Source organism: Staphylococcus hominis subsp. hominis (genome assembly GCF_002901845.1).
Classification (GTDB): domain Bacteria; phylum Bacillota; class Bacilli; order Staphylococcales; family Staphylococcaceae; genus Staphylococcus; species Staphylococcus hominis.
In genome coordinates this window covers 521,406-636,748 of sequence record NZ_PPQE01000025.1, presented here as the reverse complement: position 1 = coordinate 636,748, position 115,343 = coordinate 521,406, and the positions used below count along the sequence as shown (strand labels likewise).

Annotated in this window: 103 protein-coding genes and 1 pseudogene (1 of these 104 only partly in view); 10 read left to right on the top strand and 94 right to left on the bottom strand. The window is 31.5% G+C overall.

Annotated elements, in window-relative coordinates; all coding sequences use genetic code 11:
- Positions 1 to 288 carry the final stretch of an aspartate kinase gene (locus CD034_RS04695; protein ID WP_002455386.1) on the top strand. The gene continues 1,092 nt to the left of window position 1, outside the view, so only the last 288 of its 1,380 coding nucleotides appear in the window; its start codon lies beyond the left edge, outside the window; it ends in the stop codon at positions 286 to 288.
- Between the two features lie 49 nt (positions 289 to 337).
- On the opposite strand, the gene CD034_RS04690 is transcribed toward CD034_RS04695, so the two are convergent.
- Positions 338 to 919, bottom strand: a complete 582-nt coding sequence (locus CD034_RS04690) for a hypothetical protein (RefSeq protein WP_002448718.1) — start codon at positions 917 to 919, stop codon at positions 338 to 340.
- A gap of 317 nt (positions 920 to 1,236) precedes the next feature.
- On the opposite strand from CD034_RS04690, the gene CD034_RS04685 reads away from it, so the two are divergent.
- Complete coding sequence (locus CD034_RS04685) at positions 1,237 to 2,094, top strand: hypothetical protein (RefSeq protein WP_103288173.1); 858 nt, start codon at positions 1,237 to 1,239, stop codon at positions 2,092 to 2,094.
- Positions 2,095 to 2,145: 51 nt separating this feature from the next.
- On the opposite strand, the gene nucI is transcribed toward CD034_RS04685, so the two are convergent.
- The gene (gene nucI / locus CD034_RS04680) at positions 2,146 to 2,691 is read right to left on the bottom strand and encodes a thermonuclease NucI (RefSeq protein WP_002448734.1); all 546 of its coding nucleotides are present in this window, start codon (positions 2,689 to 2,691) and stop codon (positions 2,146 to 2,148) included.
- 168 nt (positions 2,692 to 2,859) lie between these two features.
- Here nucI and CD034_RS04675 point away from each other — a divergent pair, with 168 nt between their 5' ends.
- Positions 2,860 to 3,051, top strand: a complete 192-nt coding sequence (locus CD034_RS04675; RefSeq protein ID WP_002448766.1) for a hypothetical protein — start codon at positions 2,860 to 2,862, stop codon at positions 3,049 to 3,051.
- Positions 3,052 to 3,156: 105 nt separating this feature from the next.
- Here the strand turns inward: CD034_RS04675 and CD034_RS04670 are convergent, their stop codons facing one another.
- The 6 genes from CD034_RS04670 to CD034_RS04645 form a co-directional block, all read right to left on the bottom strand.
- A complete protein-coding gene (locus CD034_RS04670; RefSeq protein WP_002448863.1) occupies positions 3,157 to 3,759 on the bottom strand; it encodes a response regulator transcription factor in 603 nt (200 codons plus the stop codon).
- Positions 3,756 to 4,850, bottom strand: a complete 1,095-nt coding sequence (locus CD034_RS04665; RefSeq protein WP_002448850.1) for a sensor histidine kinase — start codon at positions 4,848 to 4,850, stop codon at positions 3,756 to 3,758. Before CD034_RS04665 ends, CD034_RS04670 begins: the two co-directional genes overlap by 4 nt.
- The gene (locus CD034_RS04660) at positions 4,851 to 5,585 is read right to left on the bottom strand and encodes an ABC transporter permease (RefSeq protein ID WP_002448795.1); all 735 of its coding nucleotides are present in this window, start codon (positions 5,583 to 5,585) and stop codon (positions 4,851 to 4,853) included.
- A complete protein-coding gene (locus CD034_RS04655) occupies positions 5,578 to 6,456 on the bottom strand; it encodes an ABC transporter ATP-binding protein (RefSeq protein WP_103288172.1) in 879 nt (292 codons plus the stop codon). Before CD034_RS04655 ends, CD034_RS04660 begins: the two co-directional genes overlap by 8 nt.
- A gap of 143 nt (positions 6,457 to 6,599) precedes the next feature.
- Positions 6,600 to 8,081 carry a cardiolipin synthase gene (cls, locus tag CD034_RS04650; protein ID WP_103288171.1) on the bottom strand — a complete coding sequence of 494 codons (1,482 nt, stop codon included), beginning with the start codon at positions 8,079 to 8,081 and terminating at the stop codon, positions 6,600 to 6,602.
- 32 nt (positions 8,082 to 8,113) lie between these two features.
- The gene (locus CD034_RS04645) at positions 8,114 to 8,308 is read right to left on the bottom strand and encodes a hypothetical protein (protein ID WP_002448761.1); all 195 of its coding nucleotides are present in this window, start codon (positions 8,306 to 8,308) and stop codon (positions 8,114 to 8,116) included.
- A 224-nt stretch (positions 8,309 to 8,532) separates the two neighbouring features.
- Here CD034_RS04645 and CD034_RS04640 point away from each other — a divergent pair, with 224 nt between their 5' ends.
- The gene (locus tag CD034_RS04640; RefSeq protein WP_049431905.1) at positions 8,533 to 9,558 is read left to right on the top strand and encodes a threonine aldolase family protein; all 1,026 of its coding nucleotides are present in this window, start codon (positions 8,533 to 8,535) and stop codon (positions 9,556 to 9,558) included.
- 949 nt (positions 9,559 to 10,507) lie between these two features.
- Here the strand turns inward: CD034_RS04640 and glnA are convergent.
- The 5 genes from glnA to hflX all read right to left on the bottom strand — a co-directional run bounded on the left by glnA (position 10,508) and on the right by hflX (position 16,077).
- Complete coding sequence (gene glnA / locus CD034_RS04635) at positions 10,508 to 11,848, bottom strand: type I glutamate--ammonia ligase (protein ID WP_002448751.1); 1,341 nt, start codon at positions 11,846 to 11,848, stop codon at positions 10,508 to 10,510.
- 20 nt (positions 11,849 to 11,868) lie between these two features.
- Positions 11,869 to 12,237, bottom strand: a complete 369-nt coding sequence (locus CD034_RS04630) for a MerR family transcriptional regulator (RefSeq protein ID WP_161800506.1) — start codon at positions 12,235 to 12,237, stop codon at positions 11,869 to 11,871.
- A 222-nt stretch (positions 12,238 to 12,459) separates the two neighbouring features.
- Positions 12,460 to 13,434: a tRNA dihydrouridine synthase gene (locus CD034_RS04625; protein WP_071859422.1), complete on the bottom strand. Its 975-nt coding sequence runs from the start codon at positions 13,432 to 13,434 to the stop codon at positions 12,460 to 12,462.
- Between the two features lie 140 nt (positions 13,435 to 13,574).
- Positions 13,575 to 14,813, bottom strand: coding sequence for a methionine gamma-lyase family protein (locus CD034_RS04620; RefSeq protein WP_103288170.1), 1,239 nt, complete (start codon positions 14,811 to 14,813; stop codon positions 13,575 to 13,577).
- A gap of 25 nt (positions 14,814 to 14,838) precedes the next feature.
- Positions 14,839 to 16,077 carry a GTPase HflX gene (hflX, locus tag CD034_RS04615; protein WP_103288169.1) on the bottom strand — a complete coding sequence of 413 codons (1,239 nt, stop codon included), beginning with the start codon at positions 16,075 to 16,077 and terminating at the stop codon, positions 14,839 to 14,841.
- 109 nt (positions 16,078 to 16,186) lie between these two features.
- Here hflX and CD034_RS04610 point away from each other — a divergent pair, with 109 nt between their 5' ends.
- On the top strand, positions 16,187 to 16,663 hold the full coding sequence (locus CD034_RS04610) for a glutathione peroxidase (RefSeq protein WP_002448833.1): 477 nt from the start codon (positions 16,187 to 16,189) through the stop codon (positions 16,661 to 16,663).
- A gap of 189 nt (positions 16,664 to 16,852) precedes the next feature.
- Here CD034_RS04610 and hfq read toward each other — a convergent pair whose 3' ends face one another.
- The 17 genes from hfq to CD034_RS04525 form a co-directional block, all read right to left on the bottom strand.
- Complete coding sequence (gene hfq / locus CD034_RS04605) at positions 16,853 to 17,095, bottom strand: RNA chaperone Hfq (RefSeq protein ID WP_002448741.1); 243 nt, start codon at positions 17,093 to 17,095, stop codon at positions 16,853 to 16,855.
- On the bottom strand, positions 17,049 to 18,047 hold the full coding sequence (gene miaA / locus CD034_RS04600; protein ID WP_103288168.1) for a tRNA (adenosine(37)-N6)-dimethylallyltransferase MiaA: 999 nt from the start codon (positions 18,045 to 18,047) through the stop codon (positions 17,049 to 17,051). Before miaA ends, hfq begins: the two co-directional genes overlap by 47 nt.
- Before the next feature lie 3 nt (positions 18,048 to 18,050).
- Positions 18,051 to 18,986 carry an alpha/beta hydrolase gene (locus CD034_RS04595; protein WP_002455392.1) on the bottom strand — a complete coding sequence of 312 codons (936 nt, stop codon included), beginning with the start codon at positions 18,984 to 18,986 and terminating at the stop codon, positions 18,051 to 18,053.
- Positions 18,987 to 19,194: 208 nt separating this feature from the next.
- Positions 19,195 to 20,865: a glycerol-3-phosphate dehydrogenase/oxidase gene (locus tag CD034_RS04590; RefSeq protein WP_002488651.1), complete on the bottom strand. Its 1,671-nt coding sequence runs from the start codon at positions 20,863 to 20,865 to the stop codon at positions 19,195 to 19,197.
- Positions 20,866 to 21,014: 149 nt separating this feature from the next.
- Complete coding sequence (gene glpK / locus CD034_RS04585; RefSeq protein ID WP_002448786.1) at positions 21,015 to 22,514, bottom strand: glycerol kinase GlpK; 1,500 nt, start codon at positions 22,512 to 22,514, stop codon at positions 21,015 to 21,017.
- A 95-nt stretch (positions 22,515 to 22,609) separates the two neighbouring features.
- Positions 22,610 to 23,428 carry an MIP/aquaporin family protein gene (locus tag CD034_RS04580; RefSeq protein WP_071859426.1) on the bottom strand — a complete coding sequence of 273 codons (819 nt, stop codon included), beginning with the start codon at positions 23,426 to 23,428 and terminating at the stop codon, positions 22,610 to 22,612.
- Between the two features lie 252 nt (positions 23,429 to 23,680).
- Positions 23,681 to 24,214 carry a glycerol-3-phosphate responsive antiterminator gene (locus CD034_RS04575; protein WP_103288167.1) on the bottom strand — a complete coding sequence of 178 codons (534 nt, stop codon included), beginning with the start codon at positions 24,212 to 24,214 and terminating at the stop codon, positions 23,681 to 23,683.
- A gap of 15 nt (positions 24,215 to 24,229) precedes the next feature.
- Positions 24,230 to 26,254, bottom strand: a complete 2,025-nt coding sequence (mutL, locus tag CD034_RS04570) for a DNA mismatch repair endonuclease MutL (RefSeq protein WP_103288166.1) — start codon at positions 26,252 to 26,254, stop codon at positions 24,230 to 24,232.
- Positions 26,255 to 26,266: 12 nt separating this feature from the next.
- Positions 26,267 to 28,888 (bottom strand): DNA mismatch repair protein MutS, encoded by a 2,622-nt coding sequence (gene mutS, locus CD034_RS04565; protein WP_103288165.1) that lies wholly within the window; start codon positions 28,886 to 28,888, stop codon positions 26,267 to 26,269.
- A 203-nt stretch (positions 28,889 to 29,091) separates the two neighbouring features.
- Positions 29,092 to 29,580 carry an energy coupling factor transporter S component ThiW gene (gene thiW / locus CD034_RS04560; RefSeq protein ID WP_002448801.1) on the bottom strand — a complete coding sequence of 163 codons (489 nt, stop codon included), beginning with the start codon at positions 29,578 to 29,580 and terminating at the stop codon, positions 29,092 to 29,094.
- Between the two features lie 20 nt (positions 29,581 to 29,600).
- Positions 29,601 to 29,969, bottom strand: coding sequence for a YlbF/YmcA family competence regulator (locus tag CD034_RS04555; RefSeq protein ID WP_002448720.1), 369 nt, complete (start codon positions 29,967 to 29,969; stop codon positions 29,601 to 29,603).
- Position 29,970: 1 nt separating this feature from the next.
- On the bottom strand, positions 29,971 to 31,515 hold the full coding sequence (gene miaB / locus CD034_RS04550) for a tRNA (N6-isopentenyl adenosine(37)-C2)-methylthiotransferase MiaB (RefSeq protein ID WP_002488684.1): 1,545 nt from the start codon (positions 31,513 to 31,515) through the stop codon (positions 29,971 to 29,973).
- A gap of 183 nt (positions 31,516 to 31,698) precedes the next feature.
- Positions 31,699 to 31,995 (bottom strand): thiamine-binding protein, encoded by a 297-nt coding sequence (locus CD034_RS04545; protein ID WP_002455399.1) that lies wholly within the window; start codon positions 31,993 to 31,995, stop codon positions 31,699 to 31,701.
- Between the two features lie 63 nt (positions 31,996 to 32,058).
- Positions 32,059 to 32,679, bottom strand: coding sequence for a poly-gamma-glutamate hydrolase family protein (locus CD034_RS04540; protein WP_002455400.1), 621 nt, complete (start codon positions 32,677 to 32,679; stop codon positions 32,059 to 32,061).
- Between the two features lie 146 nt (positions 32,680 to 32,825).
- Complete coding sequence (locus tag CD034_RS04535; RefSeq protein ID WP_002448821.1) at positions 32,826 to 33,692, bottom strand: 2-oxoacid:ferredoxin oxidoreductase subunit beta; 867 nt, start codon at positions 33,690 to 33,692, stop codon at positions 32,826 to 32,828.
- Entirely contained in the window at positions 33,693 to 35,453 is a 1,761-nt protein-coding gene (locus tag CD034_RS04530; protein WP_002455401.1) for a 2-oxoacid:acceptor oxidoreductase subunit alpha, read from the bottom strand.
- A 109-nt stretch (positions 35,454 to 35,562) separates the two neighbouring features.
- Positions 35,563 to 36,357 (bottom strand): TIGR00282 family metallophosphoesterase, encoded by a 795-nt coding sequence (locus tag CD034_RS04525; RefSeq protein ID WP_002448851.1) that lies wholly within the window; start codon positions 36,355 to 36,357, stop codon positions 35,563 to 35,565.
- 153 nt (positions 36,358 to 36,510) lie between these two features.
- On the opposite strand from CD034_RS04525, the gene CD034_RS04520 reads away from it, so the two are divergent.
- A complete protein-coding gene (locus tag CD034_RS04520) occupies positions 36,511 to 36,726 on the top strand; it encodes a hypothetical protein (RefSeq protein ID WP_002448781.1) in 216 nt (71 codons plus the stop codon).
- 74 nt (positions 36,727 to 36,800) lie between these two features.
- Here CD034_RS04520 and rny read toward each other — a convergent pair whose 3' ends face one another.
- The 42 genes from rny to ylqF form a co-directional block, all read right to left on the bottom strand.
- Positions 36,801 to 38,360, bottom strand: coding sequence for a ribonuclease Y (gene rny / locus CD034_RS04515; protein ID WP_002448856.1), 1,560 nt, complete (start codon positions 38,358 to 38,360; stop codon positions 36,801 to 36,803).
- 276 nt (positions 38,361 to 38,636) lie between these two features.
- Complete coding sequence (recA, locus tag CD034_RS04510) at positions 38,637 to 39,683, bottom strand: recombinase RecA (RefSeq protein ID WP_002448773.1); 1,047 nt, start codon at positions 39,681 to 39,683, stop codon at positions 38,637 to 38,639.
- A gap of 176 nt (positions 39,684 to 39,859) precedes the next feature.
- On the bottom strand, positions 39,860 to 40,999 hold the full coding sequence (locus CD034_RS04505) for a CinA family nicotinamide mononucleotide deamidase-related protein (protein ID WP_002455402.1): 1,140 nt from the start codon (positions 40,997 to 40,999) through the stop codon (positions 39,860 to 39,862).
- Between the two features lie 133 nt (positions 41,000 to 41,132).
- On the bottom strand, positions 41,133 to 41,708 hold the full coding sequence (pgsA, locus tag CD034_RS04500; protein ID WP_002448865.1) for a CDP-diacylglycerol--glycerol-3-phosphate 3-phosphatidyltransferase: 576 nt from the start codon (positions 41,706 to 41,708) through the stop codon (positions 41,133 to 41,135).
- Between the two features lie 32 nt (positions 41,709 to 41,740).
- Positions 41,741 to 42,133, bottom strand: coding sequence for a helix-turn-helix domain-containing protein (locus CD034_RS04495; protein ID WP_002448763.1), 393 nt, complete (start codon positions 42,131 to 42,133; stop codon positions 41,741 to 41,743).
- Positions 42,134 to 42,153: 20 nt separating this feature from the next.
- Positions 42,154 to 42,996 carry a DUF3388 domain-containing protein gene (locus CD034_RS04490; protein ID WP_002448864.1) on the bottom strand — a complete coding sequence of 281 codons (843 nt, stop codon included), beginning with the start codon at positions 42,994 to 42,996 and terminating at the stop codon, positions 42,154 to 42,156.
- A gap of 117 nt (positions 42,997 to 43,113) precedes the next feature.
- The gene (gene ymfI, locus CD034_RS04485; RefSeq protein ID WP_002488706.1) at positions 43,114 to 43,818 is read right to left on the bottom strand and encodes an elongation factor P 5-aminopentanone reductase; all 705 of its coding nucleotides are present in this window, start codon (positions 43,816 to 43,818) and stop codon (positions 43,114 to 43,116) included.
- Between the two features lie 2 nt (positions 43,819 to 43,820).
- Positions 43,821 to 45,107 (bottom strand): EF-P 5-aminopentanol modification-associated protein YfmH, encoded by a 1,287-nt coding sequence (gene yfmH, locus CD034_RS04480; protein WP_002448796.1) that lies wholly within the window; start codon positions 45,105 to 45,107, stop codon positions 43,821 to 43,823.
- Positions 45,107 to 46,306, bottom strand: coding sequence for an EF-P 5-aminopentanol modification-associated protein YfmF (yfmF, locus tag CD034_RS04475; protein WP_369962956.1), 1,200 nt, complete (start codon positions 46,304 to 46,306; stop codon positions 45,107 to 45,109). The genes yfmH and yfmF overlap by 1 nt, the downstream gene beginning before the upstream one ends.
- Before the next feature lie 93 nt (positions 46,307 to 46,399).
- Positions 46,400 to 47,116, bottom strand: a complete 717-nt coding sequence (locus CD034_RS04470; protein ID WP_002448813.1) for a GntR family transcriptional regulator — start codon at positions 47,114 to 47,116, stop codon at positions 46,400 to 46,402.
- A 2-nt stretch (positions 47,117 to 47,118) separates the two neighbouring features.
- Positions 47,119 to 49,437: a DNA translocase FtsK gene (locus CD034_RS04465; RefSeq protein ID WP_370444868.1), complete on the bottom strand. Its 2,319-nt coding sequence runs from the start codon at positions 49,435 to 49,437 to the stop codon at positions 47,119 to 47,121.
- Between the two features lie 441 nt (positions 49,438 to 49,878).
- Positions 49,879 to 51,552, bottom strand: a complete 1,674-nt coding sequence (rnjB, locus tag CD034_RS04460; RefSeq protein WP_002488688.1) for a ribonuclease J2 — start codon at positions 51,550 to 51,552, stop codon at positions 49,879 to 49,881.
- 204 nt (positions 51,553 to 51,756) lie between these two features.
- Positions 51,757 to 53,853, bottom strand: a complete 2,097-nt coding sequence (pnp, locus tag CD034_RS04455; RefSeq protein WP_002448862.1) for a polyribonucleotide nucleotidyltransferase — start codon at positions 53,851 to 53,853, stop codon at positions 51,757 to 51,759.
- A 135-nt stretch (positions 53,854 to 53,988) separates the two neighbouring features.
- Positions 53,989 to 54,258: a 30S ribosomal protein S15 gene (rpsO, locus tag CD034_RS04450; RefSeq protein ID WP_002448819.1), complete on the bottom strand. Its 270-nt coding sequence runs from the start codon at positions 54,256 to 54,258 to the stop codon at positions 53,989 to 53,991.
- A 109-nt stretch (positions 54,259 to 54,367) separates the two neighbouring features.
- Entirely contained in the window at positions 54,368 to 55,339 is a 972-nt protein-coding gene (gene ribF / locus CD034_RS04445) for a riboflavin biosynthesis protein RibF (RefSeq protein WP_002448787.1), read from the bottom strand.
- A gap of 17 nt (positions 55,340 to 55,356) precedes the next feature.
- Positions 55,357 to 56,274 carry a tRNA pseudouridine(55) synthase TruB gene (gene truB / locus CD034_RS04440; RefSeq protein ID WP_077700436.1) on the bottom strand — a complete coding sequence of 306 codons (918 nt, stop codon included), beginning with the start codon at positions 56,272 to 56,274 and terminating at the stop codon, positions 55,357 to 55,359.
- Positions 56,275 to 56,485: 211 nt separating this feature from the next.
- Positions 56,486 to 56,836: a 30S ribosome-binding factor RbfA gene (rbfA, locus tag CD034_RS04435; protein ID WP_002448740.1), complete on the bottom strand. Its 351-nt coding sequence runs from the start codon at positions 56,834 to 56,836 to the stop codon at positions 56,486 to 56,488.
- A gap of 94 nt (positions 56,837 to 56,930) precedes the next feature.
- A complete protein-coding gene (gene infB, locus CD034_RS04430; RefSeq protein WP_002488708.1) occupies positions 56,931 to 59,027 on the bottom strand; it encodes a translation initiation factor IF-2 in 2,097 nt (698 codons plus the stop codon).
- A gap of 4 nt (positions 59,028 to 59,031) precedes the next feature.
- Complete coding sequence (locus CD034_RS04425) at positions 59,032 to 59,349, bottom strand: YlxQ family RNA-binding protein (RefSeq protein WP_002448860.1); 318 nt, start codon at positions 59,347 to 59,349, stop codon at positions 59,032 to 59,034.
- Positions 59,346 to 59,630: an RNase P modulator RnpM gene (rnpM, locus tag CD034_RS04420; protein ID WP_002448835.1), complete on the bottom strand. Its 285-nt coding sequence runs from the start codon at positions 59,628 to 59,630 to the stop codon at positions 59,346 to 59,348. Before rnpM ends, CD034_RS04425 begins: the two co-directional genes overlap by 4 nt.
- 29 nt (positions 59,631 to 59,659) lie before the next feature.
- Complete coding sequence (gene nusA, locus CD034_RS04415) at positions 59,660 to 60,886, bottom strand: transcription termination factor NusA (RefSeq protein ID WP_103288163.1); 1,227 nt, start codon at positions 60,884 to 60,886, stop codon at positions 59,660 to 59,662.
- Between the two features lie 20 nt (positions 60,887 to 60,906).
- The gene (rimP, locus tag CD034_RS04410) at positions 60,907 to 61,374 is read right to left on the bottom strand and encodes a ribosome maturation factor RimP (protein ID WP_002448726.1); all 468 of its coding nucleotides are present in this window, start codon (positions 61,372 to 61,374) and stop codon (positions 60,907 to 60,909) included.
- Between the two features lie 145 nt (positions 61,375 to 61,519).
- Positions 61,520 to 65,830 (bottom strand): PolC-type DNA polymerase III, encoded by a 4,311-nt coding sequence (locus tag CD034_RS04405; protein WP_103288229.1) that lies wholly within the window; start codon positions 65,828 to 65,830, stop codon positions 61,520 to 61,522.
- A 168-nt stretch (positions 65,831 to 65,998) separates the two neighbouring features.
- Positions 65,999 to 67,699 carry a proline--tRNA ligase gene (locus CD034_RS04400; protein WP_002455414.1) on the bottom strand — a complete coding sequence of 567 codons (1,701 nt, stop codon included), beginning with the start codon at positions 67,697 to 67,699 and terminating at the stop codon, positions 65,999 to 66,001.
- A 16-nt stretch (positions 67,700 to 67,715) separates the two neighbouring features.
- Positions 67,716 to 69,002 (bottom strand): RIP metalloprotease RseP, encoded by a 1,287-nt coding sequence (rseP, locus tag CD034_RS04395; protein WP_002488698.1) that lies wholly within the window; start codon positions 69,000 to 69,002, stop codon positions 67,716 to 67,718.
- 205 nt (positions 69,003 to 69,207) lie between these two features.
- Positions 69,208 to 69,990, bottom strand: coding sequence for a phosphatidate cytidylyltransferase (locus tag CD034_RS04390; RefSeq protein WP_002448762.1), 783 nt, complete (start codon positions 69,988 to 69,990; stop codon positions 69,208 to 69,210).
- Positions 69,991 to 69,993: 3 nt separating this feature from the next.
- Positions 69,994 to 70,764, bottom strand: a complete 771-nt coding sequence (gene uppS / locus CD034_RS04385; RefSeq protein WP_002448749.1) for an undecaprenyl pyrophosphate synthase — start codon at positions 70,762 to 70,764, stop codon at positions 69,994 to 69,996.
- Between the two features lie 185 nt (positions 70,765 to 70,949).
- Positions 70,950 to 71,504, bottom strand: a complete 555-nt coding sequence (gene frr / locus CD034_RS04380) for a ribosome recycling factor (RefSeq protein WP_002448791.1) — start codon at positions 71,502 to 71,504, stop codon at positions 70,950 to 70,952.
- Positions 71,505 to 71,520: 16 nt separating this feature from the next.
- Positions 71,521 to 72,243, bottom strand: coding sequence for a UMP kinase (gene pyrH, locus CD034_RS04375; RefSeq protein WP_002448742.1), 723 nt, complete (start codon positions 72,241 to 72,243; stop codon positions 71,521 to 71,523).
- Between the two features lie 137 nt (positions 72,244 to 72,380).
- Positions 72,381 to 73,259, bottom strand: coding sequence for a translation elongation factor Ts (tsf, locus tag CD034_RS04370; RefSeq protein ID WP_002448836.1), 879 nt, complete (start codon positions 73,257 to 73,259; stop codon positions 72,381 to 72,383).
- A 260-nt stretch (positions 73,260 to 73,519) separates the two neighbouring features.
- A complete protein-coding gene (rpsB, locus tag CD034_RS04365; protein ID WP_002448842.1) occupies positions 73,520 to 74,308 on the bottom strand; it encodes a 30S ribosomal protein S2 in 789 nt (262 codons plus the stop codon).
- 217 nt (positions 74,309 to 74,525) lie between these two features.
- A complete protein-coding gene (gene codY / locus CD034_RS04360; RefSeq protein ID WP_002448767.1) occupies positions 74,526 to 75,302 on the bottom strand; it encodes a GTP-sensing pleiotropic transcriptional regulator CodY in 777 nt (258 codons plus the stop codon).
- A 21-nt stretch (positions 75,303 to 75,323) separates the two neighbouring features.
- Entirely contained in the window at positions 75,324 to 76,724 is a 1,401-nt protein-coding gene (hslU, locus tag CD034_RS04355) for an ATP-dependent protease ATPase subunit HslU (RefSeq protein ID WP_002455418.1), read from the bottom strand.
- Between the two features lie 66 nt (positions 76,725 to 76,790).
- Complete coding sequence (gene hslV, locus CD034_RS04350; protein WP_002448739.1) at positions 76,791 to 77,336, bottom strand: ATP-dependent protease subunit HslV; 546 nt, start codon at positions 77,334 to 77,336, stop codon at positions 76,791 to 76,793.
- On the bottom strand, positions 77,337 to 78,230 hold the full coding sequence (gene xerC, locus CD034_RS04345; RefSeq protein ID WP_002448815.1) for a tyrosine recombinase XerC: 894 nt from the start codon (positions 78,228 to 78,230) through the stop codon (positions 77,337 to 77,339).
- A gap of 105 nt (positions 78,231 to 78,335) precedes the next feature.
- Positions 78,336 to 79,643, bottom strand: coding sequence for an FADH(2)-oxidizing methylenetetrahydrofolate--tRNA-(uracil(54)-C(5))-methyltransferase TrmFO (gene trmFO / locus CD034_RS04340; protein ID WP_002448834.1), 1,308 nt, complete (start codon positions 79,641 to 79,643; stop codon positions 78,336 to 78,338).
- A 24-nt stretch (positions 79,644 to 79,667) separates the two neighbouring features.
- The gene (gene topA / locus CD034_RS04335; protein WP_049418187.1) at positions 79,668 to 81,737 is read right to left on the bottom strand and encodes a type I DNA topoisomerase; all 2,070 of its coding nucleotides are present in this window, start codon (positions 81,735 to 81,737) and stop codon (positions 79,668 to 79,670) included.
- 138 nt (positions 81,738 to 81,875) lie between these two features.
- Positions 81,876 to 82,748 carry a DNA-processing protein DprA gene (dprA, locus tag CD034_RS04330; RefSeq protein ID WP_002455422.1) on the bottom strand — a complete coding sequence of 291 codons (873 nt, stop codon included), beginning with the start codon at positions 82,746 to 82,748 and terminating at the stop codon, positions 81,876 to 81,878.
- Between the two features lie 257 nt (positions 82,749 to 83,005).
- Positions 83,006 to 83,911, bottom strand: a complete 906-nt coding sequence (sucD, locus tag CD034_RS04325) for a succinate--CoA ligase subunit alpha (RefSeq protein ID WP_002448725.1) — start codon at positions 83,909 to 83,911, stop codon at positions 83,006 to 83,008.
- A 21-nt stretch (positions 83,912 to 83,932) separates the two neighbouring features.
- Entirely contained in the window at positions 83,933 to 85,099 is a 1,167-nt protein-coding gene (gene sucC / locus CD034_RS04320) for an ADP-forming succinate--CoA ligase subunit beta (protein WP_002448800.1), read from the bottom strand.
- Positions 85,100 to 85,226: 127 nt separating this feature from the next.
- Positions 85,227 to 85,994 (bottom strand): ribonuclease HII, encoded by a 768-nt coding sequence (gene rnhB / locus CD034_RS04315; protein WP_002455424.1) that lies wholly within the window; start codon positions 85,992 to 85,994, stop codon positions 85,227 to 85,229.
- A complete protein-coding gene (gene ylqF / locus CD034_RS04310) occupies positions 85,978 to 86,862 on the bottom strand; it encodes a ribosome biogenesis GTPase YlqF (RefSeq protein WP_049336491.1) in 885 nt (294 codons plus the stop codon). The genes rnhB and ylqF overlap by 17 nt, the downstream gene beginning before the upstream one ends.
- Positions 86,863 to 87,117: 255 nt before the next feature.
- On the opposite strand from ylqF, the gene CD034_RS04305 reads away from it, so the two are divergent.
- From CD034_RS04305 to CD034_RS04295, 3 genes and pseudogenes are all read left to right on the top strand, one after another.
- Entirely contained in the window at positions 87,118 to 89,724 is a 2,607-nt protein-coding gene (locus CD034_RS04305) for a YfhO family protein (RefSeq protein ID WP_103288162.1), read from the top strand.
- A complete protein-coding gene (locus CD034_RS04300) occupies positions 89,714 to 92,338 on the top strand; it encodes a YfhO family protein (protein ID WP_103288161.1) in 2,625 nt (874 codons plus the stop codon). The genes CD034_RS04305 and CD034_RS04300 overlap by 11 nt, the downstream gene beginning before the upstream one ends.
- Positions 92,339 to 92,728: 390 nt before the next feature.
- Positions 92,729 to 93,233: pseudogene (locus CD034_RS04295) on the top strand (transposase); the annotation flags it as partial.
- A 47-nt stretch (positions 93,234 to 93,280) separates the two neighbouring features.
- Here CD034_RS04295 and rplS read toward each other — a convergent pair.
- The 18 genes from rplS to CD034_RS04210 all read right to left on the bottom strand — a co-directional run bounded on the left by rplS (position 93,281) and on the right by CD034_RS04210 (position 111,405).
- A complete protein-coding gene (rplS, locus tag CD034_RS04290; protein ID WP_002448843.1) occupies positions 93,281 to 93,631 on the bottom strand; it encodes a 50S ribosomal protein L19 in 351 nt (116 codons plus the stop codon).
- Between the two features lie 104 nt (positions 93,632 to 93,735).
- Positions 93,736 to 94,473 (bottom strand): tRNA (guanosine(37)-N1)-methyltransferase TrmD, encoded by a 738-nt coding sequence (gene trmD / locus CD034_RS04285; RefSeq protein ID WP_002455428.1) that lies wholly within the window; start codon positions 94,471 to 94,473, stop codon positions 93,736 to 93,738.
- Positions 94,473 to 94,973, bottom strand: coding sequence for a ribosome maturation factor RimM (rimM, locus tag CD034_RS04280; RefSeq protein WP_049431853.1), 501 nt, complete (start codon positions 94,971 to 94,973; stop codon positions 94,473 to 94,475). Before rimM ends, trmD begins: the two co-directional genes overlap by 1 nt.
- 131 nt (positions 94,974 to 95,104) lie before the next feature.
- On the bottom strand, positions 95,105 to 95,380 hold the full coding sequence (gene rpsP, locus CD034_RS04275) for a 30S ribosomal protein S16 (RefSeq protein WP_002448807.1): 276 nt from the start codon (positions 95,378 to 95,380) through the stop codon (positions 95,105 to 95,107).
- 261 nt (positions 95,381 to 95,641) lie between these two features.
- Positions 95,642 to 97,012 carry a signal recognition particle protein gene (gene ffh / locus CD034_RS04270; protein WP_002448737.1) on the bottom strand — a complete coding sequence of 457 codons (1,371 nt, stop codon included), beginning with the start codon at positions 97,010 to 97,012 and terminating at the stop codon, positions 95,642 to 95,644.
- Between the two features lie 20 nt (positions 97,013 to 97,032).
- Positions 97,033 to 97,365 carry a putative DNA-binding protein gene (locus tag CD034_RS04265; protein ID WP_049336506.1) on the bottom strand — a complete coding sequence of 111 codons (333 nt, stop codon included), beginning with the start codon at positions 97,363 to 97,365 and terminating at the stop codon, positions 97,033 to 97,035.
- A complete protein-coding gene (ftsY, locus tag CD034_RS04260) occupies positions 97,352 to 98,581 on the bottom strand; it encodes a signal recognition particle-docking protein FtsY (RefSeq protein WP_002455431.1) in 1,230 nt (409 codons plus the stop codon). The genes CD034_RS04265 and ftsY overlap by 14 nt, the downstream gene beginning before the upstream one ends.
- Entirely contained in the window at positions 98,578 to 102,153 is a 3,576-nt protein-coding gene (smc, locus tag CD034_RS04255; RefSeq protein WP_103288160.1) for a chromosome segregation protein SMC, read from the bottom strand. Before smc ends, ftsY begins: the two co-directional genes overlap by 4 nt.
- Before the next feature lie 69 nt (positions 102,154 to 102,222).
- Positions 102,223 to 102,954: a ribonuclease III gene (gene rnc, locus CD034_RS04250; protein WP_002448736.1), complete on the bottom strand. Its 732-nt coding sequence runs from the start codon at positions 102,952 to 102,954 to the stop codon at positions 102,223 to 102,225.
- An 81-nt stretch (positions 102,955 to 103,035) separates the two neighbouring features.
- Positions 103,036 to 103,269: an acyl carrier protein gene (locus CD034_RS04245; RefSeq protein WP_001830184.1), complete on the bottom strand. Its 234-nt coding sequence runs from the start codon at positions 103,267 to 103,269 to the stop codon at positions 103,036 to 103,038.
- Between the two features lie 128 nt (positions 103,270 to 103,397).
- The gene (gene fabG, locus CD034_RS04240) at positions 103,398 to 104,132 is read right to left on the bottom strand and encodes a 3-oxoacyl-[acyl-carrier-protein] reductase (protein ID WP_002448838.1); all 735 of its coding nucleotides are present in this window, start codon (positions 104,130 to 104,132) and stop codon (positions 103,398 to 103,400) included.
- Entirely contained in the window at positions 104,125 to 105,051 is a 927-nt protein-coding gene (gene fabD / locus CD034_RS04235) for an ACP S-malonyltransferase (RefSeq protein ID WP_002455435.1), read from the bottom strand. The genes fabG and fabD overlap by 8 nt, the downstream gene beginning before the upstream one ends.
- Positions 105,044 to 106,030 carry a phosphate acyltransferase PlsX gene (gene plsX, locus CD034_RS04230; RefSeq protein WP_002448776.1) on the bottom strand — a complete coding sequence of 329 codons (987 nt, stop codon included), beginning with the start codon at positions 106,028 to 106,030 and terminating at the stop codon, positions 105,044 to 105,046. Before plsX ends, fabD begins: the two co-directional genes overlap by 8 nt.
- Entirely contained in the window at positions 106,023 to 106,592 is a 570-nt protein-coding gene (gene fapR, locus CD034_RS04225; RefSeq protein WP_002455436.1) for a transcription factor FapR, read from the bottom strand. The genes plsX and fapR overlap by 8 nt, the downstream gene beginning before the upstream one ends.
- A gap of 138 nt (positions 106,593 to 106,730) precedes the next feature.
- The gene (gene recG / locus CD034_RS04220) at positions 106,731 to 108,782 is read right to left on the bottom strand and encodes an ATP-dependent DNA helicase RecG (protein WP_002455437.1); all 2,052 of its coding nucleotides are present in this window, start codon (positions 108,780 to 108,782) and stop codon (positions 106,731 to 106,733) included.
- Positions 108,783 to 109,173: 391 nt separating this feature from the next.
- Complete coding sequence (locus tag CD034_RS11295; protein ID WP_002455438.1) at positions 109,174 to 109,356, bottom strand: hypothetical protein; 183 nt, start codon at positions 109,354 to 109,356, stop codon at positions 109,174 to 109,176.
- A 1-nt stretch (position 109,357) separates the two neighbouring features.
- A complete protein-coding gene (gene fakA, locus CD034_RS04215) occupies positions 109,358 to 111,016 on the bottom strand; it encodes a fatty acid kinase catalytic subunit FakA (RefSeq protein WP_002448785.1) in 1,659 nt (552 codons plus the stop codon).
- Between the two features lie 14 nt (positions 111,017 to 111,030).
- The gene (locus CD034_RS04210) at positions 111,031 to 111,405 is read right to left on the bottom strand and encodes an Asp23/Gls24 family envelope stress response protein (RefSeq protein ID WP_002448841.1); all 375 of its coding nucleotides are present in this window, start codon (positions 111,403 to 111,405) and stop codon (positions 111,031 to 111,033) included.
- A 269-nt stretch (positions 111,406 to 111,674) separates the two neighbouring features.
- On the opposite strand from CD034_RS04210, the gene rpmB reads away from it, so the two are divergent.
- Positions 111,675 to 111,863, top strand: coding sequence for a 50S ribosomal protein L28 (rpmB, locus tag CD034_RS04205; protein ID WP_002448748.1), 189 nt, complete (start codon positions 111,675 to 111,677; stop codon positions 111,861 to 111,863).
- 51 nt (positions 111,864 to 111,914) lie between these two features.
- Here rpmB and CD034_RS04200 read toward each other — a convergent pair whose 3' ends face one another.
- From CD034_RS04200 to CD034_RS11380, 4 genes are all read right to left on the bottom strand, one after another.
- Complete coding sequence (locus CD034_RS04200; RefSeq protein WP_002455439.1) at positions 111,915 to 112,556, bottom strand: thiamine diphosphokinase; 642 nt, start codon at positions 112,554 to 112,556, stop codon at positions 111,915 to 111,917.
- A gap of 4 nt (positions 112,557 to 112,560) precedes the next feature.
- Positions 112,561 to 113,205, bottom strand: a complete 645-nt coding sequence (gene rpe / locus CD034_RS04195; protein WP_002455440.1) for a ribulose-phosphate 3-epimerase — start codon at positions 113,203 to 113,205, stop codon at positions 112,561 to 112,563.
- Positions 113,205 to 114,080 carry a ribosome small subunit-dependent GTPase A gene (rsgA, locus tag CD034_RS04190; RefSeq protein ID WP_002448849.1) on the bottom strand — a complete coding sequence of 292 codons (876 nt, stop codon included), beginning with the start codon at positions 114,078 to 114,080 and terminating at the stop codon, positions 113,205 to 113,207. The genes rpe and rsgA overlap by 1 nt, the downstream gene beginning before the upstream one ends.
- A gap of 297 nt (positions 114,081 to 114,377) precedes the next feature.
- A partial coding sequence (locus tag CD034_RS11380; RefSeq protein WP_258026815.1) for a PASTA domain-containing protein occupies positions 114,378 to 115,343 on the bottom strand: 966 nt, incomplete at its 5' end.

Here is a 115,343-nt window from a genome sequence, read left to right as displayed (position 1 = left end):
GTATTGAGTGCGATTAGAAAAAAATGTGATATTGATGAATTAAGCATTGATCATGACCTTGCCATCTTAATGATTGTCGGTGAAGGAATGACTCAATCTGTCGGGACTGCTAACACAATCACACATGCTCTAGCAGAATCCAATATCAACCTAAAAATGATTAATCAGGGTGCTTCTGAAATTTCTATGATGTTTGGTATTTCAAGAGAAAATGCAGATAAAGCTGTGTTATCAACTTATGAGTATTGCTATCATGGTGTATGCTTAAAAAATTTATGTCCTAAATAACAATTACATAAAAAAATCTGAGACATCTATTTGTCTCAGATTTTTTATATTAAACTTTTAGTGTAAGTGCTTTTTCAATTTTATGCTCTCCCACTACCATTTTTAAAATCACAAATTGATAATAGCTTAGAGCATCTAAAACTGACTTATAATTGGCTTCTAAATTATTTTGTTGATAATCTAATAAATCATACATTAATACGATTTCAGGTTTAATATAATCGACATCCCAAGTTAATGAATGAAAATAAATACTATTTTTAGGTAGTCGGATATTAGTGTTTAGTCTAAATATCCATTCCTCATTTATAACATCATAAATAAAAATACTTAAAATAACTTTATCATTATTAACAACGTTTATTTGAGAAATAGATGGAATATCTAAATTATTTTTATCCATGTTATGATTGGACATATCATAATATTTAAATGTATAACTTGAAGGAATAACTTTTAAAACCTCTACTATTCGTTTTCTTTCTACACAAATATCGACTTTCGAAGGTAATTCAAAAAGTTCATTTAAAAATAGTTGAATAGCAACTTCACCGTGAAATTTGAACGCTGTACGGCATTGATTTTTTAATATTCCAACTAGTTCTTCTACATGATTTTGGTGATGAGACATACAACTGTCCTCCTTAAAGGAAACGCTTTCATAAGTTAATTATACAGACACAATTTTATATTTTCAATTTTAATTTGTGAAAAATTTGTAATTCTTTTAACTCTTCTTTAGGTTATAAGATATAATTTTACACAATTTTATATTTATAATAATGAATAAATTATATCCTGCTATTATGTTCTTTTTCAACTTAAATTATCATTTTTTGTTTATTGAACATTAAATATATTTTGTTTATAATTAATTATTGATTTCTATAGAAAATTAATTTAATCATTAATCTTCTAATTTACAAATATTAAACAGGAGGTGAACATATGACACATACGATTATTCTGATTATTATTATTGTTATTCTTATACTTGCATTTATACTTAATCAAAGATACATGCAAGATAGAATAGATACTGAAGTTTACGCTAAAAATCAAATGGTCTCTAAAAATTCTTTACTCAGTAAAGAAAATTTAGAACTTAAAAATAAAATATTAAGTTCTAATAACGAGATTAGTCCTCATTCAAAACGTAATGCTAAACGTGAATTACAAGATATCTTAGACCGTTTTAAAGCTTCAAGAAAATTAAAATATTATAATATCATTACGACTAGTAATTTAGCTACTAAACATCCACTGTTTGAGTATGCAAGAACCTTTGACTATATAGTTGTATCTGACGTAGGTCTTATTAATATTGACGTTAAAAGTTGGAAACAAAAAACATTTTATCATTTTGATTTACCTACTTCTGATCACTTAGAGGGTAATGATCAAAGTGTAGAACAAATTGTAGGTCATTATATTAGTAAGCAATATCATAGTCAATTTGATTCAAATCGTAATGAAATATATACTTTTGTTGAAAAAATTCAAAACAATCGAGTCATCTATGAATTTTATCAACATGATCCTTATGAACAAGCTGCTATTAATGCAAAAATCTTAAAAGATGGCATTGAAAAATATTTTAATCATAAAGTTCAAAGTATTGGGGTCATTTATTTTAGTGATGGTAGTGTTAATATAATTGAAGGTGCTGACGAAAAAGAGAAATATATTGATACAGTATCCACGAAATCTTCTTTAGAATCTGTGATTAATAATGCTATTGAATTATCTAAACACCCTCTATCTGAAACTCAAGTTAATACTATTGTTGAAAACTTTCATAACTAAACAATGAGTATGGGAGAACATTCTTGACGAATGTTCTCCCATACTCATTTTTTAACTCCAAAGATTCACTTTATCTTTTTTAGCTTGCTGTTCATCTTTTTCAAATGTACTTCTATATTTACCGTTAGGTGAAAAGTATTTTTCACGAGCTAATCCTTTTTTAACTAATTCTTCGTTATACATTGTTTTTTCATCTAACCATACATAGGCTAATGTACGACCATAACGGTCTTCTTTTTCCTTATCATATTCTAAATACACATCTTTATTATTTAAATGTTGTTTGCTGTAATTAGAAGCTTCTTTTCCATAAGGTTGAACTGGTGTGTTAGGTTTAACCGTTTCTGGTGTATCAACACCAATTAAACGTACCTTAATTTGCTCACCATTTGATTTCTTAGCCACAAATGTATCTCCATCTACAACCCGATCAACGTGGACTTTTTCTTTTCCTTTAAATTCTGTCTGTGTTGAATTAGATGAAGAATGTTGACTATCGTCTTTAAATGGCCCTGTATGATTTAAAAATTGAAATGCTAATACGCCAATAACAATGACAGCAAAAACAATTATTGTTAAATTTTTCTTTGAATTCATAGGTGCCTCCTATATTATATTTTTAATACTCAAATATAATATATAATATGTATTTAATAATCAATCAATACTTTCGACCTAAAAAGTCTACCTATATTGAATTTATTTTCAAAAAATGATTAATTGATATTCAACATGATATAATTATACATGTTAGGAGTGAAATACATGAGCGAACGTAATGAAAATTTAGTCACGATGATTGCTGTCGTAATTGCTATTATCGTTGGCGTTATTTTACAAATCGTTTATAAACTGCCTATTATTGTTTCGGTTGTTATAGCAGTATTGTTAGGCATTTTAGTTGGATTTATTGTTTATATTATTCAAAGTATTATACGTAAACGAAAAGATAAATAAGGGAGTATCATACAACGTCACTCTCAATAAAAGACTGAATTGAAAACATTAAATATCATTCAATTCAGTCTTTTTTATATATTATTTAAAATTTTTTACTTACTTTTATATCCATCCTTTTTCTTTCGCCTGCTTCCAAGCATTAAACCGATTATCTGCATTTAATTTATCAATTATATTAGACGTATAATTTCTTACTGTTCCATCTGAGAGATAAAGTTTTTCTGCAATTTCTTTACTACTTAGATTATTTCCAATTTCACGTAATACAACTTGTTCTTTATGTGTTAAGGGATTAGATTCTTTAAATAAAGTAGTCATTAATGAAGTACTATACTCTTTTTCACCTTTCATGACGTTTTGGATAGTTTGTATTAAATCTTCTACTGAACGTTCCTTCAATACGTATGCATCTACATCATTAGCCACAGCTTTTTCAAAATAACCTGGTCTTTTAAATGTTGTTACAATAATGACTTTAGTATCTAATTTAAATTCTTTTATTTTAACTAATACTTCTAATCCTGTCAGTCCAGGCATTTCAATATCTAATATAGCAATATCTGGATGATACTTTTCAATAAAATCAAATGCGTCAACCCCATTACCACAGTCCTCAATCACGTTCATTTGGTCATTGAATTCAATCAGTTGAACCATCGCTTTTCGCAACATATATTGATCTTCTGCTATTATAATGCTAATCATTTAATATCCTCTCTTGGTATTATAATACGTATATGCATACCACTTTTATCTTTAATTTCTAGCTTTCCATTAAGAAATTGAACTCTATTTTCTATACTTTCTAACTTAATGTCTTCTGTATCGTTTAAACCTTTTCCATTATCTTGAATAATTAAGTAGAGTTCATTTTTTTCTTGTCTAACCTCACAACAGATTTTACTAGCATTTGCATGTTTAATGACATTATTGATTGCTTCTCTCAAAATCATTGATAGTATAGATTGCTTTGTTGGATTTAAAACATTTACCTTTCTTATATTTTTTAATTCAAATTGAATGTTTGCATCTTTTAAAACAGTTTTTATAGATTGAATTTCCTCTTCAAAACTTTGAGATTTTAAATTTTCAATAATATTTCTTACCTTAATTAAGGTAGCTTTAGATATCTGATTAATCGCTAATATTTCATTTTTAGCTTTTTCTTGATTTTTATCAATCAACTTATATGCCAATTCTGATTTTAAACTAAGGCTTACAAATACATGCCCTAGTGTATCATGTAAATCTTGCCCTATACGTTGACGTTCTTGTTCTGCAATTAATGTATTAATATACTTATTTTTCTCTTCTATTTCTTTTTTTAATGCTCTATCTTTTTTAGTTTTAAAATTTCCTAGTGTAATAATTAAAATAACTAAATAAAAGATAATTAATACAGAAACATATTCTATTTGATAAAAACTTGTAATTGTGAGACATAAAAGCATTGCAATTATAAATGTAATAAATTCTTTAGACTTAATTGTTACTTCAAACATGAAAGGTAATGCAAATGCGCTAAAGAAAAAGAATAAGCTATTCATTGGATTAATAGTATAAACAAAATATATAATTCCTACATAATGAACCACTAATAGGCTATATATTACGTTATTGTTAAATCGATAATAATATATTACTAACATAAGATAAGACACAATGAAAATAGCTAAAACAATTAAATATACAGTTTGAGAACCTCGTTTTTCATTAAAGATGCTTATAATTGGAAATAACAAATATAAAAGCGTAGAAAGTTCTCCTAATCTAATACTCCATTTTCTTTTTTCCATCTAGTTCACTTCTTTTCTTTGGTTAATCCACATTGCAATAATTAAAAACATTATACTATATACAATTAAAGTAAATAATGAAGTAATGTTTAATCCTTGATTTTTAACTAATTCCAGTGCCAAATTTTTCAAATGATATGTTGGAGTAATTTTCGAAATTTTTTGTAACCAAATTGGAAATGTTTGAACTGGAAACCACAATCCTCCTAATATCGCTAACAACATATTAATTATGTTTGCTATACTATTTGCCTTTTGTGTCTCATTAAATTGAGCGATTACTAGTCCTAATGTTAAAAATAAACTTGCACCTACCCATAATGAAACACCTGAAAGCAACCATTGTTGTATACTCATGTTTACGTGTTTATATAGATGAGCAACAGTAAAAATTAAAATAATAGCCAATAAAAATAGCATTATTGTTTTTATTATTTTAGTAGTAAAATAGGTTTTACTAGATAAAGGCGTTACCATTAATCGTTTAAACCAACCTGTGTTTCTTTCTTCAATAATCTCTATAGGAAATTGCATTAAACAAAAACTCATCAAGCTAAACACTGTCATACTATACATATATTCTTTATAGAACTGCTGTTTCTCCTCTTCAGGTAAGTCTAGTAAAGAAGTAAATAATAAATAAAAGCCTACCGGTAATATGATTGATAAGAATGTAGTTAGTTTCTTTCGAAAAATAATTTTAAATTCTGTTTTTAATAAAGCGATATTATTCATTTTTAGTCTCTCCCTCTTTTACATCAGCAAATAAAATTGTTTCTAACAATGTTTGCTTTTCAATAGTAATGTCATTTAAATTTAAATTTAATTTTTCCAAATAATATATTACTTTCTTAACATCAGATGTTTTAATTTTTAAAGTAGTATCTTCAATTTTTACATCAAAATAATTTGTTAAATTCTGTAAATTATTGTCTACTGTATTTGGCACTTTAATTATTGAATATTGTTGGTTGGTTAATATATTTCTAGGTGAATCATTTAACTTAATAATACCTTGATCAAGAAATATAACTTTATCTGCCGTTCGTTCTACTTCTTCAATATAATGAGAAGTATAAAAAATAGATACATTTTCTTTTTTTAATTTCCCTATCATTGTCCAGAAATGTTCTCGCATTTCAACATCCATAGCTGCAGTAGGTTCATCTAAAATGAGAAGCTTTGGTTTTCCTATTAAACACAATCCAAAATCTAATATACGTTGTTGTCCACCAGATAAGTGATTTGCATACAGATTCAACTGGCTATCATTCAATTTTGTAATTTTTTTAAATTCATCTATTGAAATTGCATCCTTGTACAGTTGACAAAATAATTTATATAATTCTTTTACTTTTATTAACCTAGGAAAAGATGTTTTTTGAAATAATACACCAATATGATTTAAATTTAATACATGATCTATATCTATAATTTCTCCCGTATCTGCTTTCAAATGATTAATTAAAATATTAATTAAAGTTGATTTTCCGGCTCCATTTTTTCCTATTAATGCAGTACTCATACCCTTTTCTATATTTAGTGATATGTTTTTCAATACTGTCTTTCCATTATATCTTTTAGATAAATGTCGAATTTGAATCATAACTCATCACTTCCTTTTGTTAATATCAATAATTTATCAACAAACAAGTTATAATTTCAGATAAAAATGTCATTATTTTTAAGTGACATTTGTCACATTAATAAAACCGACAAAGCACAATGCTTTGTCGGTTTTATTAATTCTTACAAGATTGGGGATAATAATTCGGCAATATCTTCTTTTAATTTAATTGATAATGGCCGTTTTTTATATTTCTCAAGTGTAAGTTGTTTAGACTTTTTAATATCTTCTTTATACGCCTCTTTTAACTTCTTAGCTAATTGTTCATCATATACGAATGCATTAACTTCAAAGTTCAATACAAAGCTTCTGTAGTCCATATTAGATGAACCTACACTACTGACTTCATCATCAATCATTAACATTTTAGAATGTATAAATCCATTTTGATACGTATACACTTTTACTCCATACTCAAGTAATTCAGCAACATTTGAAAATGTAGACCAGTAGACAAAGGGATGATCAGGTTTACATGGAATCATTATGTTAACATCAACGCCAGTATTGGCTGCCATTTTCAATGCATTAATGTAAGCTCGATCTGGTATAAAGTAAGGTGTTTGAATATAAATAGATTTTTTCGCACTCATAATCATTTTGGTATATCCAAACTCAATTTGATGTAATTCATATGCAGGTCCACTTGAACCAATTTGAATGGCTGAATGACCATTGTGTACTTTCTTTTTAGGAAAATACTTATTATCATATTCAAATTGTGGACGATGTGCTTGAGAGTTCCAATCAAGAATAAATCTAATTTGAAGTGCATTTACAACATCACCTTGTACTCTTAAATGCGTATCTCTCCAGTATCCTAGTTTACCTAAACCTAAATAATCGTCACCTACGTTAAATCCACCAATATACCCGATTTGACCATCAATAACAATAATCTTCCGATGGTTACGATTATTCATTCTAAAGTTAATAATTGGTAGTTTAGATGCAAAAAATGCTTCTACCTCTCCACCTAATGATTCAAAACGTTTAAATTTGTGACGTTTTAATTTTTTTGAACCCACATCATCGTAGAGTAATTTAACTTCTAAACCTTCTTTTAACTTTGTTTCTAGGGCATCGATAATTCGTTTGCCTAGACCATCGATTTCAAATCCAAAGTACTCTAAATGTATGTAACCTTTCGCATTATAAATATCTTCGATTACTTTGTCATATAATTCATGACCATCAATAAATAAATCAATTGTATTGTCTTCAGTAATAAAAGCATCTTGTTTCTTTAATAGCATTCTTGCCATATCTTGATGATTTTGTAGCTGCTTATTTTCTGTATGATAGTTGTGATGATCAATTTTATGAGCTTGTTCATCAATTAAATCTTTATAAACATCTATCTCTTTACCATTATTTTTCTCCATTTTTCTTTTTGAAACTGTTCTACCGAAAAATAGATAAAGAATAAATCCAAGCACTGGTAATACAAATAATACAAATATCCAAGCCCATGTCGAAGATGCACTACGTCTGTTACGCTCTAGAAAAATCAAAATAAAAGCCAACACTAAATTGACTAAAAATCCAAGCACTAAAATGATATTCAATATTGTACCAATTTTAGGGCCAAAAAGACTTATCATAATTCTAAACTCCTACTTCTCAAATTCAACTTTTATTTATCGGCTAATATTAAAAAGGCACTTAATATTTCTTCATTATTAGGAAATTGGCGTTCTTCAATTTTATCAATTGAAACATTTAATAATTCATAGCGACTACCTTCTTCACTTGCTAAATATTGATTAATTTCATTTTCCAATTCTTCAATTGTTTGTTCTTGAATTCTTTTAAATTTTACTTTGCTCATTTGTAACACTCCATTTCATATATTTGTTTAAATCATAGTCTTTTTACATATATTTATCAACTAAATTGTAAGGATAATAGGATATCTTTTAAAAACGCTTACATTTTTATTTTTATTCACTTAAATTCACATTTGTAAAAAGGTGGTGTATACTAAACACATTCTATTCGAATTTTCAGAATAATCAGTTTAGAATAAGCATAAGGAAGTTAGGGAGGAATTCGATGATATCTTTTGAAAATGATTACCTAGAAGGTGCACATCCAAAAATTTTACAACGTTTTATTGATACAAATTATATTCAAGCTTCGGGTTATGGGGATGATCAATTTTCAAAACAAGCCGCTGATCAAATTCGAAAAACGATTCAATGTCCTGAAGCCACTGTTCGCTTTTTAGTTGGTGGTACACAAACAAATCAAGTTGTTATTAATACTGTATTAAAGCCATATGAAGGAGTTATTTCAGCAGATACAGGTCATGTGGCAGTACATGAAGGGGGCGCTATAGAATTTAGTGGTCATAAAGTATTAGCAGTGCCATCTTATGAAGGTAAGATTTCACCTAAAGAAGTAAATACCTATCTTGAAACTTTTTATAGTGATTTCAAGCGTGAACATATGGTATTTCCTGGTATGGTATATATTTCTCATCCTACTGAATATGGAACGCTTTATAGTAAAGAAGAACTCAAGAATTTATCAGACGTCTGTAAAGAACATCATATTCCATTATTTATGGATGGTGCACGATTAGGTTATGGTTTAATGAGTAACGAAACAGATGTCACAATTGAAGATATTGCTAATTACTGTGACATTTTTTATATTGGTGGTACAAAGATTGGTGCACTATGTGGTGAAGCGATTGTATTCACAAATAATAATGAACCTACACATTTCACTACACGTATTAAACAGCATGGTGCCCTACTTGCTAAGGGACGTTTAGTTGGTATTCAATTTTTGGAATTATTTACTGATAACTTGTATTTTGAAATTAGTCGACATGCTATTAATATGGCGAATAAAATGAAACAAGGATTTATCGATAAAGGTTATAAAGTGTATTTTGATTCTCCTACTAATCAACAGTTTTTCGTATTAAGTGATGATAAGATTAAAGATCTTCAGAGTAAGGTGAAATTTGCAATTTGGGAAAAATACGATGATACACATCGTGTTGTTAGATTTGCAACAAGTTGGGCAACAACTGAGGAAAATATAGATAAACTTTTAGAATTAATTTAACTATTAATTGATTTAATATAGACCTTAAGATGACGTACTTTGGGTCTATATTTTTATGTTTACATAATATTTTTATAATTTATAAAGGTTTTACTGATATATTTAATAAATATTATCTAAAATAGGATTTACATATTATGAAAAAAATTAGTGGCAGGCGAACATGAAAAACAAAAAAAATATACTTCTTAAAATATCGATAAAAAAGATAAAAAAAGCAAGATAATAACAAAAATAAAAAACACATCATCTTATCATTTGATTACTTAAAACTCTCAATCAAACTGCAAATAAGAATCAAGCAGCAATACAATTCAATACTATTCAAAATAATAATAGTAAACAAAATCAATATTATAATGAATGGTATTAACTGGTGATACGATTGGATACATCACACCTGATGATACACAGTGTACTATATATCTCCGTCACAACAAAATAGTAACCAGAAAACTTATAATCATAACGAAATTTACAGAACGAAAGAAGAGCAAAAAGTCCGTAATCACTTGATTAATAGATACAATATCAAGTTGATTGGTCAAAGCAACATTAAAATTAATGTATATACTTTTATTTATTTTCGGAATATTTCTAATTAAAAGAAGTTTTTCTCATTTTCTATATTTGTGCGTCATTATTGTCTAAATTCTTATTGTTCTGTCTTTCTGTCATAATATTACTTTGAATGTTCTAAATAAAAATTAACATTTATAAACTAATATTGAAAATTAAATAAAAAGCTAAACGATCTATGATTAAACTAAAAAATTTTGAAAAGTATATAAAGAATGTTTTTTAATACTTACTTGACCAAAAATTGACCAATTCACTACTTTTTAAGAAAGTGATCAAGTAAAAATAGATTATTTTTAAATAAAAAAGAAGCTAAGGCATGTGCCTTAACTCCTTATATCCCTAAGTCTTTCCCCTTTTTGCTTAGCGATTAGTATTGTTTCATATATTGATCGCGTTCCCATTCAGACACTTGAGTTCTGTAATAGTCCCATTCGATAGATTTAGAATTAATAAATTGATTATAGATGTGATTGCCTAATGCTTTTTTAACTGTATCGTTTTCACGCATTGCTTTTAATGCAGTATAAAGTGTAGATGGTAAATCTTGAATACCTACTGCTTCACGTTCTTCACGATTCATTTCATAAATATTTTGGTTTACTGGTTCTGGTACTTTAGTTTTGTTTTTAATACCGTCTAAACCAGCTTGTAAGATCGCAGCTAAAGCCATATATGGGTTAGCTGCTGGGTCAACTGAACGTACTTCAATACGAGTTGATAAACCTCTTGAAGTAGGTACACGTACTAATGGAGAACGGTTTTTACCACTCCAAGCAATGTAACATGGCGCTTCGTAACCAGGTACTAAACGCTTATATGAATTGACTAATGGGTTACATACTGCTGTAAATCCACGTGCATTATTTAAGATACCTGCAGTAAAGTGATAAGCATCTTCAGTTAATTGGTCTTTGCCGTTTGGATCAAAGAATGCATTTTCTTTACCTTTGAATAAAGATACGTTGAAGTGCATACCACTTCCATTTACACCAAATAATGGTTTTGGCATAAATGTCGCATGTAAATTATGTTTACGTGCAATTGTTTTAACAACTAATTTAAATGTTTGAATGTTGTCACATGCTGAAATTGCATCTGCATATTTGAAGTCAATTTCGTGTTGACCTGGTGCTACTTCATGGTGACTTGCTTCGATATCAAAGCCCATATCTTCTAATTCAAGGACGATGTCACGACGACAATTTTCACCTAAGTCAGTTGGTGCTAAGTCAAAGTAACCACCATTATCATTTAATTCTAATGTTGGTTCACCTTTTTCATCCAATTTGAATAAGAAGAATTCCGGTTCAGGTCCTAAGTTGAAATCTGTATAACCTAAGTCTTCCATTTCTTTTAATATACGTTTTAAGTTCGTACGTGGATCCCCAGCAAATGGTTCTCCATCAGTTGTATAAACATCACAAATTAAACGTGCTACTTTGCCTTGACCTGCTGTCCAAGGGAAGATAACCCAAGTATCTAAATCTGGGTATAAATACATATCTGATTCTTCAATACGTACGAAACCTTCGATTGAAGATCCATCAAACATCATTTCATTATCTAACACTTTTTCTAATTGGCTTACTGGAACTTCCACATTTTTAATTGTGCCTAAGATATCAGTGAATTGTAATCTTAAATATCTTACGTTTTCCTCTTTTGCAAATTTGCGAATATCTTCTTTTGTAAAAGTACGTTTTGACATGGTAGACATCCTCCAAGTTATTAATTAATAAATCGTGATAAATCGCCACGGTTTATCGGTAAAGCTTCACTGCGCGGTTTCTGAGTTGCATCTACAATCATTCTTTTTCTCGTTTCTTGTTCATCAGTAGTTAAGTGCCCTTGATTATTTGTAATTATTTGTTTAATACCTTTTAAATTAAAACCTTTTTCAATTAACGCTTTAATTTCTAACAGTCTCTCTAAATCATTCATAGAGAATAACCTTTTATTTCCTTCGGTACGTTCGGGCTTAATGAGTTCATGTGTTTCATAATAACGTATTTGTCTTGCTGTGAGTTCTGTCAATTTACAAACAACACTCATAGAGAACACGGCCATATTACGTCTTATTGTATCGTTAGACACTATAACCTCACCTCTACTTTTGAACTTGTCTATAATTTAGCATAGATTAATACGAAATACAAAAATATGTCAGGTTTTCTTACATGAAAATAAATATTTCTTACATATAAACATAAAGCCCATAGATACAGTTATCTACAGGCTTTTTACTATTTAAAAATTATTTTTTACGACATCAATACGATAGCGTATTCTTATTGTTGAGTTTTGAAAACTTAAGCTTCATTAATGGTTATCTTCCATATTTGCTTCAAAATCATCAAGTAATGCTCGAGCTTCATCCACAGTTTCTGTACTCATTAATTGATGTCGTAATTCACTTACACCTCTAATACCTCGCACATAAATTTTAAAGAAACGTCGTAAACTTTTAAATTGTTGTGTTTCTTCATTTGAATACTTTTCAAATAACTCTAAATGTAATCTAAATAAATCCAAGAGTTCTTTACTTGTATGTTCGCGTGGGTCTTTTTCAAAAGCAAAAGGATTATGGAAAATACCTCTTCCAATCATCACTCCATCAATACCATATTTCGTCGCAAGTTCCATTCCTTTTTGTCTATCTGGAATATCACCATTAATAGTTAATAATGTTTGAGGCGCCACTTCATCACGCATTTCTTTAATGGCTTCAATTAATTCCCAATGTGCATCGACTTTGCTCATTTCTTTACGTGTACGAAGATGGATAGATAAGTTTGCAATGTCTTGCTTAAATACATGTCTTAACCATTCTTTCCATTCCTCTATATTATAATAACCTAGACGTGTTTTAACACTAACAGGTAGTCCACCTGCCTTGGCTGCTTGAATAATTTCAGCTGCTCTTTCTGGTCTTAAAATTAACCCAGACCCTTTACCCTTTTTGGCAACATTTGCGACAGGACAGCCCATATTTAAATCAATACCTTTAAAGCCCATATCTGCTAAACCAAAACTCATTTCTTTAAATTGTTCTGGCTTATCACCCCATATATGAGCAACCATAGGCTGTTCATCTTCACTGAATGTTAAACGCCCTCGTACACTATGTATCCCTTCTGGATGACAAAAACTCTCCGTATTTGTAAATTCAGTAAAAAATACATCCGGTCTCGCTGCTTCACTTACTACATGTCGAAAAACAATGTCTGTCACGTCTTCCATCGGCGCTAAAATGAAAAATGGACGTGGTAATTCATTCCAAAAATTTTCTTTCATAATTGATTTAAACCTTCTTATTCATTAGTATCTCGCATAATTAACCATGATATATTATCATAAAATAAATCCATATACAAAAAGAAATTCACTCTCATTATTTTTATTACTATTTATTTTTGAATATTTTGTTATACTACTTAAATTAAATTCTGTTCTTTTAAATTCATTACTGCACGTGTTACTGCAATTTTAACATGTTCATAAGTTAGACCACCTTGCACATATGCCTCATAAGGCGGACGAATCGGACCATCTGCTGATAATTCAATAGAGGAGCCTTGCACAAATGTTCCTGCTGCCATGATGACATCATCTTCATAACCAGGCATATAACTAGGTTCAGGACTAAAGTGTGCATTAATTGGTGAAGCATGTTGAATACTTTGACAAAATGCAATCATCTGTTCTTTTGTATCAAATTGAACGGTTTGAATTAAGTCTGTACGCTTAGCATCGTACTTGGGTACTGTGTTCATATTCATTTTTTCAAGAAGTAAACTTGTAAATAGTGCGCCTTTTAAGCTTTGACTCACTACATGCGGTGCTAAAAAGAATCCTTGATACATTTCTTGCAATGAAGATAATGAAGCACCCGCTTCTTTACCAATCCCAGGTGCAGTTAAACGATAACCACATCGTTCGATTAAATCTTTTCGTCCTGCAATGTAACCACCAATTTTGGCTAATCCACCACCAGGATTTTTTATTAATGACCCTGCAATTAAATCTGCGCCCACTTCTATTGGTTCTCGACGCTCTACAAACTCTCCGTAGCAATTATCTACAAAAACAATTACATTTGGATATCGTTGTTTAATTTGAGAAATAACATTTTCTATTTCATCTACTGTAATTGAAGGTCGTTGGCCATACCCTTTTGAACGTTGAATAGCAACAACTTTCGTTTGTTTCGAAATAGTATTTAAAACCATTTCAATATCAATCATTCCATCTTTTAATGCAACTTCTTTATATGTCACACCATGCTCTTTGAGACTTTCAATACCATTACCATTAACACCAATCACTTCAAGTAAGGTGTCATAAGGACTACCTGTAATGTACATCAATTCATCGCCATATTTGAGTGTACTTTGCAATGCTAATGTAATTGCATGAGTACCTGAAATAATTTGAGGTCTAACAATTGCATCTTCTGCTTTAAACGTATAAGCATATATCTCTTCTAAATGATCACGTCCAAAATCATCATAACCATATCCTGTAGAACCTACTAAATCATTCTCGCTCGCTTTAACATGATGAAAAGCATCAAGAACCTTTTCCTGGTTGATATAAGCAGTTTCTTCAATTTCTTTAAAAAAGGGTGTTAACGTTTCTTCTACTTCAGAAACGATGTGTTGAATATCTGACATGCAATTTATCTTCCTTTATATATAATTATTTTCTATATCCTTTAACGATATAACTTTCATTATTCTCATCAAATTTCATTTCTTCGATAAGTGTATGTTGTTTTAAAAAATATAATCTATCTGCATCTTCACTAGATACAGTTTCTACGTAATATGACAAAGTCGCTTTTATTTGATCAAACAGTAACTGCTTCACTTTTAATTTATCTTCACTATTGCGACTTGATACAAATACAGACGGATGGTCTGATACCAGTACATCAGTTTCTTCAGAACATTGATCTTTTTTATTAAAAATGATTGCTTGTGGAAGGTCATCCATATCTAAGTCTTTTACCAATTGATTAACCGTATCATATTGAGCTCGATATTCTGGATGACTTGCATCAACAACATGTAGAAGTAGATTTGCGCTTTTTGCTTCTTCTAATGTCGACTTAAATGCTGCTACTAATGTTGTAGGCAACTTTTGAATGAAGCCTACGGTATCAGAAATAATTAAATTAAACCCATTGTTAATTTGTATTTGTCGTGTTTTAGGGTCAAGTGTGGCAAATAGTAAATCTTTTTCAAAAGTCGTTTCGTTTGCTAAAACATTAAACCAAGAAGATTTTCCAGCATTGGTATAGCCAATAAGTGCAATTTGAAATACTTGATTTTGTTCGCGTTGATTACGATATCTTTCACGATGTTCGACCACTGTTTTAAGTTGATGTTTAATTTCATTCATACGTGTTCTAATATGACGTCTATCCATTTCTAATTTTGTTTCACCAGGACCACGCGTACCAATTCCCCCGCCTAAACGAGATAAACTTTTTCCATGTCCTTGTAATCTAGGGAGTAAGTAATCGAGTTGAGCTAATTCAACTTGTAATTTACCTTCTCTACTACGCGCTCTTAAAGCAAAAATTTCAAGAATGAGCTGTGTTCTATCGATAATTTTAATGCCCAAATTATCATTTAATGTTTTCGATTGTGCTGTTGTTAATTCATCATTTGTCACAACAACATCGATGTCATGAAATTCTATAAAAGCTTTAATTTCATCAATCTTACCTTTGCCAACATAATATTTATAATCAAATTGATCTTTATTTTGAGTGACTTGTCCTATAACATCTAATTGACAAGTCAATGCTAAAGCTTCTAATTCTTCCATTGTAGATTCAAAATTATATTGATGATCACTTTGAGCATGTACACCAACTAATACAGCAGTTTCTAGCTTTTTCTTAGTATCATAAGTGTGTTGCTGAGCCATGATATACATCTCCTTTTTTAACATGTCTTACATATTCTATCATAGAGCAAGTTTAAAGACTAACGACTAAAACTATGTTAAATTAAAGCTAAGTTGAAAGGGTGATAGTATGGAAAATATTTATGATTTTGAAGTTCAAAAATCTAATGGTGAAAATTATAAATTAGATGTATATAAAGGCGATGTTATGCTTATCGTTAATACAGCGAGTGAATGTGGATTTACACCACAATTTGAAGGATTACAAGAACTATATAATAAATATAAGGACCAAGGATTTATTGTTTTAGGTTTCCCATGCAATCAGTTTGGTGGTCAAGAACCTGGTTCTGGTGCTGAAGCAAATCAAAATTGTAAAATTAACTACGGTGTCACATTCCCTATTCACGAAAAAGTTGACGTTAAAGGCGATAACCAACATCCATTGTTTCGTTATTTAACAAGTCAAGCTAAAGGTATGTTAAGTGAAAAAATTAAATGGAATTTTACTAAGTTTTTAGTAGACCGTGAAGGTAATATTGTTCAACGCTTCTCACCTCAGAAAAAACCTGCTCAAATTGAAAAAGATATTGAAAAACTTCTATAAATAAATAAAAGCTTCAATATAGATGACTATGTCATAGACAATCGTTCTATATTGAAGCTTTGTTTTATTACAAACATTTCCTCTATTTGTTCAAAAGTGCAAAAATTGATGAGAATTTTGCAAGCTACGTATACATTTTGACCGTGGACTACGCTCTAAAAGTCAGTAACTTGGCACTTTAATTACAACTTATTCTTCACCTTCACCTGTAGCTTCTGAATCAGTAGATTCTGTATCCACAGTGAAAGTGCTGATCGCATGTTTGTAAATCAAATGTTGTTTGCCTTGAGAAACTAAGCTAATCATGTATTTATCAAAGTCTTCGATAACGCCTTTCATTTGAAAACCATTTAAGAAAAATACAGTAATTTCCGTTTGTTCTGCTTTAAAGTTCTCTAGTGCTTGATCTTGGATGTTTTGGTTTGCAATCATGTTTAGAACTCCTTTTATTTATTTGGGTTGTAATCTCATCTAACATCATTTGAAGTGACATTGTCTCTCTATCAAACCATTGAACATTCATTTTGTTTTTAAACCATGTGAGTTGCCTTTTCGCATATTGCCTTGAATGTTGTTTCAATAATTCTATAGCTGGTTCTAATTCCATTTCTCCTTTTATAACAGGGACAAGTTCTTTGTAACCAATTGCTTGCATACTCTGACTAGATTCAAAACCTTGTTCAACTAGTGCTTTCACTTCATTAAATAATCCGTGGCCCAACATAATATCAACACGTTTATTTATTCTTGTATATAATGTTTTGCGCGACATTTCAATCCCTACTAATAATGTATCATAATTTTCTGTAAATTGTTGAACTTTCTTTCGAGAACTTAAAAGTTTTTTTGTTTTTAAGTAATATTCAATCGCTCTAAGTACTCTTTTTCTATTATTTGGATGAATATCTTTAGCTGATGTTTCATCAAACGATGCTAAGTAGAGATGTAAGTCATCATTATTTAATTGATTTAATGCATCTATTTTTTCTTTTACTCTTAATTCTTTTTCTACTGATATATTTTCATCATCAAATGGATAATCGTAAATTAAAGATTGAATATATAAACCTGTACCTCCTACAATAATAGGTACTTTACCTCTTTTTGTAATATCTTCAATAAGCACTTCTGCTCTTTTTTTAAATTCGTATGCAGAAAATGATTCATCAGGATTTAAGATATCTATTAAATAATGGGGGATCCCTTCCATTTCTGTTTCTGTTACCTTTGCAGTACCTATATTCATTTGACGGTATACTTGCATCGAATCGCCACTAATGATTTCTCCATTCATTTTTTTAGCTAATTCGATACTCAATTCTGTTTTACCCGAAGCTGTCGGCCCTACAATGACTACTAGAAAAGGTTTTTTTGATGCTTGCAATGATTACGCCTCACTCTGATTATTTTTCAATACTTGTTTTTGAATCCAATCAAACATATGATTCCATATCATTTGTTGATCAACTTCAAATAATATTTCATGTCTTCTATTTGCATAAAGTTGTACCGTAATATGTTTAATACCAGCTTTTTTAAATTTTCTGGCCATGGATTTAATACCTCTGCCATACTCTCCAAAAGGATCATTTTTTCCAGAAATCATCAATATTGGTAACTGTTTATTTATTTTTTTTAATTGACTATAATTTGCAGTACGTGTCATATGTTTTACTGTTTCATAAATTAATTGGTTTGAAACTAAAAAGCCGGTATACTCATCGTTTACGAATTTATCAACTTCTGTAGACTGTGATGAAAGCCAGTCACTTTCAGTTCTTGGTTGATCAATCTTTTTGTTAAATGATTTGTAAACGAGTTGATTGACCCATTTTAAACGCTTGCGCTTCCCAGTAAAAATAGAAATTAATTTCAAACTGATCCCTGCAGGAATTCCTTTCCATTTAGGATATTGTCCTGTTCCAGTTAATATCAATCCATTAGCAAAATTTGGATAAGTTTCAACGAATAAACGTGCAATAATAGATCCCATTGAATGCCCTAATACAATATAGGGTAATCCTTTCTCACTATCATATAATGTTTGTGCAATTTCAAACGCATCTTGAACGACTTGATTCATGCTGTCGTAATGTCCACGTTCTTTCTCATCAATCTCTTTCCCATGTCCTCTATGATTATGTCTAATCACATCATAGCCTTGATGTGTTAAAGCTTTAACAAGTGTTTCGTATCGATCCATATGTTCAGCCATACCATGAAATATATGTACAATACCATAAGTCGCTATGTTTGCTTTATCTACTTTAACTTCTAAAGTTGTTCCATCTTCTACAGTTATTTTATAAGCACTTTGCCCCACGTATATGCCTCCAATCTCTTTCTATAATGGTATTGTTAACAACGTACTATTCCTACTAATATACCTATACTCTTTAATGTTATCAAATAGTTTGTCACTTTTTAATAGGTTATATATACTTTAAACTCAAAAATTTTATCAAAATATAAAAAAAACTGAGATTGAGTGTTTTTACCCAATCTCAGTTAATATACTATTTTAACTATATTTATTTTTCTGCAGGTTGATGATTACCATGTGTTGCTTCTTCAATAGCTTCATCAACTTCTTTAGAAAATTCATTTTTTTGTTCAGCAGTATAATTTAATAATTTATCTAATTCATCAATGATTGCTTGTTTATATTGTTTAACTGTATTGATGTCAAAATATAATTTACCAGTACGACGAATTAAGAAATCAGTTGGTTTATATACCATTTCGTTTTGTACACTATAAACTAATTGAACGTATAATTCTAATGGCATATTTAAATCTTTTTCATTCGTTAATTGTGCAATTGCGAATAATTTATCTACATTTGAACCGTATTTTGAAGCTAAATTATGTGCCACATCTGTGCTTAATCCAAGTGCTTTACCTTCTTGGACTTTACGATTTACGTAGTTTTCAAAGTTTTTACTACCGCCAACATCTCCACCAGAAATAGGTGTATTTTTAGTTTTGCTATCCGCAAATTTTAGACCATATTCTTGTTTTAAACGCTTAGCTAATAAATCAACAATTTCTAATGCCATGTGACGATATCCAGTTAATTTACCACCAGCAATGGTCAATAATCCTGATTTACCTTCCCAAATTTCATCTTTACGTGAAATTTCTGAAGGATCTTTTCCATCTTCTAAAATTAACGGACGCACGCCAGCCCAAGTTGATTCAATATCAGCATCCGTAACATGCACATCAGGGAACATATAATTGATTGCATCAATTAAATAGTCTCTATCTTCTTGGTTAGTTAAAGGTTTTGTTTTTTCATTATTATAGAATGTATCAGTAGTACCTACATATGCTTTACCTTCACGAGGAATAGCAAAAATCATACGACCATCTTTTTCAGTATCAAAGTAAACCGCTTGACGTAATGGGAATTTTGATTGATCGATAACTACGTGAACACCTTTTGTTAAACGTAATTGTTTATTATTACGTGTATAATCTTTCTTTCTCACTTCGTCTACCCATGGACCAGCAGCATTGATTACTTTTTTAGCGTTGATTTGATACTCTTCACCTGTAAGCATATCTTTTACTTTAATACCACTTACTTTATTTTTAGCATCGTATACGAAGTCAGTAGATTTAGTGTGATTAATGACTTCAGCGCCTTTTTCAGCAGCACGTTTCATCACTTCAATTGTTAAGCGAGCATCGTCAGTACGATATTCTACGTAGTAACCGCCACCTTTTAAACCATCTTTTTTCACAAGAGGTTCTTTATTTAAAGTCGCTTGTTTAGATAACATTTTTTTTCGTTCATAACGTTTAACGCCTGCTAAACGATCGTACATTGTTAACCCGATATTAGTTGTGAATTTACCAAATGTACCCCCTTTATGCATCGGTAATAACATCCATTCAGGAGTTGTTACGTGGGGACCATTTTCATAAACTATTGCACGTTCTTTACCTGTTTCAGCAACAACTTTGATTTGTGCTTGTTTCAAGTAACGTAAACCACCATGTACTAATTTAGTTGAGCGAGAACTTGTACCTTGCGCAAAGTCTTGCATTTCTACTAAAGCTACTTTCATACCACGTTGTGTAGCATCTAATGCAATACCTGCACCAGTAATTCCTCCACCAATAACTACAACGTCAAATTCTTTATTTCTTAAATTCTTTTTAATTAAGTTCCTATTAAAAGTAGATAATGCCATAATATACCCTCCAAAATTTATATTAAAAAAAGAGAGACCTATACACACACAGAAGCATACTGCATGATAACAGGTCTCTCAAATCTCGACTAATGTATTAACTTAACTACATCATAACATATCCTTTGTAACTAAGCCATAATTAAAAATTAATCTTCTAATTTAAAGACCTGAGTAGCCTCTACTGCTTTCTTCCAACCTTTATATAACTTAGTTCTTGTTTCTTCAGACATTTCTGGATTAAATTCTTTTTCTAATTTCCATCCATCAGCAATGTCTTTTTTATCTTCCCAAAAGTCTACAGCCAAACCTGCTAGATAAGCAGCTCCAAGTGCTGTTGTTTCTTGAACTTCCGGACGTTCAACTGATGTATCAACAATATCTGCTTGGAATTGCATTATAAAGTTATTTTTTACTGCGCCACCATCAACACGTAAATTATTTACTTCAATTCCTGAATCTTTAGACATTGCTTCCATAACATCACGTGTTTGATAACATAAAGATTCTAATGTTGCACGAATGAAATGTTCTTTTTCAGTACCACGAGTTAATCCGAAAATCGCGCCACGTGCTTCAGAATCCCAATATGGTGTACCAAGACCTACGAATGCAGGAACAAAGTATACATTATCAGTAGAATTAACACGTGTTGCATAGTTTTCAGTTTGCGGTGCAGAATTAATAATTCTTAAACCGTCACGTAACCATTGAATTGCTGATCCAGATACGAAAATTGATCCTTCAAGGGCATAATTTACTTTACCGTCAAGACCATAAGCAATTGTAGTTAACAATCCACTTTCAGACGTTACAGGTTCTTCACCAGTATTCATTAACATGAATCCGCCAGTACCATACGTATTTTTCACATCACCACGTTCGAAACAAGCTTGACCAAATAATGCTGCTTGTTGGTCACCAGCAATACCAGCAATTGGTACTTCTTGACCAAAGAAGTGATAATCTTTAGTATGTGCATAAACTTCACTAGATTCTTTAACTTCTGGAAGTATTGCTTTAGGAATGTCTAGTAATTCTAATAATTCATCATCCCATTTAAGTTCATGAATGTTATACATTAATGTACGACTGGCATTTGAATAGTCTGTAATATGTGCTTCTCCACCAGATAGTTTCCACACTAACCAAGTATCGATAGTTCCGAATAATAAATCCCCATTTTCGGCTTTCTCTCTTGCACCTTTAACATTATCTAATATCCATCTTACTTTTGTTCCAGAAAAGTAAGGGTCTAATAATAAACCTGTTTTATTACGAAATGTTTTTTCGTGTCCTTGTTCTTTTAATTCATTACAAATATGTTGTGTTTGACGAGATTGCCAAACAATTGCATGATAAATTGGGCGACCTGTTTTCTTATCCCAAATGACCGTAGTTTCACGTTGGTTAGTAATACCAATACCTTTAATTTGTTCAGGATCAATTTCATTTTCATTTATCACTTCAGCCATTACTGCTAATACTGATGTCCAAATTTCATTAGCGTCATGCTCTACCCAACCAGATTTAGGAAAATATTGTTTAAATTCTCTTTGCGCAACGCCTTGAATTTGTCCTTCTTTATCAAATAAAATTGCTCTAGAGCTAGTTGTACCCTGGTCTATTGACATGATGTATTGTTCCATAATTTTTCTCCTTCTTTCATTATGACTATATGTGTTAAATATACTTTGAGTCACATAGTTAATATATTATATGATTTAAAACTAAATTTTTACTTTTAATAAATTGATTCAATATCTTTATGTTTATTTGATTTATTAAGCGCTAAACCAATAAGTAATGTAACAATCACAACTACAATGCTAACACCACTCATAAAAGTAAATTCATTTTTATAAAAAACCTGATAAATCACAGCACCTAGCATACCGCCAGCAATTGGTCCTAGTACTGGTACAATAGCATACCACCAATTAGATCCTCCTTTACCAGCAATTGGTAAAATTGCATGTGCAATTCTTGGTCCTAAGTCACGAGCTGGATTAATAGCATAACCTGTAGGTCCACCTAAACTTAAACCTATTGCAATAATTAAACTACCCACAATTAATGGATTTAATCCATCTGCAATTTTATTTACCCCAATGAATAAAATACCTAAAGTTAAAATAGTAGTTCCAATTATTTCACTTAAAAAGTTAGCAAAATAATTTTTAATAGCAGGTGCAGTAGAAAATACTCCTAATTTTGCACCTTGATCTGTCGTTACTTTCCAATGTGGTAAATACATTAACCACACAAGTGCAGCACCTACAATTCCTCCAAGCATTTGACAAACAATATATCCTGGTACTTTTGCCCAGCTAAAACCTCCTTCAACTGCTAAAGCAATTGTCACAGCTGGGTTTAAATGTGCTCCAGAAAATTGACCTACTGCGTAAACTCCCATTGTTACAGCTAAGCCCCATCCAGCGGCAATAACAATCCAATCCGATTCTTGTCCAGCGCTGCGTTTTAAATTTACATTCGCACATACGCCTCCACCAAACAAAATAAGAATGGCCGTGCCTAAAAATTCTGCTAAATAAGCATTCATGCTTTAACCTCCTAAAAAGCAAAGAGACTTCTACAAACTTACATAATTCGGCTTGCAGAAATCTCTTCATCTCTCATTCAAATATTAACTTGTATAAATCATACAAAATTGTTGTAAGCGTTGTCAATAGCTTTTGTAAAAAAATTGTCATAATTTATTTTGTAGATTAAAACAACGTACTATAATTATTTTTTAGTAATACATAAAAAAACCTGAGACCTCAATATTTGTCTCAGGTTAAAAATATAATTTCTACCACAATTTTCTATTACTTGTGGTTACATAGCTTGCACCACTATTAATCGCATCATTCACTTCTTTTTCTTCTTCGATTAACCCACCTGCTATAATTTTAGCAGTTGTTGCTTCTCTTACATTTTCAACAATTTTATGAGCAATACCTGGTAGTACTTCAACATAATCTGGGGTCACTTTCTTTATAAGTTGTATACTACGATTGAGTGCTTGACTATCAATAATAAAAACTCTAAAAATAGTAAGTACATTTAATGATTTTGCTTTTTGAATGACTTTTGTTTTTGTTGAAACAATCCCTTTTGGTTTATAAGTTTGAATGATATATTCACATGCATATTCATCATGTGCCATTCCTTTAATTAAATCAATATGAATATATACTTCAATGTCATGTTTTTTAAGTAACTCTATAATGCTTCTTAAATGACCTACATGCATATCTAAAAGGACACACACTTTATAATCCGTTTGAGTTAATTTCTCTAAATCTTTCATATTTCGAATTGCTGGTAGTACGTGTTCTTTCATTTCTATGCATCCCTTCTACATTACTCGTTTAAATAATTTCTCTAATTCATAATTTGAAAAGTTAATAATAATTGGTCTACCATGAGGACAAGTAAATGGATCTTCCGCTTCTCTTAATTGATCAATTAAATCTGCCATTTCATTCATTTTCAAGTAATGATTTGCTTTAATTGACTTCTTACAACTCATCATAATAGCTGCGTCTTCGCGCATTTTTTTAACGTCAATTTTTTTATGATTTAATACTAGTTCAATCATATCTTTAATAATTTCCTCTGCTTCCACTTTAGGAAACCATACTGGATAACTATTTACAATATAATCATATCCACCAAAATGTTCTAAATGAACCCCTACTTTATCAAGTTCTTCTCTATATTGATCAATAATTAATTGTTCGTCTTTTGAGAAATGAAATGTTAAAGGAATTAACAAATCTTGTACTTCATTTGATACTTCGCCTATCTTTTCTCTGAAATATTCGTATTTAATACGTTCTTGAGCAGCATGTTGATCTATCATAAACATTCCATTTTCATTTTGAGCAATAATATAGGTACCGTGTACTTGACCAACTACCTCCATATATGGCACACGTCGAGACGGTGTTGAACTTACTTTACCTTTAATATCTTGTTCTTTTTGATTTGTAACATTCTCTTGAAAGTCTTCATTTTCATCATAATTATAAATATTGGTTTCATCATGTCGAGTGTTATCGATTGAAGACTCAGCACGATCTAAACTATTTAAAATATCTTTTTGAATGTCGAAGTAATCTTTATCCATACTACGTTTATTATTATAGACACTAGAATGTTCGTTATCTTCTCTAGTGTAAGAATCATCAGAGGTATGTTCTTCATCATATTGAGGACTTATTGTTGAAAAGGTATTGTTAGTCGAAACGTTGGGGTCATTTTTATTTTCTAATTGTTTTGTTTGATTTGAAATATTTTGTTGTTTTTGTTCAAAATCGATTTTTTGCTGTTCAAACGTATGCAATACTTTATTTTTTTTAGGTGTTCGATCTAAATCATTTTTAGGAATTAATATTCTATCTTTAAATGCATGTCTAATTTTTTCAATAATTAAATTATAAAGTTGTTCTTCTTTTGAAAGTCTAACTTCAAGTTTCGTTGGGTGCACATTGACATCTACTAAAATTGGATCCATTTCTATATTGATATAGCAAATAGGATAACGACCTATGGTTAGAAGTGTATGATATCCTTCAGTAATAGCTTTATTTAAAGCGAAATTTTTGATATATCGACCATTAATAAAAATTGAAATATAATGTTTATTACTACGAGAATGTTCCGGTTTAGCAACAAATCCTTCTAAATGATAGTCACTCGTATCGCCAGAAATGTGAACTAAATCTTTTGCAACTTTAATACCATATATTTCAGCCATCACTTCATTTGTTCTTCCAGAGCCATTCGTTTTTAACATCGTTTTTCCATCAGATATAAGTGAAAAACGAATATTTGGATGACTCATTGCCATTCGATTAACAATATCTGTAATTTTTCCTAATTCTGTATATAAACTTTTAATATATTTTAACCGAGCTGGCGTATTATAAAATAATGATTCTACTTTAATATCTGTTCCTTTTTTGGCTTTTGCTGGTTTTTGAGATAATATTTCACCATTTTCAGCATAAATTTCGTGACCATTTTCATTATCTGTACACGTTTTAAGTGTCACTTTAGCTACAGATGAAATACTAGCCAGTGCTTCACCTCGAAATCCTAATGTTCTGATATGAAACAAATCGTCATCATCATTTATTTTACTGGTAGCGTGACGATGAAAAACAAGTTGCAAATCATCTTGCTCAATTCCAGTTCCATTGTCGACTACACGAATTGAGGAAATACCTGATTGTTCTACTTCTATATTAATTTCAGTCGCCTTAGCATCAATTGCATTTTCAAGTAGTTCTTTTACTACTGAACTAGGACGTTCAACCACTTCACCTGCAGCAATTTTATTTGCTAAAGATGTTTGTAATTCTTTAATTTTACCCATGAATTAACACCTCTATCTTAACTGATTTTGTAATTCGCTTAACTTAAGTAATGCTTCAATAGGTGTCATATTTGAAATATTTAAATTTTTAATTTGTGCCTCTATTTCACTTTGTGTTTCATTCGAATTAAATAAGTCAAAACTTGTTTGTTCAAACACATCTGTTTGTTTAATAGTTGAGTGTTCTTCCTTATTAATTAAATGATCCTTATTTTCAATATCTTTAGAGTTGTCATTATACTGTTTACGATTGACATTCTCATCTGATAATCCATTTTGTTCAAACGCATTTAAAATAACTTGAGCTCTTTCAATTACTTTCTCAGGAAGATTTGCTAGTTTAGCAACTTGAATACCATAACTATCATCAACGGCACCTTCTTTAACTTTATGAAGGAAAATAAGTTCACCTTGATACTCATCTGCTGCTACATGTACATTTTTCAAACTAGATAGCTGTTGATCTAATGTTGTTAATTCATGATAATGAGTTGAAAAAAGTGTCTTAGCATGTGATGTTTCAGCTACATATTCAATCATAGCTTGCGCTAAAGATAAGCCATCATATGTTGACGTTCCTCGCCCGATTTCATCAAAGATGATTAAACTATCTGCTGTTGCGTATGTTAATGCTTTTTGTGCTTCTAGCATTTCAACCATAAAGGTACTTTTACCGGATACTAAATCATCTGCTGCACCAATTCTTGTAAAAATTTGATCAAAAATAGGTAATATTGCATTATCACATGGTACATAAGCTCCCATTTGTGCCATGATACTAATGATTGCTACTTGACGCATATAAGTTGATTTACCAGACATATTTGGGCCAGTAATCAAGTAAATAAAGTTATTTTGATCAAGATAACAATCATTTGGTACATAATCATTATAATCCATCACGCGTTCTACAACGGGATGTCTAGAATTTTCTAAGTTCAATGTCTTATCATCACTAAATTCTGGTCTAACATAGTTATATTTTTGTGCAATTTCTGCAAAACTTTGTAAACAATCAAGCTCTGATATCACTTTTGCTTGTCTTTGTAATCTTTCAGTATATGATTTAACATGCTCTCTCAATCGAATAAACAGTTGATATTCTAATTCAATTGCTTTATCTTCTGCACCTAAAATAATATCTTCTTTTTCTTTTAATTCGTCTGTAATAAATCTTTCTGCATTAGATAAAGTTTGTTTACGATGATAGTCATGCTCGCTTGGTTCGAATCCTTGAAGATTAGCACGTGTGATTTCAATAAAGTAACCAAAAACTTTATTGTAGCTAATTTTTAAAGATTTGATACCTGTTCTTTCACGTTCTTTCGCTTGAAGTTGTGCTAGCCAATCTTTTCCATTTTTAGATGCTTCTAAATACTCATCTAGTTGTTTACTGAATCCTTGTTTGAACAGTCCCCCATCTTTGACTGAAATAGGTGGTTCTTCTACTAAACTATCTTCCAAAACTTTCAGTAAATCTTCTAATGGTTCTAATGTGCTAAACTGCGTTGTTGTCACATTATCCATTTGTTCAAGAAGTGATTTAATATTTGGAATTTCAGAAATAGAATGTTTGAGTTGAATCAAATCTCGAGCATTTACATTTCCATAACTTACTCGTCCTACTAATCTTTCAATATCGTATACTTGATTAAGGTAACCTCTTAAAGTATCTCTTTCTATAAAATGATCAATAAATGATTCTACGATATCTAATCGTTGTTCAATATTATCTTTATGAATAAGTGGGCGATCAATCCACTGTTTCAAGCGTCTTGCACCCATAGGTGTTTTTGTTTCATCCATTAACCATAATAATGTTCCTTTTTTACTTTTTAAACGTATGCTTTCAGTAAGCTCTAAATTGCGTTTTGCATAATAATCCATTTTCATAAAGTCAATCGCTGCATAAGTTATCACATCTTCAATATGAGACAAATCTCTTTTTTGAGTATGATGAATATAATCTAACAATAATTGTGTTGTCAAAAACATTAAATTATTTTCTAATGTATTGACACTATATTCCATATCAGAAATTTCTTCTCTAACTGTAATCGTTTCAGTAGTAAGTGAAATTTGTTTTTTTAAATCTTCATTTATGTCTTCTCGTACTACAATTTCATTTGGGTTAATCGTAATGATTTCATTAATTAACGTGCTTTCATCTTCAAAATTGGTAGCTTTTAATTCACCAGTAGAAACATCACAATAACTTAATGCGTATCCATTTTCATTCTGAATGAAACTAAGAATATAATTATTTTGATTTTCATCCATTCCGCCTTGTTCCATCATTGTTCCAGGCGTGACTACTTTAACTACTTCTCTTTTAACCATGCCTTTAGTTTGTTTTGGATCTTCCATCTGTTCACAAATAGCAACTTTATATCCATTGTTAATGAGTGTTTCAATATAGCTATTTGCTGAGTGATACGGAACGCCACACATTGGAATTGGATTTTCTTTTTTAGCATCTCTTTTAGTTAAGGTAATTTCTAATACTCTAGATGCTTCTTTAGCATCTTCAAAGAACATTTCATAAAAATCGCCTAATCTAAAAAACAATAAGCAATCTTGATATTGAGATTTTATTTTTAAATATTGTTGCATCATAGGTGTCACATTAGCCATATTTTTTCACAACCTTACTGATATATACTTTTTTCTTCTCACATTTTAACTTGTATATTTTAACATATGTCATACTGAAGCGCTCGTTATCCAAATTAGAATATTATTCTACAACTTAAAAATAAAAGATTATCATCTCTTTACTACGCTTAATAAGCACTAAACTTATTAAGTGTATGAAATGATAATCTTAAATAAAATATTTATTTGAATTTATCTAATAATCCTCGTTTTTTTAACACTATAAGTAAGATATAACTAATCGCTGCACCAAGAAAACTTGAAACTACAAATACAAGCATTAATGGTTTGATAAAGAAATGTTGCAAACCTAATATCCAAGATAGTGGAATGCACATTAAACTACCAATGATTCCAGTTCCAATCACTTCTCCAACTGCAGCCATAAATATGTGCTTTCTATACATATAAAAGAGGCTAGCTAGAAACACACCAATCATACTACCAGGAAAGGCAAAAGCACTGCCAGTTCCAAATGTTATTCTTATTAAAGAAGAAATCAAAGCCTGTGCTAAACCATACCATGGCCCTACAAAAACCGCACATAGTACATTTACAAAATGTTGTACTGGGGCTGCTTTTACTGGACCTAAAGGTATAATAATAAAACTACTAAATACGACATTAAAAGCAATGAGTAAAGCTGTAATGGTAAGTTTTTTAGTTTTCATCTTTGAATATTCCCTTCTGTTTATGAGTCGTGATGTGCTTTTTCATTATGATTATTTAAACTTTGTTCCATAGTAGAAACCATCAATTGCAACAACTCATTTGCTTCAAATTGCGCTGACCGAAATTCTTCAACAATAGGTAATGCATTGATTTCTTTTTCAAGTTGAGAAATTTCTTCTTCAGATTTTTGATAAGCCTGATGCTTGCCATAATTTTGAAAATTTACTGATTGTTTTTGTTGCAATTTTAATTGTTTCATTTTTTGTTCAATTGATGTATTCTCATGAATTTGTTGCTCTACATTTTGATATTGTTTAATCAATTCTAGTGCCTTTATTTTGTTCGATACACTATTTGCTTGCTTTAGAATATCTTCTTTTTCATACATATTAATTAGTCACCATAACTTGATTATGAAAATGTAAAAATTCACCATTTAGTGAGTATTGTTTTGCTTCTTTAACTTTAACATCAACAAGTTGACCAATAGCTTCACGAGGTCCTTTAAAGTTAACTAATTTATTTTTTTCAGTATAACCTGCTAGAACTGTTTCATCTTTTTTACTTGTTCCTTCACATAAAACAGTAACAACTTGTCCTTCATAATTTTGCATTGCTTTTTCTGAATATTGACCAACTTTTTTATTTAAACGTTGCAAGCGATCTTTTTTCACTTCAGTTGGAACATTATCTTTCATTTTAGCAGCAGGCGTACCGTCTCTTTGTGAATACAAATACGTATAAGCATGTTCAAATTGAACTTCATCGTATAATGAAAGTGTTTCTTCAAATTGTTCTTCTGTTTCGTTAGGATATCCTACTATTATGTCAGTAGTAAGAGCGACATTAGGAATAGCTTCTTTAATTCTATCAACTAAATCCAAGTAACTTTCACGTGAATATTTACGTCCCATTATTTTTAATACAGCATTATTTCCAGATTGCACAGGTAAATGAATGTGAGGAACGATATTTCCACCTTTTGCAATCACTTCAATCATTCTATCTGTAAAATCCCAAGGATGACTCGTTGTAAAACGTACACGTGGAATGTCAATTTTAGAAATATCCTCTAATAAATCACCTAAGCCATAATCTAAATCTTTAATATCTTTTCCATATGAATTAACATTTTGTCCTAGAAGTGTAATTTCTTTATAACCTTCACGAGCGAGTTCTCGAACTTCTTCAATGATATCTTGTGGTCTACGACTGCGTTCTTTTCCTCGTGTAAAAGGTACAATACAGTATGTACAGAATTTATCACATCCATACATAATATTAACCCATGCTTTTGTACTTCCTTCACGCACTTTAGGTAGGTTTTCAATAACGTCGCCTTCTTTAGACCAAACCTCAACGACCATGGCTTTTGATAAATATGCTTCTTCTAAAATTTCAGGTAATTTATGTATGTTATGCGTTCCAAAAATCATATCCACATTTTGATATGATTTTAAAATTTTATTTACAACGGATTCTTCTTGTGACATACAACCGCATACACCAATTAACGTTTCAGGTCTATTTTTCTTTAAATGTTTTAAATTACCTATTTCACTAAATACTTTATTTTCAGCATTTTCACGAATAGCACATGTATTAATTAATATAACGTCCGCTTCATTAATATCATCAGTTGCTTGATAGTCTAAAGCTTGCAAAATTCCTGCCATTACTTCAGTATCATGTGCATTCATTTGACACCCATATGTTTTAATTAAAAATGTTCGTCCTTTTCCCATACCTTTATATTTATCTTCAATATGAAAATCTCGATTATATTGAACATCTTGTTTACCACGTTTTTTTGCTTCTTTAAGATTAGGTGGTTGATAAACATGTTCGAAATATTTACTATAGTCTTTTTCTGCTTTTTTATTACGTTCGTCTAAAATATCTATCGTACCAGCTTTTCTTTGCTCTTCGTTCACTTTACAAAAATCCTTTCTATATGCCCTAATATTATTAGTACATTATATTAAAATTAGCATTAAAGTGCAAAAAGAGGTTAAAAATTAATATATTTTATTATTAAATATTGAATAAAAAGTGGAATAGATGTCATATTGAATCTTACTCCACTTTAACTAAACGTTATTTAACTTTAAAATATGTTATGCTTCGTCATATTTACCAGTTAGAGTTTCAATAGATATACCTTCTGGCACATGATAAAACTTCACTTGGCTAATAATACTAGGACATTCTAATTCAACCATTCTTTCATTCAATTTTTGAATTAAAATTAAGCATTCACTCATATCACCTTGGACAGTCGTTTCAAGAGGACCTACTCTGTAATGTAGTCCCGACTGATCAATCATTTTAATCGCTTCATCTACATAAGGAATAACATCATCATTATTAGGTGTTTTAGGAACTATTTGTACACTCATTAACGTATCTTGCATAAATTTCACCTCTATGATTTATTTATGATTTTATTTTATCATGATTATCTTTATAAATCTGAGTTATTCTATATTTTCTATTGCAGATTTTATAGCTTTTGCAAAGTCGCACATTAATTTATCCCAATTTGACTGATTTTCTCTACTATTTCGATTTGTTTTATTATTTTTGAAAAAAGTTTTACGTAATGAGGTAGTTAACTCAATTTGTACGCCCATACCTCTAGTCGTACAATTAACAATATTATTATCCTGTTGACCTGAAATATGACTTGGTGCTTCACTTGCTTTTATACCAATATTATTTAATTGTTCTTTGATGAGTGATTTTAGACGTTCGTCTTTCCCACCAACATAAGCAATGCTCTCGTTCCCTTCACAACCATGAATAGCAATAGCTTGGTTACTTTCAGTTACCAAATTCATTGCATCTTTATTATCATAACGTGTAGAAGTTACGTGCAACTCTTTATTTCCTTTACTACGTAAACCTTCGAAAGTAAAGTAATTATATCCGCCTTCATCAGCAATTATACTTGCTAATTCAGTTGTAGCGGGTTCAATGCCTCCACCATGAATTGCTAGTATTGAAACGCTGCTATTTCGGTTTTTAGTTATTATTTTCCAGTCTTCATTTTCAATCGTTTCTTTTTCCAATTCTTGCATTGATTTAAATTTATCCAACATTTCCACTCCTTTTATTTACTATATTATTTTCTTCCCTAATAAAAATAAATAAATGAAGTTTAACAAGATTTTTATAAATTTAAACTTAAATTAAAAGACATTCTTGAAGTCATATGATGCTTTCAAGAATGTCTTTAAAAAAATTATACAAATTGAGCAGTTAAGTCATTAAACTCTTGCTCAGAAAGATGGATATCTCTTTTAGTTAATGCACTTTCATCTAATTCTTCAATTTGTGATTCATATGAAGGTGTTGTTGTGTCTTGATATACAATACCTTTAACTAGTGATTCGTGTTCTAATACAGTTTTCATCGCTAATTGTTTATCTGTTGGATCATAATTTTCAATATCTTCAATACTAGTTAAATGTTCTTTAAACCAATCATACGTATTCACTTTATTATATGTCACACATGGAGAAAACACATTTACAAATGAAAAACCATCATGATTAATTGCATCTTCAATTAATTTTGTCAATGCTTTAATATCACTTGAAAAACCTTGTGCTACAAATGTAGCACCTGATGATAGTGCTAGTTCTAATGGCGCAACATTTTTTTCTATATTTCCTTTAGGTGTTGATTTAGTTACAAATCCAACAGCAGAAGATGGAGACGTTTGACCTTTAGTTAGGCCATAAATTTGGTTATCCATAACAATATAAGTAATATTCATATTGCGGCGTAATGCATGAATTGTATGACCCATGCCAATAGCATAACCATCACCGTCGCCACCTGAAGCAATGACTGTTAAATCTTTATTAGCCATTTTCACTCCTTGGGCAAGAGGTAATGCACGCCCATGAATACCATGTACCCCATAAGAGTTAATATAGCCTGATAAACGACCTGAACAACCTATTCCCGTAATTAATGCCACTTCTTCAGGTTCTAAACCTAAATTTGCTGCTGCTTTTTGAATTGCAGCTTGTACTGAAAAGTCTCCACATCCTGGGCACCAGTTTGGCTTCACACTGTTTCTAAAATCTTTAAATGTAGCCAATTACATCATCTCCTTCATATCTTTAGCTACTGAAAGTCCTTTTTCTTCTATTTCATGTGGTAAAAAAGGTGTACCATCATATTTAGCTTGATTAACTAATTTGTCTTGAATGGCAGTATTCATTTTTAAGATATTTGATAATTGGCCTTGATAGTTATGCTCAGCTACTATGACGCTTGAAGCTTTATCAATAGCTTGTTGAATAATATCTTTTGGTAATGGGTGAAGTTGACGAATTTGCATCGTATTAACTTTAATACCATTATTATTTAATCGTTTACTTCCTTCTTCAATTGCACCTTTACTTGAAATAAATCCGATATATAAAATATCTGCTTTCTCATGTTTCTCATCATAATCAACAGGTGTTTCAATAAGTAAGTTCGCAGTTTTACTCATACGTTTTTCCATTTGTTCACGTCTGTTATCAGCAGCTTCACTTGGCTTGCCTTCTTGATTATGTTCAACACCAGTAACATGGTGAATACCACCTTTAACACCAGGAATTGGACGTTGTGAAATTCCAGATGTTGTAAGTGCATAACGTTTAAAGTATGATTTATCATCTTCATCACGTTCAATATCTGATTGAATAAGCTCTCCACGTTTAATTTGAATTCTATTGTAATCGAGTTGTTTTACTGTTTGTTTACCTAATGACAATTGCAAATCGCTTAATACGATAACCGGACATTGATATTCTTCAGCTAAATTAAAAGCTTCCATAGTTAAATAAAAAGCATCTTCAGCATCAGTTGGTGCTACTACTATCTTAGGAATATCTCCATGTGTTCCATATATCATTTGCATTAAATCTGATTGTTCTTGTTTTGTAGGTAATCCAGTTGAAGGGCCTCCACGTTGCGTGTTAACAATAACTAGTGGTGTTTCAGTCATACCTGATAAACCAATGGCTTCCATCATTAAAGATAAACCTGGCCCTGCACTCGCAGTAAATGCTCTAACTCCTGCATAGTTCGCACCAATTGCCATATTCGCTGCAGCAATTTCATCTTCAGTTTGTACTACAGTACCTCCTACTTTTGGAACATTTGCAATCATATACTCCATAATTTCTGAAGCAGGCGTAATTGGATAAGCTGCCATAAATCTTGAACCAGCTGAAATCGCGCCTAATCCAATTGCATCGTTACCAATCATGTATAAATGTGGTGTGCCCTCACTATCTTCTAGTAAAAAATCACCATTTACTGTATCTAATTTATCCTTCATCAACTCATAACCCTGATGAAGCGCTTCTATATTCATTTCAACAACTTTTTGACCTTTTTTAGTAAACATATTTGTAATTAACGTTTCGAAAGGTGTTGTATCTAATTTCATTACTGCACAAGTTGCACCAATCGCTACCATATTTTTCATCAGTGCAGTACCTAATTCTTTAGCTGTTAATGTTAACGGTAATTCAATAAGTTGCGCACGACAATCATCTGGTTTAGAAGGTTTAGCTTTAGCATCTGCAATAATAATACTATCTTCTCTCATTTCATGATGATTTAATTCAATTGTCTCTTGATCAAATGCAACTAAAATATCTAAATCATCACTAATTGCATGAATTGGAGAAGTTGAGACTCTTATTTTATTATTTGTATGACCGCCTTTAATTCGGCTTGAGAAATGTCGATATCCATATAAATAATAACCTTTTCGATTCATTGCAGTAGCAAATAGTTCTCCTGTTGACTCAATACCTTCACCTTGTTGTCCGCCCACTTTCCATGATATTTGTGGTTTCATATCATTAGCCTCCTGTGGAATTAATTCATACTAAATCATAACAAAAATAACCACCGTCTTACTATGTCAACAGTGGCTTTTATTTAAATTCATACTAATGGACTATACGCTATTTATCAAAAGGATGATCCTCATTGATTAAAATGCGTTCTATGAGTTTGGTTCTTCCATTTTTATCTAAATCTATAATAACACCTGAAAGTACACTTCTACCATTATCAGGCACTACATGTCGTTGTGGCAAACTTGTAATAAAACGCTTAATAACTTCCTCGCGATTAATCCCTAGTATTCCATCATAATAACCAGTCATACCTACATCTGTAATATAGCCTGTACCATTGGGCAAAATACGCTCATCAGATGTTTGAATATGAGTATGTGTGCCTACAATAGCACTGACTCTTCCATCTAAATACCAACCCATTGCATTTTTTTCTGAAGTAGTTTCTGCATGAAAATCTACAAAAATATAATTAGTTTCTTTTTTAGCTTCTTCAATCAATTGATCTGCTTTTTTAAAAGGATCATCAATATCTTGCATAAATGAACGTCCTTGCAAGTTAATGATGGCAACTTTAATATCATTAACCTGAATAAAACGCATGCCAACACCTGGCGCTTCACTCGGAAAATTAGCAGGTCTTATCATTCTTTTAGCATCATCAATAAAGTCATAAATCTCTCTTTGACCATAAGTATGATTCCCCATTGTCATAAAATCCACGCCATCTCTAAGCAATTGTTTATATAATTTTTCAGTTAAACCTTTTCCATGAGCAGCATTTTCTGCATTAACAATGCTCAACGTAGGCTTATAAGCTTGCTTTAATTTAGGCAAATATTCAGCAATGGCATTTCTACCTACTTTTCCTACGATATCTCCAATAAATAAAATTCGCATTAATGTTCATCCTCTCACAATATAGTGTAATTGAAATAACTATATAATTAAAGGTAGAGTTTCATATTTTTTAAAATTACACAGTCTTAACTTTAGCATGCATACAGCATATGTTATTATAATATTATAAAAATTTAGGAGTTGTATAATTAGATGTCAATTAATATCGATCCAGAAAAATTTGCAGAACTAGTTGTAAAAGCAAACCCATCAAAATCAGAAGATGCAGAAGATATGGCTAAAGAAAGCTTAGAATTATATATTAACGCATACCGTTTAGCAGAAAGATATTCTAATATTGCTACAAATTGTTATGATACAGCTGAAATTCTTTCTGAAATCAAAAAAACAGATTTACAACTTAAATAATGAAAAAACCTGAGACATTTTAAATATGTCTCAGGTTTTTTAGTAATCAGTGAGTCCCTATTTAATTTTAAAAATTACTTCGCATACTCTACTGCTCTAGTCTCTCTAACAACTGTCACTTTAATATGTCCTGGATATTGTAATTCTTCTTCAATTTGATTTTTTATATCTCTAGCTAATCGGTAAGATTTTAAATCATCTATTTCTTCAGGAGAAACAATAACTCTAATCTCTCTACCAGCTTGAATTGCGAACGCTTTTTCAACACCTTCATAACTTTCTGAAAGAGTTTCTAAGCGTTCTAATCTACGAATATAATTTTCAAGTGTTTCTTTACGTGCTCCTGGACGTGCGGCCGATAATGCATCTGCAGCTGCTACTAGAATTGAAATAATAGATGTTGGTTCAACATCTCCATGATGTGAATGAATCGCATTAATTACAGTTTCAACTTCACCATATTTTTTAGCTAATTCAACACCAATTTCAACATGGCTACCTTCAACTTCATGATCAATTGCTTTACCTACATCATGTAGTAATCCAGCTCTTTTTGCTAAACTAACATCCTCGCCTAATTCAGCAGCTAACATTCCAGAAAGATGTGCGACTTCCATAGAATGTTTTAAGACATTTTGGCCGTAACTTGTTCTATAGTTTAAACGACCTAAAATTTTCACTAAATCTGGATGCATATTGTGAACATTGATTTCAAATGTTGCTTGTTCACCTGCATCCCTAATGATGTCATCTACTTCTTTTCTAGCTTTGTCTACCATTTCTTCGATACGACCTGGATGAATTCTTCCATCAGAGACTAAATTCACTAATGCAGTCCTAGCGATTTCACGTCTAATAGGATCAAATCCAGATAAAATCACTGCTTCAGGAGTATCATCAATAATCAAGTCGATACCTGTTAACGTTTCTAAAGTACGAATATTTCTACCTTCTCTACCAATAATTCGACCTTTCATCTCATCATTTGGTAAATTAACTACTGAAACAGTAGATTCCGTTGTATGATCAGCAGCTAATCTTTGTACAGTAGTAGCTAACAATTCTTTCGCTGTTTTGTTAACTTTTTCTTTTGCTTCTCTTTCCTTTTCCTTAACAAGTACTGCAATATCTTGTGACAGTTCTTCTTCCACTCTATGAAGTTGTTCATTAACTGCTTCCTCTTGAGTGAGACCGGAGATGCGTTCTAATTCTTGTTCATGCTTCATTATTAACGTCTGAACACTACTCTCTTTTGCATCTACTTGTTGTTGTCTTTCTTCAATTTTGGATTCTTTTTGATCTAAAATCTCATCTTTTTTATCCAATAATTCTGATTTACGATCTAAATTTTCCTCTTTTTGAAGATTTCGGGCTTCTTGTCTTTGAAGCTCACTACGTCTTTCACGTAGCTCTGTTTCAACTTGTTCTCTAATAATTTGATTTTCTTCTTTTGCCTCTAATAATTTCTCTTTTTTGATATTATCTGCTTCTTTTTGTCCTTGTTTGATAATATCATTAGCAGTTTGTCTAGCTTGAATTTGCTTTTGATGTAATATATTTCGGGCTAAAAAATACCCTACAACAACCCCTAGAATAATCCCCAGCAAAATGAGTAGGAGGTCTAATAAATTCACATAAACACCTCCTTTTTCTAGGTATTTGCTTGTATATTAAAATCTCTATGATTTTTTATAAATTGTATAAATAATATACATATTAATTGTACGTTTAGGTACTCAGTAGTGTCAAGATATGAAATTTCACTTCAATTTCACTACACCTACTTATAAAAGAAAGAGAGTGACATTGAATTCATTTCGAACTCATTATTCACTCTCACACAAAATAATTTTAATATTTTTAAATATATATTAAAAGTATATTCTATTTAAAGCATTAAAAATTCAACATTATTCTTCATCGAATAATGTTTGTGATGATTTATCTTCATTTTCTTCAACATCACCATCGAAAATACCTAATTTTTCACGTAATTTGCGATCGATTTCATCTTTAATTTGAGGGTTTTCTTTAAGATATGTTTTAACATTTTCCTTACCTTGACCCATTCTCTCACCATTATATGAGTACCAAGCGCCAGATTTATCGACAATATCATTTTCTACACCTAAGTCAATTAATTCTCCCTCTTTTGAAATACCTTGACCATACATGATATCTACTTCAGCAATTCTAAATGGTGGTGCTACTTTATTTTTAACAACTTTAATTTTAGTTCTGTTACCTACAATGTCTTGACCTTGTTTTAATTGTTCTGCACGACGCACTTCTAAACGTACTGAACTATAGAATTTTAAGGCTCTACCACCTGGTGTAGTTTCTGGGTTACCAAACATTACTCCAACTTTTTCACGAATTTGGTTAATAAATATAGCAGTAGTATTTGATTTTGAAATTGCACCTGAAAGTTTACGTAAAGCCTGAGACATTAAACGTGCTTGAAGACCAACATGTGTATCTCCCATTTCACCTTCAATTTCAGCTTTAGGAGTCAAAGCAGCAACTGAGTCTACAACAACAATGTCAACAGCTCCACTTCTTACGAAAGCTTCTGCTATCTCTAAACCTTGCTCACCATGGTCAGGTTGAGAAAGATATAAATTATCTATATCAACACCTAATGCTTCAGCATATACTGGATCAAGTGCATGTTCAGCATCGATAAACGCAGCAACGCCTCCATTTTTTTGCACTTCGGCAATAGCATGAAGTGCTACTGTTGTTTTACCGGAACTTTCAGGACCATATATTTCAATAATTCTTCCTTTAGGATAACCACCTACACCTAGTGCATTATCTAAAGTAACTGAACCACTTGATACACTAGATACACGACGACCTTTATTATCGCCTAATTTCATTACTGCACCTTTACCAAAGGATTTTTCCATATTTTTTATAACTGTATCTAAAGCTTTTTGACGATCATTATCCAAAGCGAAACCTCCTATATGAGATAGTTATCTATTTAATATTATATATATATTATACTCTTAACTATATTCAAACACAAGCTTTTTGCGAATATTTGTTCGCATAAAAAGAGAACACTATCCGAAAAATCGAACAAATGTGCCCTGAAATTATAACTATTTTTTAATTTAAGTACATTTTAGTGCCAATTTAATAATCTTATTAATACATAATTTTGACTTCTGTTGGGCAGTATATTTCTTGATTGCGTTATCTTAAATGTAGTCATTTTAAAATCATCTTTTGTATTAATTGCTAGATAAATATTCTCTTTCTCATGTAATATTGCTATACCCATTTCAGTTTTATATAAATCTTTTACATATGATGCAGCGTCTCTTAATTGCATTTCAATACTTGAATGATGATTTAAAAATATGTCATTATCTGGTAATATTCCTTTTAATATATTTTGTTTATCAAAGCGTTTTAAACGAGTATAAATCGCTCCATCAGTTACTCCGTCATATATACTTACTGTAGAATTCATTTGTTCCATTACAGATTGTTCTAACAATGTGTCATCTGAACCATAATAAAATTGACCAATTCGTTCTAGAATTTCTTCTTTTATAGGTTGAATCAATGTTTTACATTCGCTTTGTGTAGAAGCATTTGCTGTTAATCTAATATATACTTCATGTTTCCCTGCTAACGGAGCTATCGTAGGATTCGTTTGTTTTTCAATTAAATCCATAAGTTCTGTTTCAACTTTCGATTCTCCAATTCCTGCAAATCTAAGTTGCTCTGAAAAAATAGTATTGTCATTATCTATAAGTAATGGAAGCAACTCATTTTTAGCCATAGGTTGCATTTCACTCGGAGGACCAGGTAACAGAATTACTTTTTTATCATTCATTTCAATAAACATGCCTGGAGCCATACCATAATGATTTTTTAACACTTTCGCTCCCTCTATCACAAGTGCTTGTTGTTTATTATTAGGTGTCATTTCTTGCCCTTGTTCTTTGAAAAAACCTTCAATATAATTTAATGCTTCTTCATTAGTCACTAAGTTTTTATTTAATACTTTTGCTACTGTTTGTTTAGTTAAATCGTCTTTAGTTGGACCCAATCCACCCGTGAGCACTAGTGTGTCAAATCTTTTTAGTCCTTCTCTAATAATAAATTCTAAACGATCAGGATTATCACCAATAACTGTATGTTCAACTATATTCTTTCCAATTTGATTGAAAAGTTTTGATAAATATTGGCCATTTGTATTTGCTATTTGGCCTAATAATAATTCTGAACCTACTGCTATGATAGATGTATTCATATGCCCCTCTCCCTTATTTAGTCTTAATTCATATTTTATACTTAATCTATTATATAATCTAAAAAATAACTCAAAAAAATGAGAGTCATTTTATGCGACTCTCATTACATTTCACTTTATTTGATTATACTTTTTATTGCTTAAACACATCTCTACCTTTATAGAAATATTCAATTCCTGATAATATTGTAAAGAATACGCCAATATATAATAATACTTGTCCTAATTGAAATCCAATCCAATTTGAGAATAAATCACCAAGTAAAATCCAAATAATTGCTACCATTGTAACAGCTGTTTTAATTTTACCTAATTGGCCTGCTGCACTCACAAACCCTTGTTCAATTTGAAGTAAACGTAAACCTGTAACCGCAAACTCACGAGCAATGATAATTATTGCTACAACTGAATTAGTTAGCCCTAATTGAACCATAACAATAAGAGCACTAGAAACTAATAATTTATCCGCTAATGGATCTAAAAACTTACCCATATTTGTCACAAGTTGCCATTTTCTTGCTAAATAACCATCTAAAAAATCACTTAAAGAAGCTACAATAAAAATAATAGCAGCAATAAGTTGCTCTATTCTTATGTCATAGCCACCTAATACAGATACATTTCCAAAACCAAAGTTTACTAGAGCAAATAATATAAATACTGGAATCAAAATCACTCTAAAAACTGTAATCTGGTTAGGTATATTCATTTTAATACCTCATTTCTTAATTTATATGTAAATTATATTAATAATACTGCTAACACCCATATAATTAAAGTAATAATTATAACAATACTAATCATAATCAATAATTGAATAGGTTCTTTATTTTTAGTACGATATTCGGGCACTTCGTTGTGTCGATAATGATGTAAAAGTGTATCGAGTTGATTGTGGTGATTAGGAATTTCTTCATGATGCACTTTAATGAGTTGATTTACATCCATATTAACTACACTTGCATAACGTCTAATAAATCCTTCAGCGTAATCCACTTTGGCAAGTTGATCAAATTTATTCTCTTCAATATATTTTAACGTTTCTCGCTTTAATTGTGTACGTTGTTCTAATTCTGTTAATGTCATTCCTAATCTTTCTCTTCTACCTTTTAAGGTTTCACCAATTGTTTTCACGTTTGACGCCTCCACCCTTATTACTCAAAAAAACCGAAGCCACCGCCAAACACATCTTCTCCAAAATCTAATGTGTTTTTGCTTTTAATTGCTTGTTGTTTAACTTGTTGTTTCATATGATCATATTCAATTTTTTGATTCTCATGTTCACGTAGCTCGATAATATAATCAAAATCATCGATGCTATATTGATTTGTTTCTATAAATAAATCTGGATGCTCAACTACTTTTATTGATGGTAAAGTCATCACTTCTTCCACTAACTGTTGATGTTTAGGATTTGTTTCTCTAGCAGTTACTGCACCATCAATAATATAAACATGATTAGCATCATATTCACCTTTTATAAGAGAACTACGAACTGTCTGTTTAATTAATGTTGAACTTATAAATAGCCATCGTTTATGCGCACAGACACTACCTGCAACAATCGATTCTGTTTTTCCAACACGAGGCATCCCTCTAATACCTATTAATTTATGACCATCTTCTTTAAATAACTCTGCTAAAAAGTCGACAAGTAAACCTAAATCTTCACGTTCAAAACGAAATGTTTTTTTGTCACCTGCATCTTGTTCAATATAGCGACCATGACGCACTGCTAAACGATCACGTAACTCTGGAATTCTTAACTTTGTTATTTCTATTTCTTTCAATTCATGAATAATATTTTCAAAACGTGTGACTTTTTCAAGACTATCTGTCTTAATAAGTAATCCACGACGCCCTTGATCAACACCATTTATAGTAATAATACTAATTCCTAACATACCAAGTAAACTCGATACGTCTCCTAAAAGTCCAGCTCGATTAACAATTATCTCGTATTCTAAATACCATTCCTTTTTTTTAGCAACAGTCATCTAACCACCCCTTGTTTAAATACAATTTGAAATATTCCCCTTATATAATTAAATTTATTATATCATTGATTATAAAAAACGAATCGTCAAATCTGCATTTAAAATTTAGGATACTTTTTAAATATACCAACCACCATTAACCTTTTGGACTGTTCCTGTAATACTCTTAGCATTAGGATGGCATAAATAAGCGCACACGTGTGCTACTTCTTGTGGAGCTATCATTCTTTGTTGTGGTAGTTCAGATAAGATAACTGCTTTGTCTTCATCACTGAATGCTTTAGCCATACGTCCTGAAACAAAACCAGGTGCTATAGCATTCACAGTGACATTCGTCAATGCTAGCTCTTGACTGAGGGCCTTTACAAATCCAATTTGAGCACTTTTCATTGCTGAATAAATAGTTTCCATACTTGCTCCCGTCTCGCCCCAAATTGATGAGATAACAATAATTCTACCATTTGTACTTTTTCTCAATATGTCTATGAAATATCGACAGCATCGAATTAACTGTTTAACATGAATATGATAACATTCATCTATCTCTTTATCTTTCATATCTTGTAACATCCCATATAATGATGTACCACTACTATAAATTAAACAGTCTAAATGTTTTATATGACTAAATATATCATTAAAATCAATATCATGAGTCAAATCCATTTGAATAAATTCTACGGCTTCACCTTTATACTTTTTTTCTAAGGATGAGATATCAGATTGATAATATTGAAGTATTACTTCATATCCATCTTTTAATAAACGATCTACAATCGCACTACCAATACTACCTGAACCACCAAATACTAATGCTTTCATATTTAATCTATCTCCAAACGGCTATCAACAAGACGGTCAATATTTAGATATTGTTTGGCAGTTTCATTAATACTATCTAAAGTGATATTCTCTACAATATCTAACATATCAAATACACTTACGCCCTCAAAATACAATTTTGCATATTGATTTGCAATATATTCTGGGGAATTCAAACTAGAGATAAATTCACCAATAAACTGCTTCTTCAATAATTCAAACGCTTCTGAATCTTTTAAGTTTCCTCTATATTTCTTTAATTCAGTAAGTAATCTATCCTTTAATTGATCTGGTTTATGAGTAGCACTTGTAATAATTGAGAAACTATAAGTAGGTTCAAGAACAAATTGATATCCAAATGAATCATCAATTAAATCATCATTAAGAAGAGATTGATAGAAATCTGTTTCTTCACCGAATACGAGTTCAAAAAATAAAGTCATTTCTAAATCTTTTTGAACATATTTCTCAGGTGCTTCATTCAAAGGTTCATTTTTAAATCCTAACATTAAACGTGGAGACTGTAATTTCATTTTTTCAGATACAAATGATTGAACTACTTCATTTGGTTCTTTTATTGCTCCTCTTTGGATAGAAGGTTGATTTGTTTTATGACGACGATTTTCATGTTCTTCAATAACATTACAAATACGTTTAGGGTCCACATCTCCTACGACAAATAACACCATATTGGATGGATGATAAAACGTTTCATAACATAAGTATAAATCATCTTTAGTAATACTATAAATACTCTCAACACTACCTGCAATATCTACTTTAATTGGATGATGATGATACATTGCGCGTAATGTATTGAACATAATTTTATATCCTGGTTGTTCTTGATACATTTTAATTTCTTCAGCAATAATTCCTTTTTCTTTATCTACTGTTTCTTTTGAAAAATAGGGTGTTTCTACCATATCAAGTAAACGTAGAATATTACGTTCAACTTGATCAGTTGCACTAAACAAATAACTCGTACGATCAAAACTTGTAAATGCATTGACTTGAGCATTATCATTGGCAAATGCAGTAAATAAATCTTTATCATCGTCTTTTTCAAATAACTTATGCTCTAAAAAATGTGCTACTCCGTCTGGTACAGTCACATATTGATCTTTATGATGAGGTTTAAATGTATTATCCAACGAACCAAATTGAGTTGTATAGGTCACATATGTTTTTTGAAATCCTTTTTTAGGAATTACAAATAAGCGTAATCCATTATTTAGTTCATGTTTATAGACGCGTTCATCAATTAATTCATAATATTGTTCTTGCACTATGATTGACCTCCTTTCGTTAATACATATATCGTATCTAAATAGGCTTGGTTTGCCATTTTAACGACATCTTCTTTAGTCACTTTATTAATTAACTCCATGTATTCTTTATCTGATTGAGGCTGATTCAAAAGTAGTTGATTTTGCATAACTTCAATAATACCTTTAGGTCTATCTGCAATTTCTTGTCGTTGTGAAATGATAATTTTTTTAGCTAATGCTAATTTTTCTTCAGAGAATTCCCCTACTTTAAACTTCTCGAATTCTTCAATAATTGTGTTTTTTGCAGTATCGTATTTTTCAACAGATACACCACTTAATACAAATAAATAGCCATTTTTTCCATCTAATTGTGAATGAATAGAATAAGCTAGACTTTGTTTTTCACGTACTTCATTAAATAGTACTGAAGAAGGATCACCGCCAAACATAGTATTTAATACGACAAGTGCATAGTAATCTTCATTCCCATAATGAGTTGGAAAACGATAACCTAAATTTAATTTAGCTTGGTCGACGGTATCTTTTTCAATGATTGTTTCAGTAGATTGGGCGTTACAGTCAGTATTTACATTATGATTAAAGTCAAACGTAGTTGAGCTAAGACTAAATGAATTTTCTATAAGTGATGTAACTTCTTTTTTATTTACATTTCCCACTACATACACTGAACACATGTCATTATTTATCATAGATTTATATGTATCATACAAACTTTCATTTGTAATACGCGCAATATTTTCTATTTGACCTATAGCCAAATAACGATAAGCTTCACTTTTGAACATATATTTTAATAAATTAATAAATGAATATTGCGCTTTATTGTCAATCATCGCTTCTATTTTTTTATGTAATAATGATTTTTCTTGAGTAACAAATGTAGAGTTGAATGAATTGTTCTCAACAAGTGGATTCATGATAACTTCTTTTAATAAATTTAAACCTTTTTCAAATAATGGTGTAGTATCTTTAAGATAACGTTCATTTACAATTTCTAAAGAAATAGTAATGACATGTTTATCTTTAAATTTAGAAACAAAGCTATTAATATAAGCCCCATAAAGCTCTGATAATTGTTGATTAAATGATCTATCTGTTGGCCATTTTTTTGTGGCACGAACCAATACTTTACTTAGTAATGAACGAGCAGTAATTGTTTCGTAATCAAGTGGTGCCATAAATTTAAATGTGATCATCGTTGTTTTAAATTTCTCAGTCGGAAGAATATCAATATGTATTTGATGATTAGTATGTTGTTTCAAAATAATCAATCACTCCTTTACCTGTTATTAAATTTTTGTGCGTGTTAATTTAAACTTCACTAGGCTACTTTTTATATAATTTAATGAATATAAAATAGGTTTACCCATTTCATCATAATGTACAACCTTTAATAACATTAATCCCTCATGTGGTTCAGCATTCAATATGCTAGAAATATGAGGTTCATAACTGATTGCTTCAATTTCAGTTTCAGCAGAAGCTACCTTATGACCAGTATTAAGTTCAATTGCATTAAGCATCGAACCATCACTTTCTTGATATTCGGTACAAGTTAAATGATGCTCAGCAATCTTATCTAAACAATAAATAACTGGTTGATGATTCGCAGTACGTAGTCTTTCAATAATTGTTATAGGCTGTTTATCTTCAATATCTAACATTTTTGCATCCAATAAAGAAGCGGGTTGTTGCTCTAAACTTAAATATTCTGTACTTGCTTCATATCCCGCTTTTTTAATCATTTCACTAATACTAAATAATTTATTTAAAGGATAATAAAAGGGACGTAGAGCCTTTATACTTGTTCCTTCCTCAAAATTATCAGTTAAAACTTGTTCAATAATAAGTTCTCCAATCGCTTCATAGACATCATCTGTTTTAACGTTAACTTCTCTAGCAATAGATAAATTGCTAGGAAGTTTATCACCAGGTTTCAAAGAATGATTTTTTATTTTTTTAAAAATATATTCTTTTACTTTAAAAACCGAGTTTAATTCAGTCATACTCACACCTCTTCATTCTCAAAATCTATTAAAACTTGTCTTGGTTTACTGCCTTTTTGTGGACCAATAACATTATTTCTCTCTAAATCGTCCATTAATCTTGAAGCACGATTATATCCAATTCTGAATTGTCTTTGTAAAAGCGACGTACTTGCTTTTTGTTTCTCAATTACAAAAGCGTATGCGTCATCATATAGTGTATCTTCACTTTTCATTTCTGATTTTTCTACAGGGGCGTCAGGTTCCATTTCTTTTACGTAATTTGCTTTTTGTTGTTCAACTACATAATTTACAACTTCTTGTACTTCTTGATCACTTAAAAATGCACCTTGAACACGTGTCTGTGTAGATTCACCATTACCAACATAAAGCATGTCACCTTTACCTAATAATTTCTCTGCTCCTCCAGAGCCTATGATTGTTCTAGAATCTGTTTGTGAACTTACAGCAAATGCAATCCTTGAAGGAATATTATTTTTAATAATACCCGTGATAACATCTACAGAAGGACGTTGTGTTGCTACAATTAAATGTATGCCCGCTGCACGAGCCATTTGTGTAATACGCTGTATTGCATTTTCAACTTCTTTTCCTGCTACCATCATTAAATCTGCTAATTCATCAACAATGACAACGATATAAGGAAGTTCTGATTGCTTTTCATCAAGTTCTTCATTTTGACGTCTTATAAATTGATTGTATCCTTCAATGTTTCTAGTAGACGAATGTTGAAATAAATCGTAACGACGTTCCATTTCAGCAACAATTTTCTCTAATGCCTGTGATGCTTTATGAGGATTTGTTACTACAGGTATTAATAAATGTGGAACACCATTATATACATTTAATTCTACCATTTTAGGATCAATTAACATTAATTTTACCTCGTGTGGCTTAGCATTTAATAAAATGCTCGTAATAATACCGTTAATACATACTGACTTACCACTACCTGTAGAACCAGCCACTAATAAGTGAGGTGTTTCATTCAATTCAATAGTCATTGGTTCTCCGGAAATGTCTCGTCCTAAACCGACTTCTAATTTATTTTTTGCTGGAAACTTAGATTCTAAAACTTCTTTTAGCGTAACTAAAGAAATTTTATCATTTGGAACCTCAATACCTACAGCTGAACGTCCAGGTATAGGCGCTTCAATACGAATGTCTTTCGCAGCAAGTGCTAAAGCTATATCATTATGTAAATTAACGATTTTATTTACTTTAACACCTTGAGCGGGTTGAACTTCATATTGAGTGACAGCCGGTCCAATTTTAATTTGAGTCACTTTAGCATTAACTCCAAAATTTTTCATGGTTGATTCTAATATTTGACCTTTACGTTGTACTTCAGCTCTTGAAGTTGTCGTTTGTTTTGTTGGCTGTTTAAGTAATGATAAAGGAGGAATGTGATAGGCTACATTGCCAACTTCTCCCGCTTCTATGATTGAACTATTATTCGTATCGTTATCATTAAAGACGTGTTTTATTTTATCTTTTTTCATAGAATTTGATGAAGATACATGAGTAGGTTCTTTATCTTGATGGTCTATGTCAAATTGACGTTTTTTACGTTTAGGTCGTACTTTTTCTTCTTCCGTTGCTGCATGATGACTATATATAGGAATATCTTTATGTTGTTGTTTCACTTCTGGGAAATCACTCACATCTTTAATGACTTCATCTTTCCTTTGTTGTTCTTCTAATTCTCTTTGATGTGCCAATGCTTGACGCTGTTCTTCTTTTTCACGTAATCGTTCTTCTCTTCTAATTTTATTTGCTTCTCTTTTTTCTTTTAGAGTAGATGAAGCACTCTGAGTAGAACGTTTAAAATAATCAATTGTGCTTCTCGCCACATCTCTATGATGTAATTTTAGTAATAGGATAAAACTTGATATCAGTAAAATCAAAGTCACAATGATAATCCCAGCAATAGAGATTAAAGGTACAAATAATTTTAATAAATAAAAACCTATAATACCTCCACCGAAATTTGGAAAATGAGTATGTTCATAAGATTTATAGACGTAAGACAATACCGGTTCTCTTTTCGCAACTTCTCCTTTAGAAAAATAATAAATGAGTTGAGAAACAATCAGTAATACAAATTGTAATAAAATGAGACCGAACGTACGACGAGTTTTTGGAAAATGTCTTTGCATTGCAATATAAATCGTAATTAAACTTACTAAAATATATGTAAGGTAACGACTTGCGCCAAATAAATAATTGAAAAAGCTATCAATCATTCTACCAACAAGCCCTAATTGAAATATTCCTAAAATAGATATAATCACAATTATAATAGTAATAATATACCTTATAGAACTATCTGTTTTTTGTTGCTTTTTCTTTTTAGATTGGCGTGCTTTCGTTTTCGTCTTTGAATTGGTTTTTCTAGTCGTTGTTTTTTTCTTAGTTCGTGGCAAATGTTACACCTTCTTTTATTTTTAATTATAATAATGACATTTTCAAAAATATAAAAAAATGTAAGTTATGTTTTAGAGTTAAAAGTATGAAAGAGGTTGAGACAATATATATCACATAGACTCTTAAGCCCATTTTAAAATCATTAAAAATAAATGAGTCAAATCATCTTTTAAATTTATAGAGTTCACTATAAAAGTTAGGGTAAATGTCTTATCTTTTATATACTTTCAATTTAATACATCAATGAATCTATAAATAAGAATGATAAACGTTTATATTTTTAATTATTTTATAAAAGTGATATTGTCCCGACCTCTTTATTAAATGTATGTCTCTTAAATTTCAGAAATAACTGGAATAATCATTGGGCGACGTTTTGTACTTTCAAATAAAAGCTTGCTAATTTGGTCGCGCATATTTTGTTTAATTTCAGACCACTCAATGCGTTTTTCTTGTAGTCCAGCTTCCACAATTTCTCGAACTTTATCTTCCGCTTCTTTCATTAATTCTTCACTTTCACGTACGTAAACGAATCCGCGTGATTGAATTTCAGGTCCAGCAGCTATACGTCTATTTTTAGGGTCTAATGTTACTACTGCAATAAAGATACCATCTTCTGCAAGAAGATGACGATCTCTTAACACAATATTTCCAACGTCTCCTACACCTATACCATCGATAAGAATATTACCTGAATTTACTTTTTCATTTAATACCATGTGTGAGCCATCAAAATGAATCACATCACCTTTTTCGACAAGGAAAATCTTTTCAGGTGCAACACCTGCTTCATTTGCTAATTTTGCATGAGCAATTTGCATTTTAAATTCACCTTGAACAGGAATAAAGTATTCAGGTTTCATAATATTAATCATCATTTTTAATTCTTCCATACAACCATGACTAGAGGCATGAATTTTTTTATTATTTGGAATAATATGTGCACCTGCTCGAACAAGTTCATTTAACGTATTGGCTATAATAACTTCCATATTTGCTGAAGCAGTGATGGCTAAGTAAACTGAATCGCCCTCTTCAATATTTAAAATTTTATGTTTATGTTGGGCCATTTGACTTAACGCTTCAATAGGTTCGCCTTCCATACCTGTTGCTATAATAACGACTTCATTTTTAGGATAATTTTCAACTTCATTGATTGGAAGCAATAAATCTTTAGGAATATCAAAATATCCCATTTTTCGTGCAGTATTAAATGAACTTTCAAGAGATTTTCCTAAGAAAGATACTTTACGATTTAATTTACTAGCAACATTTAATACTTGTTGAATTCTAATAAAATTCGATGCATAGCATGAAACAATTAAGCGTCCTTTTACTTTAGCAAATGCATCATAAATATGCGATTCTATGACATTTTCTGGAGTATTATAACCAGGTTTTTCTGCTTCAGTTGAATCACTAATCAAAGCAAAAACACCTTCTTCTCCGATTTCAGCCATGCGTTTCATATCAGGAGCATAATGCCCTTGTAAACTTTGGTCAAATTTAAATTCACCTGTATATACAATTGAACCGTATGAAGTATGAATACAGATACCTAAACTATCTGGAATACTATGTGATGTATTAAAGAAAGTAATATTGACGTTTTTAAATCTCATCACTGAATCATGATTCACAGTATAATATCGTACTTTTTTCTTTATATTTCTTTTTTTGATACTTTCTTTAACTAAAGCTAAAGTAAGTTTTGATCCATAAATTGGTGCATCAACTTGCTCTAAAATATAACTCACTGCACCAATTGCATGTTCATGGCCATGGCTTAAAAATATCCCTTTTAATTTATCTTTGTTTTCTACTACATATTGGATGTCAGGAATAACAATATCTACTCCTAACATCTCATCTTCAGGAAACATTAATCCCGCATCTAACATAAACATCTCATCGTCTACTTCGACGATATACATATTTTTAGCGATTTCGCCTACGCCCCCAAGTGGAATAATGCGAATATCGTCATTCTTTTTCTTTACTAAACTCAAAATGTTACCTCCTATAATTAATTCCCGTCCATATAAACTCATAATTTATTATAATTTAATTTACGAAGGATGTACACTATTAAAGTGTGTTGTAACTAAGGAGTAAAAGACCTTTAATAAAAAATATATACTTTCATAAAACCATTCTTTATATATATAAAGAAGGTTAGGACTTCATTTTGTCCTAACCTTAACTTCATCCATTTATTCATCTAAAACTTTATGAGACGCATTTACACGGCCTTGTTTATCAATTTCTGTAATTTTAACTTCAATCGTATCACCGATTTTTAAAACGTCTTCAACTTTATTTATTCTATCTTTAGAAATTTGAGAAATGTGTAATAAAGCATCTTTACCTGGGAATAATTCTACAAAAGCACCATATTTTTCAATACGCTTAACTTTTGCATGATATACTTGACCCACTTCAGCTTCGCGTGTAATTTCATTAATAATTTCTCGAGCTCTATTTATCATTTCTTGATCAACAGCGCCAATAAAGATAGTACCATCTTGTTCAATATCTAACTTAACGCCAGTTTCGTCAATAATTTCATTAATTTTTTTACCACCCGGACCAATGACATCACGAATTTTTTCAGGTTTGATATGCATAATTTCTACCTTAGGTGCATATGCACTTAATTCACTACGTGGTTGATCGATTGTTTGTAACATATGATCCATAATAGCTAAACGACCTTGACGAGCTTGTTCAAGAGCTTCTTCAATCACTTCACGTGTTAAACCATCAATTTTGATATCCATTTGAATCGCAGTAATACCCTCTTTAGTTCCAGCAACTTTGAAGTCCATATCACCTAAGGCATCTTCCATACCTTGAATATCAGTTAAAATTGTATAACTGTCTTCACGAGTGACAAGACCCATAGCAATACCGGCTACTGGAGCTTTAATAGGTACACCAGCATCCATTAACGCTAATGTTGATCCACAAATTGAAGCTTGTGAAGATGAGCCATTTGACTCTAATACTTCACTCACAATACGAATTGTGTAAGGAAACTCTGTAGTGTCAGGAATGATATATCTAAGTGCTCTTTCACCTAGTGCACCGTGACCAATTTCACGACGACCTGGCGCTCTTACTGGACCCGTTTCACCTACTGAGAAATTAGGAAAATTATAGTGGTGCATAAAACGTTTTTCAATTTCAGGTCCTAATCCATCAATAAGTTGATAGTCTCCTAATGCTCCTAAAGTAAGTACAGATAATGCTTGAGTTTGTCCACGGGTAAACAATCCAGAACCATGTGCACGTGGTAATAAACCAACTTCTGATTCAAGCGGACGAATTTCATCTGGTTTACGTCCATCAGGTCTAATTTTTTCATCTGCAATTAATCGACGAACTTCTTCTTTTACTAAATCATTTAAGATTGCATATACTTCATCGATAAGCAACTCATTTTCTGGGTCCGCTTCGTCTACAAATTCAGTAGCGATTTCTGCTTTAAGTGCATCTAAATTTTCATCACGTTGTTGTTTGTCAAATGTTAATACAGTTTCTTTTAATCCTTTTTCTTCCGTTAAAGATTTTACTCGTTGTACTAATTCTTCATCACGTTCAACGGGAATAAATTCTTTTTTCACAGGTTGAATATGCTCAACAACTTCTTCTTGGAAAGCAACTAAGCGTTTTATCTCTTCATGACCAAAGAAAATCGCTTCAAGCATTTCTTGTTCTGTAATTTCACTCGCACCTGCTTCAACCATATTTACAGCATCTTTATGACCAGCAACTTCTAAATCTAAACGAGATACTTCTTTTTGTTCAAGTGTTGGATTAATCACGTATGTTCCATCAATATATCCTACATTAACACCGGCAATTGGTCCTTGGAATGGAATATCAGACACGCTCAATGCCATTGACGATCCAATCATTGCTGCCATTTCTGGGGAGCAGTCTGGGTCCGCACTTAATACAGTATTCATAATTTGAACGTCATGTCGATAACCTTTAGGGAATAATGGTCTAATTGGTCTATCAATTAAACGTGCAGTAAGTGTCGCTTCATCTCCAGGACGACCTTCGCGTTTTTTAAATCCACCTGGAATTTTACCAGCCGCATACATTTTTTCTTCATAGTTAACTGTTAAGGGGAAAAAATCACCATCACGTGGCTCTTTAGAAGCAACTGCTGTAGATAATACAACAGTATCACCATAACGTACTAAAACTGCACCATTAGCTTGTTTCGCTAATTGACCTGTCTCAATCGTTAACGATCTTCCAGCCCATTCGGTTTTGAACACTTTCTTTTCTTGAGACATTATGAATCTCCTCTCTGAAATCTAATACTTACATCATATCATTTATTTATATATTTTTATATTAGTGTTTATGATAAAAATACAAAAAAGGAAAGTACCAATCTAAATGGTGCTTTCCCTTCAATATATTTAAAATTAACGACGAATACCTAATGATTTAATTAATTCACGGTAACGTTGAATATCTTTACTACGTAAGTAGTTTAATAAATGTCTACGACGACCAACCATTTTTAATAATCCACGGCGTGAATGGTGATCTTTTTTGTGTTCACGTAAGTGTTCATTTAATGCAGTGATTTCTGCAGTTAAAACAGCGATTTGTACTTCTGGTGAACCAGTATCTGTTTCGTGTACACGATATTCTTTAATAATTTCATTTTTACGTTCTTGAGTAATAGCCATAATTAAATTCCTCCTAATTTTTGTTTACACCTTAATCTGAGCAAGGCGTCGGAGTTTCAACCTGCCAAGATAAAGGATTCAATAGTAATAAGTTTTCAAAAACTCAACTTTAAATATTATACGATACATCATCACCAAAATCAACTGCTAAAAGATATTTTGCACGTTCTTTATCATCATTCATTTGACTGACTAAAGCATCTATACCATCAAATTTTACCTCTGGTCTTAAATAATGGTGCCAATATACGATTACACGTTCTCCATAAATATTTTCTTCAAAATCAAAAATATTCACCTCTATCACCACTTCTGCTTTAGATGGATCGTGGAATGTCGGCTTAACACCTACGTTAGCTACCCCACGATATATTTTGTGTTCGGCACCTATTTCAATACTTACCGCATATACCCCTTTTTTAGGAAGTACATAATCATCGCTAGGTTGGACATTAGCTGTTGGAAAACCGATTGTTCGACCTCTTTTTTCTCCTTGAACAACTGTACCTTTAATTCGATATAAATAACCTAATTCATCATTAGCTTTTTGTAGATTGCCTTCATGTAACGCTTGTCTAATTGATGTTGTTGAAATTTTTTCAGAATCTAAATCTAATTTACCGACTATTGTAGTATTAAATTCATCTATTTCATTTAACACGGCCATATTTCCTTTACCAAATTTACCAAATGTAAAATCAAATCCTGCAACAACTTCTTTAACATGATTATTAATAATATAGTCTTTGATAAACTCTTCAGCTGTGACGTTAGCAAAACGTGATGAGAAATTGATAACAATACAATAATCAATATCATGCTGTTCTATCATTTCTAATTTATCAGATAGTGGCGTTAAGTAATCTGTACGTTTACGTTCAGGATTTAATACTACTGATGGATGCGGATCAAATGTTGTTACTGCCTTTTTTAAATTTTTTTCTTTTGCACGTATATCTAATGCTTCAAATACTTTACTGTGACCACGATGCATACCGTCAAAAAAACCAAATGCCATTGCAACATCTTCTTTTATGAGTTGTTCATTTTGTATTGGATGTGTTATTTCTATCACTTTCATATCAATCAAAGGCTCCTTTAATTAAATACTTTTTTAGGCTTTATTTCGTTAATTTTGTCAGGATGATGTTCATAAATGGCTAATGCTTTTTCACTTATCTTATCAATAAACACAAATTGCTTTTCTAATGATAGAGTAAAATCTTTTTTTAGGAGTTTTTGACCATTTAAGATTCTATACTTTAAAGTGTCATCATCAATGACTACATGTTGTAAACTTTTCAAACCATATTCTATAGGAAATAGATAATGTTGTAATGTTTCATGCTCATGTAATTCAGAAATTTTTTCAAGTGATAAACTCTCATTTATATTAAATCCACCCGAATTTATACGAGTTAACAACGACATATGAGCAGGATAACCTAAAGCTTTGCCAATATCTGTTGCTAACGTTCTGATATAGGTACCTTTTCCACACGTTACTTTTATATCAAAATGACATGTTTGTTCTATAAATGTTAAATCAGATATTCGTTCAATTTCATCAATTTTAACTTGTCGTTTTGGCCGTTCAATAGTTTCTCCTTTTCTAGCATATTCATATAATTTTTTTCCATTTACTTTTACAGAGGAATACATTGGAGGAATCTGCTCTATTACTCCTTTAAATTCTTCTAAAACACGATCAACTTCTATAGAAGTAATCGTATTCGCCGCTATATTTACTTTTTCTATTACTTCTCCAGTTTGATCTTCAGTTGTCGTACTTTCACCTAATGTAATGGTTGCTTCATAAGATTTCCCCATATCCATGACATAGTCGCTCACTCTTGTTGCTGTCCCTATACAGATAGGTAGTACACCTGAAACTTCAGGATCTAATGTTCCAGTATGACCTATCTTTTTAGTTTTTAAGATTTTTCTAAGTTTAAATACAACATCATGACTGGTTAAACCACGCTCTTTATACACTGGTAATATACCGTTGTACATTTTTTCACACCCTTTAGTTTATTATGTCTCACTATGTATTATTAAATCATCTAATGTCTTATCCATGTTTTATCAGTATTAATCATATAAAAAGGAGTAGGACTGAATTCATGTAAATGTTATCGTCCTACCCCCATTATATGTTACATCTAAATTTCTTTTTCTGAAGTTATTTGATTGAATGTCACTGATTAATAACAATGATAAAGTATTATTTATCTTGTTTGTGTAAATCTTGAATCATTTTTTCAATTTTATTACCGTATTCAATTGATTCATCATATTCAAAGAATAACTCTGGTACTATACGTAATCTCATTCTTGAACCTAGCTCAGATTTAATGAATCCTTTTGCTTTATCTAAAGCTTTAAACGTATCATTAACTTCCTTTTTATTGCCAAGCACTGTTAAAAAAACTTTGGCTTGTGATAAATCATTTGTTAATTCAACGTCAGTAATAGTAATAAATCCTACTCTTGGATCTTTAACTTTATTATTAATGATATCCATAACTTCTTTTTTCATTTGTTCGCCAACACGTTCAGCTCTCATATTACTCATGGATATGTCACCTCTTTATTATTTAACATATATTTAGAAAAGAAGGCTAAAGTGGCTACCTATATCATATACACTTCAGCTCTTTACAAATGAGTTATCTTTCAATTTCTACCATTTCGAATGCTTCAATAATGTCACCTTCTTTAATGTCATTAAAGTTTGCAATTGTAATACCACATTCGTAACCTTGTGATACTTCTTTAGCGTCATCTTTAAAACGTTTTAACGTATCAAGTTCACCTTCGAATTGAACGATACCATCACGAATGACACGTACGCCTGCGTTACGAGTGATTTTACCTTCAGTTACGTAACTACCGGCAATTGTTCCAACTTTTGAAACTTTGAATGTTTGACGTACTTCAGCTTGTCCGATAACTTGTTCTTCAAATTCAGGATCTAATAAACCTTTCATCGCTGATTCAATTTCTTCTATAACATTATAGATGACTCTATGAAGACGCATATCAACATTTTCAGCTTCTGCTGCACGTTTCGCACCTGCATCAGGACGTACGTTAAATCCAACAATAATACCATTTGAGGCATTAGCTAATGTAACATCTGATTCATTGATTGCCCCTACAGCTGTATGAATAATACGAACATTTACGCCTTCAACATCAATTTTCATAAGAGATGCAGCTAAAGCTTCTACAGAACCTTGTACATCGCCTTTAATAATGACATTAAGATCTTTCATTTCGCCTTGTTTCATTTGTTCGAATAAATTGTCTAATGAAACATTTTTGCTTTCTTGACGTTGTTGAATCACATTTGCTTCATGACGAGCTTCACCAATACGACGCGCTTGTTTTTCATCTTTGAAAATAACGAAGCGGTCACCTGCTTGAGGTACATCGTTAATACCAGTAATTTCAACCGGTGTAGAAGGCCCAGCTGTTTTGATTCTTTGACCCAAATCATTTACCATAGCTCTTACGCGACCATACGTATTACCAACTACAATTGAATCACCTACATGCAACGTACCATTTTGAACTAATAATGACGCAGCTGGTCCACGTGATTTATCTAATTCTGCTTCAATAACAGTACCTACTGCTTGCTTATCAGGATTAGCTTTTAATTCTTGTACTTCGGCAACTAAACCAATCATTTCTAATAAGTCATCAATACCATCACCATTTAATGCTGAAAGTGGTACAAAGATTGTGTCGCCACCCCAATCTTCTGGAATTAAACCATATTCAGTTAACTCTTGCATCACTCGGTCTGGATTTGCGGTTGGTTTATCAACTTTGTTGACCGCAACAATTGTTGGTACATCCGCTTCTTTAGCATGGTTAATTGCTTCAATTGTTTGAGGCATAACGCCATCATCTGCTGCTACTACTAAAATAGTGATATCTGTTACTTGAGCACCACGTGCACGCATTGTTGTGAAAGCTGCATGTCCAGGTGTATCTAAGAAAGTAATTTTTTTACCATTATTTTCAATTTGATATGCGCCAATGTGTTGTGTGATACCGCCTGCTTCTCCTGCTGTTACTTTAGTATTTCTAATTGAGTCTAGTAATGTTGTTTTACCATGGTCAACGTGTCCCATAATTGTTACAACTGCTGGTCGTTCAATTGCATCTGGGTCGTCTTCTTCATCATCAAAATAAGTTGTTAGGTCTTCTTCATTAACAACAACTTCTTTTTCAATTTCAACACCATAATCATCTGCGATAAGTTCTAATGTTTCTTCATCTAATGATTGGTTAATGTTAGCAACAATACCTAATAAAAATAATTTTTTAATAATGTCAGATGATTCGATATTTAATTTATCAGCAAGTTCTCCTACTGTAATACCTTCCTCGTACGTGATTTTTGAAGGCATTTCTTTGGGTTCAGCAGCAGGTTTGTTATTCTTACCTTTTTTATTATTTTTGTTGTTTTTATTGTTTTTGCTATTTTTATTGTTTTTTTTCTTTGAATTAGATTTGTTTTGATTATTATCTTTTTTATTTTGCTGTTTTTGGTGATTATTTTGAGTGTTTTGTTTTTTATTTTCTTCATTTTTTGATGATTTGAACTTTTTATTAAGCATCTTAATTTGGTCATCTTCTAATGCTTGCATGTGATTGGATACTTCAACGTCCATTTTCTTTAACTCATCTATAATCTCTTTACTTTTAACATTTACTTCTTTCGCATATTCGTAAATTCTCTTTTTACTCATATAATCACTCCTTACAATATTCATCAATCATCGACATAAGTTTTTTGGCAAAACCTGAATCTGTTACGCCAACATTTACACGTTCTTCTTTGCCTAATGATTGTCCTAATTCTACTCTCGTACCGAAAACTCTAAATGGAACATGATATGTGTCACATTTATTCTTTATATTCTTTTTAGCGTTATCTGAAGCATCAGTAGATAAAATCACAAGCTTAATATTACGTTTTTTTATTTCTGATATGAGTACTGATTCTCCAACTTTAACTTTTCTAGCTCTCATCGCTAAGCCTAAAAAATTAAATATCTGTTCTTTTGTCATTTAGGAATCTCTTCTCTATAAATTAATCGAATTACTTCTTTATATACAGGATCTAATTTTTCAGGACTTTCATTAAAATATTTCTCGAGTACACCATTTTTTTGAGCATCTTCTACGCTTTTAACATCTTTTGAAACATATGCACCTCTACCTTGTTGTTTTCCAGTACCATCAGCGAAAATTTCGCCTTCTTTATTAATTACTACTCGAATCATGTCTTTTTTAGGACGCATTTCATTCGTGATGATGCATTTGCGCATTGGAATTTTCTTCTTCTTCATTTACTACTCACCCCACATGCTTAAACGTATTAATGTTCTTCTTTATTATCTGAAGCGTCTTGTGCTTCATTTGAAGTTTCATCAACTTCCGCTGATAATTCAGTTGTTGTTAAGTTTGTTTCTTCTAAATTGATGTCATCAATTTCAATATCTTTATCTTCAGAAAATACTATTTCATCAGCTTTTTCTTCAGATTCAATTATAGGATAAATTCCTGCTTCGCGAGCATCTGTTTCAGATTTAATATCAATTTTCCATCCTGTCAGTTTGGCAGCTAAGCGCGCATTTTGTCCTCGTTTACCAATAGCTAATGATAATTGATAATCAGGTACTACCACTACAGTAGATTGGTAATCTTCATCAACAATAACTTCTAAAACTTGTGATGGGCTTAAAGCATTACGTACAAAAACATTTGGATCTTCATCCCATTGAACAATATCGATTTTTTCCCCACCTAATTCTTCAACAACCGCTTCAACACGTGAACCTTTTGCACCTACACAAGCTCCCACTGCATCTATATCTGGATTTTCAGAGTATACACTAATTTTAGAACGATCTCCTGCTTCACGTGCAACTGATTTCACAATAACAGTTCCATCATAAATTTCTGGGACTTCTTGTTCAAATAAACGTTTTAATAAACCCGGATGACTTCTTGACACATAAATTTGTGGACCTTTTGTTGTTTGCTCTACTTTATTAACATAGACTTTAATTCTTTCATTTGGAACGTATGTCTCATTAGGACTTCTTTCAGCTTCAGATAAAACCGCTTCGATTCTACCTAAATTAACATACACATATCGATGATCAACACGATCAATCACACCTGTTAAAATATCTTCTTCTTTATCAATAAACTCAGAGTATAAAATTTCTCTTTCAGCATCTCTTAGACGTTGCATTACTGCTTGTTTAGCAGCCTGTGCACCAACACGACCAAAGTCTTTAGGTGTGACATCTTCTTCGTAAATATCACCTATTTCATAAGCAGGATTTTTAACTAAAGCAGTGCTTAAATCAACTTCTTCACGATCATCAAATACTTCTTCTACAACTTCTTTACGTGCGATGACTTTAAATGTGCCTTCATCCATATTTAATTCTACACGAACGTTTCTAGCACTATCATAATTTTTCTTATATGCAGTAATTAAAGCTGCTTCAATTGCATCAATCAAAACTTCTCTTGGAATTTTCTTTTCCTTTTCTAAGTATTCAGTTGCTAATAATAATTCATTACTTGCCACAATTATTCCTCCTCATCACGTTAAATCATTACAGCGTGACGTGCTTTTGCAATTTTATTTCTTGGTATCTCAATTGTTTTTTTCTTTGATTTTTCTTTAACTTCCATAGTTATTGTGTCATCATCGACAGACTTCAGAATACCTAACCATTCTTTATCACCTTCAATTGGCGCATAAAGAGATACAAATACAGGTTGCTCTATCGCATTTTGATAATCTTTTTCTTTTTTTAGTGGACGTTCAGCTCCAGGTGAAGCTACATCAAGATAATACATTTCAGGAATAGGATCATTTTGATCCATTGCTTCACTTATTTTTTCAGAAGCAAGCGTACAATCATTTAAATCTACGCCACCTTCTTTATCAATAGAGATTCTCAAAAAACGATCTTTGCCTTCTTTTGCATATTCAACATCAACTAATTCAAAGTTTAAATCATCTAAAATGGGAGTAATGATAGTTTCTACTTCTTCAGTAATTTTACTCATACAGGCCTCCTTTTTTGGCAAATAGAAAAGAGCGGGTATATGCCCACTCTTTCTGCCTGAGTCTAAATTTTTACACAAATTAATTATAACATACTTTATATGCTTAAACAAATGAAGCTACTATTAATACATCTAAGTTCTCCATTTACATATCAAAAATGGACAACTGTGCTTTATCTGGTAAATCTGGTAATGAACCTAAATCATCAAGGTATTCAATAATTTTTTGAGATAAACCTGCTTTTTTATTAAGGTCTTCTTTGGATAAAAACGGCCCGTCTTCACGTGCCTCAACAATACGTTTAGCTACATTTTCCCCTAATCCTGGCACAGCAATAAATGGTGGGATCAATGTATCATCTTCAATAATAAAATCAAAAGCTTGACTTTTTTCTAAGCTAATCGGCTGCATTTTAAACCCACGATGTGCCATTTCATTCATTATTTCTAATACTGTTAATACATCTTTTTCTTTTTTTCCTAAATCCATATAACGAGAATACATATCTTTAACTGTGTTCTTAATACTTTCTTTATCTTTAATCATTGTAATTAAATCAAAGTCTGATGCACGAATTGTAAAATATGCTGCATAATAGTATAACGGATGATGCACTTTAAAGTATGCAATACGTACAGCCATAAGTACGTAAGCAGCTGCGTGAGCTTTAGGGAACATGTATTTAATTTTTAAGCATGAATCTAAATACCAATCAGGTACATCATTCGCTTTCATCGCATTTATCATTTCATCCGTAAGTCCTTTACCTTTACGCACAGACTCCATTGTTTTGAAAGCCATTGAAGGTTCAAGTCCAGCATACATAAGATATACCATAATATCGTCACGACAACCAATTACACTGGATAAATCGCAGATGCCTGAGCGAATTAACTCTTGCGCATTACCAAGCCACACATCGGTACCATGTGATAATCCTGAAATTTGTACAAGTTCAGAAAATGTTGTTGGCTTAGTATCTTCTAACATTTGACGAACAAAACCTGTACCAAATTCAGGTACACCAAATGTGCCTGTCTTACATAAAATATCCTCTTCTGTTACACCTAAAGAGGCCGGACTACTAAATATTTGCATTGTCTCCTTATCATCAACAGGAATCGTTTTAGGATCGATACCCGATAAATCTTGTAACATACGTATCATTGTAGGATCATCGTGTCCAAGTATATCAAGTTTTAACACATTATCATGAATCGAGTGGAAATCAAAGTGTGTTGTCATCCAAGGTGCACTTTGATCATCTGCTGGATATTGTATCGGTGTAAAATCGTAAATATCCATATAATCAGGAACTACAATAATTCCTCCTGGATGCTGTCCAGTTGTACGTTTAACACCTGTACATCCTTTGACAAGTCTATCGATTTCCGCACCACGTTTATGAATACCTTGGTCATTTAGATATCCTTTAACGAAACCAAATGCCGTTTTTTCAGCCACTGTACCAATTGTACCTGCTCGGAATACTTTATCTTCTCCAAAAAGTACTTTCGTATAGTTATGGGCATGCGGTTGATATTCACCACTAAAGTTCAAGTCAATATCTGGCACTTTATCTCCTTTAAATCCTAAGAAAGTCTCAAATGGAATATCTTGACCTTCTTTAATTAATTCGCCACCACATGTTTCACACGTTTTATCAGGTAAGTCGAAGCCAGAACCTACCGATCCATCATCAAAAAATTCACTCGTCTTACAATGTGGACATATATAGTGTGGAGGGAGCGGATTTACTTCTGTAATCTCTGTCATTGTTGCAACAAAGCTCGAACCTACAGAACCACGTGACCCTACCAAATATCCATCATCTAATGATTTTTTAACTAACCGTTGTGATATGAGATAGATAACTGAAAAGCCATTGCCAATAATACTATCTAATTCTTTTTCGAGACGATCAATTACAATTTGCGGTAAGTCATCACCATACAATTTTTTTGCATTTGTATAGCTTAATTCACGTATTTCTTCATTAGCGCCCTCCATACGTGGTGTAAATAATTGATCTTTAATTGGAATTACTTTCTCAATTCGGTCTGCTAATTCATTCGTATTTTTAACAACAATATCATAGGCTTTATCTTCTCCTAAGAAATGAAATTCATCTAACATTTCATCTGTTGTTCTAAAATGTGCCTCTGGAAGTGTGGAACGATTTAATGGATTACCTGGTTGTGATGCAATTAAAATTTTACGAGCAATAGCATCATGCTCAAATAGGTAATGAGCATTACCAGTAGCTATCACAGGTATTCCTGTACTTTCTCCCGCTTTTAAAATACGATCATATATTTCATACAATGTTTCAGTATCACGAATTAATTCACGATCGATTAAATCTTGATAAAGTTTAGGTGGTTGTACTTCTATAAAATCATAATACTTTGCTATTTTTTCAACTTCAGATTGATCACGTTGCATCACAGCTGTAAATAATTCCCCTTCATCACAAGCTGTACCAACTAAAATGCCTTCTCGATATTCATTTAATAATGATCGTGGAATTCTAGGTGTTCTATAATAATATTTTACTAAAGAAGCACTTACGATTTTAAATAAATTCTTAAGTCCATCTTGATTTTGAACTATGAGTGTGACATGGGTTGGTCGTGCACGTTTATAGGCATCTTCATTTGATAATTTTTTATTAATATCTTTATGATTAGCCACACCTAATTCTTTCATTTGTTGAACCATTTTAATGAAAATATAAGCTGTTGCTTCAGTATCATAAATCGCTCTATGGTGTTGAGTGAGTTCAACGCCATATTTTTTAGCTAAGAAATTTAACCCATGTTTACCATATTCAGTGTTAATAGTACGTGATAATTCAAGGGTATCAATCACTCCATTAGTTGATGGACCAAAACCTAATCGTTCGTACCCTGTATCAATAAAGCCCATATCGAATGAAGCATTATGCGCTACAAAAATCGCATCTCCTACCCATTCCTTAAATTCTGTTAGTACTTCTTCAATTTCTGGTGCATCCACTAGCATGTCATCTGTAATGTGTGTCAGATTAATTATTGTTTCTGATAATTTTTCATGTGGATTACTAAATCTTTCAAATTTATCTATAATTTCGCCATCTTTAACTTTGACAGCAGCAAGTTCAATAATTTGATCATATTGATTAGATAAACCTGTTGTTTCGACGTCAAACACTACATATGTCGCATCTTTTAAATTTCTATCGGTAGGTTTATAGGCAATAGGCACGCCATCGTCGACTAACATGCCTTCCATCCCGTAAATCATTTTAATTCCATTTTTTTCCGCTGCACTATGAGCATCAGGAAAAGCTTGAACCACATTATGATCAGTAACAGCTATTGCTTTATGTCCCCATGCTGCAGCCTGATTAACATATGCGCTGATGTTTGGAATACCATCCATTTGACTCATTGATGAATGTAAATGAAATTCGACACGTTTCTCTTCTGCTTTATCTTGTTTAGGTGTCTTTTTGATTTCTTCAATATCTGACATCATCATGACTAAATCACGGACAAATGTATCTTCTTCTATACGACCTTGTGCACGCACCCATTTACCTACACTTAAGGCTTTAAAGTGATTTAAATCATCCTTATTTTTTCTAGTAAACATTTTTAATACTAAAGAATCTGTATAGTCTGTCACTTTAAGTTCAACGATGTGACGTCCACTTTTTAGTTCTTTAATATTAATATCAAAGATAACTCCTTCAATGGCTACTTTAAATTCTTCTTCAATAATTGTTTCAATAGGTTTAATATTTTCAACGTGAATTGGCTTTCCTATTTGACATTTTTCAACACTACTACCGTTATTATCTTGTTGTTTTGCTTTTTCAGCTTTTATTTTTTCAATTTTTTCTGTAGCTTCTTTAGCACTTTGTTGATCTTCTTCTTGAATATGTGCCTCTAATGAAGCAAGATCTTCATCTCTATTCGAATCGTCAGTTTCAAATATTACTTTATCTATATCAAAGCCACACTTTTGAAATGCTTTTACTAAACTACCATTACATACTTTATCAAAATGATTTCTTTCAATATCATTTGAAGTCATTATTTTTAAAACATTGCCTGACATAATTAAACGTTTTTGTTTAAGTTGACCCTTCACTTTTGGTGATAAAGCTGTGTGTTCAATACAATGTCCAAAATATTTAATCACATGTTCATCTTGATTCGATGTATTTTGAATTGTAAAATGCCAGTCCACATGTGCAATATCTTTAAACTCTTCTTTAATTGCATGAGTAAAGATTAAATAATCTTCATTTGAAAGAAAATAAGGTAACGTAATCTGAAATTCCCAACTTCTATTTTTATTTGATACATCTATTCGTGTGAGTTCACCTTTTTCAAGTATTTCTTTATCCAATTGATTTGAAATCTTAATTTGATCGGCAAGTACTCTAAATTTTTCCTGACTTGTCATTGCCACAAAGAATAACCACCTTATTTCGAACTTATCATTTACTTTAAAAAACTTGATTTATATTATACTACTTTCACATTTATTTTTCATGATTACAGTTTAACTAATAAAAACAATAAAAGAGGTTGGAAACAACAAAATGTTCCAACCATTTTTATTCATGTGTACCTATAGTTTTTCATAGAGTGAAGCAATGTGATTGTCTAATTCATTAATATGAACTTCTTCACTTTCACCCGTTTGACGCACTTTAACTTCAACAATGCCTTCACTTGCATTTTTACCTACAACAATTCTTATCGGTAAACCAATTAAATCAGCATCATTAAATTTAACGCCTGCACGTTCTTTACGATCATCATAAAGTACATCATATTTAGATTGCAATTCTGAGTATAATTTATCTCCTAATTCAAGTTGTTCTTCTTTTTTAGGATTGATTGTAATTAAATGTAAATCAAATGGAGTGACTGACTTTGGCCAAATAATACCATTTTCATCATTATTTTGCTCAACAATCGCACTTAATGTTCTAGACACTCCGATACCATAGCAACCCATAATTAAAGGTTGAGCTTTACCTTGATTGTCTAAAAATTTAGCATTCATTGCTTCAGAATATTTCGTTCCAAGTTTAAATACTTGTCCAACTTCAATACCTTCTGCAAATTTTGCATTTCCAGAACCATCACTTAATGGTTCACCTTCTAAAATAAATCTAAAATCTCCGTATTCATCGATATTAAAATCACGCTCAACATTTGCATTAATATAGTGATAGCCATCTTCATTAGCACCTATTACTATGTTATTTAAATCTTTAACAAAATTATCAGCGATAATTTTAATGTCTTTATTATGAATAGGTCCTAATGAACCAGGATTTGCTCCAAGTAAATTTACAATTTCATCTTGAGTCGCCATTTCCACACTATCAGTTTCAAAGTATGCTTTCACCTTCACATCATTGAGCTCATGATGACCTCTTACTAAGAACATCATGAATTCACCATCCACTTTGAAAATCATTGTTTTTACAATTTCATCAATTGGACGATTTAAAAAGTCAGCTAATTCTTGAGCTGTTTTAATATTTGGTGTTTCTATTTTCTCTAGTGATTTAATGTCTGTATGTTTCTCATTGGGATAATACTTAACTTCAGCTTTTTCAATGTTTGCTGCATAATCACTATTTTCACTATACACAATCGTATCTTCACCAATTTCACTTAAAGCCATAAATTCATGTGTATGATGACCACCAATAGCACCAGAATCAGCTACTACTGGACGCGCGTTAATTCCAACACGTTTGAAAATACGACTATAAGCATTATACATCTCTTGATACGTTTGATCTAATGATGCTTCATCAGCATGGAAAGAATAAGCATCTTTCATGATGAATTCTCTTCCACGTAATAAACCAAAACGTGGACGTTTTTCATCACGGAACTTAGATTGAATTTGGAATAATGTTAATGGTAATTGTTTATAAGACTTTAATTCGTCTCTAACGATAGAAGTCACTACTTCTTCGTGAGTAGGTCCTAAAGCAAATTCTCTTCCATTACGGTCTTTTAATCGCATTAATTCAGGACCATAAGCCCCCCAACGTCCGGACTCTTCCCAAAGTTCTGCTTGCTGCAATGCTGGCATTAAAATCTCAACTGCATCAATATTTTCCATTTCTTCACGAATGATTCTAGAAATATGATTTAGTACACGTGTTGCTAATGGTAAATAACTATAAATACCACTTGTGCTTTGTTTAATTAAACCTGCTTTTAATAACAACTGATGACTTAAAGCCTCAGCTTCAGAAGGGACTTCTCTCATTGTTGGTATAAAGACTTTCGATTGTTTCATTTTTTATCCTCCTAAATTATAAGAAATAACGTTGTATATCATTCCAAGTGACTAAGACCATAATAATCACTACAAATATAGCTCCAACAGCAATAATTGCAGTTTCAGCTCTTTTATTTACTGGTCTTCTAAATATCGCTTCATAAATAACAAATAAAATTCTACCACCATCTAAAGCTGGAATAGGTAATAAGTTCATAATCCCTAAGTTAACACTCAACAATGCCGTATAGTATGTTAATGCAATAATACCTTGTTTTACTACAGAATCTACATTGTGATAAATACCAACTGGACCATTTAACATGTCAAAAGTAAAGCCACCTGTAAAAATACTTCCAATCATTGTTCCAACTGCTTTAAAAATAAGTACACTTGCATCAAAAAATTGTTGTACGCCTAATGCTAATGGCTTAAATAGTGAATGTTCATTCGCAGGTTGAAAACCTAATACATAAGAAGTTTTAGAATTTAATTTTGTTTGTTTAATCACTTGTTTTTTAGGTGTAACATCTAGTGATTTGGTGTGACCATCTCGTACAATTTTAATTGTTGTTTGATGGTCTTTCGTTTTATTAAGTGCATTTTGAATATCGCTAAAATCGTTAATTTTATAGTGTCCAACTTGAACAATTTTATCTCCAGGTTTTAATCCAGCTTCTTGTGCTGGATAATGGTCTGCTAATTGTTTTACCGTAGGGGTAGGCGTACCTTGATAATAAGCTAAGCCAATAAACAGTACGAGAGCTAAAATAAAGTTAAATAATGGGCCCGCAAATAAAGTTAAAAACTTAGGTAATGGTTTTTTATGTGTAAATTGACGATGCCTTGGTGCAATTTGAATTAAACTACCATTTTCAACAAAATAAGCTTTTTTAGCAATATTAAAATGATGTCTTTCATTATCATATGCTGTAATACCTTCAATATATAAATCATCTTTAAAATCACATCGTTTAACTTCAATCGCTTCAATTTTTTGGAATTTATGTTGATCATCTAAAATAATATGTGTAATTTCATCTTGTTCATTTAGTTTTATTTTAACATTCATTCCTGGCTGAATTGGTGGTTCTTCTAACCCATCTCCTGCCATTCTTACATATCCACCAACTGGAAGTAAACGTATTGTATATAACGTTTCATCTTTACGAAAACTGAAAATTTTGGGTCCCATTCCAATCGCAAATTCTGGACACATAATACCTGCACGTTTTGCAAAAAACATATGTCCATATTCATGTACTGTAACGAGTACACCAAATACGATAATAAATGAGACGATTGTGATTAAGTAACTCACTTACAACACCTCAATTAATTTTAATATTTAAATTATCTAGATTATAAGATTTTAAATTTTATAATAATTCTTAGTATAAAAAAACAGTTTTAAAAAAAGAGCTATAAAGTACACGATTGTATAATATTAATCAAATGTGAACTCAATAACTCCTCAATTATATCATTATATGCTTTTCATAAATAAATAAAACATTAATTTTTTATTACATTTGTAGTAATAGAATGTTTAACAGTGGTAAAACAAACATAAAGCTGTCAAATCTATCTAAAATACCACCATGTCCTGGCAAGATTCTGCCTGAATCTTTAACACCAAAATGACGTTTAAAACCAGATTCTACTAAGTCACCTAATTGACCAAATACACTTAAAATAATTGTAATTAATAATAACAGCCAAATATTCAGATGAAAATCTACAAAAAACATCATTACAAGTGGAACAATTAAACTACAAATGAGTCCTCCAATAAAACCTTCAATCGTTTTATTTGGACTAATCACTGGCCATAATTTGTGTTTTCCCATTAATCGTCCAAATATATATGCGCCAGTATCTGTTAACCATACGATCAAGAATGCAAAAAGTATATAATGTAAACCATAAGAACGTGTAGCGTAAAAATACATAAATCCTATTCCAACGTATGCTACAGACATTAAACAAAATGCAGCGTCCATAAAGCTAAATCTGTTTTTCGAAAGTACAGTATAACTTAATAGTATGAAGCTCATTGCAATTAAACTTTTTAATTGAACATCACTCACCCAATCTCCGGCAGACTGAGGAAGCATAATAATGATAAGCGCTAAAGCACTAAAACTACCTGGAATTGATAAAAATGTAATCATATTCATATTTAACAATTCTTTTAAAGCAATTAGCGCCAGCAAATAAGCAAAAAGCATTAAAACAGTTCCACCTTTTAATAATATAGGTAGAAAAATAAGCAATGCTATAATCGCGGTCAATGTTCTTACTTTCATAATTTACTCCTCACTTAATCCTCCAAAACGTCTTTGGCGAGATTGATATATTTTTATACATTGTTTTAATTCTTCACCATCAAAGTCTGGCCATAACTTCTCATTAAAAATAAATTCACTATACGAAGCTTGCCAAATTAAGAAGTTACTAAGGCGTTGTTCTCCAGATGTACGTATTAATAAATCTGGATCTGGATATGGATGGGTCATTAAATGTTTGGAAATCATCAATTCATCAATATCATCACTGTTTTGACCATTACGTTGAAGTTCATCATAAATTGATTTCATACTTTGAACAAGTTCAGCTCGTCCACCATAATTAATGGCAAATACTAATTTCAATCCTGTATTATTTTTGGTTTTTTCTTTAGCATAATTAATTGCCTCAATTGTTGATTGAGGTACTGCATCTAAAAAACCAATAGTTTCTATCTTAACATTTTTCTCTATAAGTTCTGGTAGAAATGTTTTTAAAAAATTCACAGGTAAATTCATGATATAATTAACTTCACTTTCAGGTCTTGACCAATTTTCCGTTGAAAAAGCGTATAAAGTTAAATATTTAATACCTAAATGACTTGCTTGACGTGTCACTTTTTTTATGGTTTGCATACCTTCATAGTGACCTTTAATTCTAGGCATTTTACGCTTTTTTGCCCAACGACCATTTCCGTCCATGATAATTGCTATATGTTCAGGTAAATTATGTATATCTAAATCATCATTTTGATTGATTTTAGTCTTATTTCTTTTTATTAGCTTTCTAAACATGGTCTTTCCTCCGAGCCTGATCATTTCTGTTATATTATATAGGTTATTTAAGAAATCATCTATCATTTTATCATACTAAATAATGGCATTGAATAAGCAAATTAAAAAACTGTACCAAAGTCTGACTTGGCACAGTTTAGACTAAAACAATTTATAATCTTGTCATAGAAGAGTATGATGAAATATTAAACAGACATAATATCTTTTTCTTTTTCATCAACTAAATTATCAATTTCTTTAATTGAATTATCTGTTACTTTTTGAACATCTTCTGTTTGGCTTCTTAAATCATCTTCAGTAATGTCTCCATTTTTTTCGTCTTTTTTCAATTGATCATTGATATCACGACGAATATTACGGATTGAAACTTTTGAATCTTCACCGATTTTTTTAACATTTTTAACTAATTCTTTACGGCGTTCTTCAGTTAAAGCAGGAACAGTGATACGAATAACTTCACCGTCACTAGTAGGGTTCACACCTAGATTAGCAGCAATAATCGCTTTTTCAATATCAGCTACAGATGTTTTATCATATGGAGAAATGACAAGTAAGCGTGCTTCAGGCACGTTTATACTCGCTAACTGTTGAACTGGTGTTGGCGCACCATAATAATCAACATTTACTCCATTTAATAAATTAGAATTCGCTCTACCCGCACTAATATTAGCTAATTCACGTGATAAATTTTCAATTGATTTTTTCATTCTAGATTTTGTATCTTGAATTATCTCACTCATACATTTACACCTCTAATTATTTAGTAATTAATGTACCAATTTTTTCGCCCATAACGGCACGTTTAATATTGCCTTCTTCCATAATAGAGAATACATTTAATGGAATGTTATTATCCATACAGAATGAAGAAGCAGTTGAATCCATAACTTGCAGACCTTCTTGTAACATTTGAATATGTGTTAGATGATCATATTTCACAGCATTTTTATCAATTTTTGGATCGGCAGAATACACACCATCAACATTATTTTTACCCATTAAAATGACATCGGCCTCTACTTCAGCTGCACGTAGTGCTGCAGTTGTGTCAGTAGAGAAGTATGGATTACCAATACCAGCTGCAAAAATAACTACGCGTTTTTTCTCTAAATGTCTAATTGCACGACGACGAATATAAGGCTCAGCAACCTGTTTCATTTCAATTGAAGTTAATACTCGTGTATCACAATCTAATTGCTCTAAACTATCTTGTAATGCCAATGCATTCATTACAGTAGCAAGCATGCCCATATAATCAGCTGTACCACGGTCCATGCCTAAATCGCTACCTGTTTTACCTCTCCAAATATTACCGCCACCAACGATAACCGCTATTTCACAATTCATTTTAGCTACTTCAGCGACTTGTTTTGCTACACTTTTAATGATGATAGGATTGATACCAAAACCTTTTTCACCTGCAAGTGCTTCACCACTAAGTTTCAGTACTACACGTTTATATTTAGAAGTATGCGCCATTATTTTTTCCTCTCTATGATTAATGATATGTAATATATACAAGTAAAGAAGACACTAATGGTCTTCTATAATAAAAGAATTTTATTATATAGAATCCTTAAAGGTGTCTTCTTTCTTGTTAGAATAATGTGAACAAATTATTTCATTTGACCTTTAACTTCATCAGCAAAGTTTTCTTCGCGTTTTTCCATACCTTCGCCTACTTCATAACGTACGAAGTCAGCTAATTTACCGCCTTTAGATTTTAAGAAAGCTTCAACTGTTTGATCTGGATCTTTAACAAAGTTTTGATCAACTGCACAAATTTCTTGAAGATATTTACGTAAACGACCTTCAACCATTTTTTCAACGATTTTTTCAGGTTTACCTTCATTTAACGCTTGTTGTTTTAATACTTCTCTTTCGTGATTAATTTCTTCATCACTTACTTGATCTGAAGAAACATATTTAGGGTTAATTGCAGCGATATGCATTGCTACATCTTTAGCAGCTTCTTCATCAGTAGATCCTTCAACTACAGTTAATACACCGATACGTCCACCCATGTGTAAGTATGCACCAAAAGCATCGTTATCAGTTTTAGTTCTAATTGCAAAACGACGAATGCTTAATTTTTCACCGATAGTTGAGATAGCTTCTTTCATTCTTTCATCAACTGTTTGACCACTTGATAATTTAGTTTCTAATAAAGCTTCTACTGTTTCAGCTTTACTTTCAAGGATTTGATTAGCAATTTCTTTAACTAATTCTTGGAATCCTTCGTTTCGAGCAACGAAATCAGTTTCAGAGTTAATTTCAACGATTGCTGCTTCATTACCTTTTACTTCTACATGTACTAAACCTTCAGCAGCGATTCGATCAGCTTTTTTAGCTGCTTTAGCGATACCTTTTTCACGTAAGTAGTCGATTGCTTTGTCGATATCTCCATCAGTTTCAGTTAGCGCTTTTTTACAATCCATCATACCTGCGCCAGTTCTTTCACGTAATTCTTTAACAAGTTTTGCTGAAATTGCCATTAATTATTCCTCCAATATGTCTAATTGTAATAATAGATGATATTTAAATATTACCATTAAAGGTACTATTATTTCCAATACTCTATTACAATTTATTAATAATTTTTTTAATTAAGGTTATTTTAAAAATAAAATACGATTTAAAAGCATAATTGAATATTTATCCTTTATATTTATACCCAATTTACTATCCGTTTTAAATAAATATTTTAAAAAAAGGGCGATAAGCATTACATCTTATCACCCATTTAAACTATATCTTAGTTTGATTCAACAGTAGTATTTTCTTCAGTTGATTCTGCTTTTTGAGTTTCTTCACTTTCATCTAAATCGATGTTTTGTTCTGCAGCTACTTCATCGTTTGAAATACCTTGTTGACCTTCTAAGACAGCGTCAGCCATTTTACCAGTTAATAATTTAACGGCACGAATAGCATCATCATTCGCTGGGATAACATAGTCGATTTCATCAGGATCACAGTTAGTGTCAACGATACCAACGATAGGGATATTTAATTTACGTGCTTCAGCAATCGCATTGCGCTCTTTACGAGGGTCAACTACGAATAATGCTTGAGGCATAGATTTCATATCACGAATACCGCCTAAGAATTTGATTAAACGGTCATATTCTTTTTTAAGTTCAACAACTTCTTTTTTAGGTAAAACGTCAAATAAACCGTCTTCTTCCATTTTTTCAATTTCAGAAATACGTTTAATACGTTTTGAGATTGTTTTATAATTAGTTAAGATTCCACCTAACCATCTTTGGTTAACGTAGAATTGACCAGCACGTTCTGCTTCAGCTTTAACTGATTCTTGTGCTTGTTTTTTAGTACCTACGAATAAGACTTTACCGCCATCTTCAGATACTTGTTTTAAGAAGTTATAAGCTTCTTCAACTTTTTTTACTGTTTTTTGTAAGTCAATGATATAAATACCATTTCTTTCAGTAAAGATATATTTTTTCATTTTTGGGTTCCAACGGCGTGTTTGGTGACCGAAGTGAACACCGGCTTCTAGTAATTGTTTCATTGAAATTACTGCCATGTTAAATTCCTCCTATTGGTTAATTACCTCCATAGTAAACTAATATAAAGACAATACTTAAGACTGCACCCTTTATATTTACATTCACTACGTGTGTATTGGCTTTATAGCCGTCAATAATAATATCATATATAGAATCATTACGCAACATTTTTTGACTGCGTAAAATAAAAAAACTACTATCTTAATTTTAATAGATAGTAGTTTTAAAAATAATTTATTCACTTCGATTAAGTTCATCTAAGAATTTTTCTTTTTTAACTTTGATAAATGTACCTTTCATGCCAAGCGATCGTGATTCTATTACACCAGCACTTTCTAATTTACGTAACGCATTTACAATTACAGAACGTGTAATACCTACTCTATCTGCTACTTTAGATGCAATTAATAGACCTTCATTGCCACCAAGTTCCTCAAAAATATGTTCAATCGCTTCTTTTTCAGAATAAGATAATGAATTGATTGCCATTGTAATAGCAGCTTTATCACGGGCTTCTTTCTCAACTTCATTATGTTTCTCACGTAATATTTCCATACCAATAACAGTTGCAGCGTATTCGCCAAGCACTAAATCATTTTCATTAAAGTCATCTTTAACTCGTCCTAGAATCAGTGTACCTAAGCGTTCGCCTCCCCCTAAAATCGGGAAGATAGTTGTTCTACTATTAATAAATACTTCTCTGTGTTCTGGAGGGAATACTGTCAAGTCTGAATCAATATCAATATTCGCTTTAGTTTGTTGAACTTGCATAAGTAGTTCAGTGTATTCACTTGGAATATGTTTACTTTCAGTCAACATATTACTAATTCGTTCACTCTTTAAAAGTTCATTTAAACTTGACCCTAAAATTTTACCTCTACGAGAAACGATGAAGACATTTGTAACAGTTACATTACTAATAGTCTGAGCAACATCTTTAAAGTCTACCGCAATGCCTTTATGTTTTTGTAATAATGTATTTAATTCTCTAGTTTTAGATAATAAGCTCATAAAATTTCTCCTTTATTTATATTATAAAATAAATGCACTTAAATCTTTGTTTGTTGAAATAGATTTCAACTTATCATCAACATACTGTGGTGTTATATCTACTACTGCATTTGGCATATTTGGTGCTTCAAAAGATAAATCTTCTAACATTTTTTCTAAAATAGTGTGTAATCGACGTGCACCAATATTGTCTGTATCTTGATTCACTTGATATGCCATTTCAGCTAATCGTGTTATCGCTTCGTCAGAGAAGTTGACAGTAACTTCTTCAGTTTTTAACAGTGCTTCATACTGCTTTATAAGAGATAACTTAGGTTCAGTCAATATTCTATAGAAATCATTAACTGTTAAGCTTTCAAGTTCAACTCGAATTGGAAAACGCCCTTGTAACTCAGGAATCAAGTCACTTGGTTTAGAAACATGGAAAGCGCCAGCACCAATAAATAGCATGTGCTCAGTATTTACAGTACCATACTTAGTTTGAATCATGCTACCTTCAAGGATTGGTAATATATCTCTTTGAACACCTTGTCTTGATACATCTTGACCACTATTAGAATTGTTTGTAGCGACTTTATCAATCTCATCGATAAAGATAATTCCCATTTGTTCTGCTATTTCTAAAGCTTCTTGATTAGCAGTTTCTTGATCAATTAATTCATCTGCAAAATCATCAGTAAGAATTTTACGTGCTATTTTTACTGGCACTTCTCTTTCTACTTTTCGTTTAGGCATCAATTGATTCATCATATCTTGCATTTGTTGATTTTGACTCGTGCCTAACATTCCTAATGCACCAGGGTCTTGTTCAACTTTGATTCTAACTTTTTCTTCTTCTAGCTTGCCTGCTAAAAGTTGTTGTCTTATTTCTGAACGTTTTGTTTTGATTTCTTCTGTAGGTGCTTCTTCTTCCTCGTCATTCTGATTAAAATTAGGAATAGCACCACCTAAAAGAGATTCAAGTGGATTATTATTTTGAGCTGCTTTTTTCTTCATACTAGGAACAAGTAATTTTACTAATTTTTCATTAGCTTTTTGTGTTGCTTCATCTTTAACTAATGATTTCTTTTGCTCTTTTACGAGTCTTACAGACACGTCCACCAAGTCTCTAACCATACTTTCTACATCACGTCCAACATATCCAACTTCAGTGAATTTTGTAGCTTCCACTTTAATGAATGGTGCACCTACGATTTTTGCCATACGACGTGCAATTTCTGTTTTACCTACACCAGTTGGGCCAATCATTAAAATATTTTTGGGCGCAATTTCTTGCTTAGTTTCTTCGCCAAGAAGACTTCTTCTGTATCTATTTCTTAACGCGATTGCTACTTTACGTTTTGCATCTTCTTGACCTACAATATATTCGTCCAATTTAGATACGATATCTTTAGGTGTTAATTTTATACCGTTTGTATCCATTTACTATTACCTCCACCTTAATGTATGTCCATATCAATTCATTTCCGTTTTGTTTATATATGTTATTTATAAAGTCTCAACAATAATATTATCATTTGTAAATACACAAATATCTGAAGCGACTTTTAAGCTTTCATATGCCATTTCTTTCGCAGTCATATGTGAAGCATGACGTTTAAGCGCTCTTCCTGCACTTAATGCGTAGTTTCCTCCTGAACCAATAGCGATTAAATCATCGTCAGGCGCAATGACTTCACCTGTACCACTTACCACTAAAATACCATCTTTATCCATTACGATAAGCATGGCTTCCAGTTGACGTAATTGCTTATCTCCACGCCATTCTTGAGCAAGTTCTACAGCAGCGCGTTCTAAATTACCGCTAAATTGTTGTAATTTAGTTTCAAATTTTTCAAATAATGTAAATGCATCGGCTACGCTTCCTGCAAATCCTGCTAACACTTTACCTTCGTATAAGCGTCTTACTTTTCTAGCTGTTTGCTTCATAATTACTTGTTCACCAAGTGTAACTTGGCCGTCTCCAGCCATTGCCGCTTCTCCATTGTGTCTTACAGCATATATCGTTGTAGCATGTAATGATGTCTTACTCATTTATTTACTCTCCTTTTTTGCTCGAGGGTGTGCACTTAAATACACTTTGCGCAATTGTTGATTTGATACATGTGTATACTTACCAGTTGTAGAAAGGTTAACGTGTCCTAATAAAGATTGAACTGTTCTTAGGTCTGCACCTTGATTCAATAAATGTGTAGCAAATGTATGTCTTAATTTATGAGGATGAATTTCTGTTACCCCCGCTGTACGTTCAACTACATCATTGAGAAGATATCTAACACCTCTCTCAGTAATAGGATCACCTTTCATATTAACAATTAAATAAGGATGACTTTTACTTTTAAGTGGTTTGAATTTTTCTAAATATTGTTCAATACTTTGTCTACAAAACTCTCCAAAAGGCACAAATCGTTCTTTATTTCCTTTACCCAATACCTTTACCCCTGGAAGATTCATATCTAAATCCATAACCTTTATATTCACAAGTTCTGAAACACGAATGCCTGTTGCATATAATAATTCAATTACTACTCTATCTCTTAATCCTTTTTTTGCATCGTTTGAAACAGTATTAAATAATGCTTCCATCTCTTCTTCATAAAAAAATTGAGGAAGATATTGCTCTTTCTTAGGATGTACAAGTTGTATAAAAGGATTATTTACTGATGTATCTTGAGTCATCCAAAACTCATAAAATGTTCTTAATGTTGATATTTTTCTTGATACAGTAGTACGTTTCAAATTATTGGAATATAAATAACTTAGATAATTTCTTGCATCTTTATATTCAAACGTTCTTAAATTTAACAGTTCTTGTTCTAAAAACTGATTAAATTGAGCTAAATCGTCATGATACGCTTTTAATGTATGGTCGGAGAAATTTCTTTCAACTTTAAGCATATTCAAAAATTTCTTTTGGATTTCTTCCACTAAAAATCCCCTCCATCATATGCATTGTAGCATATAAACTGAGGGGGACTAAAATAATTAGCTATAGAATTCAAAATCTTTTGAGAATTTATGAATAATTTAAATCTATAACGTTTTTTTGAAATTTTCTAGATAGTCTAGAGCACGATATGCTTGTGCTTCATAACGTTCTTTTTTATCTTTAATGCGGCGATCAAGTGATGGCAATAAACCAAAGTTAGCATTCATCGGTTGGAAGTTTTTTTCATTTTTAGCATGAGAAATATAATAAGCCATACTCCCTATCATTGTTTCTCTTGGGAAAATCACTTCTCCTTTCCCAAGTAACTTATGCGCTAAATTGATACCTGCTACAAGGCCACTTGCTGCACTTTCAACATATCCTTCCACACCTGTCATTTGTCCTGCAAATTGAATTCTATCATTATTAATTAATTCATATTTTTCATTTAAAACATCAGGTGAATTGATGAAGGTATTTCTATGCATCACACCATATCTCACAATATCAACATTTTCTAAACCTGGAATTAATTGAATGACTTCTTTTTGAGCGCCCCATTTTAAATGTGTTTGGAATCCAACAATATTATAAAGCGTACCAGCCGCGTCATCTTGACGTAATTGCACTACTGCATATGGACGTTTACCAGTTTTAGGGTCTTCTAATCCTACAGGTTTCATTGGACCAAATAGTAATGTTTTACGACCTCTACCAGCCATCACTTCAAATGGCATACATCCTTCAAAATATTTTTCTTTTTCAAATTCATTTACCGGTGCAACTTCAGCTTCTAATACCGCATCATAAAAACGATTGAATTCTTCTTCAGTCATAGGGCAGTTTAAATATGCTGCTTCACCTTTATCATAGCGTGATTTCAAATAGACTTTATCCATATCAATTGAATCTTTTTCAATGATTGGAGCTGCTGCATCGTAAAAATATAGTTGATCTTTACCTGTAATTTCTACAATTTCTTTAGCTAAATTTTCAGTTGTTAACGGTCCTGTTGCAATGATTGTATGTCCTTCTGGAATACTGTGAATTTCTTTATTCAAAACAGTTACATTAGGATGATTTTTCAATGTATCTGTAATATAACCAGCAAAGTCATGTCTATCTACTGCTAATGCACCACCAGCTGGAACTCTGGCTTTATCAGCTGCTGCGATGATTAATGAATCTAAACGTCGCATTTCTTCTTTAAGCACACCTACACCATTTGTTAATGCGTTACCACGTAGTGAATTAGAACATACTAACTCAGCAAATTTATCTGTATGATGGGCAGGCGTTTGTTTAACAGGACGCATTTCGATTAAATTCACTTTAATACCACGTTCTGCTAATTGATAAGCTGCTTCTGAACCAGCTAATCCTGCGCCTATAACATTAACAGTTTGACTCATATACATTCTCCTTTAATAAAAATTCTATTTTTGTACTTCTTCTTTATAATCACAATTAGAACAAATCACTTGAGAACTACGTCCTTTTTTATGTTCCATCAAGTAATGATTACATTTTGGACAATCTCTTCCTATTGGTTTATCCCAAGAAATAAAGTCACACTCTGGATAATTCGAACAACCATAAAATAGTCTATTTTTCTTGGATTTTCTCTCAACTACATCGCCATCTTTGCATTTTGGACAAGTGACACCAATAGTTTTAACAATAGCTTTTGTATTTCGACAATCTGGGAAATTCGAGCACGCCATAAATTTACCATAACGTCCCATTTTTATTACCATAGGGGCTCCACATACTTCGCAATCTTCGCCGGCTGGTTCATCTTTAATTTCAACTTTTTCCATTTCTTCCTCTGCGCGCGCAACATCTAATTTAAAACTACCATAGAAATTATCGATAACTTTTCTCCAACCGATATCACCTTCTGCAATTTTATCGAGCAAGGTTTCCATATTAACTGTAAATTCAACATCAATAATTTCTGGGAAGTAATCCTTCACTTGCTCATACACGATTTCTCCTAGTTCAGTTGGTACAAAACGTTTACTTTCAAGTTTAACATAATTACGTTTTTGAATTGTGTCAATCGTTGGAGCATATGTTGAAGGTCTACCAATTTTTAATTCTTCTAATGTCTTAACTAATCGTGCCTCTGTGTATCTTGGAGGTGGTTGAGTGAAATGTTGTGCCGGTTCAATTTGTGTTGCAGTTACTTTATCACCTTGATTTAATTTTGGCAATTTATTTTCTTTATCATTATCTTTGTCATCTTTTGCTTCAACATATAATGTCATAAAGCCTTTAAATTTGATTGTTTGTCCATTTGCTCTAAATTTAATGTCATTTTGTGTTACATCTAAAGCCACAGTATCTAAAATTGCAGGAGCCATTTGACTTGCTACAAAACGTTCCCAAATTAATTTATACAAGCGATGTTGATCACGTGTTAAATAAGCTTTCATTTCATCTGGTGTACGTAATGTACTTGTTGGACGAATAGCTTCATGGGCATCTTGATCCCCTTGTTTACCTTTTGTTTTACGGTTTGAAGTATACTCAGTACCATACTTCTCTTCAATATATGATTTTGCTTCATCTTTAGCAGTTTGTGAGATTCGTGTTGAATCCGTTCTCATATATGTGATTAATCCAACTGTGCCTTGTCGTTTCAAATCGATACCTTCATATAATTGCTGTGCTAACATCATAGTCTTACGTGCTTTAAAATTAAGTTTACGTGCTGCTTCTTGTTGTAACGTAGACGTTGTAAATGGATTTGCCGGGTATCTTGTTTTTTCTTTTTTATTTACATTAGTGATTTCAAATGCATCACCATTTAATTCGGATGTAATTTTTTCAACATCTTTTTTTGTTTTTAATTTATATGGTTTGTTTTTATAATGTAAGAATTTAGCAGTGAACTTCGATTTTTTATATCTAAATTCTCCTTCAATTGACCAATATTCTTCTGGTTTAAAATTACGGATTTCATTTTCACGGTCAATGACTAATCTTAAAGCAACTGATTGTACTCGACCAGCTGACAATCCTTTTTTTACTTTCTTCCATAGTACTGGAGAAATATTATAACCTACAAGTCTATCTAAAATACGACGCGCTTGTTGTGCATCAACTAAATTCATTTCAATACCACGAGGATGTTTAAAACTTTCTTTTACTGCATCCTTAGTGATTTCATTAAATACTACTCTGTTTTCTTTTGATTCTTCAAGTTCTAAAATTTTTGATAAATGCCAAGCAATCGCTTCACCTTCGCGGTCAGGGTCACTAGCTAAGAAAACTTTTTTAGCTTTTTTCGCATATTTTTTTAAATCTTTAACAACAGGACCTTTCCCTCGAATAGTTATATATTTTGGTTCATAGTTATCTTCTACGTCTACACCCATTTGACTTCTTGGTAAATCACGTACGTGTCCCATAGAAGCAATAACTTTATATCGTTTACCTAAATATTTTTCAATGGTTTTCGCTTTTGCAGGCGACTCAACGATGACTAAATTATCTGCCAAAGTGAATTCCCCCTTGCTTTTTCAATTACTAAAGATAAATGATAAACGGTTAATTTTGTTTTTGTCAATATTTTAATCCAATATAGATATTTTTTTATGAACTATCCTTTGAATTTTCATAATTAATTATATATATATTTAATTGTTTAAAAAACGATAATCATATAATATATCTTCTGCTTCTGAAACAATCATTGCACCTTCTTGAGCACGTAATAAATTTCCTTTTGTCAAAGGGTTAAACATTGATCCAGGTAATACATAAACATTTCTATTTTGATCTAAAGCACAATCTATTGTAATTTGACTACCACTTTTAATTTTAGCTTCAGTAATTAATACACCACGAGACAACCCGCTTATCAGACGATTTCTTTCAGGGAATTGATATTTGTTTATTTTTGTTAAAGGAGGATATTCACTTATGACTAAACCAGTTTCTTCAATTATATTACGTAACTTTCGGGTTTCCTTTGGATAGTGATTTAAATGACCAAAACCTAGAACTGCAATAGTTGGGAGATGATGTTTTAATGCGAATTGATGAGCTATGCTATCAGCACCTTTCGCTAAACCGGATACAATCGTTAGTGGAATATTTATAAAGTGAGGAAATAGATAATCTAGTGCACACTTAGAATAATGTGTGGCCTCACGTGAACCTACAACACCTAAAGTATATGTAGATGATAATAAATGTATATTTCCACGATAAAATAATATAAAAGGATAGTCGTAAATAGTTTTAAGCAATGGAGGATATTGAGAAGAAAATGAAGTAACATAGTTAACCTGAGATCTAGAAAGTTGAGTTTGAATGTAATCGTAAGAAATCTCTTCTAATTGAGTAAAACGCTTCTTTTTTAAATATAGAGATTCCCATTCATTAATCATTTCAAATTGAACATGTTCATTAACATTGAAAAATTTTGGAAATACATTGAGTAAATGATGAATATGTTGGGTCGTATACCCTATCCATCTCATTTTTAATAAAATAAAATCATTCATGAAATAAATGTCTCCTTTTAATTTATTATACCGTGAATAATTAATAGTAAAATTTCATTTATAAGACAAATTTGAAATATAAATGTAAGGAGTAATAATATTAAAAGATTATGTATACTTTTTGATTTCATAACATAAAAAAATAGAGCGTTCAGTCATTTATAATATATTGGTAGTCTACGATATATATAAGAAAAACTGCCAACAAATTTCAGTAATTGTTGACAGTTTGAATTCAATTATTAATTACATCATTGCTACTTCACTGTTAATAATTCTTCATAAATGCCTGCTTCTTTTGCCGCTTCAATTAGTGTTGTACCAATTTCTGATGGTGTATCTGCTGTTTTAACGCCACATTCATTAAGCGTTTTAATTTTTTCTGCAGCAGTTCCTTTACCACCTGAGATGATTGCACCTGCATGGCCCATACGTTTTCCTGGAGGTGCTGTTTGTCCACCAACAAAACCAACAACTGGTTTAGTCATGTTTGCTTTGACCCATTCAGCTGCTTCTTCTTCAGCAGTACCACCGATTTCACCAATCATAACAACAGCTTTTGTTTCTTCATCTTCATTAAATGCTTTAAGTACATCGATAAAATTTGTACCGTTAACTGGGTCCCCACCGATACCTACTGCTGTGGTTTGACCAATACCTTCTTCAGTTAGTTGATGTACTGCTTCATATGTTAAAGTACCTGAACGAGAGACAACGCCTACATGTCCCTTTTTATGAATATAACCTGGCATGATACCAATTTTACATTCATCTGCTGTAATTACACCAGGACAGTTTGGTCCAACTAAACGTGTTTTTCTATCCTCTAAATAACGTTTCACTTTAATCATATCAACAACTGGAATATGTTCAGTAATACAGATCACCATATCTAATTCTGCATCAGCTGCTTCTAAAATTGAATCTGCAGCAAATGGTGCTGGTACGTAAACTACTGATACGTTAGCACCTGTTTCTTTTTTAGCTTCAGCTACTGTATTATACACTGGCACGCCTTCAACCACTTGTCCACCTTTACCTGGTGTTACCCCTGCGACAATTTGTGTGCCATAATCAAGCATTTGTTTTGTATGGAAAAGGGCAGTAGACCCTGTAATACCTTGCACCATTACCTTAGTATTCTTATCTATAAATACACCCATTTTAGTGTTCCCATCCTTTCCTTACGCTTCTTTAACAAGTTTAACAATTTGTTGTGCACCTTCAGCCATTGTTGCTGCTGGTTCAATTGCTAGACCAGATTCATTTAAAATCTCTTTACCACGTTTAACATTTGTACCTTCTAAACGAACAACTAAAGGTAAAGTTAATTCGACTTCTTTAACTGCTGCTACAATACCTTCTGCAATCACATCACATTTCATAATTCCACCGAAGATATTTACAAAAATACCTTTTACATTATCATCACCCAAGATGATTTTGAATGCTTCAGTTACTTTTTCTTTTGTAGCACCGCCACCAACGTCTAGGAAGTTAGCTGGATTACCACCGAAATGATTAATTGTATCCATTGTAGCCATGGCTAATCCGGCACCATTAACCATACAACCAATGTCACCATCTAAGGCAATATATGATAAATCATATTTAGATGCTTGAATTTCTTTTGGATCTTCTTCTTCTAAATCACGTAACTCTAAAATATCTTTATGTCTGAATAATGCATTATCATCAAAATTTAATTTTGCATCTAAAGCTAAAACATCACCATCACCAGTTGTTACAAGTGGATTAATTTCAACAATAGAACAATCTTTTTCAACAAAAACATTATATAAAGAAAGTAAGAATTTTGCTGCTTTATTTACAGATTCTTTTGGAATATTAATATTGAATGCAATACGACGTGCTTGGAATGGTGATAACCCTATCACTGGATCGATTGTTTCTTTAAAGATTTTTTCTGGCGTTTTAGCTGCAACTTCTTCAATTTCAGTTCCACCTTCTTCAGAAGCCATCAATGTAATACGATCAGTAGCACGATCAATGACAAAGCCTACATAATATTCTTTTTGAATATCACAACCTTCTTCGATATATAAGCGTTTAACTTCTTTACCTTCAGGTCCAGTTTGATGCGTTACTAATTGCTTGCCTAATAATTCATTAGCATAAGTTTCAACTTCAGACAGTGATTTAGCAATTTTAACTCCACCTGCTTTACCTCTACCCCCAGCGTGAATTTGTGCTTTCACTACATAAACATCTGAATTTAATTCTTTTGCCTTTTCCACCGCTTCTTCAGCAGTAAATGCTACACGTCCTTCTGGAACGGCTACACCCATAGCACGAAATATTTCTTTACCTTGATACTCGTGGATATTCATCTTCCATCCTCCTGTTTCTTAGGTTAAGTTCACTTTAATTATAGAAAATGTAAGCGCTTTTGTAAACTGAAAGTGTTATACTTTTTGCAATAGTTTTTAAATTCAAATAATTTTAATTTTATTTTAATTATATCATTGATTTAACAGGCTCAAACGTTTTACGATGATATGGCGTTATGCCTAATTGTTTTAATCCTTGAAGGTGTGATTTAGTGCCATATCCTACATTTTTTTCAAAATCATAACCAGGATATTTCAGTGCTACTTCCGCCATTAAACCATCCCTATATTCTTTTGCCATGATACTAGCAGCAGCAATAGAAACACTTTTAGCATCTCCTTTAATAATAGAAGTTTGAGGCATTGCATTATCCAATGTCATAGCATCAATAAGTAAATGATTAGGTTGTTGTTTTAATTGATTAATAGCACGTTCCATAGCTAATTTGGTTGCGTTGTAAATATTGAACTCATCAATTTCTTCAGCGCTTGCTATCCCGTAAGCATAGTCATAAACACCTTCTTTCAATTGTTCGTTAAGTATTTTTCGCTTTGTTGCTGAAACTTTCTTCGAGTCATCTAATCCTAAATATTGATGTTCTTTATTTAAAATGACTGCACAAGCTACAACAGGCCCAGCAAGTGGACCACGACCTACTTCATCAATCCCACATATTAAAGCATTAGGATTGTCCTTTAATATTTTATTTTCATATTTATTCATTTGTTGATAATGTTCTTGTGTTTCTTGATCTTTTAAAAGCTGTTTACGACGTCGTACTATATTTTGCTGTACCCCTTTTCTTGTATCACTCATTAATTCATGTTGTTCAAGTGCTTCAATTGAATCAATTGTATCTAATAATGCTTTAATCTCTTTAATTGTTTGAGGCATAATCTAAGTCCCCTTTCATTTCTGAATAAATATCAAAACAATAAGTTCCAATTTTAGCATTACGCACATCATTAATAATCAATTCGATGACAGCCTCGTAATCAACTTCATTTCCTTTTTGTAATAACCCACGTCGACGTCCAATAGCATCAAACCATTCTAAAATTTCTGCATCAGTTTCTACATCAATATTGTAATGATTCTTCAGTCCTTCAACATCATGTTTAATTAAGAATTGTAAACCGTATATTGCTACTTCATCTAAGTGCACGATACTATCTTTAATGGCACCAGTAAGGCTTAGTTTTTTACCTACAGTTTCATCTTCAAATTTGGGCCATAAAATACCTGGCGTATCTAGCAGTTGTAATGCTTTACCTACTTTAATCCATTGTTGTTGTTTCGTTACTCCCGGCTTATTTCCTGTTTGAGCAATGTTTTTTTTAGCTAACTTATTAATTAATGTAGATTTTCCCACATTAGGTATACCAACAATCATGGCACGTATAGCTCTAGGTTTAAGTCCTTTCGCTTTTTCTTTCTCAAACTTTTCTTTAGTCGCTTCAATTGCAGCATTTTCTACGCCTTTTAAATTTTTGCCGTGTTTCGCATCAACTGCTACAGGATAAAAACCTTTATCAGTAAAGAAATGTTCCCACTTTTGCATTTCATTTAAATTCGACATATCTTTTTTATTTAAAATAACTACGCGTGGTTTTTGTTTAATGACATCATCAATCATTGGATTTCTTGAACTATACGGTATACGTGCATCAACAAGTTCAAATACCACATCTACTTTCTTAAGTTGTTCTGTCACTTCTCTTTTGGCTTTTGCCATATGCCCTGGATACCATTGAATCACCATGACATTCACCCTACTTTCGTTAAATTTATTTCAACTGTTCGATTATAATCAATATTTAAAATCTTCACTACTATTATCAATTCTATTATATTTTAACATGCTATTTCATATTCATTAAATCGCTACTATTAAAAACAAATTTCTAATTTTTTATAAAACATATAAATACTTTTATTAGGAAGTTTAATACACTACAATTTAGTATGTAGTCATGTTTTAATTATTAATAGGACATTCTAACTACAGAGGTTTAATATGAAAAAATTTTTTACTTATCTAGGAATTTTTATAGCACTGTCCATCATAGGCCATAGTTATGTCATTTATCGTTTTATTCACGATGGCATTTTATTTACAGGTCCAAATGATGGAATGGAACAAATGGTTCCAATTCAAATGTATTTATTTGATAAATGGAGTAGTGGCAATTTGTTTTATTCCACCGATTTTGGATTAGGTGGAGATTTCTTTACAGATCTTAGTTACTACTTCTCCACAAATATTTTATTTATAATAAATGTAGTATTTATTGCACTTATTAAAATTTTTATTCCTTTACATACGCATGATATATTATTTTGGATGATTAATGCCCTTGTTATGTCCATGATTAAAGCAACGATTGCTATGTATTGCACTTACTTATATAGTAAATACATTTCAAATAACAAACGGTTAAGCTTAGTTGTAGCGTTTTTATTTGTTATGTCACCCTTATATTATCGCTTTACAGTGTATTGGCCCTTCTTTAGTGATGTGTTTGTTTGGATGCCGTTATTACTACTCTCTATTGAAAGAGTCTTGCAAAAACAGAAGTTTGGACTATTCATTGTTACTGTTTCTTTAATACTAATTAATAACTTTTATTTTGCATATTATCTTTGTTTAATAGGTGCGGGTTATATACTGATTCGTGTAATATTTAGACACCCAAAAGATATTCTCTCAAGAAGTAAAGCATTTTTAACTTTAATCATTAGTGCCCTGTTAGGTTTAGGCAATAGTTTATTTATCTTTTTTCATGGTGCTCAAAGCTTTTTAAATAACCGTCGTGTGCCTTTTTCTGGAGCAGTTGATACATTTGAAAAATTAGATATTAATACAAATATTTTCTTTGATAATTATTTAATTGTATTATTATTTATTACCATTCAAGCTCTTTTAAGTTTTAAATTATATAAACATTATTATTATCGTTTATTTGCTATCCTTACCTTTGTATTTATCATATTTAGTTTTATACCTTTCATCGACCAAGTATTTAATGGTTTTTCAGCGCCTCAAAAGCGTTGGCATTTTATTTTAGCTTTTAATTCCACACTATTAATCGGATTATTTTTAAAATATTTCAAAACACTAACTACAAAATCTTATCTAATAAGTAATATTATTGCAGAATTAGTTATATTTATAAGCGCTATGATATATCATAAATTTTTAGCATGGTTCATATTAGTTCCTATTGTATCTTTGATTGGACTGATGGTTCTTATCATTAAAGATCGTACATACCGCTTTAAATTAAGTTATTTATATAGTATTTCAATTATATTATTAAGTATCTTGGTCTCTATAGTATTTATTAAAAATCAAATTTACTATAAAGATCACACTGATCGTGGAAATACGTTTTATATTAATTCCAGTTTATATAGTTCCGACTTACAACGTGCACTTGTTCAAGAAATGAATCAAAATAAGCATGAAGATGAACGTATCGATTGGAGAGTCAACGAGCAAGATAATACACCGATGTATCAACATTTTAAAGGGTTAAGTTTGTATTCAAGTATTTTTCATCATAATATACTCGATTATTATTACGATGCTTTAAAAATTAATTTAGCTGAGGAGTCATTGAGTAGATATCAATCAACGAATGGACGACAAAATATCGCGAGTCTATTTTCAGTGCGTTATATGATGCTAAAAAATTATCAAAATAACTTACCTTCCTACTTCAAAAAAATAAAATCAAGCGGACAATATGGTATTTATGAAAATACACTTAACTTACCATCTGTTAAAGTAACTGATTCTATATACAATAGTAAAAAATTGACGACTGCAATTGATAGAGAACATGCAATGTTAAAAGGTGTTATTTTAAACAATGAAGGCACAAGTTATAAAGCTAAAGCTCCTAATTTATTAAATCAATCATCATTGAGTTATAAAAATCTAAAACATTTAAATGGTAATGTCTATAAAGTAATTGGAGATAAAGGTGGAACATTAACGATACACTTACCTCAATCATTACGCCAAAAGTATGATGATTTTTACGTTACGATGAAAATAAAGCGTGGTAATCCTGATAGTAATTACACAGTCTCTGTAAATAATTATGCAAATCACCGGTTATTTAATAATTCTACTTATCGTACTGGCATTGATACACAACTTTACCGAACACAACCTGATAATAAAGGAAACATTAATATCACTTTATCTCCTAAAGGAACATTTTATTTAAACCTTCAACAATTAAATGGTGAAAACTACAAAATGTTAAAACAAATGCATAAAAAAGCTGATTTTAATAACAAGTATAAAGATATTAAAAACGGCGTTGAAGTCAACTTAGCTAAACATGATAAAGGGATTGCTTCAATTAATATTCCTTATAGAGAAGGTATGCAAGCGTATGTTAATGGACACCGTATTAAACCTATAAAAATTAATTACATGATGACAGGCGTTCCTGTTAATTCATCTGCCAAAAAAATTATTATTAAATATCAACCACCTTATTGGAATACTATGATTTTAATCTCACTAATCAGTATAATAATAAGTGTTGTATTTGTTAGATTTGTTAATACCAAAAAGAGAAAGATGAGGAAAAACATTGATCAATAAAATTCGGTCCAATCGATTATTGACCTTTTTATCTATATTTATAATTGCTAATATCATTTCTTTAGCAATTTATTATCCATTTATTCGAGATTATTTCAAAGAAGGATTTGTATTTAGTGGTTCCGGAGATGGTTTTAGACAAATGATGCCATTTCAAATGTACTTATATGAACATTACAGTAAGTTCAAAGGAGCCTATGATCAATCTTTTGGATTAGGTGGAGATTACATTAAGGGGTTGGCCTATTATTATTCTTTATCTCCCATAATGTGGATTAATTTTTTTATAATCTGGGTAAGTCATTTTTTATTTCATTGGCAAACGAGTCATATCGCCTTTTGGGCAACTAACCAATTAATAATCGCTTACGCTAGAACGATTATTACAATTATTGTTGTATTTTACTATTTAAAATGGCTAAAGTTGAAAACAGCGCCATTGCTTATCGCTACTATTTTATATGGTGCATCCACTCTTGTACTTTACTATAACTATACATGGTCATTTTATGGAGACTTATTGATTTTATTACCTTTATCTTTATGGGGAATGGAACGTTTCTTTCAAAAAAGAAGAATAGGGCTATTTATCTTTTCAGTTGCGCTGACCTTATTTTCTAATTTTTATTTCAGTTACTACCAAGCTATTGTATTAGGGATTTATTTCATATTAAGAGTCATTTTTAAATATCGTCGTGATATCGTATCAAGATGGGAAAAATTTTATTTACTCGTTATTGGTGCAATACTTGCACTTTTATCTAGTATTTTAGGATTCTATACAGGTGTATCTTCATTCCTAAACAATGATAGAGCCCAAAATGATGACTTCAATATTACATTGTTTACAGATTTAACACAAAGTAAATATCATATTTTTTCTGATGGTTTTTATATTACCGTTTCGATTATTGCATTAATGGGTTTATTTACGTTTAAGTTATATCGTCACTACTATTATAAAATTTTTGCTATCATCACTTGGTTTTTACTTATTGGATCGTTATCACAATACTTTGATAGTGCATTTAATGGCTTTTCATTACCACAACGTCGATGGGTATACTTTTTATCTATTTCAACTAGTATCTTAATTGCATTATATATTCAATATTTATCTGAACTTACATTAAAACAATATTTACTTGTAGCAATTCCGGTATTTATATTTGGTTTATATCACTATATATTTGCGAGTGCTTATGTCAATTGGATGATTGTACCATTATTTTTAATCATCGTTTTAACCTTTGTAGTATGGAAAAAAAAATGGTTATATCAACCTTATATACTAATAGCTATTATATTACTATTCTTTGTACAACAAATTATGATGACACACGATTCACGAGCCCGTACTATTGATCCATATGCAACGACTACGAAAACATTAACAGATTCAAGTTATTATAATCATAAACTTGCTAAAAAAATTAATAATATTAAGAAACAAAAAGATAATAAAAATCCTTTCCATCGTATCGATTATATGTCAGCCTATGCACTCAATTCACCATTTATTTACCATTATAATGGCATTTCACTTTACTCAAGTATTTTTGATGGTGACATATTAAAATACTATGATAAAGAAATGCAGATTAATATGCCTGTTGATAAGAATAGTACATATCGATACTTAGGGAATCGAGCAAATTTAGAAGCCATGTGGGATGTTCAAGATCGATTCCGACATCCTAATGATCTGAATATGCCTTATGGCTTTAAAAAGGTAGATACTATCAATAATGGTTCAGATAAATTAATTCATTCAGAAAATACTATTAATTATCCAGCCACTCATATTACTAATAAGATTTTTAATAAACATGATCTCAAATCGCCATTAGATCGTGAGCAAGCGATGCTACAAGGTGTAGTATTAGATGATGATTCAATAAAAGCGAATACTTCTTTCACTCAAAATGAAAACCTATTAAGTAAAGCATATCAATCTACAAATAATGCTACTTGGAAAGATAAAACTCATTTAAATGTAGAAAAAAATAATGGTGGTATCACATTGACATTACCTAAAACGTTAGCTAATCAATATAAAGATATGTATGTCGAAATGGATGTAGAATTGTTAGCTCCAGATATTGAGCATTCTATAGGAGTAAATGAATATGTTCAAAATCGTAATATGCTAAGTTATAAATATCGACGTTTTGTTACGCCTGTAACAATGAGAGTAAAAGCTTCGGATCAATTAAAGATTCGTCTTACTAAAGGACATTATCGACTATCTATTAAAGGTATCTATGGAGAAGATTATCATGCATTGAAACAAGCTTCTAAATCACTTAAACCTGTGACTATTTCACAATTTAGAAGTGGCTATACATTCACTAAACCTAAAGGAACTTCTGGATACTTGGTGGTACCAATCGCCTATGCTAACGGTATGCATGCACGTGTTAATGGACACGATGTAGATGTAAAACAAGCTAACGGTATTATGACAGCTATTCCAGTCAAGAAAAATGATACTCATATTGAATTATCTTATACACCACCACATTTTTATATACTATTAATTTTGAGCGTTATCGGAATAATAAGCAGTATAATATTTAGCAGATATTTAAAAAGAAAAAATCAATTAAAATAAAAAGCGCCTGGGTCATAATTCCTAGCAAAATAGCCAGTAAATGAGTTTATTATAAATTCATTTACTGGCTTCTTTATTTACAATACTGGGTATTGTTGGCTCGCTTTCTTAGGGGGACAGCTTCAGCCTGTAGTCTTCAGCTTGTCTTGTTCCCTTAAAAGTCTTGCCAAAATACTTTGTATTTATATGTAATTTTACATTGAAATACTTAAAAAATAAGGCATATTCGTATAATTTAATAAACATCACTACACTAAATTAACGAGGTGCCTTATGTATAATGATTATAATATGATTCAACTTACTCTACCAATGGCAATTTCAGTTCTCATTCCCATAAATGATATTTCACGACATGTAAATGATATTGTAGAAAAAAATACTAAGACTGAATTTATTTGTCCGAACAATCAAAGACTAGGATTTAAAAAATATACCTATCACCATGATAAATATGGCTTTAAAAGAGACTTTAAATTATATGAATGTGATGATGATTCAGAATGTCCTCTGAAACACCCATGTATGAACTTCAATTCAAAAACAAATAAAAAATAATGAAGAATTATAATTGGGAATATTTTAAAGCGCAAATTAATAAAAAGCTTTCAAAACCAAAAACAAAACCATCTACAGTCAAAGAAAAATTGATGTGGCGCCTGTTTTTAGATTTATAAAGACTATTTTGAGTTTCACTCGAATGTCCGTTCGAGATATAAATAAAGACTAAAGAGAACTAGGATTTGGACTAATGGCACTTAATATAAGAAAAGTAACAGCTCAACGAGCAAAAAATAATCACAAAAATTATAAAAAAGACAATTTCTATATTATTTCAATAGAAATTGTCTTTATTTACTTATCCTGGAATTTTATGCCCCAGATTCTTTTTTAAATGCGTATTAACTTACCCATTTTTTAGTATAGTTTTCTATATACTGATTAGCGAATTTCTTGAATTCTTGCAGCTTTACCACGTAAACTACGTAAGTAGTATAATTTAGCACGACGTACTTTACCGCGACGTTTAACTTCGATTTTTTCAATTTTTGGAGTGTGTAATGGGAATGTACGTTCAACACCTACACCTGAAGAAATTTTACGAACTGTGAAAGTTTCAGAAATTCCTCCACCGCGGCGTTTAATTACAACACCTTCGAAAACTTGGATACGTTCACGTGAACCTTCGACGATACGTACGTGTACACGTAAAGTGTCACCAGTACGGAAAGTTGGTAAGTCTGTGCGTAATTGTGATTTTGTAACTGCTTCGATTAACTTATGATTACTCATTTTTATACTCTCCTTCAACCTATGTTCTTGCCTAGACAATCATATAGCAGCGGATCATAGTGATTTTTAGTGTCTTTTCACACTTGATATATATTAGCATACTCCTAGTTGTTTTTCAATTGGTTTTTATAGCTTTCTAAAAATTCTTTATCCTTATCACTTAATTGATACTTTTCTAGTAAGTCCGGACGTTTATGCAAAGTACGTATTAATTTTTGTTCATGTCGCCATTTTTCTATATTTGCATGATTTCCAGATAATAATACGTCAGGTACAGTCATACCTTTATATTCTCTTGGACGCGTATATTGTGGGAATTCAAGTAAACCATCGGAGAAAGAATCATCTTGATGGGATTGTTCATTACCAAGTACTCCAGGAATTAATCTAACGATAGCATCAGTCATAGTCATAGCTGGTAATTCTCCACCAGTCAATACATAATCCCCCATTGAAATTTCATCGGTTACTAAATTTTCTCTAATTCTTTCGTCATATCCTTCGTAATGTCCACAAATAAATACAATATGTTCAGCTTCACTCAATTCTTCAGCAATTGCTTGAGAGAATGGTCGTCCTTGAGGACACATGAGAATGACACGCGTTTTATCAGTATGTTTTAAATCTTTCATTGCATTAAACACTGGTTCTGGTTTTAAAACCATTCCTTGACCGCCACCATACGGATAATCATCCACTTGATTATGTTTATTTTCAGCGTAGTCTCTAAAGTTTACAGTATTAACTTCAATAATATTTTTATCTTGCGCACGCTTCAAAATCGAATGATTTAGAACGCCGTCGAACATTTCTGGAAATAATGTTAGGTAATCTATTTTCATTATTCTAATAATCCTTCCATTGGCGTAATACGAATTGTTTTATGTTCAACATCTACTTCTTTAACGACATCTGCTATATATGGAATAAGGTATTCTTTGTCACCTTTAACAACCCATACATCATTGGCACCTGTTTCAAAAATATTAATTACTCTTCCAATTGGTGTATCATTATTAAAAACCGTACACCCAATAATATCAGAATAGTAAAATTCGTTTTCATTCAATTCAATATCCTCATGATCACGTTCTTGGAATAAGTAATCTCCTTTATATTGTTCGACGTCATTAATATGATTAATACCTTCAAATTTAAGCATGTGAAATCCTTTATGTATACGATATGATGTAATAGTCATTTCTATTTCATTATGGTGGTGATTCACGATAAGGACTTCTCCAGGTTGAAAACGTGTATCAGTAAAATCAGAATTAGATTTTACTTTTACTTCTCCTTTAATCCCATGTGTATTTACAATTTGTCCTACTTCTACTTGCATCCTTATCCTCCTTACATAATCGTTTATTTATACATATTAACATGTTTCTTATAAAGTGAGAATATAATAAAAGCCTGTGACATATCTTATGCCACAGACCTGTTATTATATGATATTGATATTATTATCAATTATTTTGAACGTTTTTGTTCATCAAATGTTTTTAAAATACCTTGTTTTGATAAGATATTGTGAACAGTATCAGTTGGTTTTGCACCGTCTTTTAACCATTTTAAAGCTAATTCTTCATCGATTTTAACTTCTGGTGCATTTACACTTGCTGGATTGTAAGTACCGATTTGTTCGATGATACGACCATCACGTGGTGAACGCGCATCAGCTACAACGATACGATAGAATGGATTTCTTTTTGAACCTAAACGAGTTAAGCGAATTTTAACTGCCATTTATAAAACTCTCCTTTAAATCTTTTAATTTTTATTTTCTACAAGAAATAATAATAACAGGAACCTCCAACTTTGTAAAGACTTTTTTCTTTACCAAATCTAGATTTATGAAATAAATTGTAGATTTGATGATGTACTAGCTTTAACTAGATCTTACCTTTATTCATTTTGGTTATGCATGTGCCAATGTACATGCGTTCCTTTACTTATTTATGAAAAAGCGGAATAACACTTAGGATGTTATTCCGCTTTCATTACTTTTTAGAATGGTAAATTCATGCCTTTTAACATATTTTCCATTTGGCTACGTTTACCTTTTTTACCTTTACGACCATTACCCGTAAATTGTTTCATCATTTTTTTCATATCATTAAATTGTTTCATTAAACGATTCACTTCCTGCAATGAACGGCCTGAGCCTTTTGCTATACGTTTCTTTCTTGAAACATTTAAAATTGCTGGATCTTGTCTTTCATTAGGTGTCATTGATTGAATAATAGCTTTAATATGGTCAATTTGTTTGTCACTCATATTTAGCTTATCTAAGCCTTTCATTTTATTCATACCTGGAATCATTTTCATAATATCATCCAGTGGTCCTAAATTCTTCACTTGATCCAATTGTTCTAAGAAGTCATCTAATGTAAATGAAGACTCACGCATTTTCTTTTCTAAATCTTTAGCTTTTTCTTGGTCCACATCTTGTTGCGCTTTTTCGATAAGACTTAATACGTCACCCATACCTAGTATACGAGATGCCATACGCTCTGGATGGAATAATTCTAAACCATCCATTTTTTCACTCATACCAACAAATTTAATTGGTTTATGTGTTACTGCACGAATAGAAAGTGCCGCACCACCACGAGTATCTCCGTCTAATTTAGTTAAAGTCACACCAGTGACATCCAATTGCTCATCAAATGATTGCGCAACGTTCACAGCATCTTGTCCTGTCATCGCATCTACAACAAGCATAATTTCATCTGGTTTTGAGATTTCTTTAACATCAGCTAATTCATTCATTAATGTTTCATCAATGTGTAAACGTCCCGCAGTATCGATAATTACAAAGTCCAAATGTTCTTCTTTAGCATATCTTAATGCGTTATCTACAATTTGTTGTGGTTTAACTTGATCACCTTCACTATAAACAGGTACATCAAGTTGTTTACCTACTGTTTGTAATTGATTAATCGCAGCGGGACGATATATGTCGGCTGCTACTAACATTGGCTTTTTATTATATTTTTTACGCATTAACAATGCCAATTTACCAGCAGTAGTTGTTTTACCTGCCCCTTGTAAACCAACCATCATTACAACTGTGGGTGGCTTATTAGCCATTTTAATAGATGTATTTTCTCCACCCATTAATTGTGTTAATTCATCTTGTACTATTTTTATAACTTGTTGTCCAGGTGTTAAAGACTGCATAACGTCTGATCCCAAAGCACGTTCGGAAACTGTTTTAACGAAGTCTTTGACTACCTTGAAGTTAACATCGGCTTCTAACAATGCTAATCTAACTTCACGCATCATTGTTTTAATATCTGCTTCTGTTACTTTACCTTTACCGCGAATTTTTTGCATCGTGGCTTGTAAACGATCGGATAATCCTTCAAATGCCATATTAACAACCTCCTTATAAATTATTCTAGTTCTTCTAATTTTTGGATTAAATGTTCCAGTTTTTTAGTATCATGAATAGATTGTTTCATTTCGTTATAAATCATTTGACGTTGTTCAAATTTCCCATATAACTTTAATTTAGTTTCATAGTCTTCTACTAAATCGCCAGTTCTTCTTATATTATCATAAACCGCTTGTCTACTCACTTTAAACGTTTCAGCAATTTCACTTAATGAGTAATCATTTAGATAAAATAATTCAAGATAATTCTTTTGTTTTTCAGTAAGCAAAGAATGATAAAAATCAAATAGATAATTCATTCTTAACGTTTTAACTAAATCATTTTTCCCCATTTTGGTGTTCCTCATTATTATCTGTTAAGCTTTGCATTTCATCAGGGATATTATCATTTTGCTCAATCATATCAGCAAACAATCCATATACATAACTTTCAGGATTAAATGGTTGTAAATCATCTAGTTTTTCACCTAAACCAACGTATTTAACAGGAATATGCAATTCATTTCGAATAGCAAGTACAATACCACCTTTTGCTGTGCCATCTAATTTAGTGAGCACAATCCCTGAAACGTTGGTTACTTCTTTGAATGAACGTGCTTGTGATAGTGCATTTTGACCAGTGGTTGCGTCTAAACATAATAATGCTTCATGTGGTGCATCTGGAACAGCACGACTAATGACTCTTTTCATTTTGTCCAATTCTTGCATTAAGTTTGATTTATTTTGTAAACGACCTGCTGTATCACAAATTAATATATCTACACCTTTATTCTTAGCCGCATTGATTGCATCATAAACAACTGCTGCAGGATCAGAACCTTCGCTTTGTCTGATTACCTCTACGCCTACACGATCGCCCCAAACTTGTAATTGTTCAATTGCACCTGCTCTGAAAGTATCACCAGCAGCCAACATAACTTTTTTACCTTCCATTTTATAACGATGTGCCAATTTACCAATCGTTGTAGTTTTACCTACACCATTGACCCCAACCATTAAAATGACATTTAATCGGCCATCTTCGATATTCATTGCTTCTGAATGATCATCTTCTTGGTGATAAATTTCTACAATTTTTTCAACGATAACTTCTCTTAAACCTTCAGTTTCTTTGATATTACGACGTTGTGCTTCTGTACGTAATTCATCCGTTAATTGCATAACCGTATTGAAACCTACATCCGCAGTAATCAACATTTCTTCTAAAGCTTCGAAGAAATCTTCATCTACAGTTCGATAACGTGCAATCAAGTTATTTAATTGCTCTTGGAAGTTTTCTCTTGATTTTTCTAAACCTGCTTTAAATTTCGCTCCCATTTTTTGAGCTTCAATTTCTTCAAAATCTTCAATTGAAATTAACCCATCTTCATCGAAGTCAGCTTCGCTTAATTTACGTGGTTTTTTCTTTTTTGGTGCAGGTTCTTCATTTTCTTGTTCATTGTCTTTTGTTGATGGTTGATCTAATTTCTCATCTTCCGTTAATTCCTTTTCAATATCTTCAGTCGACTTTGTAGAAAATTTATCTTTTAGTCGTTTGAAAAAACTCATGCATTTTCCTCCTTCATAACCTCATCTATTGTATTTAAATTTACACTTACTAATTTTGAAACGCCTGACTCTTGCATTGTAACACCATATAAACGATCCGAATACTCCATTGTACCTTTTCTATGCGTAATGACGATAAACTGTGTTTTTTCAGATAAATCATTTAAAAATTGTGCGTAACGAATAACATTGGCTTCATCCAAAGCTGCTTCCACTTCGTCTAGTATAACAAATGGTGCTGATCTTACTTTTAAAATAGCAAATAGTAATGCAATAGCACTTAATGCGCGTTCGCCACCACTTAATAGAGAAAGATGTTGTAATTTTTTACCTGGTGGTTGAACAATAATATCTACTCCTGCAGACAAGTAATCATCATCCGTAAGTTCTAACTTGGCATGACCACCACCAAAAAGTGATTGAAATACAGATGTAAAATAATCTTGTACTTCAAAAAATGTAGCTTTGAAACGATCTTTTACTTCTTGATCCATTTCATCAATGATTTGTTCTAAAGTCTGTTTTGCTTCTCTTAAATCATTTCTCTGTTCATTCAAAAATGTATAACGCTCATTTAATTCTTCAAATTGTTCAATAGCATTAACATTAACTGAACCTAATTCTTCAATTGACATCTTAGTTAATTTCACTTTTTTTCTTAATGTTTCTATTGGAACATCTGATTGATACGTTTCTCTCGCACGTTCAAGTGTAAGATGATACGTTTCATTTAAATGATTCATTGCATGATTAATAAGAACATCTAATTTAGACTGTTGGGCCTTAATATCTTGATAAAAACTTTCAATGGATAATAAATCTTGATGGCATTGTTCGAGTTTGTACTCATGAATTTCAATATCTTCATTTATAGACTCTTTTTGTTCTTTTAAAGCATCAAGTTTTTGTTTTAATGTGTCACGTTGAGACGCTTTATCTTGGATACTTGATTGAAGCTGTTGAAATGCTTTTTCGCCCATCATATCGTCAGAATTAAATAATTCTATTTTCTCTTTAGTTGCTATGATTTGTTGGTTAATTTGTGCATGTTGTTTGTCTATTCTTTCCAACGACATAGTTTGATGACTTATTTTTTCTTTAACGACTGCAACATCAGAACGTTTTTGATTTAATTCTTTTTCAACTTGCGATACATTTTCTTTACCCTCTTTAGAGAGCTTTGAATATACCTCTATGTCCTTTTCAAGTTGTTTTAGTTGCTCTTGAATTTCAGATAACCGTAATTGTTGTTGTTTTAATGTATGACGACTTTTTTCACTTTGATAGCCATCATTTTTCTCAAATTCAAATTCTTCATGTTCACTTTTTATATGTGTTTCTTGTTTTTTTAATCGATCTAAAGTCAATGTTTCTTCGTGAGCGGTGGCTTTTAATTGATGATATTGTTGACTTAAATCTACATACTTATTACTTAATGTCTCAACTTCCTCTTTTTGATTTTGCAATTGTTGTTCGAATTCTTTTGTTTTCTCTTCGTAGTCGTTTAATTGTGTTTTCATTGTTGTCAATTCATCTTTTTGAGCTAAAATACTTTTTGATTGACGCATTCCGCCACCTGACATTGATCCTCCTGGATTAACGATATCTCCTTCTAAGGTAACGATTCGCGCTTTATATTGAATCGCTCTTGCAAGTTCATTCGCAATTTTAAGATTCTCCACTATAATTGTAGTACCCATCAAATTATCTATGACAGCTTGATACGTTTGATTAACTTCAACCGCTTCAGATGCAATATTAATAAAACCATCAAAATTTCGAGCTACATTTTGGATATGATGAGATAAACTTCTTGCTCTAATTACATTTAGTGGTAAAAATGTTGCTCTTCCTAATCCTCGTTGTTTTAAAAATTTTATCGCCTGGCGACCATCTTTTTCATTATTTACAATAATGTGTTGTAAGGAGGCTCCTAACGCTGTTTCAATCGCTTGTGTTAATTTTGATGGTACCTTGATGACTTCGGCTACTGCACCATGAATACCACTTAAAGTATTCTCTTTTGCTTTTAATATATGTTTTACTCCATTAAAAAAGTAGGAATAGTCTTCTGCTTGTGTTTCTAAACTTTCCATACGCACACGCATTTTATCAGTATATCGATACGCTTGATATAACTTATCTTCATATGTCGCTTCTATACGTTTTGCTTCAGATAAACGATATTCAACGTCACGCATGTCTTTCTCTGTTACATTCATTTTTTGTAATGTAGTAGTATGCGCTTGTTCGGTTTGATGTATGTCCTTTTGAATATGTTTAAGTTGATCAAATACTTCTATTAATCTTGCATCGAGACGTGTTTTTTTGGTTTCATTTTCTTGAATAGTACGTTCTAAAAAACGAATATCATTATTCACTTCAGATTGCTCGGACATTAATTCATAATATTCATTTTTAATAGTTTCTAATTTTTCATCATGTTGTGCATCTGTAAGATTAAGTTTTGATTCTAACTGTTTAATCTCTTTATTAAGCGATTGATGCTGTTTTTTAAGTTTAGATACTTGTTCTAAAGAAAGTTCTCTTTCATCTTGAACATTCTTTAATTCATACTGTAAATTATCTAATTCTTCTTCAAAACGTGCATTCGTTTCTGATTGATTTCTTTTTCGCTCTTCAAGGACATTTAATTTTCCAATAAATTTTTCATATTCCTCAGTTGTAGTAATTAAATCTATATTAACGTGGTCGGTATCTCTTTCAAGTTTTTGACGTTGTGTTTTTTGTTTTTGTAAATATTGATTTAATTGAGCTTGTTGGCCTTCTTTTTCAGCTTGTTGGCTTTTTAGATGATTCAATCGTTCATCGAGTTGACGATTCTCTTCATCATATTGATTAATATCGTGTACAGTTACGACAACATCACTATGCTCCATCTCTTTTGATAATTGTAAGTATTCTTTAGCAATAGATGCTTCTGCTTTTAGAGGTTCAACACGCCCTTCTAAATCATATAAAATATCTTCTACTCGAGATAGATTATCTTCTGTATGATCTAGTTTTTGTAAAGATTCCGTTTTTCTTTTTTTATATTTTAAAACACCCGCTGATTCTTCTATGATTTGACGTCGATCAACAGGTTTAGCATTTAAAATTTCATCTACTCTACCTTGTGAAATAATACTAAACGCTTCTTTTCCTAGACCAGAATCTAAAAATAACTCTGTAATATCGCGTAGACGTGCCCTATCATTATTTAAATAATATTCGCTCTCTCCACTACGATAAAGACGACGTGTTACAATCACATCATCATCATCAGCCTCAATCTGCAACTCTCTTGTAGAATTATCTAATTTTAATTGTACTTCTGCATAATTTTGTGCTTGACGATGTTCTGCCCCTGAGAAAATAATATCTTCCATTTTAGAGCCACGAAGCGACTTAGCAGATTGTTCTCCTAAAACCCATTTAATCGCATCAGTAATATTACTTTTTCCACTACCATTTGGACCAACAATTGCTGTCACGCCTCTATCGAACTGTACATTCGTACGATCTGCAAATGACTTAAAGCCAATGGTATCTATAGATTTCAAATAAACCATACTCTTCTCCTTAATTCATTCATACTCGTTCTTGTTGAAAAGAAGATAATATATGAAATGCGTTCATTATTATTTGTTCTCATCTCTTAACTTATGATAAGCACTTTCAGCTGCTTTTTGTTCAGATTCTTTTTTTGTTCTGCCTTGTCCTTTTGCGATTGCTTTATTTTCTAAAATCACTTCAGATGTAAATAAACGATGGTGTGCTGGACCTTCTTCTTTAATCAAATGATACGTCACATCTCCTTTACTTTGACTATGAATATATTCTTGGAATTGTGTTTTAAAATCGACCACGCCAATTAATTCATTATGTTCTACATATGGAAAAATGACTTTTTGAGCAAACTTCCAGACTACTTCTAAGCCTTGGTCTAAGTATAAAGCCCCAATAAACGCTTCAAAAGCATCTGATACTAATGAAGGTCTTGTTCTACCGCCTGTTTTTTCTTCGCCTTTTCCAAGTAAAATGAGTTGATTTAATTCAATTTTATTTGCAAATATTACAAGTGAGGGTTCACATACGATTGTCGCTCTCATTTTAGTTAAATTTCCTTCAGGTAAATTAGGATATTTGTCAAAAAGGTAACGTGAAACCGTCAATTCTAATACCGCATCTCCTAAAAATTCTAAACGCTCGTTATGCGCTAATCGATCCATATTAAAATCATTAATAAAGCTAGAGTGCGAAAACGCTTGTTGGTACACATCTAAATGAGTATAACTAAGACCAAGCATCTTCATTTTTTTATCAAATTGATATTGAAAATCTTTAATCATTTCTGATTGTTTCGGGTGCATGATTGATAAACCTCCGTTCATGTTATTGATGTCCTATGAAAAAAATCTGAGCCATCATGACGACGACTCAGATGTAAGTTTTTATTTTTCAAGACTATTGATGTATTTAACTGCATCACCAACAGTGTTGATTTTTTCAGCTTCTTCATCAGGAATTTCAGTACCAAATTCGTCTTCTAATTCCATCACTAATTCAGCGATATCAAGTGAGTCAGCGCCTAAATCATCTTTGAAAGATGCATCTTCTGTTACTTTATCAGCGTCTACACCTAAACGGTCAACGATGATATCTTTTACTTTATCGAAGTTTTCCACGTCGATTCACCTCCTTTAAAAGTGTCTATCCATAGACTATTATATTTTCCCATTTTAAGGGCTAAAACACAAGTATTTATTAAAAGGATATAATGACTATTTATCCTTTTAAATACATGACGTATATATTACATATACATGCCACCATTAACTGATAACGTTTGACCAGTAATATATTTCGCACGATTAGATGCTAAAAATGACACTGCATAGGCAATATCTTTATCTTCTCCAAAACGTGATAATGGAATTTGCTCCAACATTTGTGATTTAAGATCTTCATTTAATGCATTTGTCATATCTGAGACGATAAACCCAGGCGCAACTGCATTAACAGTAATACCACGTGAAGCAAGTTCACGTGCACTTGATTTTGTCAGTCCTTCAATACCTGCTTTTGTCGCTACATAATTAGCTTGTCCAGGATTACCCATAGCCGCTACAATACTAGATAAATTGATAATAGCACCGCTACGTTGGCGTAACATTTGTGGCGTAGCTTTTTGAATACAATTAAATGTCCCTTTTAAGTTAGTATTAATAACGTCATCCCATTCTTGCTCTTTCATTCGCATTAATAAATTGTCTTTTGTAATACCTGCGTTGTTTACAAGAACATCTAAAGAGCCAAATTGATTTACAACTTCTTTAATCATGGCTTTGACTTGATCACCTTCAGCAACGTTTGCTTGTATTGCAAAACTTTCTACGCCTTTTTCTTTGATTTCTTTAACCACTGCTTCTGCTTTTTCTTTATTACCCGCGTAATTAACTGCTACATTGAATCCATCTTCTGCTAATTGCAATGCAATACTACGTCCAATTCCTCTAGAAGCACCAGTTACTAATGCACTTTTAGTCATTTTCATTCCATCCTTTCACATCTTCTAATGTTTGAATCGATGTAATTTTTACATCTCGATTAATTTTTTTAATTAAACCAGATAATACTTTACCAGGCCCAATTTCAATAAAATGATCCACGCCTTGGTCTATTAACCACTCTGTAGATTTAATAAATTGTACTGGTGAATAGAGTTGTTTCACCATATTTTGTTTAATCGTTTCTGCTTTTGTTTCTCCATGAGCATTATAATTTTGAACGATAGGAAATTGAGCATCATTCCAAGTGAATTGATCAATAAATGAAGCGAAATCCTCTTCAATTACTTGCATCATTGAAGAATGGAAGGGACCTGATACTGCTAAAGGAATCACACGCTTCGCACCTAAAATTTTTCCTTCTTTAGTTAATTTATCAATCAGCGCCTTATGCCCAGATACAACAATTTGACCTGGTGCATTAATATTGGCAGGTTCAATTAATTGATCTCCAAATGAAATTTCTTTACAAATTTCATCTACTTCTTCATAACTTAACCCTAAAACAGCAGCCATACTTCCTACACCATTTGGAAAAGCTTGAGTCATTAATTCGCCACGCTTACGCACAATTTTCACTGCATCTTCAAATTTTAGTACGCCAGCAGCCACTAAACTTGAATATTCACCAAGACTATGCCCCATTGTATAGTCAGCATCTATACGGTTTAGTGCTTCTAGTAATGCAATACTATGTGTTAACAATGCAGGTTGAGTATTCTCAGTTTCTCCTAATTTTTTCTCTTTATCTGTAAACATCGTTTCTAATAAATCAAAATCAACAGTTGTTTGCGCTGATTCTAAAACAGAAGTCGCATCTTTATTAACATGATATAAATCTTTAGCCATTCCTACTTTTTGTGCACCTTGTCCGGGAAAAACAATTGCAGTTTTACTCATTGTCACCACCTACCGTTTCTCTCATAATTTTTACTATTTGTTCATCACCAGCAATTTTAGCTTGTCGAATTGCAGAATAGAATGCACGTGCATTTGAACCACCATGTGCTTTTACTACAGTACCATCTAACCCTAAAAGAACAGACCCACCATATTCTGCATAGTCTAATTTTTTCGCAAACTTACTGATATCTTTTTTCAATATCGCAGCAGCAAGCTTATTTTTTAAATTAGCTAGTAGTGTACCTTTTAACATTTTTCCAATTGATTTAGCAGTACCTTCGATGTTTTTTAGTACCATATTTCCAGTATAACCATCAGTGACAACTACATCTGTGTCACCCTCCATCAATGTTTTAGCCTCAATATTTCCATTAAATCGCAGACTCGCTTCATCTTTTAATAATTGATATGTTTTTTTAGTCAAGGCATTTCCTTTTGCTGGTTCAGTTCCGATATTCAACAATGATATTTTAGGTTGTTGAATACCTCTAATTTTTTGAGCATAAATATTACCTAGCTGTGCATATTGCAATAAGTGTTCAGGTTTTGCATCTGCATTGGCTCCAACATCTAAAAAGACAAATCCTTTACCATCGATAGTAGGTAATGTGACAACAAGTGCTGGTCTAGCTACGCCTTTAATACGTCCGACAATAAATAGCCCTGCTGACATTAAAGCACCTGTATTACCAGCAGATACACAACCATCTGCCTCACCAGATTTAACCGCTTCTGCCATGCGTACCATTGAGCTGTCTTTTTTTCTTTTAATGGCACGTACAGGCTCATCTTCCATCTCAATTTTTTCTGAACAATGTCTAAATTCTATACGCTTATGATTTAATGTATATTGTTTTTCATCACCAAATAAAATAATTTCTAAATCTTTAAAATCATTGATTGCTTTCTCTACAGCTTCTAATACGATGTCTGGTGCATTGTCGCCACCCATCATATCTACAGCAATTTTAACCATGGTTTTCATCCTCACTTATATAAAACATTTTAAATATGCCTGTAAAAACGAGTGTATCTTTTACAAAAGATTCCACTTTTATATCATAATGTCGATTTGTTCTATTGATTACGGTTGCTTCTGCTCTAACATTATCATGCAACTTTACTTTTTCAATAAATTTCAAATTACTTTCTTGAGTTAAAACAGTAGAGTTATGTATTAGGGCTACACATAATGAATTAGCTTGAGCAAATAAAATATGCCCACGTGCAATACGTGTTTTTTGAAACACATACTCTTCTGTAATTTCTATAATAGATTGGGCAGAATAATTAGGTTTAACTTGAATAAGATCCCCAATCACTTCATTAGCTTCCAATCCTTTGATATATTCATAATTTTGTTTGGCTACAGATTTAATACGTTTACGTAATTCAGGAATATTAAGTTGTGTGCGATCCAGACGGATAGTTTGAATACTTACGTTGAATAATTCACACAATTCACTATCCGTAATAAAGGGGTTTTCATTAATCGCCTTCTTAATCTTATGACGACGTTCTGTTTTTTTTAATTTCATACTTTCCTCCCCTTTAAATATTTTAGTACCAAGTCTTAATCATTCCTCACATATCATAACACTTTCTATTTATTATCCTCAACAAATATTATATTCTCATATAATAAATAATTTGAATTAAATATCAGTTTACTGATGTTAATCAAAACTCATGTTAAGTAAGTGGTCGTTGATAAATGCTCTTAAACGTTCATATTTCTCAGTAAAAAACTCCCCAGATTGAATGAGTTCTGCGGCCTCATCACGAGCTACTTCTAGCATACGATAATCTTCTACTATATTAGCAACCATAAAATCTGGTAACCCGCTTTGTTTAACTCCAAAGAAATCACCAGGGCCTCTCATTTCTAAGTCATATTCACTTAATTCAAATCCATCTGTAGTTTGTGTCATAATGGTCATTCTTTCTATGCCAGTTTCTGTTTTAGGTGATGCAATTAATACACAATAACTTTGATGTTCACTACGTCCAACACGACCTCTAAGTTGATGTAGTGTAGATAATCCAAAGCGATCAGCATCATAAATCATCATAAATGTAGCATTAGGAACATTAACGCCTACTTCAACTACGGTTGTCGACACTAAGATATCAATATCATGATTACTAAAACGTGCCATTACATCATCTTTTTCGTCTGCTGACATTTTCCCATGTAATAAACCTACATGTGTTTTACCATAAAACTCTTGTAGTGACTCAAAAAGTTCAACAACATTTTGTACATCTTCTAGGTGTTCAGAACTTTCAATTAGTGGACAAATCACATAGGCTTGACGTCCTTTTTTTAGTTCGCTTGTCATTTGAGCTAACACTTGGTCATACTGTTCATGTTTCGCCCAATGTGTAATAATTGGCTTTCGACCTTTAGGTAATTGTTTAATTGAGGACACATCCATTTCTCCAAATACTGAAATGGCTAACGTTCTCGGTATAGGCGTCGCAGTCATAAACAATACGTTGGTCATAGCACCTTTTTCTCTTAGTAATTGACGTTGATTCACACCAAAACGATGCTGTTCATCAGTAATAACTAACCCTACATTTTTAAATTGTACATCGTCTTGAATCAATGCATGCGTGCCAATTAAACAATCGATCGTTCCATTCTCTAATTGTTCTAACAATACACGTCTTTTTTTTCCTTTTACCGATCCAGTTAATAAAGCAACATTCATATGGTCACCAAAAAGTTCTGTTAAACTATTTGCATGTTGTTCAGCCAAAATTTCTGTAGGTACCATCAGTGCAGATTGATATCCAGCAGTTTTGAGTGCATACATACAAATTGCTGCTACAACTGTTTTCCCTGACCCAACATCACCTTGTAATAAACGATGCATGCGTATTGGCGCTTTCAAATCTCTAAATATTTCATTAACGCTCGATTTCTGTGCATCTGTTAATTCAAAAGGTAACGACTGGATAAATGACTTCACTTTATTAATATCATAATTAATTTCAATGGCTTCATCTGAAGCTTTTTCTAAGCGATTTAACCATTGCATACGTAGTTCAAACATAAATAATTCAGTAAAAGCATATGTACGTCTCGCACGCATAAGAGCTTGTTTATCTTTAGGTAGATGCAACGTTTTAATAGTATAATCTAGTAATTCCAATTTGTACCTTTGTCTTAATTCCTCCGTAATCCATTCATGTATAGTGACATCATTAAGAGATTGATGAATCATATCACGCATTTGTTTTTGTTTAATACCTTCTTTAAGTCGATATACCGGTTCTAATCTCACTTCTTCAGTAGAGGTATGAGTGTCATTAAAAAAAATACGATTGCCATTAATTTCTTGTTTAGCACGATTCCATTTACCTTTTATTGTCACTGTTTGATTTAACTCAATTTTCTTTTTTAAATACGGTTGATTAAAAAATACACATTTAACTGCGATATTATCAATCATTAAATGGACAGTTAATTTTGATTTATTCCGACCAAAAAAGGCTACCGTGGGTACAGAATAAATTTCTCCTGCTACTGTCACAGTAGATTGATCTTCAGCTAAGTTTAAATCTACAACAGTATTATCTTCATAACGCGTTGGTAAATACAACACTAAATCTTCTATTGTGTGAATGTTTAATTCATGTAGTAAAGCAATTCTCTTTGGTCCAAGTCCTTTTATAGATTGAAGCGGATATGGACTTTCAATTAAACTAACTTTCGACATTATTTCTCACCTAATATTTTTAATCTTATTTATATTTTATCACGTTTATTATAAATATTTAGTGATACCATCTTACTATAGTCCACTTGACAAATGAATATCACTCACTTCATTTAAACGTACAACATTCACTTTTAATACTAATATCGTTTTATCATACTTAACTAATAATATGAAAGAGAGCATAAATCTATTTTAAATGATTTTGCATTAGCTCTTAATCTTATTTAAATTTTAGAAGTACGAAGTATTTTTATGTTCCATCAAGGTTTAAATCAAAAAACGATTTATACATACATTCCCAGTTATTATTACTGCTAAATTATATGATATTTTTTTAATCACTCTTTGAATATTAGTTATCTTCTTAATTGTGATATCTTCCTCTATTTTACAGTTCATTATTGATAGCATATTTTTCTATTTTAATATATATTGACTGGTCATTATGTCTTGAAAAACCTATTAAAGTAAGTTTTCCAGTGTCATATTTTTCAATACTTTTATTAAATATAAAATGGGGAGTGACAACGATAATCATTTCATCGTTATCACTCCCACTATTAAATCTCACTTTATTCTACAGCAAATAAATATGGATAAATTGGTTGATCACCTTTATGGATTTCTATTTCAACATCTGGATATTCATTTTCTACCCATTCTTCTAATTGAGTTGTCATATCAGATTGTGCATCTTCACCAGTAATCACTGTTAAGATTTCACTTTCTTCATTTAACAATGTACTTAATAAGCCAGTAATAGTTTTAAATTCATCTGCATTACTAGTCACAATTTTACTTTCAGCTAATCCCATAAATTCATCTTTTTTAATATCTACACCATCAATCTTAGTATCTCTGACAGCAAATGTAATTGAGCCAGATTTAACAGTTTCTAACGCTGTATTCATATGAGACGCATTTTCTTCTAACGTAGATGCAACATCATATTGGAAAAGTGCTGCAATACCTTGAGGAATAGATGTAGTTGGAATGACTACTGTATCAGCTTTAACAAGTTGTGCTGCTTGATCACTAGACATTCTAATATTTTTATTATTTGGCAAGATAATTGCACGCTGGCATTCAGACTGTTCAATCACCTTAACAATATCCTCTGTAGAAGGATTCATTGTTTGCCCACCACTAATAATGTGTGTCACACCCATTGAAGTGAACAACTCAGAGATACCTTCACCCATTGAAATGGCAATTACTGCTGTTTCAACTGTTTTAGGTTGTTGCGAAGCTGTTGCTTGTTGATGACTTTGTTCTTTTCTAATTACTTCACGATGTTGTTCACGCATATTTTCTACTTTTAATTTAATAAGTTCACCATATTGTTGTCCATAATTGAACACTTCACCTGGTGTTTCTGTATGTACATGGACTTTAACTATTTCATCATCATTAATAACTAATAACGAATCACCAAATTCGCTCATGTCATTTCTGAATGTTTGTTCATTAAATTCTTTTTTATCTTTTCCAAAGCGTACCATCATTTCAGTACAATAACCGTACTTAATATCTTCTGTATTAATAACCCCATGAAAATCATGTTCTTCATGAACCAAATCTTCTGTGTCTAATTTTTGTTTGTTAGCTTCAACTTTTTCGCCTTTTAGTCCTTTTAAAAAGCCTTCGTAGACACACAATAAACCTTTACCGCCACTATCCACTACGCCTACTTCTTTTAAAACTGCTAATAAATTTGGCGTATTATTTAAAGATTGCTCAGCTTTTTCGATTGTATATTCCATTACTTCGATGCAATCATCTGTTTCTTCTGCTTTAGTCATAGCTGCACTTGCTGCATCTTTGGCAACAGTCAAAATAGTTCCTTCAACTGGTTTCATGACTGCTTTATAAGCTGTATCGACACCTGCTTGAAAACTACTAGCAAATTGTTGAGCATTAATTTCCTTTTCATCTTCAATATTTTTGCAAAATCCTCTAAATAATTGAGATAAAATAACACCAGAGTTACCACGTGCTCCCATTAAAAGTCCTTTAGAAAAAGTTTTACCTAATTCACCAATACTTTGAGATAAATTATTTTCAACTTCTTCGCGACCTGAGGTAATTGTTAAATTCATATTTGTTCCTGTATCACCATCAGGTACCGGATATACATTAAGGGAATCAACTAAATCTGCATTATTAGATAAATTGTGTGCCCCTTGTATTATCATATCGGCAAATAATTTACCATTAATTTTGCTAATCATCGTGCTTTGTCCTCCTATACCTTCTTGCCCTTGTTATTAAGTCTTACACCTTGTACAAAAATATTAATAGAATTCACTTTAATATTAAGTGAACTTTCGAGTGTATATTTTACTGATGATTGTACATTGTTAGCTACTTCAGAAATTTTGACACCATAACTTACAATGATGTACATATCTATATCAATCACACCATTATCTTCTTTAACAACAATACCTTTAGCATAATTCTCATGTCCTAATATTTCAGCAATACCGTCTCTTACTTGTTGTCTAGATGCCATGCCAACAATGCCATAACTTTCTACAGCTTTACTTCCTACAACAGAAGCAATGACCTCATTTGAGATATCAATTTTGCCATAGTCATTTAAGATCTCTAATGTCATCTTCATTATCCTCCTGAATTATGGTTAAAATCATATTTAAAAATGATGTATACATATATGATAAAGATAACTATTTTATAAATAAGCCAATCTACATAAAAATATATTATAATAACTCCACAATAGTTAATTATACCATAGATTTACATTTTCAAAACAATTAACATAAATTACATATGATTTTATTGCTTTAAATATTGATATATGGTATCTTATTTAAAGTATATAAGTAGTTAAGTGTATTTATATTTATTAAAGGAGGTACTTTGATGGGTAAACAATGTTACGTAACAGGTCGTAAAGCTACGACTGGTAATAATCGTTCACACGCTTTAAATGCGAACAAACGCAGATTTAACGCTAACCTTCAAAAAGTTAGAATTTTAGTTGACGGTAAACCTAAAAAAGTTTGGGTTTCTGCTCGTGCTTTAAAATCTGGTAAAGTTACTAGAGTTTAATAAATATAATGCACTAAAAATGCCTTCATATGTGGTGAAGGCATTTTTTTATTACTCTAAATCTTTACTTCTCATTTGCAATACTTGACCTTTTTCAACTTCGATAATCGCTATTGATTGATCGACTTCATTAGAGATTGTCAGTGTAGAGCCTATTTCTAAATGCTGATGATCTAAATTATATTTAAACCCAGATAAAGATACTATCACTTCTCCATTTACTGGAATAAATGAAACATATTGATATTTATCAGATTTATGAAGTTGATGTGTCCCAGTATTAAGTAGCATGATTTCATTTTGCTTATCTATTACTTTAATTATAATTTCTTTTTTTATATAGACTGACTTGAAAAGAATTTGTAATGTTCCCATAAAATGATCTAATCTTCCACCCGTTGCTCCATAGATATCTATTTCTGTATATCCCTTTTGAATGGCTTGTTCTACGCCTAATGCTAAATCAGTGTCATCTTTTTCAGCTTTAACTGGATGAATATTTAATGTTTTTTTTAAAATTTCTCTTTCTTCATCATTGACGGAGTCAAAATCGCCCACTGAAAAAACAGGTACAATACTTTGTTCAGAAAGAATTAAAGTCCCACGGTCTATTCCGCCCCACGATTCAGTTGATAATTTTGAAAAAATATGAGGGGGTAAATGCCGATCTCCACATAGTAAATTAATTTTCATTATCTCAACCTCTCAATATTTTAGTCACTGTTTTATAATCATCTTGGTTAAAAAAGTATGAACCTGTAACAAAAAGGTTAGCCCCATGTTTTGCACAAATATCTATCGTTTTATCATTTATACCACCATCGACTTCAATATCAAAATTTAAATTAAAAGATGACTTCAAATCATTTAATAACTTAATTTTTGAAGCACACATGTCGATAAATGTTTGTCCACCAAATCCAGGATTAACCGTCATTACTAAAACATAATCCACCATAGAAAGAACAGGTACGACCCTATCTACAGGGGTGCCAGGATTAATTACTACACCTGCTTTTTTATCTAGACTTTTGATAAGTTGAATAGCACGATGAATATGAGGGGTTGATTCAATATGGACTGAAATCATGTCTGCCCCATGTTTTGCAAATGTCTCAATATAGTTTTCAGGATTCTCAATCATGAGGTGTACATCAATTGGTAATTGCGTAGTTGATCTTACTGCATCTAATATGGGTAATCCAATTGATATATTAGGTACAAATTGACCATCCATAACATCAAAATGTAGACCGTCAACGCCTGCTTCTTCTAATAATTGTATTTCCTGTTTTAAATTCAAAAAATCGACTGATAATAAAGAAGGAAAAATGTGTCTCATTAATATCTAACCTTTCTATTCGAAATTTCATTAACTAATTGTAAATAATGTTCATAGCGAAATTGCGCTAAATTATTGTTTTCTAATTGATGTTTAACATTGCATTTAGGTTCTTTAATATGATTACAATTTCTAAATTTACAATCATTTCCAAAAGCATTAATTTCTTTAAAGTAATACTTTACATCATCTTTTTCAATATGATCAAAATCAAGTGCACTAAAACCAGGTGTATCTGCTATAAAACCATTTTCTCTTTCAAATAGTTCTACATGTCTTGTCGTATGTTTACCTCGATTAAGTGATTTAGAAATATCATTGGTTTCAAGATTTAGTTCTGGTTTAAACGTATTTATAAATGTTGATTTTCCAACACCAGATTGTCCACTTAGCACAATTAGACCATTAGGCCAGGTATTCACAATATCAACTTTATCAGTTTCTTTACCTACAAATTGAACAGAATATCCTATTTCCTTATATGTATTTAGTAATGTTTCGATATGACTGATTTGTGTTTCACTAGCAATATCTTTTTTAGTGACTAATATACTAGGAGATAAGTTGTAAGAATGTGCAATCACTAAAAATCTATCTAACAATTGTGTTGAAAAATTAGGTTCAACCGCACTCATTACAATAACCAGACCATCAATATTACTTACTGGAGGACGCTTTAATGCATTGTGGCGTTCATGTACGTGGTGAATATAACCTTCATCTTCATTTTGAATATCAAAGTCAACGATATCTCCTACTACAGGAGAAAATTTTTTCTTTCTAAAAAGACCACGAGGTTTAGTATTATATTTTTTTCCACCTACATCTACTTGATATACTCCACTAATTAATTTAACAATACGTCCTGTTTCCAAATTAACACCTCAAATTAAGTATTTATATTTATATTATTATAGCAAACATAGAATTAATAATATATATTCTATACCATCATCATAAAGATAAGGATAGAAAGACATTAAAATCGCTCAAAAAAGTTAACTTTACATAATAAAATTATAGTTGTTAAAAAGACAATTTCTATATTATTTCAATAGAAATTGCCTTTTAAAATTGACATCATTTATATCATAAAATACATGTTAATGTATAAACAGTAAACGATGCATAACTTATCATTACTATCTTACTCTTGTTCTGATATTTGAAATTTATTCATAGTCAATATCTTTATCTGCAATAACATTGTCATCTACTTCAATCGTATATCCAGCAGAATCACCTTGTTCAATTTTTAATGGAATAGTAATGATCTTATCTTTGTGAATATTGTATGTTTGACTTACCTGTGTACCACTATTATTTTTATCTCTAATATAAATCTTTACCTTTTGACTTTCTCCATCATTTCCAGTATACGGAATATGATAAGTTTCCGTATAATTTTTTACGCTTGTCGTATGATTATCTTTCTTATCATCAGAAGAATCTGAGTCCTTTTTTGAATCTTCTTTTTTATCTTTACCCTTAGAAACCATAAATTCTACTGTACTTCCTTCATTTACTTCAGTCTGCTTTGGAGATTGTGAAATAATGATATCCTTATCTTTAGTATCACTATTAGTCGTCTTAACTTGTACGTTTAGACCCATCGACTCTAATTCTTTTTTAGCATTTTGATAATTTTTATTTTCATAGTCTTTGACGTAAACTTTTTTTACACCTAACGATTCAGTCAGTACAATATGATGATCGTTAAGTTTCACCGATTCATTAGGGTTAATATTTTGCTTGAAAATATATCCTTTTGGCATTTGACTATTATATTCTTGATTAATTGTCACATGATTTAATTTATGATCTTTAAGTTTTTTTATAGCCTCTTCTTTTTTAATCCCGATCACATTAGGCATATTTATCTTTTCTGGGCCTTTTGATAACACAACATCTACTTTTTCTTGTTGGTTAACACGTTCTCCTGCTTTAGGATTGGAGTTAATAATTTTATTTTCGGGATAGTCATCATTATATTCTCTAGATATATGTCCTATTTCTAAATGCGAAGCTTTTAATACTTTTTCTGCTTCTTTTTCAGTTTTACCCGTTAAATCAGGCATTTCTGTATATTTATCACTAAGCATGCCCCAAGCGATAAACCCAATCAAACTTAATAATAA

Coding starts and splice junctions, on each gene's coding strand:
- CD034_RS04425 (WP_002448860.1), bottom strand. CDS start 59,349: ATGACAAAAGAACAGATATTTAATTTTTTAGGCTTAGCGATGAGAGCT.
- CD034_RS04675 (WP_002448766.1), top strand. CDS start 2,860: ATGAGCGAACGTAATGAAAATTTAGTCACGATGATTGCTGTCGTAATT.
- mutS (WP_103288165.1), bottom strand. CDS start 28,888: ATGGCTAATGTGACACCTATGATGCAACAATATTTAAAAATAAAATCT.
- glnA (WP_002448751.1), bottom strand. CDS start 11,848: ATGTCAAAACGTACTTTTACAAAAGAAGATATTCGCAAATTTGCAAAA.
- ribF (WP_002448787.1), bottom strand. CDS start 55,339: ATGAAAGTGATAGAAATAACACATCCAATACAAAATGAACAACTCATA.
- sucD (WP_002448725.1), bottom strand. CDS start 83,911: ATGGGTGTATTTATAGATAAGAATACTAAGGTAATGGTGCAAGGTATT.
- CD034_RS04400 (WP_002455414.1), bottom strand. CDS start 67,699: ATGAAACAATCGAAAGTCTTTATACCAACAATGAGAGAAGTCCCTTCT.
- fabD (WP_002455435.1), bottom strand. CDS start 105,051: ATGAGTAAAACTGCAATTGTTTTTCCCGGACAAGGTGCACAAAAAGTA.
- CD034_RS04660 (WP_002448795.1), bottom strand. CDS start 5,585: ATGAATAATATCGCTTTATTAAAAACAGAATTTAAAATTATTTTTCGA.
- fapR (WP_002455436.1), bottom strand. CDS start 106,592: ATGAAATTAAAAAAAACAGAACGTCGTCATAAGATTAAGAAGGCGATT.
- hslV (WP_002448739.1), bottom strand. CDS start 77,336: ATGAGTAAGACATCATTACATGCTACAACGATATATGCTGTAAGACAC.
- CD034_RS04390 (WP_002448762.1), bottom strand. CDS start 69,990: ATGAAAGTAAGAACATTGACCGCGATTATAGCATTGCTTATTTTTCTA.
- thiW (WP_002448801.1), bottom strand. CDS start 29,580: ATGAAAACTAAAAAACTTACCATTACAGCTTTACTCATTGCTTTTAAT.
- codY (WP_002448767.1), bottom strand. CDS start 75,302: ATGAGCTTATTATCTAAAACTAGAGAATTAAATACATTATTACAAAAA.
- CD034_RS04645 (WP_002448761.1), bottom strand. CDS start 8,308: ATGAGCAAAGTAAAATTTAAAAGAATTCAAGAACAAACAATTGAAGAA.
- ffh (WP_002448737.1), bottom strand. CDS start 97,012: ATGGCATTTGAAGGATTATCCGATCGTTTACAAGCCACGATGCAAAAA.
- CD034_RS04210 (WP_002448841.1), bottom strand. CDS start 111,405: ATGACATTAGAGATCTTAAATGACTATGGCAAAATTGATATCTCAAAT.
- fabG (WP_002448838.1), bottom strand. CDS start 104,132: ATGACTAAAAGTGCATTAGTAACTGGTGCTTCTAGAGGAATTGGACGT.
- sucC (WP_002448800.1), bottom strand. CDS start 85,099: ATGAATATCCACGAGTATCAAGGTAAAGAAATATTTCGTGCTATGGGT.
- CD034_RS04405 (WP_103288229.1), bottom strand. CDS start 65,830: ATGACAAGTCAGGAAAAATTTAGAGTACTTGCCGATCAAATTAAGATT.
- yfmF (WP_369962956.1), bottom strand. CDS start 46,306: ATGATCACATTTAAATTTATGGCACCACTTGATTACGAAACAATTACT.
- CD034_RS04655 (WP_103288172.1), bottom strand. CDS start 6,456: ATGATTCAAATTCGACATTTATCTAAAAGATATAATGGAAAGACAGTA.
- ftsY (WP_002455431.1), bottom strand. CDS start 98,581: ATGAGTTTTTTCAAACGACTAAAAGATAAATTTTCTACAAAGTCGACT.
- nucI (WP_002448734.1), bottom strand. CDS start 2,691: ATGAATTCAAAGAAAAATTTAACAATAATTGTTTTTGCTGTCATTGTT.
- fakA (WP_002448785.1), bottom strand. CDS start 111,016: ATGATTAGCAAAATTAATGGTAAATTATTTGCCGATATGATAATACAA.
- rpsB (WP_002448842.1), bottom strand. CDS start 74,308: ATGGCAGTAATTTCAATGAAACAATTACTAGAAGCCGGTGTTCACTTC.
- infB (WP_002488708.1), bottom strand. CDS start 59,027: ATGAGTAAAAAGAGAATTTACGAATATGCGAAAGAAGTAAATGTTAAA.
- pgsA (WP_002448865.1), bottom strand. CDS start 41,708: ATGAATATACCTAACCAGATTACAGTTTTTAGAGTGATTTTGATTCCA.
- rpsP (WP_002448807.1), bottom strand. CDS start 95,380: ATGGCAGTTAAAATTCGCTTAACTCGTTTAGGTTCAAAAAGAAATCCA.
- CD034_RS04690 (WP_002448718.1), bottom strand. CDS start 919: ATGTCTCATCACCAAAATCATGTAGAAGAACTAGTTGGAATATTAAAA.
- dprA (WP_002455422.1), bottom strand. CDS start 82,748: ATGAATGATTTTATTTTATTAAAAATGAGATGGATAGGGTATACGACC.
- rnpM (WP_002448835.1), bottom strand. CDS start 59,630: ATGAAGAAGAAGAAAATTCCAATGCGCAAATGCATCATCACGAATGAA.
- CD034_RS04265 (WP_049336506.1), bottom strand. CDS start 97,365: ATGGGGAAAAATGATTTAGTTAAAACGTTAAGAATGAATTATCTATTT.
- CD034_RS04685 (WP_103288173.1), top strand. CDS start 1,237: ATGACACATACGATTATTCTGATTATTATTATTGTTATTCTTATACTT.
- ymfI (WP_002488706.1), bottom strand. CDS start 43,818: ATGAAAGCATTAGTATTTGGTGGTTCAGGTAGTATTGGTAGTGCGATT.
- pnp (WP_002448862.1), bottom strand. CDS start 53,853: ATGTCTCAAGAAAAGAAAGTGTTCAAAACCGAATGGGCTGGAAGATCG.
- CD034_RS04625 (WP_071859422.1), bottom strand. CDS start 13,434: ATGAAAGAAAATTTTTGGAATGAATTACCACGTCCATTTTTCATTTTA.
- hfq (WP_002448741.1), bottom strand. CDS start 17,095: ATGATTGCAAACCAAAACATCCAAGATCAAGCACTAGAGAACTTTAAA.
- hslU (WP_002455418.1), bottom strand. CDS start 76,724: ATGGATACAAACGGTATAAAATTAACACCTAAAGATATCGTATCTAAA.
- cls (WP_103288171.1), bottom strand. CDS start 8,081: ATGATAAGTCTTTTTGGCCCTAAAATTGGTACAATATTGAATATCATT.
- trmFO (WP_002448834.1), bottom strand. CDS start 79,643: ATGAGTCAAACTGTTAATGTTATAGGCGCAGGATTAGCTGGTTCAGAA.
- frr (WP_002448791.1), bottom strand. CDS start 71,504: ATGAGTGAGATAATTCAAGATACAAAATCTAGAATGAAAAAATCAATT.
- rpe (WP_002455440.1), bottom strand. CDS start 113,205: ATGAGACACATTTTTCCTTCTTTATTATCAGTCGATTTTTTGAATTTA.
- CD034_RS04590 (WP_002488651.1), bottom strand. CDS start 20,865: ATGGCATTATCTACTTTTAATAGGAACTTAATTAAAAAGAATTTAAGA.
- CD034_RS04305 (WP_103288162.1), top strand. CDS start 87,118: ATGAAAAAATTTTTTACTTATCTAGGAATTTTTATAGCACTGTCCATC.
- CD034_RS04620 (WP_103288170.1), bottom strand. CDS start 14,813: ATGTCAGATATTCAACACATCGTTTCTGAAGTAGAAGAAACGTTAACA.
- CD034_RS04470 (WP_002448813.1), bottom strand. CDS start 47,116: ATGACTGAATTAAACTCGGTTTTTAAAGTAAAAGAATATATTTTTAAA.
- plsX (WP_002448776.1), bottom strand. CDS start 106,030: ATGGTTAAAATTGCTGTAGATATGATGGGTGGCGACAATGCACCAGAC.
- tsf (WP_002448836.1), bottom strand. CDS start 73,259: ATGGCAATTTCAGCAAAACTTGTTAAAGAATTACGTGAAAGAACTGGC.
- CD034_RS04490 (WP_002448864.1), bottom strand. CDS start 42,996: ATGACTGTTGCTAAAAAAAAGGAATGGTATTTAGAATACGAGATAATT.
- CD034_RS04670 (WP_002448863.1), bottom strand. CDS start 3,759: ATGATTAGCATTATAATAGCAGAAGATCAATATATGTTGCGAAAAGCG.
- rbfA (WP_002448740.1), bottom strand. CDS start 56,836: ATGAGTAATATGAGAGCTGAACGTGTTGGCGAACAAATGAAAAAAGAA.
- CD034_RS04665 (WP_002448850.1), bottom strand. CDS start 4,850: ATGGAAAAAAGAAAATGGAGTATTAGATTAGGAGAACTTTCTACGCTT.
- CD034_RS04555 (WP_002448720.1), bottom strand. CDS start 29,969: ATGTATGAAAAAGAAGATATTCTAAAGCAAGCAAATAGTGTATCGAAC.
- CD034_RS04525 (WP_002448851.1), bottom strand. CDS start 36,357: ATGCGAATTTTATTTATTGGAGATATCGTAGGAAAAGTAGGTAGAAAT.
- CD034_RS04545 (WP_002455399.1), bottom strand. CDS start 31,995: ATGCAAGATACGTTAATGAGTGTACAAATAGTTCCTAAAACACCTAAT.
- trmD (WP_002455428.1), bottom strand. CDS start 94,473: ATGAAAATAGATTACCTAACATTATTTCCAGAAATGTTCGACGGCGTT.
- CD034_RS04640 (WP_049431905.1), top strand. CDS start 8,533: ATGATATCTTTTGAAAATGATTACCTAGAAGGTGCACATCCAAAAATT.
- rplS (WP_002448843.1), bottom strand. CDS start 93,631: ATGAGTAATCATAAGTTAATCGAAGCAGTTACAAAATCACAATTACGC.
- CD034_RS04505 (WP_002455402.1), bottom strand. CDS start 40,999: ATGAATACATCTATCATAGCAGTAGGTTCAGAATTATTATTAGGCCAA.
- rimM (WP_049431853.1), bottom strand. CDS start 94,973: ATGCAAGTAGAAGTAGGACAAATTGTAAATACACATGGGATTAAAGGA.
- CD034_RS04530 (WP_002455401.1), bottom strand. CDS start 35,453: ATGAAACCACAAATATCATGGAAAGTGGGCGGACAACAAGGTGAAGGT.
- rpsO (WP_002448819.1), bottom strand. CDS start 54,258: ATGGCTATTACTCAAGAACGTAAAAATGAAATTATTAAAGAATATCGT.
- pyrH (WP_002448742.1), bottom strand. CDS start 72,243: ATGGCGCATACTTCTAAATATAAACGTGTAGTACTGAAACTTAGTGGT.
- CD034_RS04520 (WP_002448781.1), top strand. CDS start 36,511: ATGTCAATTAATATCGATCCAGAAAAATTTGCAGAACTAGTTGTAAAA.
- rimP (WP_002448726.1), bottom strand. CDS start 61,374: ATGAGTAAAATTACTGAAGAAGTAGAAACTATCATTACTCCCATTTTA.
- recG (WP_002455437.1), bottom strand. CDS start 108,782: ATGTCGAAAGTTAGTTTAATTGAAAGTCCATATCCGCTTCAATCTATA.
- smc (WP_103288160.1), bottom strand. CDS start 102,153: ATGGTTTATTTGAAATCTATAGATACCATTGGCTTTAAGTCATTTGCA.
- uppS (WP_002448749.1), bottom strand. CDS start 70,764: ATGTTTAGAAAGCTAATAAAAAGAAATAAGACTAAAATCAATCAAAAT.
- rnhB (WP_002455424.1), bottom strand. CDS start 85,994: ATGCCTCAAACAATTAAAGAGATTAAAGCATTATTAGATACAATTGAT.
- CD034_RS04580 (WP_071859426.1), bottom strand. CDS start 23,428: ATGAATGCTTATTTAGCAGAATTTTTAGGCACGGCCATTCTTATTTTG.
- truB (WP_077700436.1), bottom strand. CDS start 56,274: ATGTACAACGGTATATTACCAGTGTATAAAGAGCGTGGTTTAACCAGT.
- CD034_RS04610 (WP_002448833.1), top strand. CDS start 16,187: ATGGAAAATATTTATGATTTTGAAGTTCAAAAATCTAATGGTGAAAAT.
- hflX (WP_103288169.1), bottom strand. CDS start 16,077: ATGGCTCAGCAACACACTTATGATACTAAGAAAAAGCTAGAAACTGCT.
- glpK (WP_002448786.1), bottom strand. CDS start 22,514: ATGGAACAATACATCATGTCAATAGACCAGGGTACAACTAGCTCTAGA.
- mutL (WP_103288166.1), bottom strand. CDS start 26,254: ATGGGTAAAATTAAAGAATTACAAACATCTTTAGCAAATAAAATTGCT.
- rnc (WP_002448736.1), bottom strand. CDS start 102,954: ATGCACCCGAAACAATCAGAAATGATTAAAGATTTTCAATATCAATTT.
- CD034_RS04200 (WP_002455439.1), bottom strand. CDS start 112,556: ATGAAAATTAATTTACTATGTGGAGATCGGCATTTACCCCCTCATATT.
- rpmB (WP_002448748.1), top strand. CDS start 111,675: ATGGGTAAACAATGTTACGTAACAGGTCGTAAAGCTACGACTGGTAAT.
- CD034_RS04575 (WP_103288167.1), bottom strand. CDS start 24,214: ATGAAAGAACACGTACTACCAGCAATTCGAAATATGAAAGATTTAGAG.
- ylqF (WP_049336491.1), bottom strand. CDS start 86,862: ATGGTGATTCAATGGTATCCAGGGCATATGGCAAAAGCCAAAAGAGAA.